The following is a 115,343-nucleotide window of genomic DNA, read 5'->3' as shown; positions in this document are numbered from 1 at the left end:
TCAAATTGATTGACGGATTAAACTTAAAAAAAGGTCCTGCACTTATTGCCTCAAAATCCAATCCCGCAAGAGTGAAGGATACTATTTCAGCATTACCGGATGGTGTATCCTCGATAATCGTGCTTCCCTTTATACCTGATCGCTCAAAGAGACTGGTATAGAAAGTGGCTGCTTCCATTGCTTGATTGTCAAACCATAGATGAGGTACTATTCTTTTCATAAAAACATCTCCTCATATTACATTCACATTATTCTATGTAATAATGGTACCCATTCCATTAGATAAATAAAATGAACAATTACCCATAATAATCGTTCATTTTACATCATTTTCACTCCCATGTATTCCAAATTTCAGGCTTGAATCCCACAGTCGCCTGCTTTCCATTTCTTACAATTGGGGTATTAAGAACTTTTGGGTTATTGAGAGCTATTTCCTCCCTGATAACAGAGCCTCTGATCAAATGTAAATTAAGCTTTTCGTAATCCTTGGATTTTACATTAAGCATTTCATTTAATCCAACAGCTGATTTAACGCTTTCAAATTCACCCTTACTCATTCCATACTTAAACAAGTCTATATATTGAAATTTTATATTTCGTTCCTTAAAATACCTTTCTGCTTTCTTAGTATCAAAACATTTACCTGATCCAAAAATCTGAATGTTCATCTATTCACCTGACCGATCTGTTAATATCTCCTTAACTCTTCCAACAACTCCATCCTCCAGTCTAACCTTTATCCCATGTGGATGAGTGGCTGACTTAGTCAGTATGTCCTTGACAGTTCCTTCAGTGGTTTTCCCTGAGCGCTGGTCCTGTTTTTGTATTACAATAACTTTAATTCCCGGTTTGATGTCGTTTCGCTTATTACCATCCATTGATTTATTACCTTTCTATCTGTGATTTTATATACCCATTATATCAATTATTTTTTTTGCTTCAAATTCAGTACCAAGGAAAAACGGCTGTCTTTTCTCCTTATCCATAATATCCTCGAAGCTTAACTGATAGATCATGGGATTCGTGTCAGTCTTAACGGTCATTCGCTTATACTCTGTGTCATAGGCACAGGTGTACTTTGTAGAAGTCGTAGAATTATATTTCCTGTTGCGAACAAATCCATTAGGCATAGTCATCGCTGAAATTATGTTGTAAAAATTTGAATATGCTTCTTTGTTACTACTAGCCGGAAGGTTCAGCCGAGTCAAATAAAATGCCTTGATGAATCGTGAAACCGGATCGTATCCTCCCGGAAGATCCTTGGAAGAGTTAAACTCATCCAAATTCTCAATATCCATCGACTGTTTGAGCCTTCTTGTCTGAGACTCCAAGCCAGGGGAATTTGTCATAACATCATAAGGATTATCAATACCGACCAGCCTGCCTTGTTTTGGTTCAACTACTATACATCTCTTCGTTGGGTCCGAGAACATAAAGTGAAAATCTGGACATAAAACATTATCCCCTTTGTTATTTCTTGTAGAGATATTAATATTAGGTAAATCCTGCAACAGCTCATCTACTGATTTGTAGTTTGCCAAAGCATAATTGAAATAATCCATGCTGGATATATTGACTTTTTCTGGCTCAGTTTTACTTGAATAAAGGTTGAAGCCACCAAAATCATTGGTTATACCTACCAAGCCATGTTCATTTACTCCGTCCTTAAGAGGATCTCTATTTCTAAATACCATCCCCATCATCATGTATTTTGAGTATAATGGCTCACCCGTCAAATCAATGCCGTATTTGTAGCCTCTTGGCAAGAACAGTGCGTTATAATCAATAGGAGATTCAAAATCCATTGTTCTTCCTAGGACACAACCATTATTATAATTTACTTTTATTCCTGTACACATATTAGTCCTCTCATTTTGATTTTTTTGTAAGGTAGTATGCTGACATTTTAAAAACATTCTATCGAAAACTAAATCATCTTTTTATTTGCACTCGCACTTTGAACCACTTTTCTTATCCTATTCTCTCTAGTTTTCTTTTGGACACTTTTTTCAAGCCAATAAATAACCTGGAATCTATAGCTATTTGGCCAGCTGATGAAATTCTTCAATGCTACGGGGTCCTCCGCAAGTGCAGCCAATAAGTCCGATGGAGTATCTGGCTCTATCCTTGACGAGTACGCAGACTCCCACATACCATTTAGTTTAGCTTCTTCAACTGCTTTCATTCCTGCTTCTGTCATCCTTCCCTCAGCAATGATCCTTTCAGCTCTATTTTTGTTAACAACAGACCAAATACTTCCAGGTTTTCTAGGTGAGAATCTAAGGATATATTTTTGATCATCAATTCTGTACATCCTACTGTCGATCCACCCATAGCAAATAGCTTCTTCTACAGCTTCTTCCAAGTTGATCCCTACCTCATTGGTTCCTACTTTCTTTATTTGAAGCCATACCTCTTTTTCAATGAAATGATTGTTTTCAAGCCAATCATGCCATTCTTCAATGTTTCTGCAGAAAAACCACTTCTTAGGCATATTTGAGTAGACCATACAAATCACTCTTTTCTTGAATCCACTGGTCTCGAACCATCCCCGTTGCTTAGTTGTTTATGAAGTTTTTAATTGCCTCAGCTGCAATGTTCTGTTGCTCATCGCTTGAAATAGTTGCGTCAACGTCTCCCTTTTGTTTTCCATAGTTGCCGAATTGAGCATGATTGCCTCCCTTAATGACCACAATGTTCTGAGTATAGTTGATTTTCTCTGCTACGCTTGTGTTGAATGAACCGTATATAGTCAATGCTTTATCCTCCGGATAATCTCCGTAAATATAAGCACCAAGTAAAATCAGTCCCTTTACTTTGTCCCGATTATTTGAAGCATAGTCACTTGCCATAGCACCACCCATGGAGTGTCCTGCTATATACCAGTTTGCAATTTCAGGAAATTGCTCCATGACTTCCTCAGCTGCATCTGGATAGAATATTGCCATGTTGAAAGGCATTTTAACAAGAATGCACATTATTCCGGTGCTATCTTTTATTTTTTCCATAAGAGGCAGATATGCAAAATACTCAACCTTAGCTCCTGGGTAAAACATCATAGCCGTGTTGGCAGGGGTATCTGGGGATACAATGATAAGGCGATCACCAGCTTGCGTTACAGAATCAGTTTTCAAAGCGTTGATCGCAGTATCATCAGCCCTGTAATAATCGGATGCATAAATCAAAAACGCACCTATGGACAAAATAACCAAGGAGACTATGATGCTTAATGTAATTTTAATAGTTTTTTTCATTATTCATCCCCCTGCAGATTGTTTTTCCTACCATACTATTTCCTCTGACTAAGCCTTTACCCGCATCCCTACACTCTAATTCACCTCGTCCTTATTATTACTTAATTATATACTACCTTTAGCATCAGAAATCAAACTTAGTAAAAATAAAAGCAAAAAGAACTGGCAAGGACCCTCTTAAGTTTACCATTTAGGGACGGTAAGATATACTAAACTTAGGAGGTGTTCCTTTTGAATAAAATATACTCTGATGAATTCAAATTATCCGTTGTCCTTGACTACTACAGCAGCTCTCTTGGTGTCAGAGCTATTGCAATGAAGTACAATCTTCCTTCAAAAAACTACATCAATAATTGGGAACAACAACTCATTGACAAAGGACTTCTTCCTCCAAACTCTACAAAGCAGGAGAAGTCAGTTGCCAGATCAAAGGAGTCAATCGTTAGAAATGACACTAGGACTCCTCTTGAAAGACATTATGAAGATGAGATAGAGATCCTTAAGGCTCGTATAGAGTACCTTGAGGGTCTTGAATCCTTGAAACCATTTCTTAAAAAAAAAGAACCCGTGAAGCAAAATACGAAGTAATACTCAGTCTTGAGTACAAATACCCCATATGGCTTCTTTGTGAAATAGCCGGAGTAAGCAAAGCATCGTACTACAACTACAAGAGGAATCCTTCTAAGCCCTCAGATTCAAATAAAGTGATAGAAGAACTGATTCTCCTTATCCACAAGAAATCAGGTCGTAGAAAAGGCTACAGGCCCATCAAGGATGACTTAAGAAACATATATCATCTCAATGTGAACCATAAAAAGATACTACGAATAATGCGAGAGAAAAAGATTTCATCAATACTCACAAAGAAGTCCAAAAGGACCAGAGAGCAAAGCATTATCAAAGAAGATTTACTCCAACGTGATTTCTCATCAGCCGTACCTGGCAAAAAGCTTGTAACTGATATAACATATATACCAACAAGAAGAAAGATGATTTATCTTTGCACAGTAATCGATCTGTACAATAATGAACCTGTATCCTGGAATATAAGCGATACTCAGGATAAATATCTTAGCTTAAATGCAATAAAGGCACTTTCCGAGAAGTTCGACCTATCTGGCAGTATCATTCATAGCGATCAAGGTGTCCATTACACTAGCTTGATGTATGTCAATCTTCTAAAAGAGTTGAATGTTAAACAGAGCATGTCACGAAAGGGCAATTGCTGGGATAATGCTAAAGCAGAAAGCTTTTTCGGTCACTTTAAAAGCGAAACTATTCATCTAATGAGTAGAAGGATCAAGGATATCAACGAAGTCATTGAGATAGTTGAAGACTATATGAGATACTATATATACGACAGACCTCAGAAGAAACTTGGTGGATATCCTCCTGGCATATTCAAAGAAAAACAATTATCTGCATAAAAACTAAAAAATTAACCGTACCCAAATAGTAAACCTTTAAGGTAGCATGCCAAACCGTCCCCGCTGCTTCTTAAGTTGTCTGAATCCGGATAAGTGTGATAAAATTAAAGAGTGAATATTTAGAAATCATCGATCTTAATAAAGGGGAGGGATTTTGTTGAAACGTGTAGAAACGACTTGTGGGTATTGCGGCTGCGGTTGCGGAATTTACGTAAACGTGGCTGATGACGACACCGTTTTAGGCATCACGCCCAGTTATAATCATGTGGTAAGCAAGGGAAAGCTTTGCTCCAAGGGTTGGCATGGTTATGCTTTTGTAAGAGACTCAAGACGCTTAAAAACCCCGTTGATAAAGCAACCGGACGGAACCTTCAAGGAAGCTTCATGGGATGAAGCATTGGACAGAGTTGCATCGGGATTGAAGGATGCGATGACAGATGGAGATAACACTGACAGAATAGGACTGATCTCATCTGCAAGGTGTACAAACGAAGAAAACTTCCTTATGGCAAAGATGGCAAGAGCTGGGCTTAAGACAAGCAGCATAGACCACTGTGCACGCCTCTGACACAGTCCGACAGTAGAAGGTCTTTCTACCTCCTTCGGAACTGGTGGTGCAACAAATACTATGAATGACATAAGCGATGCTGAGCTGATTTTGGTTATTGGCTCGAACACAACAGAACAGCATCCTTTGGCAAGCACAAGAATATTTGAAGCCCTGGAAAAGGGTGCTGAGCTGTATGTGATCGATCCTCGAAGGATCAGACTTACTGATTTCGCACATGGCTATGCTCCAATCGAACCTGGGACAAATCTACCTATGATAAATGCCATGATCAATGTGATCATTGAAGAAAACTTAATCGATGAGGATTTCATAAAAAGCCGAACTGAAAACTATGAGGAAATGAAGGAATCTGTCAAGGATTGCACTCCTGAGTGGGCTGAAGCAATATCAAGGGTATCTGCAGACACCATCAGGCAATTTGCTCGAAAGTATGCGACTACTGATAAGGCTATGATCCTTTTTACCATGGGAGTTACACAGCAAACGACTGGAGTAAAAAGCATTCGAGCATTGGCTAACCTTGCGATGATCACCGGGCATGTAGGTAGGCCATCAACAGGAATCAATCCATTGCGTGGTCAAAACAATGTTCAGGGTGCCGGTGACATGGGGGCTTTGCCTGATTTTCTGCCAGGATATCAAAGACCTGAATGGCCTGAAACTAAAGACAGATTCACAAAAATTTGGGGAGATTTTTCCTGCTTAAGAGGAAGGAATATCATACAGATGTTCAACCTTATGGAAGAAGAAATAATGAAGGCAGCCTACATAGTTGGAGAGAATCCAGTGCTGTCTGATCCCGACCAGACACATACAATTCATTGTCTTGAAAAGATACCGTTCCTTGTAGTGCAGGATATCTTTTTGACGGAAACAGCCCAATTTGCTGACGTAGTCCTCCCTGCCGCAAGCTTCCTCGAGAGAGAGGGAACCTATACAAATACAGACCGAAGAGTACAGATGATCCATAAGGTAATTGAACCTATAGGAGATTCAAAGCCTGATTGGGAGATCATGGTCGAAATAATGAAGCGAATCGGTATGGATGTCAGTTACGAGAGTCCCTCTGATATTATGGACGAAATAAATATAGGGACGGACATCTACGGCGGGATCACCCATGAAAGGATTCGTGAAGTTGGGATCCAATGGCCTTGTCCTAACAAGGAGCATCCTGGAACGCCTATTCTTCATGTTGGCGAGTTTAAGAGAGGCAAGGGTATGTTTACTGTAAACGATTTTGAGTTTTTAGGAGACCAGAGAAGCGAGGAGTTCCCATTCCTGTTGACTACTGGAAGAGTTACTCACCAATATCATACAGGAACAATGACCCGCAAGGTCTGGACCCTAGCTTTAGAGTATCCGAAGGGATTTGTTGAAATAAACACCAAGGATGCCAAGGAACTTGGAATAAAAGACCATCAGCCCGTAAGGATCACATCTGCACGAGGAAGTATAATAGCACCAGCGATGGTTACTGACCGAATAAATGAAAAGACAGTCTTTGTTCCATTCCATTTTGCTGAATCCCCGGCAAATAGGCTAACAGGGGGACAAAATCTGGATCCAATCATAAATATACCGGCTTTGAAGGTTTCAGCCGTAAGAATCGAGGTGGAATAATGGAAGCAAATAAGCTGTATACCCTAGATAAAGATCATCTGGATCAGGTATTGAGTATATGGAATGAAAACAGCTCAGTGTATGTTCCTTCCGGGAAAGGTAAGGACATCCAGCTTCTACCCTTGGATGAGGTTCAAAGAACAGAGGAGTACATCAACCTCTCCCTGCCAGCAAAAGAGATGGTATTTGAACAGAAGGAAGGCTTGTTCAAATGGGCGAAAAATGGAGAATGCATCGAGATTGAAGGACTTGCTAGACATCACTCAAAGAACAGGATCTTATTTGGAGTAAGAGCTTGTGATACATACGGAATTGCATACACCGACAGGTTCTATCTTCATGAGTATCCAGATCCAAATTATAAGTCAAGAAGATCTGAAACGATTATAGTAGCTGTTAACTGCCTTAAGGCTGGTCCACATTGTTTCTGCACCTCAGTAGGAACAGGTGTATTTTCCACCTTGGGACATGATCTTGCATTGACCCCAATTGATCACTTTTACCTGGTTGAGGTTGCAACGCCGAAGGGAGAAGCCTTGATAAATGATGCTCTATCGTACTTCACTGAGATCGACGACGGCATCTTGGTAGAAAAGGAAGATTTAATGGAGAGGGTTGCTGATAGCTTCCCACTTAAAATGGATCTTACGAATCTTTGGGATGACATGGCAAAGACCTTCAACGCAGATTTTTGGCTGGATGAAGCTCATGCGTGCATTGGTTGCACAGGGTGCACTAACGTTTGCCCGACCTGTACCTGCTTCAATGTAGTCGAGGAAAGAATCGACGAAAACAGCGGCCGCAGGGTCAGATACTGGGATTCCTGTCAAAGTGAGCATTTCACACGAAATGCTGAGAACCACAACCCAAGGGATGCCGTCTCTCGTGTCAGGTACAGGATTTATGACAAGCTAAAATACATCGAGGAAAGATTCGGATTCAAGGGTTGTTCGGGCTGCGGAAGATGTACTGATGTGTGCCCTACTTATATCAGTATTATTGACATAATAGGGAAGATGCAAAAGGCCGCGAAGGAGAACCCAGAGTCACCAGCTATACACCAGATTGCCAAGATTCGTCATGAGATAATGGATCGTGAGGTGAAGTCGCAGCATGGATTGTTTACCCCGGACGTTGCGACCATAACCCGTGTGAAGCAGGAAACACCTGATATAAAGCGTCTTTTTATGAGATACGACGATCCTGAGCTTCATAGAACCTACGAGCACAAGGGTCAATTCTTCCAGGTCACTGTCTTTGGAGAGGGCGAAGTGCCTCTTTCGATACCCTTTGGTTCTGAGCAGAAGGATGAGGTCGTATTCGACTTTAAAAACGTTGGGTCAGTAACTGATAAGCTGTTTCAGATGAAGGAAGGAGACAAGGTTGGATTAAGAGGTCCCTATGGACGAGCATTCCCCTATGAGACTCTTAAGGGTAGGAACCTTATCTTTATTGGATCCGGAGTTGCAATGGCACCTCTAAGAACAGTAATTGAGCCTGTGCTGAGAAATAACGATGACTTTAAGCAGGTCTATATTATGGCCAGTGCTCTAAGGTACGAAAAACTCCTTTATAAGGATGAGATGAAGGAGTGGGCTAAGGTTCCAAACTTTAGAGTTAAATACGCATTGAAGGATCCAACAGATGAAGTCGAAGCATTCAGTGGCTTCGTAAATGATATGCTGCCTGACTTGGACCTTGATTGGCCAAACACAACTGCACTTTTGTGTGCATCCCCTGAAAGGATCAAGAAGCTTGCAAGAGATCTTATGGATCTTGGGATGAAGCCATCAGATATACTTGTTACCCTAGAAACCCATATGCGGTGTGGTGCAGGCAAATGCGGACATTGCAAGGTTGGAAGTCACTACATGTGCGTAGATGGACCTGTCTTTACTTATGAAGAAATGATGGCATTGCCACCAGAATATTGATTTCAAAAAGAGAACTCGGTCGATTAAGTAATCAGCCGAGTTCTACTCTTTCATATTATTTTAATTAGCACCCTGAAAAAAACAACCACCCTCAGTGCATTATCTCTTTATACCACTCATAATAATCAACGCAATGTCATTATCGGTATCCGAACCCAAAAATTCAAGATCGTTGAATCCAAGATTTTCCTTTGACCACTCTGCCCAAGATCGCCATATTTTCTTTGGATCATCCATATCATAGCAAGCTTTAATCTCAACGATTCCTGTCTTTTCCCAAAGGTGTCTCCACCAACTCTTGCTGTGGAAGCTGAACATCTCATTATGCCAGTAGTCCTTAAGAGTATCAGGATAGCCCTTCTCAAATTCTCTAGTAAAACCTGGTACTACGATACCAAATTGACCGCCACTCTTAACCAACTTTGAGAAGGTGCATGGAAAGTACAGTTCATCAGCTCCATAATACTGGTAACTGTCTATTGAAATTGCGACATCGAAAAATCCCTCTGCGTATGGAAGTGCATGGGCTTCTGCATGAATAGGGTAAACCAGATCCGATACGCCTGCATCCTCAAATCGTTTTAGATTATCTGTTGCACTTATCCATAGGTCGTTTGCAAATACCGTTACGCCAAACTCCTTCGCTAAAAATACTGAAGTAATGCCCTTCCCACACCCCATATCAAGTACCTTCATTCCAGGCTTCAACTCCAGATGCTCACACAATTCCTCAAGGAGCCAAAGAGGATTGGGTCCCATCCAGTTTTCGCTGACCCATTTTTCGTCATATTTTTCAGTTCTAGAATATTTCTTCATAAAGCTATCCTCCTAAGTATTAGAAATGCTTATTTAATACTTTTCTTGAAATCAGCAAGTAAGAAAACGGTCTTAAGCATTTCATCAGAGTCTAAGTCGAATGTTATTGGAAAGTACTTAAGCTTTCCCATTTGATTTGAATCAGCTACCATTAGATTGACGTCATCACCAAGTTGAAGATTGTATATGTCTGCACGTGATTTTTCAGGGACATAAAAGGTCACCTTGAAAAAACCATCCCAAATAGAAAGCCAAAAAACTGTTGTCTCGTTTTGACCTCCTCGAATTCCGGTCCATTTATGAAGTCCCTTAGCCAACCAAGCCTTACCATCGTTGTAGTACCTCCAAGATAAATGGATATCGTGATTTGTAAGCTCGTTAATAAACTTAGTGTATGTATCGTATACCCCACCAAGGGCCTTTGAAATAACATCGATTGAAGGTTGAATGTCGGGATCTCTTAGTAATTGAACTTTATTAATTCCCATATCAAATACCTCCTAAGTAAGTCTTGAACCTTAACCACAAAACATCGGAAATAGTTTGATTTCGGCTACTTTCCTACCAAAAAAGCTGCCTAGATAGAACAATAAATGCTGCAAGAAAAATAAAAAGTGCTGAATTTAACTTATTGAAGTAGATTTTGTATTGGTTTCCACTGAAGGATTTATAATAAATTTTATAGGAGATCAAATTTGCCAATGATGCTATTAGAGTGCCAATCCCTCCTACACTGACACCGAGAAATAGTTCCCTAAAAAACGGTGTAAACCCACTGATGAGAATAGCAGATGGTACATTGCTGATTACCTGTGATAAAAGGGCCGATATCGTAAAAACCTTTAGTGGTGAATCAATAAGGTTACGGGCAAAAATATTTACGATCTCCATCCGCGTTACATTATCAATAAATATAAAAAAGCTTATAAAGGTCCCTAACAGATAATAATCAACTTTCTTAATCAACTCTTGATCTAGTATAATTACTGAGGCAACAACTACCAAGGTAACCATCTTATAGTCCAACTGTCGGAGTACTGAGAGAATAACAAGGATAAACAAAATACTATAGTAAGCGATTTTTCTTTCACTCTTTAACTCAACCTTATCAAGGTTAGCATCTATCAACTTATTTGAATTCCTCATATTGATAAGTATGAGAGAGAACATTCCAGCAATAACAAATGGTGCGATGATCAAGAAAAATTCCTTGGTATCTATGTGAAAATAGCTATATAAGAATAGATTCTGTGGGTTTCCAAATGGTGTCAGGCTGCTTCCAATGTTAGCAGCCGCCGTTTCCAGGACAATGACCCTAAAGGGGTCAAAATCAGCTTTTTTCGCCATTGTTATTGTTATAGGAACAACTGTTAAAAGAGCAACATCATTGGTCATAAGCATCCCAAGCACAGCTGTTGTAATAATCATAACAACACCTATGCTTCTCTCAGTACGCACCAAACTCAGGATATAGATTGCTATACCATCCAATAGACTGAATTTCTCAAAGGCCAAACTTATAAGCATTAGACTAAACAGCGAAAAAATTACTTTGACATCTATTGCTTCGATAGAAGGCTTTATAAGAAATGAAGTTATGATCGCTAGCAAAGTTGATAGTACAAAAACGATCTCTTCTTTGATTTTATTTTGAATCAGATTTACCATTCAAATACTCTCTTCCATTATTTTTGTAGATTGATTTGGGATTATAACACTATTGAATATATCAGGGTAAAGACCTTATTTCAAGATCAATCAAAGAAATGTGATTAACCACGTATAATAGTATCTATCACACGGATAGTATCAATAAAAACACCATATCCTGTCTGGGTGGTCTCCAAACCATACTGCATCATTGTAAGCTTACCCATCAAATCAGTGTACAGCGAAACAACTGCAACCAGTTTTTCATCTGTGAATACATCGCTTTCAGATACCTCTTCAGGTGCAACTTTTCCAGTCACAGTTCCATCAGCATGTCTTTCGCCACGACACATTAGTTTTATGACATTTCCCCTTGCCTTAGCATCGTTAATATCGTCGGTAGTAATCCCATTGATTCCTGTACGGTCGATAAGATCAGGTGTTATATCAGCATCCATAATGGCATTCATAAGCACTGTTAACTTAGCTGCAGCATCCCAACCTTCGGTATCCATTGATGCATCAGCTTCCATAAAACCACCTTCTCTTCCAGCTCTCAATATATCCTCAATGGGAATATTTTTTGACATTTCCTTGAGAATGTAATTTGTTGTTGCATTGAGTATCCCCTCAATTTTATTTATCTTGCAGAATTGGAGGCAATTGTCAGCCATATTGAACACAGGAGTTCCTGCCATTACCGTAGTTTCAAAGAAGAAGCTTGCGTTGTTAACTTTAGCCAAGTCTCTTAATTCTCTGTAGTGCCATGCTAGAGGTCCCTTGTTAGCAGATACAACGTGCTTGCCTCTCTTGAGAGCTTCCCGGATATGATCAGTTGCAGGAAGTCCTGTGAAAATGTTCAGTGGTGTAAGCTCCAGAACTATGTCATAATCAACAGTTTTTACCACATCCATAGTACTCATTTTGCTAAAAACTAGTGAGTTTTCATCAAATTTTCCCCTCTTGGCAATCTGTCGAGTCGCTTCAACCAGGTCCAAGCCATCCATGCAATAGAGTGATCCACGACTACCGGTTGTAATTGCTACGACCCTTACATCAACACCTTTAGTTTGAAGGATTTTATCATGAGTCTGATTCAATATTTCTGCAAAAGCTTTTCCTGCTATCCCGTATCCAAGTAATGCTACTTTCAATTGTTTCATTTTCATCTCCCCTTTTCTATAAATTCCTAATTATACTTTGGTATTATCATGATAGCTAATTCAAGTTAATTCAAGTAATTTCAGCAAAAACAAATAGGGTCCCATTTAAAGTTGTATCAGATTTACTATAGTTAAGTGTTACAGGTTTTTCTTTGATTTATTTCACCCCGCTTAAGAGGACATAACTTGCGACACTCACTGAAATTGTATAGGTCCCAACCTATTCCTGCCTTGAAAAATGAGTGCTCTCTACAAAGCTTTTGGTTAACTTTACCTTCCATATTTTGCTGATACCACTAAAGGTATAAAAATTACCTTCATTTAAGCTCAGTTATATTCCATTCAAAATTCTCATACCCTTTTCGTTTAAGAAAATTTGAAACCTGCGCCATTAAAAAAGTCCATTCTGCTTTTTCCATATCAGAAAGGCCTTCCAGCTCTCTAGAGTTCCTTCTTGGTTTTTTATCAAATATCATACTGGAAAAATCATTTCCATTGGATTGATCTCCTTTCGATAGAAGATCTTCCATCCTAATTCCATGTGAATCACTTATAATCATGGAACTATAGGTGTCTCTATATTCCTGAGGTGATTGACCAAACCATTGTTCAAACCATTTATTATAATATCGGACATCTGAAAATCCAACTTCCATGGCGATTTCACTGATGCTTTTTGTTGTACCTAACAATGGAATCAGTGAGATATCAATTCTTGCAAAGGAAAGAAACTCTCGAAAACTCATACCTGCAACTTGTTTAATCATATGAGACAAATAGAATCTGCTAACATGCTGGATTTCAGCAATTTCATCCAAGGTTATTTTATTTTTATGATTTTCATAAATGTAGGAAATCATTTCCCTTAATCGATCTCCAAACACAGGGTTATCATGATTTCCACTTGTAATGCGACCATTTGCATATGAGAAATATGGGAAACTTACCTCCAAGCACTCAATCAAATCCTCTATTTTATATGATACAAAAACTGGGTCTTCCTCAATTGAAGATATGGAAGCTTCCATAATATTATTCAATAAATGTTTCATCTCTCTCAATCGGTGGTCCTCTGGCGGCAGTCCATAACTGAAATAACTACTTCTGTGTAACTCTGGAAATAAAGCAGAAAAATGTTGTATATTGATCTGCAAAAGGAAAACTCTATTCTTCTCCCCTGTTCCATAGAAGCCATGAACCTCTCTACTGTTCAGTACAAACACATCTCCCTCTTTCACCAGGAAATTGTCGAACCCCCGATGAATCGTCAGGTTTCCTTTAATTACGTAAACTATTTCAATGTCAAAATGATAATGGAGAGGATATTCGATTATATTTACCAATGAAAAATGGTAAGGCTTATTTTTCCCATATATTTTCTCTTCAATCAGCAAGATTTTCCCTCCCCCTAAAATATAAAGTTATGCATAAGCTATTAACCTCATTTTATCACAATCTATTAGAATATATGTAGCCTTTATCTTTATCATCCGCGGTTGATAACGAAAAAAGCTTGGGCACCTCAAATTAGCCCAAGCTACATTAATCAACTATTCCTGATATATCAACCTTCATATTTGCCTTATTTTCGAGATATTCCTTAATTCTTATGATATGTTCTTTTGAAGGAGGCATAAAAAAGTCTGGTATCTGTCCAATATTCCTCATTTTTGAAATTCCCAAATCGTGATAGGGCAACAAAGTAACATTTGATATATTATTTTTAATATAAAAGTCTGCTGACTTTTGTATGATCCGCCAGGAATCATTCACGTTACTTATCAGAGGCATTCGCATTTGGATCTTTTTATTTGTTATATTATCATGTGCTAATTTCCCCAAATTTCTTAAAATAATATCATTTGATTGACCGGTAAACTCACGATGCACCTTATCATCAATGCATTTCATGTCATATAAAATGTCCGTAACACTATCTTTCAAAGCTAACTCATAAAGTCGTTCGCCATCACCGAATCCTGATGTATCTATGCACGTATTAATTCCTTTTTCGGCTGCTAAACCTATTACTCTTTCAATAAAATCTATCTGGGATAGGATCTCACCTCCACTGACAGTCATCCCGCCCCCGGTCTTGTCGTAGAAACCTTTATCTTTAGCAACTTCATAGATAACTTCTTCTGGTGTCATCTCTTTAGCAACACACTGAATTCCATTTGCATAGCAAGACTTCACACATTCAATACAACCATTGCATTTTTTTCTATCAATATGAGACTTTTTATCAGTTCCAACGTAAATAGCCCCATCTATTGGACACTTTTTTATACAATACCCACACATGATGCAGCTGTTTGGTTTCTCAATAATTTCCTGTTTAAAGCTTATCAATTCTGGGTTATGACACCACCTGCATTGAAGTGGACATCCTTTTAAAAAAACAGTTGTGCGAATTCCTGGTCCATCCTCCATACTGGATTTTTGTATAGATCCTATAAGTGCACTTAATTGTTTTCCATTCATAATACCACCTACTTAGCCTATTAAAAATGTGCTGTTCTATTCATAATAGTATCTTGTGCACTCTTATCTAATTCTGTGAAATACGCCATATATCCTGCCACACGAACCATCAGACCTTTATACATTTCCGGATTTTTTTGAGCATCTAAAAGAGTTTCTGTATCAACTACATTTATCTGAATATGCTCTCCACCATTTTCAAAATATGTTTTTATAACGCCTTCAATCGTAGCTAATCCCTTCTCTCCTTCTACCCCTTTAGGATCAAATCGCAAATTGAATAGTGCTCCATCGTGGAAAGCCTCTTGCCCCATAGATGCTACAGACTTTATAGTAGCAGTAGGACCACTTATATCTCTTCCCATCATTGGAGATGCATTATCACAGAAAGGTTCTCCAGCACGTCTTCCATCAGGTGTTGCACCACATACTTTTCCATGAGAAACATTTACCGTTTGTGAATGAACATTAAATGAATATGTACCTCCTCTGGCATCATGCCAGGTTTGTACATTGTCTGCAATAAAATGCATCATTTCCCTATATATTCCATCTACGAGTTCATTGTCATTCCCAAATTTAGGAGGCTTGTTCAATAGGAGCTGCCTGATTCTTTCTTCACCTTCAAAATTATTATCAATAGCTGAAATTAATTCATCCATAGTAATATCTTTATCTTCAAATACGCATTTTTTTATTGCAACAATTGAATCTGCCAAATTAGCTGCTCCTGTTACATAAAGACCTGCTGTAGAATACTTTGCCCCACCCTGTTGAACAGATTTTCCACTCTCCACACAACCTTTTGTAACCATAGAAGCAAATATAACTGGATACCGTAACATATGTATGCCTTGCATTATATTGTATCCGGTTCTCACTAAATTATAGTGATGAATTATTTGTTCCTTCAAAGCATTTTTAAATTCTTCAATATTTCTAAAATTTCTTGGATCTCCTGTCTTTAATCCCATTAGTTTCCCTGTAGAAGGATCTACTCCATTATGTAAAACAAATTCTATCATCTTTCCCATATTTACATATCCTGCATCAGGTGATCCGTCTGCTGTTCCGCCCCCAGGTCCTGGTTGAATACATCCAATAATTGTCCAGTCTCTTGCCTCTTCAATTGTGCAGCCCTTGCCTAATGCCATCTTCATAGCTGTATAATCATTAAAAAATCCTGGGTTTGCCTGACCTTCCTGTACCATTTTACATCCTTTTCTAATCAATTCCTCAGGTGTTCCATCCCATACTCTAACAGCCATTACGGGTTGTGTAGTCTTAAGCTGATTTGCTGCCTCCAGGCAAAGATACGATAGTTCATTTGTTGCATCTTTTCCGTCTCTGGTCTGTCCTCCAACTACTAAAATCTGCCACATTGGATACCCGGCGAACGATGTTGCATACCACTTATCTCTAACTTCGTATACTTCGCATGATTTTAAATAAAGACAACAAAGAAGCTCAAATGCAAATTCTTTTGTTATATTCTTCTGGCTAATTACATCTTTTTCATAATACGGCCACATATACTGATCAAATCTTCCAAACCCATTCGCTGTTGTGCATACTTCAATATGAAAATAAACATGGACAAACCATATCATCTGTAATGCCTGGTGGAAATTCTGAGGAGGATTTTCTGGCACAACTCTGCAATTTTCAGCTATTGCCATGAGTTCTTTTTTTCTGTCATCATCCTCACATATTTCATATTGACGTTCTGCTTCCTCCGCCATTCTATGTGCATATTCAATCAATCCTTCACATTGAATAATGCATGCAGTCCAAAAGTCAATTTTTTCTTGATCTTCTTTTCCGGTACTAACAGTCTTGTCAATGCTTGCCTGGCACTCATTGATATATCCTCTAAGACCGACCGTTAATATTTTTTCATGGTCACATAATGTTTCGCCTGAAACACCGTTATGTAAACCAACTACAATAATATCGTCCTTTATACATTCCTCGATATGTGCTGGAGAAGAAGTTTTAGCCAAATCTTCCATAGACTTTCCTTCCCAATATTTTAGAGCTTCCAAAATTTGTTCCCTATCCTCGGGAGAAATAGCATAAGGATCTTTTGTCCTTGTTGGGAAGTCATCAATATCGCTAATATACCAGGAACTCGATTGAAACTCCGGGTGTAAATTAGCACCTCTATACTTATTTGTCGCTGTCCCGACAATAAGCTCATCCTCCATAATAAGAGTAGTCATGTGTTCCATGATGTGTTTTACCACTTTTGCTCTAAATATAGGAATAGCATCACCTGCAAATTTTTTATAGGCTTCGGTTGCAAGCACCAATCTCTCTGCTGTTATGGATGGCCTTGAATTCCAAAGTTTATTCCTCATTTTTTGTATTCTTCCAGTAAGCATAATTATATCCTCCAATCTACCTAAATAATTATCCTAGCATCATACCGCCATCTACTAATATGTTTGAACCATTTATAAATCGTGCTTCGTTTGAACATAAGAAATATACTACGTCTGCAATTTCAGCTGGTTCCGCAGGTCGGCCTGCCGGTCCAAATGTCACCTTAGCATCACTAAATTCCTTATAGTTTTCTAGGGACGTTTTTAACATTGCAGTATCTACCCAACCTGGTGACACTGAATTTGCTCTAATTCCAAACTGTCCATATTCGTTTGCAACATTTTTTGTCATTCCAATAACAGCCCATTTACTTGAACCGTACCCTATCTCAAATGTATATCCCGTCATTCCAGATACAGAGCCTATATTTACTATCGCACCTGATTTCTGCTCAACCATCTGAGGCAATACATTCTGCATCATCAAAAATGTTCCGAAAACATTTATTGAGTATATTCTTTTAAAGTTTTCAAAAGAATAATCTATAGTAGGATCATATCGCCCTGTTATCCCTGCTGCATTAACAAGGGCATCTATTCTCTTATACTTTTCAACTATGCTTGCAGTAGTCTTTTTTACTAGTTCTTCATTAGAAATATCTAAACTGAAATATTCAACTCTACGTAAATCGTAATTACCTTCCTGCATAGTATTCTTAAGTGTGGCTTCATTAGTAGCTAACAACACTACATGAAAATCATTGTCATAAAATTTCTTGACGATCGCTTTACCAATTCCACCGGATGCCCCAGTTACAACGCATACTTTTTTGTAATTATACATTATTCAACTCTCCTATATACATTTTTTAATAGACTCCATTGAGACATCAGATACCATATGTACCATCATATAAAAAAAAGCAACGATTAGGTTGCTTATAAACTATATTAGCTTGTTGTTTTAAGTATCTATTGTTCTGCAAGTCAAGTCCATATTAGTGTGTAAATTCCTCGGTATTATCTTTATGACCTACGTTCAGCCATTAGAGCTGTTTATGCCGCGAAAGCTTCTTGATAGTGAGGAGGCGGCATGGTAGGTTTTTAGCCAGGCATCAGTGCCAAATGCCGTTCTCTTTCGGACTGGATGCCTGCGATGGCTTGGTCCATGCCGTCAGAGGCTCGCTGTCAAGAAAAACGTGGAATAAATTGCGAACTATGCTACTCTGGTCTTTGCTTCGTCTTTCTGGATCACAGTACTATAGTAGACATCCATCTCAAAGTATTTCCGACCAGTAGACCACTTTTCATCATGTTCTATCAACAAAGCTCCTATGAGCCTGATTGCGGATGCTTCATTTGGAAATATTCGAATGACTCTTTCTCTTCTTCTGATTTCTTGGTTGAGTCTTTCGATACCATTGGTTGTTCTAAGCCTTTTCCTGTACCTTAAGGGTAGACTTAGTACGGCTGTTACATCATCAAAGCCTTCATCAAGTAGTTCCATTGCTTTTGGGGCGCTTGCAGCATATTTGTTGAGAAGCTCATTCTTAGCTGCTCTTGCACTGTCTATGTCAATTGCTTCATACACTTTGCGAATATCTTCCTTTAATGAGGGCTGTAGTGACTTTGGTGTTTTATCAAGTATGTTTCTTGAAAAATGTGTTTGGCATCTTTGCCAGCTTGAACCTTGAAATTGTTTTTGAATTGCTTTTACGAGTCCTTTATGGTTATCGGATGTTATCAATCTTGGTGATTTAAGTCCTCTTTGTTTCAGGTAGATAAAGAATTCTTCCCAGCTTGTTTCTGACTCGCTTTCAGACAGATGAAATCCTATGATCTCACGATTGCCTTCTTCATTGATGCCTATTGCTATCAAAAGACTTTTGCTTCGTACTCTGTTGTTTTCTCTTGCTTTGATGTAGATTGCATCTACCATGAGAAATGGATATTCATATATCAGAGGTCTTGATTTAAATGCATCAACGATAGGATCAAGTTTTTTACACAAATCTGACACCATGTAAAGCAACAGGGACGGTTCCTGGTGCTTTTTATTCGTTCCTAGGACCCTTGCTAATCGAGTGTACAACATTATTGTTTACTTCAAGTAATCCAGCAATTTTGCGATGGCTGAGATTCGACTTGCCCAATAGTATGGAAATCAATTCATATAAATGCTCTGACTGGTTCACTCTTCCGATTTCTATGATTCCTTTATCAAGGCAAAAACCACTAATTATTGACTGTGCATGATCAAGTCTGTTGTTATCAACCTCTTCATTCGTATCCAAAAATTCAGTAAAATCCTCAATATTGTGGAATTCTGTGAAGTTTCCTATACCTCCTGCAATCGTTAATACTTCTTCCACTACATCTTTTCCTAGTATGCCCTTGTCGCTGCCAACATAGCAACGATAGCTGCTCCATGGATAATCCTTTTGGTTAGCAACCATTTTAGCCTTTACAGGATTGTTGTGCACATACCTTATTGCCTGAAGTAAATGCTGATCGTTATGAATTATCTCGCTTTTAAACCTGTCTTGGAACACGTGCCCAACTCTATTATGTTCTTTATTGATCCTCATAGCAAATCTGGTGTTGATTTTCTTCAAAGCAAAGGAAATGTCCCCAAGTTCTCCTTTAAGGATCAAATGCAAATGATTGTCCATTATGCAGTAGGATATTATTTCAACTCCACTTTCTCGTAACAAGGTCTCCATCAGTTCTTCTACGAGCTTCTTATGTCTGGTTTCGATGAAAATCTTATCCTTATTTATTCCTCTCATCATAATGTGATAACAGCTTGTTGGACTAGCTTCTCTGGCTGATCTTGGCATCTTATTCACCTCAATTTGAAAGTAACATAGAAATAAACAAAAAGCAACAGGAACCGTCCCCGTTGCTTTCTTTGCTGTCGATCCTGAGTGGACTGGCCGAAGGAGAATCGGCATCCATTGCTGAGAACAACAAGTGGTCCATTCAACGACGCTTTCAAAATGGCACCTATAAAATTGGCTGCTCCCCTTATGGCTACGATGCTGTTGATGGTGAGTTAGTTGTGAATAAACATCAAGCTGAAATTGTCCGGTTCATTTTTTCTGAGGTCTTGTCCGGCAAAGGCGCTCACAAGATTGCTAAGGATCTCAATGCCAGAGGTCTTAAGGGTAAGAACGGCGGTCGCTGGACCTCTTCTACCATTAGGGGGATGATTGGCAATGAGAAATACATTGGCGATGCCATCTTTCAAAAGACCTACAGCGACAGTCAGTTCAACAGGTTTGTAAACCGTGGAGAACGTGAGCAATACCTGATTCAGGACCATCATGAGGCGATTATCAGCCACGAGGATTATACTGCCGCGCAACTTGTCATGGAACAGCGCGGTAAAGAAAAAGGCGTAGATAAGCAAAACGAGAAATATCAAAACCGCTACCCTTTTTCTGGCAAAATCATATGTGGCGAGTGTGGTGCTACATTTAAACGCCGTATCCATTCCAGCGGTAAAAAATACATTGCCTGGAGCTGCAATACACATATCACGGAAATCGAGAAATGCTCCATGAAATACATTTCTAATTCCGATTTTGAGTTTGCCTTTGTCACCATGATGAACAAACTCATTTTCGGGCACCAAATCGTTCTCAGACCTCTCCTATTGAGTCTGAGAGGCATTGATTCAAATAATAGCATGGAAACCTTAGTTGAAATCGACAAAAAGCTTGTAGACATCGAAGAACAGAGAAAAGTTCTTATGGGCCTACAGACTCGAGGCTATCTTGAGCCTACTGTCTACACTAGAGGAAACAACGAGCTCTTACAGGAAGCTGGACAACTGCAGCGCCGGAAGGAATCTCTAATTAGTTTCATCAGCAACGATTCGCGTCATCTGAGTGAAGTTAGTGCCCTCCTCCAGTTTGCCACAAAATCCACCATGCAAAATGGCTTTGACGACGAACTTTTCAGCAGGTTTGTAGATCGCATTATTGTCTACTCGAGGACGGAAATTGGATTCATATTGAAATGTGGCATTACGCTAAAAGAAAGGTTGGTGAAATAAATGGGCCACACCCCATTTGGCTACAGAATAGAAAATGGAATAGCTGTAATCGACGACAAAGCCGCCGGACAGATAAAATGGCTATACCAGGCATACTTGTCGGGCGATGCCTTAAGGACAGCTACAATTAAAGTGGGCATTGATGCCTTTCATGCTGGAATCGGTAATATACTCAAAAATCCCCATTACCTTGGCGATGATTATTACCCGGCAATCATTGATCCAGATACCTTTACTGCTGTTCAAGAGGAACGGTTTAAACGGGCATCTGCTCTCGGCAGGATACGCGAACCTAAAGAAGATAAAGTAGCCGCCTACCCCACTACCTTCCACATCATCGAAGGAACACAAGTTTTTGATGATCCCTTTGCACAGGCGGCATACGCCTATAGTCTAATAGAAAGCGAGGTATAAACGATTGGCGACAAATAGAACTGTTACGGTGCTTCCAGCTAGGAAGCATACCCGAAAAGATAGTGATGAAGAAAAACCAAAACTCCGTGTTGCTGCCTACTGTAGGGTTTCAACCGACAGTGATGAACAGGCTACCAGCTACGATGCGCAGATTGAGCATTACACAGCTTACATCAACGGCCATCCGGATTGGACGCTAGCAGGCATCTATGCTGATGACGGCATCTCAGGTACCAACACCAAGAAGCGTGAAGAATTCAATCGAATGATCGATGAGTGCATGGCGGGCAGCATCGACATGGTCATTACAAAATCCATCAGCAGGTTTGCCCGAAATACTCTGGACTGCCTGAAATACATCCGGCAGCTTAAGGAAAAAAGCATTCCCGTTTTCTTTGAGAAGGAAAACATTAACTCCATGGATTCTAAGGGCGAGGTCATGCTCACCATCATGGCTTCTCTTGCTCAACAGGAAAGCCAGTCCCTAAGCCAGAACGTGAAGCTGGGGCTTCAATACCGCTACCAGCAGGGCGAAATCCAGGTCAACTGCAACCGCTTCCTCGGTTTCACTAAGGATGAGAACAAGCGCCTGATCGTTGTCCCCGAGGAAGCAGAAATCATTAGACGTATCTACCGGGAATACCTCGAAGGTGCCAGCATGCTGAAAATCAAGCGCGGCCTTGAAGCAGACGGCATTCTTAATGGTGCCGGGAATGAAAAATGGCATACCAGCAATATCAATCAAATCCTACGAAATGAAAAGTATATTGGGGATGCCCTTTTACAGAAAACTTACACCACTGACTTCCTCACAAAGACTCGAGTAAAGAACCACGGCGTCGTCCCACAGTATTATGTGGAAAACAGCCATGAGGCCATTATCCCACGTGAAATATTCATGCGGGTGCAAGAGGAACTCATCCAACGCCGCATCGTCCACACCAGCCCAAACGGTAAAAACAGGACCTTTAGCTGCATCCACTGTTTCTCTAACATGATTGTCTGTGGTGGCTGCGGCGAAGTGTTCCGCAGGGTTCACTGGAACAACCGAGGCAAGAAATCAGTTGTTTGGCGCTGTGTCAGCCGATTAGAGAACACCGGCCTGTTCTGCGAGGCTCGAACGGTACTTGAGAGCGCCCTAGAGCAAGTGATGGTCACGGCCATCAACCAAGCATTGTATGATAAAGATCATTTTCTCATCACGCTGCAGAAAAACATCGAAACCGTTATTTGTCACGAAAATAGTCATACCCTCACCGCAATCGATAAACGGCTTACAGAACTGCAAGCAGAGCTCTTGAAGCTCGCCAGCTCAAAGGCAGACTACGAGAAGGTTGGTGATGAAATCTATCGCCTGCGTGAGGAGAAGCAGAAGGCTCAGGTCGAGAACCTCGGTCGGGATGAACTGCAAAAACGTATCAAAGACATGAGCGCATTTCTTCAAGAGCAGCCCACTGCCCTGACCGAATACGACGAGACGCTTGTCCGGCGGCTGATTGAAAAGGTCACTGTCTATGAGGATAAATTCACTGTGGAATTTAAGTCCGGCTTGATGGTGGATGTTGAAAATTAAGGTTAAATAAGGCGAAGGCACTCTTCAATAATATTGTGTAGAGTGCTTTCAAGTTTATGAACTATATTGCGTTGTTTTAACTCAAAGATAATTCCACCTCTTTTAAACCTTGGTATTCAATCGAACACTTTGTTTTTCACTTTGATTTTCTGCAGCGCCCACTCTACCGCATCGCGAATCATTTCGTCAGGATTATTTAATTCCATTTCTAAATCGAGAATGAATGCTTCATCTTCCAAATTGCCCATGGCAATCGCCGCATTTCTCTGGAAATAGCGTTTATCCTTTATGTAATTATACATAATAGGATTAATGCGTTTTTTATAAAACTCCTCAGTCATATGCAGAATGTTTGGCAAGGTAATATCCTTTGCTATGGCTTCTATGAATGGGTCCATTTTTTTCGGCATCTGGCGTTTTGCATGATTTCGAGGGCAAACATCCTGACAAATGTCACAACCATGGATATGACAACCCAGTTTTTCCCGCACCTCATTCGGAATATGAATGGAGATTGGTTCTCTGCCCGCCTGTGTCATCCAGTTGTTGAAAGAAATACATTTCTTGGGATTCAAATGGAACGGTTCATAAATAGCCTGCATGGGGCAAGTATCTATACACATCCTGCAATTTGGAGGACATTTACATTCCATAGTGGGTTCATCATATTCCAATTCTTTATCTACAACAATGGTGCTGATGATGATATAAGAGCCACAGCCTTCTGCATAGGCAAAATTGTTTCGGCCAAAGGTTGTCACACCAGCCTGCGCTCCTGCCCATCTTGCAGGCAGACCGATGGAGGAATCTACTTTACAGCCATTTTCAGACAAATAATCCTTCATCAATTGTAGTCTTGCATAGTTTATGGTACCGGGCTGAGGACCGTAGCAACGCCCTAGATAGGCTTTGCCAATCATTTTTGTGAGTTCTTCCGGATAGTCATATTTGAAATAGTCATAAACCAAAACAATGATGGATTTAGCGTCGGGCATCTTAATTTTTGGATGTGCATCTTTTTTTTTATGGATTGGTTGTCGTAAAAGATAGAATACTGAATTCATCACCTCTGGACTCCACCTCTTTTACATAATCAGGAAAGCCGTCCGCAGAAGTGATGCCCACTTTACTATATCCCAATTGAAAGCCAAACTCCTTGATCTCTTTTGATTCCATATTTACCCCCTTTATGGTTAGATTGCTTTTTTTATGATTTAAGTGCTTGAAATACAAAAAATATATACTTAACGAATCATATCGCCTAAATTGAATTTTACTTGAAATGTTCGGTCAATATTCGCAGAAACAGATCCATTGCGGGACTCATCCATTTGATTTTATTATACGCAAATATAGCAGCGATCTCTCCATCTCGAATTTCCGTTTCAATTTCAATCATCTTGCCTTGTTTTAACTCAGTCTCCACCGTAAAACGTGGTAGATAGGCAACTCCCAAGTTACTCATTACGCTCTGCTTAATCGTTTCTATGCTCCATAACTCAAGCCCGGTCTCTAAGCATATATCTTTTTCTTTCAAATATTGATGGAAGATTTTAAGATATAGTGCATTAGGATCATTCTGAATATGACATATAGACTTCTTCTGCCCTGAACTTATGAAATTACGCTGATTTTCATCTAAAGCCGGTGACGCAACCAAGACGAGCGGATAGGATTTTATTGCGTTACTTGTAATGCTTCTGGGGTATCTACCAATTTCGTAGTGGATAGCGATGTCTATTTCGCCATTTTGCAAATGCTCCTGAATAGCATAGCAGTTCATTACTTGAAGCGATAATTTCACATTGGGGGCCTTTTCTTTAAAAGTCCGAAGAATCGGTTGCATTTGATATGTAATCAGTGTCTCCGGTAAGGCAACTTTGAGTGTGCCTCGAACCTCCCCGATGTTGCCTCTGTAGCTGCTGAGTTCTTCCGTTGCCGCCAGGATTCGATCAATGATTGGAAGAATGCCTAATCCTGCTTGTGTCAGCTCCATTCTATTGCCATTCTTTTCGAAAATCTGTATTCCCAACTCGCTTTCAAGCTGCTTTATTTGAAACGTGATGGTTGATTGCGCATAATTTAGCGCCCTTGCAGCGTTTTGATAGTTGCCGGTTTCAATTATTTTTTTGACTGTGAGTAAATTTTTTAGTTCCATCAACAACCTCGCATCGATTCAATATTGTTGAACCTATAATTCAATCGTTTCAATTTGACTGAATTTGTTTGTTGAATTATAATATCACATAGAAAAAGGAAACACAAGAATATGAAACACTTGCTTTCTAAAATTCTTAATTAAACTAAGGAGACGATTTGATGGAATTTGATACGAAAATAAAAATTGTTTTAAGAAACGATCTCGATCCATGGCAAGAACTGAATGTAACAGCCTTTCTGATGAGTGGTATATCTGGAACCCAGGATATTATCGGCCAACCTTATATAGACAAGGATAATGTACACTATCTACCCATGTCGCAGCAGCCAATAATGATTCACGCGGCTACTGGTGATCAAATGAAAGATCTGCTGCAGAAGGCATTGACAAAGGATGTTGTTATCTCAATATATACTGAGGAATTATTCAAGACTTACAATGATGAGGATAATCGTGCTATCGTCGCTCAATTTAGAACAGACGAACTAAATTTAGTTGGAATTGGCATCAGAGGGAAGAAAAATCAGGTTGATCGTTTACTGAAAGGATTCGAATTGCATAAATAATGAATATTTTATCTTTTTTTATATACTGTGCTATAGTAACGTTTACTCCAGGGCCCACCAATGTCGTGATTTTGTCAACTGTGCATAATTCGGGCGTCAAAAAGGCAATGGAATACACCTTTGGTGCAACCATTGCCTTTGGAATCTTGCTTTCAATTTCTGCTACGCTGAATGTGGCACTTGTGACCGTTTTGCCAACCATTATGCCTGCCATGAAGGTCATAGGTGGATTGTATATCGCTTATCTGGCAGTTCAAATCTTCAGAATAAAATCATCTAAGCAAGTAGCGAATCACTCGTTGACTTCGACATTTATGGCAGGATTCTTGATGCAATTCATCAACCCAAAGGTTGTTCTTTTTACCCTGACGGTTATACCCAGCTTTGTTTTGCCTTACTATACATCTTCACTAATGCTGGCAATGTATGTGTTATGCATTACTCTCATTGGATTTCTGGCATTTATTACTTGGATTCTTTTCGGCAGCATATTTAAGGATTTTTTACAGAAGCATCAAAAGGCTACAAATATTGTTATGGCATTATTTTTATTATATTCTGCAGTCATGGTATCGGGTGTGCTCTAAGTGCTTATTCAAGCACTATAGAAAAGGTCAAAATTCAACATTTCGCTGAAGTGAAAATGTACCTGCCAAATTTCTATGTGTCGCTATATCAGCGGCACATTTTTAAGTTTTACATTTAACCTGCTCTCTCAACCTTGCAAAATCCGTATAACATCTAAATTGACCACTGCAAGACCATGTTATCTAAATCGACCACACGCAAACCCATGTTATCTAAATCGCTCTGTCACCTAAAATATCATGCCTTTGGACTTGTTTCCGCGAACAGATATTTTTAAGATTATTGCTCCTCTGATTTTCACGTTCAAACCCCGAAAAGCCTTTATTTACTGGCTTCTTGCTTCACTTACTTCTTAACCCTTGTTATCAATGTAACCGTCTCCACATGAGGAGTTTTTGGAAACTGATCCACACATTTTGCTCTTTTAATTTCGTAACCCTTATCTACGAATATCTTAAGATCCCTTACAAGAGTCACAGGATTACAGGATACATATACGAAGGTCTCCGGTTGAAAATCTATGATCTTATCTATGGATTTAGGATGTATACCGTCTCTAGGAGGATCAAGAATTATCAAGTCGGGCTTATCCTCAAGAGACTCTACACCGTGGAATACGTCGTCAGCAATAAATTGTACATTGTCCAGTCCGTTAAGCTTGGCGTTTTCTCTTGCCTTTTCAACAGCTTCCTCTACTATTTCTATGCCGATAACCTTTTTTGCCACTGCCGCCATCATTTGGGCTATTGTTCCTGTACCGGAATAAAGGTCGAATATGATCCTGTCATGCTTCTCCCCTGCAAATTCCCTGGCTATTGAATACAACCTTTCCGCAGATGAAGTATTGGTTTGAAAAAAAGAAAACGGGGATATGTCGAACTTGAGACCCAAGATATCTTCCCTAATATGATCCTTCCCGTATAAAAGCTCCATTGAATCAGCTATTACTGTGTCTCCAAGTCCGTCATTTATTGTGTGTATTATTCCGGTTATGCTGCCCTCAATATTCCCCATCAGTTCCAGAAGCATATTTTTAAACAATTCTCTGTCAATGGCTTTCTGGCTTGTGGTAACAAGATTTACAAGGATTTCCCCAGTGCTGTGAGCCTTTCTGATTACAAGATGTCTAAGAATGCCCTCATGATTTCTTTTGTTATAAAATGGTACTCCCAGATTGTCAAAGTAGCTTCTCACGGCCTCCCTTATCATAGTAAAATCCTTGTGCACGATATTACAGTCATCAGTATTAACAACCTCATAGAATCTGTTTTTCATGTGAAGACCAAGAGCAAGCGGGCCATCCTTCATCTCGTCACCGAAGGTGTATTCCATCTTGTTTCTATATCCACTTACTATAGGTGATGGTTCAATTGACTCCAATTTTATTCCTAGCTCCTCTTTGTTGAACAGCTCCTGAACCTGTGAATGTTTGAGCTTCAGCTCATTCTCGTAGGTCAGTGCTTGGTAGGAACATCCCCCGCAAATTCCGATTTGAGCACAACCTTTCTGAGTTTCTAAAGGGGATCTTTCAAGCACCTCGACAGGCTTTGCCTCCCAATAGTCCTTTCGTCTCCTGGAAACCCTGGCTGTAATCCTTTGTCCTGGCAAGCCTCCCTTGATTCTGACTGACCTCCCCTCAAATTCTCCGATTCCTTTATTGGGAAAATCTAGTCTCTCTATCTTAAATTCAATAAGTCTATTCTTTCTTGACATACTATTCCTCCTAATAAATCAAGGGAAGACCTTTGTGTCCTCCCCTTTTGGCTATAACTATTATATAGAATAGATTTCGACTGTTCAATCCTTTTTATAGAGTATTAATATTCATAGACCTTAGTGTAATCACTGCTGTTCTTTTGAAAGGTATAATCCTGTTTATTACTGTAATAAACTGAGTCGAAGGTCGTGTCCACAACTACCCATTTACCGTTTATGAAAACCTCATTCCAGGCATGATAAACATCTGTATACCTGTTATACCCCTTAACAAGCTTTATAGGAACACCCTCGCTTCTCTTCATAGCTGCAAATAGTGAGGAATAGTCGTAGCAGATTCCGTTGAGTACTCTTAGGGTTTCATCTGGATTTGGAGTATAATCTGTGGTCAAACCGTTTATTTTATCATAATTGTAGGTTACATTCTTTACAATGAAGTCATAGCTGGCGTTAATCCTTCCTGTTGTGTCCGTAAGGCTTCCGACTAACTGAAGGTTTTTCTTTGTAGCAGCACTATCCGGAGTCCAACTGATAGTTTGTATAGAGTTCAGGTAAACTATATTTGGATCCTTAAGGTTTATGCTAAGGGTTTCCGTCTTTACATACCCATACTGATTTCCTGATATATTATTCAAAACGCTGACCTTGTACTCCCCATTTCCAAGCTGTAGCGGAAAACCATGTATAACTCCGTCTGGCTTTAGAGGATAGTAATATTTTGTATCTCCTTTTGCAACCATTACCTTAAGCTTCTCTGTACCACTGCCCTTGTAGCCAACTCTAACAAGGCCTTTATCCTTTTGGCTGGTATCAATATATGCTCCGGTTCCCGGGACTGTTGTGACCGTTTGTGCTGGTGTAGGCTGAGTGAGCAATGGAAGAGGCTGGACCACAGCAGTTGATCCCTTGTACTTTTCGTACGTCCTTTTCATAAGGACTATTGCCTGCTCTCTGCTTGTATTTTGAAGCGGGCCTATACTGCTCGAGTCTATGCCCTTCATTATTCCACTGGAATAGACAAACTGCATAGCATCTATTGCCCATAAGGATATCTGCCCTTTATCAGTAAATGGAAATGATGAACTCGTGGCCTTTGTGCTCATACCAGAGGCGTTCAATGTCCTTGTGATCATAACAGCTATCTCCTGCCTTGTTATCTTATCATAAGGATAAAAGCCTGTAGAAGATTTCCCATTTATTATCTGCAGTCTAAAGGCCTTTAAAACATCAGTATTTTTAGTGTCGGTAAAGGGATTCGTTCCAACCAAGGCTTTATTTCCTGTAAGTCCTTCGTAGAGCTTGACTGCAAGGGAGGAAAATTCCTCCCTAGTAATATCCCTTTTGTAATTGTTCATAACGCCGGAGGATGTGAGACCATAGCCATAGGCTTGCCTTAACTCGCTTTCAGCCCAGCTGCTCTGAGTCCCGTCAAGACTTAGAACTGCTGAGGTTGCATTTGCTGCAGCCGGCACTAATATAAACACCAATATTAAAGCTAAACCAAAAAATCTTTTCATAAAAACACCCCATTGCAAATTCAGTGAGGCCTGTTCTATTCCTCCTTAAGATATTTGGATAGAACATCCAGGTTGAAGCTATATTGAATAGCATCGTCCCTGGATATATAACCCTCATTACATAACTGGGCAACGCTTAGATCCATGCTTGTCATGCCGTCTGATCTTCCTGTCTGGATCGCAGCATCTATTTGGGGTACCTTTCCTTCCCTGATAAGGTTCCTAATAGCCGGATTCACAAGCATAATCTCAAATGCTGGAACTCTTCCAAGCATCTCTGAAGGTATAAGCTGTTGAGATACCACACCCTGGAGTACAGTAGACAGCTGAACTCTTACCTGCTGCTGCTGATTAGCGGGAAATATGTCGACGATCCTATCTATGGTCTTTGCAGCCCCAAGTGTATGGAGCGTTGAGAATACTAGGTGACCTGTCTCTGCGGCTGTCAGTGCAGCTGCTATCGTTTCGTGGTCTCTCATCTCGCCAATAAGGATAACATCAGGTGCCTGCCTCATTGCAGATCTTAAAGCCTGACTGTAGCTCTTCGCATCAAGGCCTATCTCTCGTTGGTCTACAATACTCTTGTTGTGCTTGTGCAGATACTCGATTGGATCCTCAAGTGTAATTATGTGGCAGGATCTATTTCTATTGATTAAATCAATGATTTTTGACAGAGTAGTTGATTTGCCACTGCCTGTTGGTCCGGTGATCAGAACTAGTCCTTTTGTACGCTTATGAAAGTTTAGGACTGATTGTGGTATCCTCAAATCCTCGGGTTCGTCCTGTATAAAGCTTAGAACTCTTATAGCTACAGCAAATGAGCCCCTCTGGTTATATACGACTACCCTGTACCTTCCAACTCCCTTAAGAGATACAGAAAAGTCCTTATCTCCGTTTTCCAGGAACTCCCTATAGTGTTCCTCTCGCTTAAAAAGACTTTTGGCGAATTCCTCCGTATCCTCGGGATTTAGAACGGGATGATCCAAAGGAACGAGCTTTCCATCTATCTTAAATGTGGGAGGTACGCCTACAGTTACGAATATATCTGATGCTTTCACTTCTACTGCTCTTTCCAGGAGCTGATTTGAATCAATCATTTCCGATAACCTCCACATCTTCAAATTCAATGCCTTCATCATAATTAAAATCCTCAGGTAGAATCTTAACAGCCCTAACTATAGCTTGATCTGGTACTAGTCTGTATACCTCCACCGAAAGGAGAAGCTCACTTCCATTATTGTTATTGAATATCCTTGAAATCCCAATAAGCTCAGGAAAATCATTGATCTCAGCCTCAGGATACGTCGACTTTATTATTTCAATTGCAGAACCTAGACCGCTGCCTTTGTTTTCCTTGAGAATCTTGTTAATTGAGCTTATGAAGCCTGATGCTTCACCCTCCAATAAGTAATACTCCCTTGTCCATCGGGAATTCTTTTCAGCCAGTCTGTAATCAGCATAAGATGATGATATTGCCAGAATACTGAATACCATAAGAAGAAGGAAGGTGAGGATCACAAGAACGCTTGAACTGCCTCTTCTGTTTATAAGCATCATGGTTCGATCACCTCCAGAGGCGTAAGGATATATACTTTTGTTTCCACCGAATTTAATATCGGCTCCGCTTCCTTGCCCTTAAAGTATGGTTTAAGCCTTTGAACTTGAAGTGTTAGTTCATAAAGCGACTTGTCTTCTTTCACTTTATCTTCGCTTTCCATTGCCAGAGTAGCCACGAAGAGTATATCTTCACTGTCTTCTTCAACCGATTCCCATTCTTCATCGAAGTAGCCGATTTTTTTTAGCTTATTCCCATATTTCATAGCATATTCAGTGTACATTTTATTCAGTGGCTCTTCATCCCACTGCTCTGACTTTATTGATTCAATAATCCTCGTCGATAGGAATACGCTTCTGTCAAGCTCCTCTGCGCGCAAGGCAATATCCTTTGCTCCCATAAAAAGCTGGATCATAATTGTTCCAGCAATTGCCAGGGTCCCAACAGAGATTATTAATTCGACTATCGTGAAGCCACTTTTATTATAAGCTTTCCTCATAAACCAACTCATCCTAACCTCTCCCCAACTTACAGCTTGGATAAATACCCTTCAATCACAGAATCTTTGTCTTCAGACTCCAAAATCACGTTAAACTGGATGCCACTGTCATCCTCCTCAAGTATAAGCCCGGATAACTCAACTATCTCAAAGCTGGAGTCAGGTTCCGGCTGTCCCCCCAATGGAATAAGCGATTCCCTTAGAAAGCCTTCATGTACAAAAATTACCGTTTCATAGGGCACACCATCTATTCGCTGCAGCATGACGAGACAATCTCCGACTATGGAATCATAGCCTGCGATTCTTATGGCATCAGTCTCCATAGACTGCCTGGCTTTAGTATAGATGTAGGATGCAGCCACTCTTAGACTAGAGTTAGCATCGTTCAACCTGGTAGTAGATGAATAAACATCCGTTCCACTGCCAACCAGTGTAAGTGTTGCTGCTGAAAAAAGGATAAGCAGCACCATTGCCAGTATCAATTCAGTAGAAGCTCTTCCATTCCTTTTTCTCATTCCTACACCTACCTTTTAATAACCTTTATTTGTGGAGCTATATTCGAACCCTGAACATCATAATGGTAATAATATGTCTCCTCGTCCACAATTATTCCATAATTGTCACTTAAGTACTCCAAAGAAGGAGGATATCCCCCCTCGAGTGCATAGCACTGCACCGAAGCCCTCATCAATGCTTCCTCGAGAGCCTTGATCGAATCCTCGCTGCTGTTTTTAGATACTGATGATACCGCACTATAAGCTGTGATTATAATTACGATCGACACGATCATCAAAACTATCCCCTGTCCCCCCAGGAGTCTTAGAAGCTTTTTCATATATCCACCTCCATGGAGTTATCCTATGGATGACATTATCTGGATCATCGGCAGCATAACAGTCAAAAGTACAATACCGACTACAACCGACAGTATTATAACCAGGGTCGGTTCAATTGATGATGCAAGTCTATTTGCTGCTCTGTCAAGCTCTACTTCATATATCTCAGAAAGCTTTTCAAGTGTAGAATCGACCTGACCTGATTTTACACCTACTCTAATCATTTGATTGAACAGTGACGGGAATATTCCCGCTGACTGCATAGCATCGGGGATAGATTCACCACTGACTAGCTTTTCCTGAACTGCTCTCAGCCTATCAACAGCGTATTTGTTGTCTGTAAGTGGAGCAGACATTCCAACTGCTTCTTCAAATGGTATACCTGCTCTAACCATCATACTCATCCCCTGGGAAAACCTTAGGGTTATAAGGCGCTTATAAAGACCTCCAAATAATTTGGAATCAAGAAGGAAGGAATCCAGTCGTGCTCCCCCGTTGCTGCTTCTGGAATAAAGAAATAGTCCCACTACAGCTGCGCCTATGATCACCATGATCCAGATAGCTGCACCCTGCAGGCTTTTTGCGGCACTTAATAGCACCTTTGATGACTCTGGTAAATTACCTCCAAGTGAAGATAATACATCCTGGAATACTGGGAATACCTTAAGAACAAGCAGCATTAGGACAGCTGACATAAGGACAAACAGTATTATTGGGTACACAAGAGCACTCCTGACCTTATACTGTATCGCCTCCTGCTTCTCATAAAATCTGCTGAGCCTTTCCATCTCAACATCAAGCATTCCAGTCTTCTCTGCTATTTCAGTCATCTGGATGAAATAACCAGGAAATAGTTCTTTGCTTTTTAAAGATTCAAAAAGCTTCTTACCAGCCTTTACATCCTCGTATATCCCAGCAGAAAGAGCCTTGAGCCTGCCATTTTCAAGCTCATCCTTCATTATCTCCAGTCCCTCCAGATATGGTACTCCTGACTTCATTATCACTGACAGTTGATAGGAAAACAGTGATAATTCCTCCATACTTAGTTTCCCAGAACTTCCTTTACCTTCGCTCACAATCATACCCCCCTGAAAAGTCGCGGCTATCAGATTACTGCGTTTACAGAATTATACCCCTAAGCCATTGTTGGTACGCACAAATGGCTTTATCCTCCGCCTCTGAGAAATTTAACCCTCATCGAATCAAGAAATCCTTCTTCTATATCTTCCCGCAACCAGAGATCTATCCTGATCTGATTCATTTTAAAAGAACCTAATCGAGTCTCCGCCTCATTTCCTATCTTTGCTCTCCAACCCTCGCCTGCGTATTCATCCTTTCCGATCTGCGTACCGAGCTGTTGAAAGTATTCTTCAAACTCCGATTTTTGAAATGATTTATATTGCTTTATTATATGCTTCGTATTCATAATATAACCTTTACCTTTGTACGTTGGTATTACCATAGCTTCTGATGCTCCTGATTATTATTCTACCACACTATTATAATGATTATGTTGAAAATTCAGAATCATGTTGCTTTATTTATACTTTGCTGATACAATGATAAGAAAATTTTATCTATGGTTTATTGTATCAAAGCGTCAAATTAAAAAGGGAGAGAGGTAGTTTCTATGAAAGCAGCTGAAGCAATAGTCAAGTGTCTGCAACTGGAAGGTGTAGATACCGTCTTTGGGTATCCTGGAGGTGCTGTACTTCCTCTATATGAAGCAATGAGAAAACTTGAAATGAACCACATATTGGTGAGACAGGAGCAATCAGCCGCTCACATGGCAAGTGGATATGGGCGCGTAAATAATACTGTAGGAGTATGCTTAGCAACCTCCGGTCCTGGAGCTACCAACCTGCTTACCGGCCTAGCAACAGCACATATGGACTCCATACCTCTTATAGCAATAACCGGTCAGGTCAACTCAAAGAAGATCGGAACCGATATGTTTCAGGAGGCAGATGTTGTAGGCTCATCAGAATCTTTTACCAAACACAATTATCTAGTCAAAAATGCAAAGGACCTGCCAAGAATCATCAAGGAGGCTTTTCACATAGCAAATACAGGGAGAAAAGGTCCTGTACTTATCGATATCCCAAAGGATATACAGGATGAAGAAATTGATTTCATCTATCCTGCCGAGGTTGATATTAGAGGATATAAACCTACTATATCTGGTCATTCAAAGCAGATTACCAGAATAGTAGAGCAGATAAATAATGCACGTCAGCCTATACTTTGCCTTGGTGGCGGTATAAGCTCCTCCGGCTGCAGCAAGGAGCTGGTTGAATTTGTAGAAAAAACCAGGATGCCAGTAGTCTGTACACTAATGGGTGTTGATGGTTTTCCCAATGGTAATCCATACTTTGCAGGCTTATTGGGATCACATGGATATCCTTTCGTAAACAAGGCTATGAATAAAGCAGATTTGATCATCGTTATCGGAGCGAGGTTTGCAGACAGATCAACAGCGGTGATATCTGACAAAAATACTTCACAGCACGTTATACATATAGATATAGATCCCGCTGAAATCGGCAAAAATGTAAAGACTCACACTCCTGTGGTAGGTGATGCAGGAACTATCCTTCGACAGCTAAACACATATGACTATACTTCAGAAATATCCTCCTGGACAGATGGGATAATCCTGGAGAGGAAGAGATACATGGAGGAAAACCTTAATAGGGAGTGGGATGCCCAAGGAACTAATCCTTGCAGATTGATAAAATCCATCTCCGATAAAACAGGCAACAAAGCAATAGTTACTTCGGATGTAGGACAGAATCAAATATGGACTGCTCATTATTTCCTTGCGGATGATAGCAGAAGGTACTTCACTTCGGGTGGCTTGGGAACCATGGGGTACAGTCTCCCTGCAGCAATAGGCGCAAGAATGGCAGCAGATCCCGCTACTACTGTGACTGCCGTTATGGGCGAGGGTGGTTTCCAAATGCTTATGGGCGAGCTTGCTCTAGTCAGGGAGCATAATCTGGACATAAAGGTAGTGATCATAACTAATGAAAGGCTTGGTATGGTGCGTGAGCTTCAATTAAATGCTTATGGCAATGAAAGCTATTATGGAATCGATATCGGTTTCAATCCTGATTACATGAAACTGGCAGAGGCTTATGATATCAAGGGCTATTTGATTGAGGAAGATTCTCAAATAGATGAAGTACTTAAAAAAGCTTATGAAACCAACGAGCCGTGTTTAATTCAGTGCCGAGTAAATCCTGATTTCCCAACGCTTGCACACTGGAGGTGGAGATAATGAACAAGGACAGACACGTTCTATCTATAACAGTAGAAAACTATGCAGGAACTCTTAGCAAGGTTGCAGGGCTTTTTACAAGAAGAGGTTACAATATCGATACCTTGAATGTTGCTGAGACGATGGACCCAAATATTTCAAGAATCACTGTAACCGTAACGGGAGATGAAGAAGTACTGGAACAGATCACTAAACAGCTGAATAAGCTGATCAATGTTATCAAGATCACAGACCTGACATGCAAAAAATCTATACTAAGAGAGCTTATGTTCCTCAGGATATCTTCTACAAAGGAAACCAGGTCTGAAATAATACAATTGGCTGACGTTTTCAAGGGAAAAACAGTTGATATTGCATCCAAAAGCATCACAGTGGAGGTTACAGGGGACGAAGATAAAAATAACGCGTTCATTGAATTGATGAAGCCATATGGAATTCTGGAAATAGTTAGAACTGGTCTTACAGCAATAGAGAGGGGTTGAACCTCTCTATTTTATTGGTTTAACATCCACTAGATTTGAATGCTGGGGATTTCCTTTTGCCAAGGGTGTCGCTCTTGATGTTGATAAGACGTTGATAGACCCCCTTATGTCAACGCCATTCTCATCTGGAGTATACCAGGCACCCTGAGCGACCGCTATAACTCCTTCTATTATCCTGTTGGTAACAAATGCAATGATTTGGGTTTTTCCCCTGTCATTCCAGATTTCTACTGCATCACCATTTGATATTCCTTTACTTTCAGCATCCATCGGATTGATCCATGCAGTCTGTGGTTCAATTCTTTCTAATCCAGATGTGTTGTCCTGAATGGAATGAGTTCTTTTCTTGGAGTGCCACCCTATCAGTTGAAATGGGTATTTTCCCATCAAAGGATCCCCTACTCCCTCAAAACCCTTGACATATTTTGGAATTGGCGGTATTTCATAAGGATTATTCTTATCGCGAAGTCTTTTTGAAAATATCTCTATCTTACCGGAATCAGTGGGGAAAGGATTATTTTCCGGATCCTCTATCTGTTTTTTAAAGGCTATCACTAATGGATTATCGTTGAATCTATATATCCCCTCTGCTGAGAATGCTTCGAACTCAGGCAGCTCTGGCTCCAATATCATCAAGTCTTCATATGATTTCTTTAACCAGTCTCTGACGGATGATCTGCCCTCGGTGAACTCATCCCACAGCTTAAGTCTTTCAGCAAGCTCGCTGAGCCAATCGTATTCAAATCGGCATTCATGCAAGGGTTCGATCGCCTGTTGGTTATATATTATATAGTCGCCGTATCCCCATGGCGTGGTTATATTTTCATTTTCAAACATTGACGTACCCGGTAAAAGTATATCAGCAAACCTCGCACTTGGAGTCATAAATACATCTGAACAGACAATAAACTCACATAAGGAAGTGTCCTCAAGTATTTTTATAGTCCGGTTTATGTCGGAATGTTGATTTACAAGACAGTTCCCTGAAAGATTCATTATCATTTTTATGTTTGAATCAAGCTTTTCAACTCCAATCAAACCATCCTTGCAAGTAAACTCTTTCCCTCTGAGAACAGCATCAGACCACAAAAAGGATGGAATTTTACCCTTGAATGGATTAGTGTACCCTGGGCTTTGAGGCATATTGTGCCTTTTAACCAGGCCACATCCGGAAGCCCATCCACCTGATACTCCTACATTACCTGTCAGACATGCAAGCATAGTTCCGCTTCGTACGCTTTGTTCGCCATTAGAATGCCTCTGTGGTCCTAAGCCTTGAATTAAAGCTGATGGTTTTGAATTGGCATACTCTCTTGCAAGGGAGCTTATGGTCTTCCTATTTATTCCAGTTATACTCTCCGCCCACTCAGGTGTTTTTGCGATTCCATCTCTTTTTCCCATCAAATACTCGAATACAGTTTCTTCATTCTCGCAGCCTTCAGGCATGTGCTCCCTATCAAAGCCAATGCAGAATTTGTCAATAAATTCCTTATCATATAGATTTTCAGTGTATATTACATATGCCATTCCGTCAATTAAAGCACTATCTGTGCCAGGTCTTATGCCGATCCATTGGTCTGCTAATCCTTTCGCTGTATCACTATATCTTGGGTCGATAACTACGATCTTGACCCCCGAGTTCTTTGCTTTCTTCAAATACCATAAGGTCGTTCCAAACCTTGTTTCGACCGGATTGTGCCCAAACAGGATAATAAGCTTGGAATTGACCCAATCTTCAGGTGTGTTACCAGTGAAAAGAGTTCCATATGTATAAGGTGTTGCAATATCCGTGCAAGCAGAGCTGTAGCTATTATACCTGTCTAAAAAACCTCCGTCCAAAGCCAGCAATCTTCTTGCCAATACATTACCTTCCATAACTCCATTTACACCAGTCGCATATGTTACGAATCTTGACGAGACTCCGTATGTATTTCTTATCCTAATCCATTCTGAGGATATCATATCCAATGCCTCATCCCAGGATATCCGTTCAAACCTTCCATCTCCTCTTTTCCCTACTCTTTTCATAGGATACTTCAATCTGTCATCTCCCAGAAAAGTCTCCAGGTAATGCTTGCCTCTTATGCAGGAATTCAGTAATGGAGAATCTGCAGAGCCACATCCTTCATCTGTGGTCAGCTTGGTTATCTTTCCATCCTCTACATGTGCCTTTATAATGCATCTTCCACCACAGTTATTTACACCTGAAAGATACTTGATTTGTCTCATTTAATCAGTCCTAGTCTATGTAGTAATATCGCAATCGCTGTAAATCGGTAAATTGTTTATTGCAATAATATCACAATTGTTATAAAATTCAATAAACAGCAATTCGCTCTATTAAGATAATATCATACTTATATCCTTTAATGAAGGGAGAGTAACCATGAACTACGTACTAATATCACCTAATTTCCCACCAAACTTCAAGCAGTTTGCTTTAAGGCTTAGAGATGAAGGGATAACTGTTCTCGGGATCGGTTCAGATCCATACGACTCATTGGATCAAGAGTTAAAGAACTCTCTGACAGAATATTATAAGGTAGATGACATGGGCAGCTATGACCAAATGCTTAAGGCTTGCGCATTTTTGACATTTAAGTATGGAAAGCTCGATAGGATAGAATCCCATAATGAGCATTGGCTCGTTCAGGATGCCAAGCTAAGGAAAGATTTCAATGTTTTTGGATTAAAGCCAGAGGATACTGATACCGTTAAAAGCAAATCAAAGATGAAGGATGTCTTTAGGTCCTCCGGTATAGCAGTCGCAAGAGGCAGAGTTATTAGAGACCCAGAGGAGGGAAAAGGCCTGGCAAAGGAAGTTGGATATCCATTGGTTGCAAAGCCTGATTCTGGAGTAGGAGCTACACAAACCTACAAAATAGAAGATGAATCTCAGCTAATAAAATTTTTCAAGGATAAGCCTGATATGGATTACATATTTGAGGAGTTTATCGAAGGGAAGATCGTTACCTTTGATGGGTTTACGGATGCTGCAGGTGAAATAGTACAAACCTCATCGATGAGCTATTCAGCTGGATTGATGGAAACAGTAAATGAAAATCTGGACAGTATATTCGTGGTCGAGAAAAACATACCCAAAGACCTGGATGAAATGGGTACAAAGGCGATTAGAGCGTTCGATTTGAAGGAAAGGTTCTTCCACTTGGAGTTTTTCAGGCTACAGGACGGAAGCCTTATGGCGCTGGAGATAAATGCAAGACCGCCTGGAGGTCTTTGTCTGGATGCCTCTAATTTTGCTTCAGATTCTGATATCTATAAGCAGTACGCAATGACCGTCGCTGGAAAGGTTCCTGCAAAAGTAACTGAAAGACCTTACTACAGCGCATTTGTCGGTTTAAAAATACACCCGGTTCCTCCCGTCCATACAATGGAAGATAATAGATCGGCCTTGGGTCCTATGGTCGTGTACAGTGCACCAAATCCTCCGTTGTTTGCTCCTTCAATGGGAGAATATGCAGTCATATTAAGACATGCATACTTAGATGAACTTAGAAAAGGAATCATGTTTGCAACCGAAAGATAATTAGAAGGATAAAAGGAGCATATCATCGTGATATGCTCCTTTTATTTCTTTATCTCTTCAATTCTACCGCCTATCATTTTAATGATCCTCTCTGCTATTTCATCAACGAACTGCTCGTCATGAGTAACTATAAGGATCGACATCCCTGTTGCCGCTAGCTTTCTTATGACACTGGATATCTGCTTTGTAGTCTCAGCATCCAAGGCAGAGGTAGGTTCATCGAAGCAAAGTACGGATGGATTAAGCATACAAGCCCTGGCTATAGCTACTCTTTGCTTTTGACCTCCTGAAAGCTGATATGGATACATATCCTCCTTGTCGGAAATCTCAAGTGTTCTCAGCAGCTCCCTGCCTCTGTTTTTTATCTCCTCATCTGATCCGGTCTTAAGGTATTTTGGGGCTAAAGCTAGATTCTCCATTACACTTAAGTGAGGAAAAAGGTTATAGCTTTGAAATACCAATCCAATCTTTTGCCCCACCTGTCTGCTGTCCTTAACATTGGTAAGATCCAATCCGTCGATGATTATCCTCCCGTCATCGACTGTCTCAAGATGGTTGAGACACCTAAGAAGGGTAGTTTTTCCCTCTCCTGATTTACCCTTTATACATACTATCTCTCCAGGCTCTACCTTGAAGGATATATTCTCAAATACCTTCACATTTCCGAAGGCCTTGCTTATGTTTTCAACTATAACGCTCATAGCGGCCTCCTATCTATAATAATTGTATCGTTTTTCAACGCCAGAGAGCAGCTTGGTCAAAACGGCAATTATGACTAGATAAACCAGAGCTACTATAATATAGGGCGTAAAGGTCGAATAGGTATTTGAAACTGACTTTGCAGCCTTGAGGATGTCGCTTGCTCCAAGGATATAAACCAGTGAAGTATCCTTAACAAGTGTTATTACCTCATTTCCAACTGCAGGAAGCACATTTTTTATTACCTGGGGCAATATTATCTTCGTGAAGGCGAAGGATTTGCTCATTCCCAGCACTTTTGCTGCTTCGTACTGTCCAATATCTATAGCATTTATACCACCTCGGAATATCTCAGCGAAATATGCTGTGTAGTTTAAGATAAAGGCGATGTAGATTGCCTGGAATCTGCTAAAAGCATACCCGATTACGGGTACAAAGTGAAATCCGAAGAAAATGAACATCAGCTGAAGCAACAGGGGAGTGCCCCTCATAACATATATATAACCTCCCGTAACAGCAGAAACAGCCCTATTGCCTGAACGTCTCAACAGGGCCACCAATACTGCAAGGGGAAGGGAGAAGACTAAGGTCACGGCGAAAACGCCCAGTGTGACCTTTAGCCCTTCAATTGTCATCGGTACAAGCATTTCAAATACCTTCATCAACAACATCCTTTTCATTTCATTTCATTGCTTTATTTCGCAAACCACTTTCCATATATCTCGTCGTAGGTTCCATCTTCCTTCATTTCGTTCAAGGTAGCATTAAGTGCATCCAAGAGCTCTGTGTCATCCTTTCTAACGCCTACACCAAACTCCTCAGGTCCCAGGTTCTCTTCAAGAACCTTATATGCATCTCCGCCCTTGTTGTTCATATAATATCTTGCAAGGACCTCGTCTACAATTATTGCTTCTGTTCTTCCCGACTCAAGGTCATTGAATACTTCGTTGAATGTTGCATACTCTATCAGCTTCCCATCCTTCAGGCTTTCAACAAAGCCTGCTTTAGCTCTGGCTGCATCCAGTGAGCTTGATTCTGCCTGGGTCGCAACTGCTCTGCCAGCAAGATCTGCCATAGTCTCGATATCAGAACCTGCCATCGTGACTATGATCTGTGCATTAGCTAGATATGGGTCGGAAAAGTTTACTTTCTCTTTTCTTTCCTCAGTTATTGTATAGCCGTTCCATATCATATCTATGTTGCCAGCGTTAAGCTCAGTTTCCTTCATTGCCCAATCTATTGGCTGGAACTGAATCTCCCATCCGTTTCTAGCTGCAACTTCCAGTGCAAGGTCAACGTCAAATCCTACTATCTCATTCTTTTCGTTTCTGAAGCCCATAGGTGCAAAGGTGTCGTCAAGACCCATGACAAGTACCTTAGCTTCTTCAGCTGCAGGTGCCTTGGGAGAACACCCTGTTACCAGAATCGTTAGTGCCAACATTGCTACCATCAATAGCGTACCTTTTCTCTTTGTCATTTTCATCTACTCCTTTATAATAGTTTAATATTTATCCAGACTAAAAAACCCCCGTCCTCCAGCCTGAATGCCAGAGGACGGGAGTTATACCCGTGGTTCCACCTCTATTCGACGACGCCTCACGACATCGTCCTCTGTGGGTACATATCCTCTATACCCCTACACTGTAACGGGTGCGAGTCCCGAATCCAGCTACTATCCAAATGGATTTCACCGACCTGCTCAAGGATGTGTTCTTCGACTGCCTGCTATGCATTCTCACCAATCATGCACTCTCTGAAAGCTTCCTGCCGTTTACTCTTTCCTGTCATCACATTAGCATATTAAACTGATATTTCATATGCTACCATGTGAAAGTGTTTTTGTAAAGTACCAAATAGAAAATTTTTATATATTTTTTGACTGATAGGCTCTGTGAAATAAAAGCTGTGAAAACTTTTAGGACATTACCTGGCCATGCGGCCGAGAACGGTCCGATAAAAGCTTTTCACAGCTCTAAAACTCATCACTTATCTACATCAGCTTTGCGATTCTATTAGCGAAATCCACAGGGTCTTCCAGAGGAAGCCCTTCTATCAATCTTGCCTGATCGTAAAGTAGTTCAGTATACAAGGCAAATTTCTCAGGATCATCCTTTTCAGCATTCTTAAGCTTCTCAAATATTGGGTGTGATTGGTTTATCTCAAGCACCTTGTCAGCATGTACTCCATCTGCATTTGGCATGGCGCTCAATATTTTCTCCATCTCAATGGATATCTCACCCTCACTTGCGAAGCATACCGGATGACTTTTAAGTCTATTTGAAGATCTGACTGATTTGACCTTGTCCCCTAGGATCTCCTTCATTTTTTCAAACAGCTCTTTTTCATTTTCCTCAACCGGTTCCTTCTCTTGTTCCTTTAGACCTAAATCACTTCCTGAAACATTCCTGAATTCCTTTTCATGATACTTTGGTATCATCCTTATTGCAAATTCATCTACCTCGTCAGTAAAGTAGAGAATTTCATAGCCCTTGTCTCTAAGCAACTCAGTCTGCGGAAGCTTCTCAAGCCTTGAAACTGAATCTCCCGCAGCATAATAGATATATGGTTGATCCTCTGGCATTCTATCGATGTACTCATCAAGGGTTACAAGTTCCTTGTTCTTTGAGGATTGGAACATCAGTAGATCTTCCAGCTTATTCTTGTTCATACCAAAATCTGAGTATATACCAAACTTCAGCTGCTTCCCAAAATTCTTGAAGAACTCGACATAATTATCTCTTTCATTTTTAAGCATTGAAGTAAGCTCGTCCTTGATCTTCTCTTCAATCTTCTTTGCCATCAGCTTAAGCTGTCTATCATGCTGAAGCATCTCTCTTGAAATATTCAATGAGAGATCCTCTGAATCTACGACACCCTTTACGAAGCTGAAATAGTCGGGCAACAGCTCTGGGCATTTATTCATTATAAGAACTCCACTTGAATAAAGCTCCAAGCCCTTTTCGTATTCTCTTGTATAATAGTCGAAGGGTGCCTTCTCAGGGATATAGAGGATAGCATCGTATCTAACAGCACCATCGATGCTTATATGAGTCCACTTAAGAGGTTTATCAAATCCAAAGTGCTTCTCGGAATAAAAGTTTTCATAATCCTCATCCTTAAGCTCCTTCCTGCTTTTCCTCCAGATGGGTATCATGCTGTTTACGGTCTTTTCTTCCTTAACAGTCTCATATTTGTCTGTTTCTTCGTTCTTCTTGTATTCAGATATCTCCATCTTGATAGGATATCGAATGAAATCAGAGTATTTCTTAACGATTCCCTTTAGTGTATATTCATCCAGATATTGGTCGTAGTCCTCATCGTCACTGTTCTTCTTTAGGGTCAGGGTAATTTCGGTACCCACTTCTGACTTCTCACAAGCCTCAATTAAATAGCCCTCCGCTCCTTCAGATACCCATCTCCATGCTTCGTTTCCTCCAAATGCTTTGGATATTACTTCAACCTTATCAGCCACCATGAAGGCAGAATAAAAGCCTACTCCAAACTGCCCGATAATGTCATAGCCGTCCTTCATCTCTACATCCTTTTTAAATTGAAGGCTTCCACTTTTTGCAATAGTTCCCAGGTTATCCTCCAGCTCCTCCCTGGTCATACCTATTCCGGTGTCAATTATCTTGAGGGTCCTTTTTTCTTCATCAGTCTCGATCTTAATAAAGTAATCGTCCTTACTGAACTGGATCGAATCATCAGTCAAGGCCTTGTAATAAATCTTATCTATCGCATCTGAAGCATTTGAGATCAACTCCCTAAGAAATATCTCCTTATGAGTGTAAATGGAATTGATCATCAGATCCAAAAGACGCTTTGATTCTGCCTGAAATTGCTTTTTCTCCACAATAATCCTCTCCCATTCCAAAATAAAATTAGCACTCTCAACTCTCAAGTGCTAATTAAAAAATAACATATATGCTTTTTTATGTCAAGAAGTCTGATTTTATATTTCATCCCAAAACTTAGCAAGATATTCCCTCAGGTCCTTACTGCCTCTTATGGCCTTAAATCCGTTCCACTCAGGTGGCATAAGGGCTTTATATCTGGCAGTCAGGTATCTGTCGTCAATAAGAAGTATGGCCCCTCTGTCTTCCTCTGTTCGTATTACTCGGCCTGCTGCTTGAAGCACCTTATTCATTCCTGGAAATACATAGGAATAGTCAAAGCCCTCCCCAAGTGTATGATCAAAGTAATCCTTGATTATATTTCTCTCGAAGCCAAGCTGAGGCATTCCTACCCCTACTATCACTGCCCCTATAAGTCTGTCGCCCGCAAGGTCTATCCCTTCTGAAAAAGTTCCTCCAAGTACTGCAAATGCTACCAGGTCATCCTCTAAATGAAAGTCGGCTAAGAATGATTCCTTAGCTTTTTCGTCCATTCCTCCCTCCTGCTTGACAGAATTATAACCTGGATACCTATTCGAAAATAATTCGAATACTCTGTTCATATAAACATACGACGGGAAAAATATAAGGTAATTTCCCTGCTTCGACTGAACAAACTCATGGATCATTTCAGCTATGTCCTCATAGGTTTCCTCCCTGTGTCTATACCGGGTCGAGATATCGCCATGAACTGCAAGTCCCAAATTCTCTCTCGGAAAAGGCGAGCTCAGCCTTATGTGATAATCTCCCTTATCTCCTCCCAGTAACTCCTTGAAGTAATTCATAGGAGTCAGGGTAGCGGAGAAGAATATGGCACTTCTCCCCCTTCTTACTCCATTTCTTAGAAGCCTGGAGGCATCTACACAAAAAAGCCTCAAATGAACATCCTTTGAACTCCCCTGCAAAGTTGTTACGAAATCCTCTCCATAGAGATCTGATATCCTGATGAAGCTAAGTAAATCAAAGTATAACTGCAGAACTATGTCGTAACCCTCTGTATCTCTTTGCTCTGTAAGATATCCTTCCATGATCGTAAGAGCTTTTTTTATAGGAAAGTATATATCTGTAAGCTCTTCATTCTGATAGCACCCCTCGGTGATTCCCTCTCTGTCTCTTTGTGCATTAAGTATCTTTATTATCCCATTGATTGCTTTATAAAGCTTAGGCGCTCTTTCCTTTACAAATGGCTTGATTTCAGCAAGCTGCGATTTCTTCAAATCCGCCGAAAACATCTCTCTGGACCTGTCCACCAAATTGTGCGCCTCATCGATAAGGAATACGTAATTTCCATTTTCCATATCAAAGAACCTTTTCAAATATACCTGTGGATCGAATACATAGTTATAGTCACAGATAACAACATCTGACCAAAGACTCATATCAAGTTGGAATTCAAATGGGCACACCTTATGCCTTTGGGAATAACGCTCTATAATGTCCCTGGTCAATAGATCCTCTTTGTCGAAAAGGTCAATTATGGCATCATTTACCCGATCAAAGTGCCCCTTGGCATATGGGCAGTCTCTCGGGTTGCATTTTACCTCATCATTCAGGCAAATTTTATCCTTAGCTGTTATTACTAACGATTTTGTCCGCAAGCCCCTCCTGCTTAGAAGCTCCATTGAGTACAGAGGGACTTCTCGAGTCAACGTCTTGGCGGTAAGATAAAATATCTTGTCTGATTGACCTTCTCCCATTGCCTTTAATGCAGGATAAAGAGTTGACATAGTCTTTCCAATGCCGGTGGGTGCTTGTGCAAAAAGGCTTTTCCCTTCCTTGATTGTCTTATATGCCGCTACTGCTAACTCCCTCTGTCCCCTTCTATAGCTTGGGAATGGAAATTCCAGTATTCCTATCGACGCATCCCTCTTTTCACCCCAATCAAAGGTAAGCCCTGCCCAGCGAATAAACCTGTCTAAAAGGTCCAGAAAGAATCCCTCTGTTTCAGCAAAGGATATTGTTCTTTTCAATCTTGCGGTATCCTCAGTTTCAAGATGGAAATAGGTAAGCTGGATCCCAATTTTCTCCAACCCATTTTGGTATGCATATATGTAGCCATAGCATATGCTCTGTGCCCAATGTCTTAAATTAATGTCCTCTGTTAGCTCCTTCAGGTCTCTTGTGGTGCTTTTTATCTCATCTATCACTATGCCGTCATCTGTGAATAATATTCCATCTGCTCTACCTTCTATTTGAAAGGTGAATTCTCCATACTCCATATCATGCTTCAGGACCACCTCTTTAAGATCACCCTTGGCGTAGCCCTTCTGGACCCTCTGATGAGCGAGGGTCCCCTCCGCAGCTCTGGACATGGAAACAAATCTATTGTCTATATCTCCAGACCTTAAAACATATTCAACTAGGTTTCTTACTGATATCCTTACAAATCTATCCACGGCATTTACCTCAAAATATTGTTGATACCATTATATCATGCTTTTTGTTTGAAATAAGAAGAGACCAGCTAAATAGCTAGTCCCATTTTTTACTCTCCATAAGTATATCCAGTATCCCAAGTGCTGTCGCAGACTCTGCAACAGGTGCTATCCTCCTTATGATCGCCGGATCATGTCTGCCCTCTATCGCGATCTCTTCGTCTGTTCCCGTTTGAACCGATACTGTCCTTTGAGCAAGAGCTATAGAAGGTGTAGGCTTTACTGCAAGCCTTGCAACCAAAGGCATTCCGTTGGTTATTCCACCAAGAACCCCTCCATTATTATTTGTGTGGTAGATTATCTTACCGTCATCCATCTTAAGCTGATCATTAGCCTCTGATCCCTTCATCCCCGAAAGTTCGAAGCCCTTTCCAAACTCAACCCCTTTAACGGCTGGGATTGAGAAAAACAAGCCTGACAGGACACTCTCAACTGAATTGAAAAACGGATCGCCAAGTCCTGACGAAAGTCCCAGAGCGACAACCTCCACTATTCCTCCCAAGGAATCTCCCCCTGATTTGGCACTTATAATTTCTTCCGCCATTAAATCCCGAATTTCTTTGCTTCTTACAGGGAATTCTGAAGCGTTAAGCTCTGATAGGTCTTTTAGTGAAATCGGATCATCAAGGGTACTTTGGGAATCTATACTGCCTGCCTTTAGTATATGTGAACCAATAAAAATGCCCTCCTTTGCCAAAAGCTGCGTGGCAATAGCTCCCGCACATACTAACGCAGCAGTCAACCTTCCAGAAAAGTGTCCCCCTCCTCTTGGGTCATTGAATCCTCTGTATTTCACCCAACCAGTGTGATCTGCATGTGAGGGTCTGAACAGAACATCTGCTTTATCGTAATCCTTTGATCTTTGGTCAGTATTTCTAATCAGGATGGCTATTGGAGTACCCGTCGTTATACCATTGTATATCCCGCTTAACAGTTCAAACTGATCCTGCTCCTTCCTTGGGCTTGAAAGCTCATCCCTTCCGGGTGATCTTCTGCCCATCTGCTGTTGAATTTTTTCAATATCAAGCTTAAAGCCGGGCTCTATCCCATCAAGTACTATTCCGACAGCAGCTCCATGTGACTCTCCAAATATTGATAGTTGAATGTTTCTGCCCCAGCTACCGCTCATATACTAAACCTCCCAGCCTATTAAAATCCTTCCAAAACTCCGGGTATGACTTTTCTACGGATTCGCTTTCCTTTATAGTGACCTCCCCAGTTGCTCCTGAAGCAGCAACTGCAAGAGCCATTGCGATCCTGTGGTCATTAAAGCTGTCTACTACTCCTCCATGCAACTTCCTTGCACCCTTAATATCAAGTCCCTCTGCCGTTTCAGTCAAATCTCCTCCAAGGGTGTTCAGTCCTGCTGCTATAGCGTGTAGTCTGTCAGACTCCTTTAACCTCGCCCTTGCACCATTTTCAATTGTAGTAACTCCCTCTGCATAGGATCCAAGCACAGAAAGTATAGGCACCAGATCAGGACATTGAGAAACATCTATCCTTATCCCTTTAAGGGCAGAGGGCTTTGCCTCGATCCAATCGTTACCAGCTATAATATTGCCACCCATGGCTTTTATTATGTCTATTATGACCTTGTCCCCCTGAAGCGAATGGAAATTGAGTCCGTAAAGTCTTATTCCATTTCCCAGTACTCCTGCGGCAATCCAAAATGCAGCCTGAGAATAATCTCCTTCTATTCTGAAATTCCTGTTTTTATAGACCTGATCTCCCTGTATGAAAAATTCCTTATATGACCTGTTCCCGATTTCAATCCCAAAATCCTTTAACACATCTACCGTAAGGTCTACATAGCCTCGCGATTCAAGCTTACCCTCAATATTTATCATCGAGTTTCCCTTAAGAAGCGGCAAGGCAAAAAGAAGACCCGTAATAAACTGAGAGCTCACTCTTCCATCGACATGAAACTCTCCAGACTTCAGGACTCCCTTGACAGACAATGGAAGCCTATTCTCCTGCAGTGTGTACTCAATCCCTTGCCTCTCAAATATTCTCAAATACTCACCCAGAGGTCTTTCCACCAGTCTCCCCCGCCCTCTAAAAACGGCTTCCTTGCTTTTAACCAAGGCCAGAGGTATCAGAAATCTAAGGGTTGATCCTGATTCTATACAATCTATCTCGATCGGGGTTTCTATTTTTTTCCCCCCAGATATTTTTAGACTTTTCCCATCCTCCATGACCAAGATATCTGCTCCCAGGCTTCTCATTCCATCTATAGTTGCCTCCATATCCCTGGAAATCATGAAATTTTCAATTACGCTATAACCCCCAGCCAGAGATGCTGCAACGATTGCTCTATGAGCTATGCTTTTTGACGGGGGTACATCGACTGACCCAATCAATAGGCCAGGCTTGATTAATGCATTCTTCAACACTATCCTTCCCTTCTATAAGGAATCCTTATTGCCTAATAAGATATTCCTCAAGTGACAGTCCATCTTCGTAGATCTTCATAGCGTGCTCTTCGCCAACATATCTGAAGTGCCATGATTCAAAGCCGTAGCCGGTTATGTCCTCCTTCTCCTTAGGGTACCTAAGTATGAAGCCGAACCTGTGTGCATTCTCAGCAAGCCATTTGGCTTCTTCGGTATCGTCAAAGCAAGGATCAGCCCAGCATTTGGATTCTCCTCCGATATCGAATGCAAGCCCTGTTTGGTGCTCAGAGTACCCTGGCTTTGCTGTGAATTTATCCACATATTCCTGCCCATAGTTATAAAGATCACTTAGGTATAGGTTCTCCTGGTAGCTATAGCTTCTATAACCTGAAAATGCATGCAAAGGTTTCTTGATTTCTTTTTCGCCCTGTAAGAGCATTTCATCCAGCCTGGCTCTTGCTTCAGGATCCTCCCCGGGACTATATTCAGCTGGGAGCTTATATTCTTTGTTGACCAGGATAATGCCGCTTATCTTTTTAACTCCTTCAGCAGGTGTTGATGCTGCGGGAGTTGCTTGAGGCTCATCACCGAGGATGTCCGATAGATAATCACTGTGGCTGTAACCAATTACATCTCTATATGTAACTTTATACCAAGGTTCTACTCTTTCATTGATCTGGACCTTTTCTCCAATTGGGACCACCTTTATGATCTCATTATCCATCCCTGGTCCGGATCTGATGTTCAGATTGCCTGTGGCAAACATATAGGTTTGCTCCTCCAATGGAGTATCAGGACCCAACTCAGTATCGGTTTCGTCTGCAGATGGCTCTGACAATGCTGGTGAATCTGTGTTGAGATCACCAGAGCCCCTCTTCAGCATATCCGGGATCATAACAACGAGAAATACGATGAACAATATAAGACTTGCTGCCAGCTTGAGCCTTGGATTCATAGTATTACCCCCTGATTCACGCTTGTCATTAAGCTCCTAAAATATCGGACTATCTCCAAACCTTTGTATTCTTTTGATGTATTCCGGCCTTATTTCCCAAATGTTTCCTTGCACTACAAATTCGTTCCAATTATCTATTGTAAATATCCTCTCCCAGCTGTCGATTATCCTCTTTCTTTCGAGGGGATAAAGATGAGCATATTTACCTTCATATAGATTGAATTCATCCTTGAAGCCCTTTCGTTTTAAGTCTTCGAGGTATTCCTTCTGATCCTGATCATCCCTAGGGATATAAATGTGATTCAAAACGTAATCCCATTTTGATCCATCGAAATATATGACCTTATCTCTAGGCAGTTCCAACTCGTAGCAGACCGTCCCTTCAGAAGGCCTTAGCATGTTGGCAAGGCTTACTGAGCACCATATTGGAAACTCAACATTTTCCGGCTTTGGCACCCTTCTTGATGCAGCCTCAACAAACCATCTATAAAGCTTGATGAAGTGATCTGCTATATCTTCATACTGGGCTTCTATGTATTCTCTCTTATTATGAATAACTCCGTTTTTTTCAAGCTGTCTAAGACTTTTTTCATCCTGCCTTGTCCAAAGGGTCACAGTTTCTCCATTCATAATAAATACCTCCCTATAGTTTATCTTTTCCCATTATACCCTTCTTGTGGGCGTAAAATTACTGTATAATCAATATTATAACATGGAGGATAATAATAATGGGCAAGATAGCGATATATAAATGCGGAGATTATGAATACAGAAGGGTTTTAGACACGGTTTCAAGGTCACTTGATGACATACCTTCCATCAAACAGCTGAAGCCTGGCAAGGTACTTGTTAAGACAAATCTTCTTAAGCTCAATAAACCGGAGGATGGAGTCACGACACACCCATTTGTTGTGGAGGGAGTGGTTAGGTATCTCCAAGGATTGGGTCATAACGTCTTGATAGGCGACAGTCCCGGTGGCCCCTTCAACTCAATTATGCTAAAAGCCATATATGATGCTTCCGGTATAGCAGCCGTTGCAGATAGAACTGGCTGTGAGCTAAACTTCAACACAGACACTATAGACGTGAAGCCCCCAGCCTCTAAGCTGGTACACTCACTTAAGCTGGTAAAGGCATTTACAGATGTGGACTACGTCGTGTCATGTGCAAAGCTGAAGACCCATACAATGATGACATATACCGGTGCTGTCAAGAACCTTTTTGGAATGATCCCCGGAGTTACGAAAGCAGATTATCATCTTAAGCTTAACGACATTACTCATTTTGCGGATATGCTTCTGGATATATGTGACTATGTCAAGCCGACTTTTTCTGTAATAGACGGTATCCATGCGATGGAGGGCGACGGTCCTTCAAGTGGCGATATAAGAGAACTTGGTCTTATACTTGCTGGAGAAAGTCCTTATGAGCTGGATCACGCTGCCGCAAAAATTGCAGGCTTATCAAGTGTACCAACTATACTTCAGGCAGAAGATAGAGGGCTCTGTAATCTAAAGGAAATAGAGTATACCAATATAACTCCTGAGCAGCTTACTGTGATCCCCTTTAGGCTTCCAGGATCCACTCATGTCAATTTCGTTAAGGGAAGAATACCAAAATTTGTAGAGGACTTCCTATTGGACAGCATAAGACCCTATCCAAAGGTGAAAAAAGATGTCTGTGTTGGTTGTGGGATTTGCGCAAGGAACTGTCCTCCTAAGGTAATATCTATGGAGGATCATAAGGCTGTCATAGACACAGATCATTGTATTCGATGTTTTTGCTGTCACGAGCTATGCCCTGAAAAGGCGATTAGAATAAAAAGACATCCCCTTCACAGGCTGGTGTTTGGAAAATAGAAAGGAGATTTATATGAAAAATTACACTCTCAATACTGATGACTCAATAATGCTGATGATCGATATCCAGGAAAGGCTTATCCCCGCTATGTATCCTGGCAACAAGGCAGTAGAAGTCAATGGGGTAATGCTTCAGGCTCTGAAGGAAATGAAGGTCCCTGTCATTTATACTGAGCAATATCCTAAGGGTCTTGGCAGAACTGTCCCTGAGTTATTAGAACATCTTGAGGAAGGAAACCCTCTTGAAAAGGTTGTGTTCTCAGCCTATAACGACGACTTGAAGTCTATTTTGACAGCCAGCGGCAGAAAAAATGTTATTCTTACAGGAATGGAATCCCACGTATGTGTATTCCAGACAGCAAGAGACCTTCTAAATGACGGTTATAACGTATTTGCAGTTATGGACGGAATAGCGTCAAGAACCGTAGACAATATGTGGAGCGGCTTCGAGCTCATGAAGGAAATGGGAGCTGTTGTAACCAACATGGAAACAGTACTATTTGATCTATTGAAGAAAGCTGGCAGCCCCGAGTTCAAACTTGTATCCAAGCTAATAAAATAGACCTGGTCCCTAACTCCAGGCCCAACCTCCCTCTGATACTGAATCAGGGGGCTTTTTTTAACCAAATCTTCCCGTAATGTAGTCCTCTGTCCTTTTATCAGTTGGATTGCTGAAGATCACGTTAGTCTTGTCATATTCGATTAATTCTCCATTCAAGAAAAATGCTGTTCTGTCTGAAATTCGTGCTGCCTGCTGCATATTATGAGTTACTATAATGACTGTGTAGTCTTTTTTGAGATCCTCCATAAGTTCCTCTATTTTAAGAGTCGCAAGGGGATCCAACGCTGAGGTAGGCTCATCCATAAGGATAACCTCAGGATTTACCGCAAGGCTTCTAGCAATACATACACGCTGCTGCTGGCCTCCTGAAAGACCGTAAGCATTGTCGTTCAGTCTATCTTTCACCTCATCCCATATCGCAGCTCCTCTAAGACTCTGCTCTGCAATTTCCATAAGGACCTTCTTATCCTTTATCCCATGAATTTTGGGTCCATAGACAACATTCTCAAAAATTGATTTAGGGAATGGATTTGGTTTCTGAAAAACCATGCCCACTCTAGTTCTAAGTTCCTCAACTCTTAGGGTAGGGTCAAAAATATCTCTACCTTGATATATAATCTTCCCTGTAGTTTTAACTCCTGGTACATTTTCTATCATCCTATTAAGAGTTTTTATAAATGTTGATTTTCCGCAGCCAGATGGCCCAATTATAGCTGTTATATCGTTTTTCTTGACCTTTAGATCTATATCAATAAGAGCCTGCTTCTCTCCATACCAGAGATTTAACCCTTGAACGTCATATACATATCCATTTATCGCTTGATTTAGTTCGTTCATCTATTTTCCCCCTGCTAAAATTGCTTTTGAAATTTATTTCTTATTATGATTGCAGCTGAATTAAGAATAAACAAGGTCACCAATAGGACGACGATGGTTGCAGCCGCAAGATATGCGTATTCAGGTGTTAGTACTGTGTCCAGGGTCCAGTAGTATATCTGGATCGGCAAAGTGGTGAAATCCGACATGATACTTGTCGGTATTTTCAGTAAGAGAGTCGGAATACCCAATACAACCAGAGGAGCAGTTTCTCCTATTGCCCTCGATATACCAAGTATTGCCCCTGTCAATATTCCTGGGATAGCCACCGGCAGAACTACTCTCCAGATTGTGGTCCACTTTCCGGCTCCCATGCCATAAGAAGCTTCTCTAATAAATCCTGGTACTGCCTTTAAAGCTTCCTGAGAGGCTACTACTACAATAGGCAGTACAAGGAGTGACATCGTCAATCCACCTGCAAGGATGCTCGATCCCAAGCCCAAAGCTCTTGAGAAAACTGTAAGGCCAAGTAACCCAAATATTACAGACGGTACACTTGCAAGATTAGATATGTTGATTTTTATTAGCCTCTGAAGCTTGCTGTCTCTTGTGTATTCCTCAAGGTATATAGCAGTGGAAACGCCAAGCAGCAAGGTTACTGGTATGACTATAAGCATCATATATACCGTACCGACTATTACTCCCTTAATGCCTGCCTTTTCGGGATTAATCGATAGTTTGTTTGTGAGAAACTGAATATCCAGCCAACCAATGCTGTCTCTGACTATTTGAAACAGCAGGATAGCCAGGACTACAACTGCAAGCAATGTCATAATTGAGAATACCCACTTCAGGTTGTTATTTAGGCGGACTCTCTTTTCAATTCTTTTACTGTCAACATTTATCCTATTCATCAGTATTCCTCCCTATACTTCCTGGAAATATACTGTGCAGCCAGGTTCATTATCAAAGTAAAAACAAAGAGTATCAGTCCAACAGCATAAAGGCTGTAATAACCAACAGTGCCGCTCCCTGCATCTCCACTTGTAAACTCCACGATATATGCTGTCATAGTCTGCATAGATTGAGTTATGTCAAAGGTAAAGTTCTTTGAGCTGCCACTGGCTATGGTTACGATCATCGTCTCTCCAATGGCTCTTGATACTGCAAGCACTATCGATGCCATTATTCCAGATATTGAAGCAGGTATTATAACCTTAAGTGTTGTCTCAAGCCTTGTAGATCCAAGCCCCATCGCTCCATCCTTCATAATCCCGGGAACCGAGTTCATTGCATCCTCTGAAAGAGATGCAACCATAGGGATTATCATTATTCCCATTACAATGCCGGGACTAAGAACGTTTTTAGCTCCTAATGATGGTATTAACTTCATCAGCAATGGAGTTACAAACGAATAAGCGAAAAATCCATATACTATCGTCGGGATCCCAGCAAGAACCTCAAGTACAGGCTTCAGAAGCTTCCTGACCTTTGTAGATGCAAACTGACTAAGATATATCGCAGCCGCCATACCTACAGGTACAGCTACCAGCATGGCAATTATTGTGGTCATAAGAGTTCCATTTAACAGGGGCAGCATACCAAATTTCGGATCCTTTGACAAAGGGCTCAATTCGGTACTGAATATCTCACTAAATGGCACCGCAGTAAAAAACTTCGCAGCATCGAATATTAGCGTATATACTATGCCAAAGGTAGTAGCCACTGATATAAGTGCCATTACAAGAAAAAACACTGGCATTACCTTGTCTGATCTGTACTTTTTACTTTTTATATTCGTCTGGATTATTTCCCTGACATTTTTACTTTCCATTGCTATTCTCTCCCAAGCATTCTATTTGAAACATGCTGGAATGAGAGGCCCCAGCCTCTCATTCCATTATTCATAGTTTTTATTTCATAGCCTCAAGCTGTGAGTAATATTCAGCATAGGTTTCTGCTGGTAGTGGAGCAAAACCATTATCTCCAGCTAATTTACCTGCTCCATCAGGTGATACAACATACATTGCATAGTCAAGTACCTCAGGCTTTTCCATTGCATATCTAAGATTTAGGTATGTGTAGACCAATCTTGTAAAGCCTGCGTATGGCAACTCTTCTCCTATGGTTTCAAGTGATGGTTCAACAGGTCCGTTGCCAAAGTCCACCTTTACAGCTGTAATTTTATCGGTATTTGATGCATAGTATCCATATCCAAAGAAAGCTATTGCATTTTTGTCTTTAGATACAAGGTCTACTAGTGTTGAATACTCCTGCTGTAAGTTAGCAGTCTTTACCATATCAGCCTTGCCAAGTATAACTTCGTAGAAGAACTCATATGTTCCATGATTTTCATTAGGTCCGTAGAAATTGATCTGCTCTTTTGGCCAATCAGTTCTCACATCTGACCACATTATTTTGTCATCTGCATTAAAAGATCCTGAAAGGTACATTTTTACTATCTCATCTGCAGTCATTTCAGTTGCCCAGGTATTTTCCTTATTGATTACCATTGTAAGTCCATCGTATGCAAGTTTGATTTCCATTACATCTTCGCCCATCTTAAGGCCGTTCTCTTCAAGCTGAGCTATTTCTTCGTCCTTGATCTTTCTTGAAGCGTCTGAGAAATCAGTTTCTCCAGGTATGAACTTCTTAAAGCCTGCACTTGAACCTGCTCTACCGACCTGAACACTTACTCCGGGCTGGACATTTGTCATGTACTCCTCTGCGATATTTGCCATAAGAGGGTATACAGTTCCTGATCCGTCTACTATGACCGTACCTTCAAGTTCTACTCCATCAGGTGTTGATGCCGGTTCCTCAGATCCACATGCTGCCATTGAAAATATTAATATCATTGCCATTATTGCTACCAATATCTTTTTGGAAATCTTCAATTTTCCATCCTCCTTGATCTTTCTTTATATTCTCAAACACATGATACCAAGGCATCATTAAGGATTCATGATGCCAATGTAAAGGTTATGTAAAATCGAAAAATAATTTTTACTAAACTCATATGATAAACTGATATAATTAAAAAAATGTTCATTTTAGAAAGGGTAGATCAGGATGATATTATACATAAAAAATGTGTCAATAAAACGGGATTCAAAATATATACTCAAAGATATCAGCTGGAGTATAGAAAATGGCCAGCATTGGGTTGTTCTTGGGCTTAATGGTTCAGGTAAAACTACACTTTTAAATATGATAAATGGATATATCTTCCCCTCCAGCGGAGAGGTGACTGTACTTAGCAAGCCCTTTGGAAGGTATGATCTCAGGGAGCTTAGAAAATCCATAGGCTGGGTAAGTACAGCTTTGCAGGAAAGGCTATACCCCAATGAGAGAGCAATCGATATAGTCATAAGCGGACGATATGCATCTATTGGATTGTTCAATATACCCTCTGAAGAAGACAAAGAAACTGCCATCGAAAAGCTAAAGCTACTTAATGCCGAATCTCTTTCTGGCAGATTCTATGGGACTTTATCTCAGGGTGAAAAGCAAAGAATCCTTATAGCAAGAGGCCTTATGTCGGATCCAAAGCTCCTGATACTTGATGAACCTTGTACCGGACTTGATATATTTTCGAGGGAGCAGCTGTTAAAAACTGTTGATGAATTAAGCAAAACAGAGGATGCTCCTACTTTGGTGTATGTCACTCACCAAATCGATGAGATACTCCCTGCATTTAGCCATTCTCTGCTGATGAGAAGGGGAGAGATCCATTCTCAAGGTTCAACAGCTGAGTTGCTAACTACAGAGAATCTATCTGATTTTTTCGAAACTGGAATTGAATGTAAAAAAGCCAATGACAGATACGCCATCAGCTTTCAGCTCTGATTTATTTAATTTTACTTATACTCTGCTTTTGTAACCTCGACTTTAAACCAGGTGTAATCACCCTTTGGCAGCACCCAGGTTACGTGTACCTCTCTGGGTATCTTAATTCCATTATATTCAATCGTATCCTTTGACTCCCCTATACACTCGTATAGGGGTGCATTACCTGAAGTCTCCTTATATCTCATAGCGCTACACTTTATTACATTACCCTCTTCATTAAACCAAAACCTTGCTTCCCCTGATATTCCGCGATTGGTCATGACAACTCTTGCAGAGCCGTCTTCAAGCTGTGTCCACTTCATGTTTGGATTTAATGCTGCATGGGGATACCAAGGCAGTTCCAGCAGATATCTTTGAAAGGAGGACTGGTTTATCTTGTGGCCACCTTCTTCATTGGCTACCTTAATTAGATTAAAAAGCCTCATTTGCAGTGCTCCGGATCCGTCAAGATAATGATCCCTTCCGTGGATATAAATACCTGGGAAAAGCTCAGCTCTAACTGTCCAGACAAATGATGGATTTTCCAAGCCTATGTGATGCTTAGCGGATGCAAAAATCCACTTGTCTTTTTCAGGATCAAGCTGCATATATCCCTTTTCCTCAAGTACAGCGACTCTTGGTTTTGTGCTACCTACAACTCTGCTTGCTCTCATCCATTTTCTTACAGCCTCGGGAAGATGCTCGATATCCTTTTCTGTGACCTGTTTCTCCTTAGCTTCGCCCTGAAACTCATGAAGTTCTTTTAACTCTCTCTTGACGTTCTTTTTAAATCCTCGCGAGCCAAGCCATATAACGGCCATTGCTATTAGAAGCAGAATGCCGATTGCATAAATAAAATCGAATAAAATATCCATCAGGTTCCCCCTAATTTACAATATCTACCTTAGTTACATATAATATCTCACAGGCACCATCACCTGCGTCCGTCCTTGTAAGGCTGCTTCTCCATGGACCATTTGGGAAAATAGCTTCTATGAGATAGCCTTCAATGCTTACATAATCGTTTCTCCTGATTTTTTTAAGCTTACCCAATATCTCCTCATTGGAATGTACCAGGTGAACATTGGCTGAATTACCGGCTATGAAGGATCCATCCTTTGGAAAATCTCTGGAGTAGTTGTAATAGTACCATCTGCTTCCCTGTGTGTACTTAATGAGTTCGTCATACTCCTCTTTGTTAAGATCTCCCCAAGCGATCGCTATATCATACTTTGATATTTGAGAAGGGTAGTCATTATATTTTTTCTTTGCCTTGACTACTCCCTTAAGTTTATACTCTGCCAATAGTCTTATGGCTACATCCCCCTCATCTCCCTTTATGGATAGCTTCTCAGTGGGAATTAGCTCAATCTGAACAGGTGGAGCGATGCTGCCCTGATATGATACTCCACCATCTACAAGGAGAGATTGAGCCATCAGTAGAACTGCAATGACCATTAATGCACCGATTAATCTTCTCCTCATTTGATCACATCCTCTATCTATATTTCAAGACGATAGTCGACTAAGCATCAAGCCCGAGAACTCTTCCAATAAATATGTCAACGATCTCAGCATCAAATTGAGTTCCAGAGCATCTAAGAAGCTCCTTAGCTGCATCCTCCCTGGTTCTTGGTGTCTGATAAGGCCTCTTTGCAGTCATTGCTTCATATGCATCAGCTACTGCGATTATTCTTGATATAAGGGGTATATCTTCTCCCCTTAGACCTTCAGGATAGCCTGAACCGTCCAATCTTTCATGGTGGTACAACACATAATTTGCCAATGAGGCATACTCGTCTACTGACTTTAGGATCTGGTACCCTGTCTCAGGATGCTTCTTTATTATCTCATATTCTTCTGGAGTGAGCCTCCCCGGTTTATTCAGTATCTCAGGAGGAACCATTATCTTGCCAATGTCATGAAGTACGGCTGCCGTTTTTATATTCTCAACCTCAACACCTGATAAGCCCATTTCCCTAGCCATTGCAACGCAATACTGGGATACTCTCTCTGTATGGATCTGCTCGTTGTCATACTTAAGATTTATGTTTTTAAGTACTACCTCGATGGTCTGGCTCCTCATAAGTCGCCCATACTTAAGCTTATCCTTATACATGTTGTTGTCTGCCAGAGTCATGATCGTGTTGATGTCTTCTTCCTTATTATTTTTTGTAGCATGCCCTACAGCGAGGGAAACGACCACTGAGTCCAGCTTGACCTCTCTGGAAGCCTCCTCTATGCGACTTTTGACGCTTTCTGCTACAATTTGGTCGGTCCCTGGAAGGAGTACCATAAATTCGTCCCCTCCCATCCTTCCAATTATATCGTCCTCTCGGCAGACCCGCTTAAGCATACCAGCCACGCTTATTAGGAGACTGTCACCCATCCTGTGCCCAAAGGCGTCATTGGTTAACTTCAGCCCATTTACATCTATGGCGAGTATTGTAAATGGAAGGTTTCTCGATGAATCAAGCCTTCTTATTGAATCCTCCATATATCTCCTATTGTAAAGCCCTGTTAGATGATCATGGAAGCTTAGATATTCAATTTCCTTTAGCTTTTCTCTTTTCTCGGTAAAGTCTCTGAATACTATAACCACACCTGTGATCGAACCGTCCTCACTTCTGATCGGCGCAGCACTGTCCTCAATTGGCACCCTTCTTCCGTCCTTTGAAATAAGGATCGTATGGTTGGCAAGCTCAATTATCTCCATGCTCTCAAGAACCCTTTCTACAGGATTTTCACAAAGCTCTCCTGTGCGTTCGTTTACGATGTGGAATATTCTGTCAAAGAGTTTTCCCCTTGCCTCATCTTGCGTCCAGCCGGTGAGCATCTCCGCTATCGGATTCATTACCTCTACCCTTCCCTTATTATCAGTGGATATTACTCCATCCCCTACTGATAAGAGAGTGGTCCTGAATTGCTCCTTATCTTTGTATATTTGCCTTTGAAGCTTAAGCTTCTCGGTTATATCATTGAACGTTACAACGCCGCCAATAATTTCTCCATCTTCAATCTGAGGGTAGCTGAAATATTCGACATTGAAGCTTGAATTGTCTCTTCTCCAGAACACCTCATCATCTACCCTGACGCCCCTGCCCTGCTTCATGCCGACCATCACTCTGCATGTCTCAGATTTCATTGGCATTCCATCTCTGCGACTGTGATGTATCATATCGTGCATGTTTTTTCCTAAAAGCTCCTCAGGAGAGGAGTAGCCAAGTAGAGAAAGCGCACTTTTGTTGACGAAGGTACAATTCCCATCCTTATCTATGCCGTATATACCTTCAGCTGCAGAGTCCAGGATCAATTGGAGGCTGTCCTTGCTTTCGCGAAGCTCATTGTTTATTTTTCTTATACCCTCAGTTCTGTCAATAACTTCTTCTTCAAGGTTGTTGACTAGTGAAAAAGTCCTGTCCGCCATTTCATTGTAGGATTCAGCTATCCTTCCAATTTCATCTCTTCGCCTTATTTTTATTCGCTTTTCAAGGTCTCCCTCTGAGAAGCTTTTATTAGCCTCAAGTATATCGTCGATGGGTGAGAAAAGCTTCCTTGATACTACCAAAAATACAAGTATAGACGCTAATAAACACAAAAGTCCTATTATTATGCTGTCATCCATTGTTGCCGATAAGGTGTTGCCCAGTAGGCTTTCTGGCACGGCCGTAATTACCAGCCAATTGATCCCTGGTCTGCTAAACTCTTCGTACTTACTAAAAAGCTTCTCATTTCCTCGATATCCTTCCACTAGATCATTATTCCCATTCAAATATTCCTGGTAGGTTTTCCATGCGACTCTGTTTTCTGTATATGAAAGATGAAGCCTTCCAAAAGAACTGTCCAGACCTATGGCGTAATTATCCTGACCTAAGGAGTTTGCTACAACATTACCTGTATCCTTTTCCACAATTATTGCATATGAACCTGCAGGTACTGCTATCTCTTCCAGCACCTCGTTAAGACCTGATAATAACAAATGTACACCAAACACACCCTCTATGGCTCCATCTTCATTTTTAACAGGAGCTGCAGCAGAGACTGTCAAGTCATCCATCACAAAATGCTTATAAATCGGTGAAAACGTAAATTCCATTGAGCTTTTGGCAGCTTTATACCAATCTCTGGTTCTTGGGTCAAATCTTCCTGCATCCTTAACGAGCTCTCCGATGACACCTTTCTCATCGACAGAAAAATACCAGGAATTACCTCCAGTATCTTCATTGTTTCTCATTACTTCTACCTTATTATCATCATTTCTCCTTGCTCCATAATACTCTCCAAGCTCTGAACCAAAGCTGACACTATATACATTGCCTTCGTTAGTATTTATTATGTTAACGAAGAACTTATCTCTTTGAACCTGATCCTTTAGATCAACCACACCTTTTTCCAGTAGACCTAAATTGACCTCCGCAATATGCTCTGGCACATGAAGGTATTCATCGATCTGATGGATTATTTGTATGTTCATATCATCAGCTATTCTCTTAATAACTATGTCATTAGAGCTGCTCCACCTGGAGTAAATGAGGTACCCGATCCCTCCTACGGTAACAGTTACGCTGATGATGAAAGAAACAAGTATGATCGTTTTAATTGATATTTTGCTAAAGAACTGGTTGGGATTTCGTTCCATACATTAATCCTTCCATCAAGTGTGATTTTTCTTGCCAAAATACTGTAAAATACACATTTCTAATTAATTATAGCATTGTGCTTAATCATAATCAACTTTAATGTGTTTGAAGATTCAGATTTGACAAAACTTAGCAATAAAAACCCCGGAGAATATTTTTCTCCGGGGTTGATCAGGAACTACCACATGTTTACAAGTACTCCATCATCGAAGTAATATACTGAATCTCCATACTCATGCTGATAGACCCATAGCTCGAGAACTGAGAACTCTGTCTTTATCTCTGCCCTCTGATCTGGGATTTCTTTAATTTTAACAAGCAACATTTCGTTGGACATACCTACCCAAGGCTGTTCTTTTTCCAATCTGTTCCAGGCTATTTTGTCCCATTTGAAAAGTATTGTTGGATCTTTGTCAAGATATGTGTAAATCTTGTTTTTCTCAGGCTCTATAACAGTCCCTTTCAGAGCCTTCAGGGGAATATAACCTTTGCTCCCATCCTCCATGGATACCTTAAGGATAGTATCATTACTATCAATGATCACTTTGTTCAATAGCTTTTCATCCTCAATCTTTGATACTTGGGATTCTGGGTCGTTTATGAATTTTTTCCACAAATCAAGGCTGAATAGATGCTCTTCGACTGTTATTCTCACATAACCTCCTGATGTTTTAAGCTCCTCCAAATCATCCAGGATGATTTGTTCCATATTTTCAGTAAATAGCTTACTGGTCCTGGTGGTTTCGCTAAGTTGATCGATATGGATCCACCAGGTTTTCCCTACATATGGTGAAATTTGTGACCATTCAGGGTTGTAGTTCTTTAACATAAAATCCGGTACATTTGGAATTATGCTCCCGTCCTTTCTAAACATGTCAACCAGCTCGACTTGCTTTAGTGTCCCTGTGTATCTGTATTCTGTAGTAGCCACTCCATTGATATACTTGTATTCATACTCCTTATAAGGCTCCGCAGCTTCAAAGCCACCATACCTCCATTCAACTATTGGTCCTTTACTCAAAAGTATAAGTTGAGATTCTTCTATCCAAACAACATTGTAGCCTAGCGAAGATGACAGAAATCTAAGTGGTACCATGGTTCTCCCACCAATAAGCATGGCAGGCACATCCAAGATTTGCTCAACTCCATTTACTATAGCTTTGTTGCTTCCTATTCCCAATTGTACTTCTATCCCCTCACCTGTCCCCTTAACTGTACGGTCAGCTTCATTCCACTGAACTGATAGACCCAGAGCTTCAAATATTGCCCTCATGGGAACCAGTGTTCTGCCTTCGACTATAATTGGAGGAGTATCAAAAATAAGCTGATTACCATCGACTATAACTCTAATTTCTCCTGTTTTATCGTAGCTTATACCTTCAAAGGCTTGGGTCGCATTCTCTGCTTGGGAATATACCGGCACACCCAAATTCAATATCAGCACGAATATAAATAACAACATTAATGGCACCTTATAGTTTCTTTTCATATTTATCCCCCCAAAAATAAAACCGGCCAATAGGCCGGTTACGCTGCTCGCTCTACGAGAAACAAGCGTCCAAATAAGTTTCTCGTGTCTAAGCATTCCTCATTATTCAATGCTTCCATTATATGTTTACCCAGTATTTACATCATTGCTCAAGGAAATATCTATCTAATTTTTTTCAATATCCTCTCGGATCCTTATCATACAATATCAATATCCACAGGATTTTTTAGAAACTCCTCTACCAATGCTTGAGTAGCAACTATATCATCCAAATGGATGATTTCAGATGGAGAATGGGAATACCTTCTTGGACAAGCCAGTACCGCCACTGCCATACCTTCTCCAGCAGATACTCCGGTGACGGCATCTGTTGCGTAGCCAGCACCATTAAGAGCTATCTCCTGGTGCTTTATATTTATGGTTAATGCGATTTTACGCAATGCCTCAATTAAAGCTGGGTGACTCCCCACACAAAGGTTTGTATTGATCGAGTTGTGCTGAAGTATTATCACAGGCCCTTTCTTCAGTGCAACAGGCAGCTCCTTTTCAAAATTACAATCAGGAACGTCTCCACATGGAATAGTGTCCAAGTATAGCCCGTATTCAGGCTTGATATAGTTGACCGCTGCCCCTATTGCATTCGTTGACGTCTCTTCAAGTATGTTGAACACCCCAAAGATATCTCCACTAATATCCTTTTTACTCAGTTTTTTGAAAGTCTCAACTATTACTGCACAGAGCGCTCTACAATCAGCAGCCCTTGTTATAAGATAATCCGGATCATGCATTTCTGTACAGGGGCTGTCCGGAACTACTTGTGAACCGACGCCTATACCAAAAGCTTCAGCCTCAGCTTTTGAAGAAACGCATATATCTATGTAGGACTGCTGCACGGTCTGAGGTTTGGATCTTTCCTCTGGTGTCAAAAGGTGCCCAGCTCTTACCCCTATAACTCCAGGTATTATGCCTTTAGTTCCTTTGACCAGCACCTTTCTTCCCGGGATACACGCTTCAGTGGCTCCTCCGAGCCTGTCGAAGAATAGAAATCCATTAGCATCAATTGATTTTATCATGAAACCTACCTCATCCATATGAGCTGTAACCATAACCTTTGGTCCCGGTTTTTCTCCTTTAATATGAGCTATTACGATCCCATTGTTTAATACCTTGATCTCGTCGACAAACTCAGCCAGCTCTCTTTTGACATAACTAGCTACATCCCATTCCTTTCCACTTACTCCTATCAGTCCTGTCATCTCTTTGATTCTTTTTCTCAGCAGCTCCTTCATCCGGACACCTCCACTCAGATTATCTACTCTCTTAATCAATTATTAATAATAAGAAATTACTAATCAATTGACCTCAACAACTCTATCTATCGCTGTCAGGTACAGATATGATCCCAATACTTTCTTACCAAGGCTGTCTGCCAGGAATTCTCTATAAAGGTCTATCTGGGGCTTATACGTTCCTATCATATGGATTATGAATTCATCCTTATCAACTGTGTCAGGAGCATTTGTCTTATAATCTATCAAATATACACCATCCTCTGAGTAAGCAAGCAGATCGATTATACCAGTTATATATTCAGGGTTCTCCCCAATGCTCCTTACAAGATCGAAGCGAAGCTCAGGAATAAGCTTGGCTGATGAAGTTATCCTTATAACTTCGTGGTTGGATATAAAGCTCCTGAGTATATTCATAATAACTTTCTTATAGCTGCTGAAATCTTCAACTGCCTTCATCTCATCTATAGCCATATCGACAAGCCTAGAGTCAATACCATAAGTTTTGCCACCATTAGATTCTGATCCAAAAGTAAAATAAAGCTCAAATACCCTATGGATTACTGTACCCCAGTTCTCACCAGAAGGAACTTCTTTGAATCTATGTCCTGCTTCATATCTCCATTCAACTTCAGGTAACTCCTTAAGCTTACTAGGCCTTACTTCCAGGTAGCTTTGCTTTGCTGAGACATTTTCCAAAGCCGCCCTCTTATTATTTAGTCTTGTGATCCTTCCTTCTACCTTATCATGCTGGAGTGAGTATAGTTCGCCCACACCCAGGTATTCCTTTGGAAAATCTGCAGGTATTTCTATGGAAGGGAATTCCTTGTACCTCCTCCAGTTGTTCCTGCCCCAACCGCTTATAATAAGCGCATTGATAGGTCTTGTAGTTGCGACGTAATGTAATCTTAGAGCCTCAGCCTTAAGACTTTTTTCCTCATCCGACTCAATCTGGAGCCAATTTCTGCTATATCCCAGCACTCCATTTCCCTTTGACAGCTTAATATCTACGATTTTCCCTTTTTCAGAATGTCTTGCTGCTATAGAAGCAGAATGGCTGTAATCAGTACCTCCAGTTGCAAGTATTACTATTGGAGCTTCCAGACCCTTTGCCTTATGAAGATTCATTATACTTACATAACCCAAAGCTCCCTCTGTTGCTTTATCCTCCAGCATCATCTCTCTGTCAGTGTCGAGGTCCTTAAGAAGGGCCAGCTCCCTTGAAGCCATTTGAAAGCTTGCCAGGTTTTTTGAAGAAAGCTTTTCTATCAAAAAGTGAAGAGTACCTGCAACTGAACGAACAATTGTCTCATTATACCTCCCAAGGTACAATCTTTCATATTCGTCGAGCAGTCTTCTCATGAACGCCATTGGGCTCAAGTAATCCCTTAAAACAGTAAGTTCTCTGATGCTTTCAAATGCTTTCCTTAGGGGAGGAGGTATATCACCCAAATTTCCCAGCTCTAAAAATGATGTCAATTCAATAGTCCTCAGCCTTCCATTTTCCTCTACTCTTTTCCACTCTTCAAGATTACTAATCCCGTAGCAATTAATAAGTACATTGCATAGCATTGATTCATTCCCTGGATCCGCCAGATATTCAGCCATATCGATAAAGTTGGCTATCTCATCTATATTCCCAAGCTTTAGCTTACCTGCATAGGACACTGGAATATCTTTATCCTTTAGGGCTGAGATATAGTCCTCCATTCCCTTTGTGTTGTAGAGCAGTATAAGAAAATCTCCATATCTAATCGGCCTAGCCTCCACCGACCCAGTCGGAACGTCAAAGGTCTCGAGTAGATAATTCTCCTTTACAAGCTTTTCAATAAAACCTGATACCCATGCTGCTTCAATTCTTCGATATTCATCAACTTTCTCCAACGGTCCCGCCAGGAAGGAGTAAACTCCCTTAATTACCTTCTCGTCTCGAGAATCAGAATCCATTCTTTGAGCCTCCATGCCATAAAATGACGCTTGCCACGGTGCAGGCTCATTAAGCAGAAACCGTGAAGCTCCATATCCGCTTTCTGCAAGTTCATCCTTGCTTCCCTCTGGAAGCTTGAAAGCATTCTCGACCCACTGAACTATCCCTGATTGTGTTCTGAAATTTTTCTTAAGTACTACCACCTCACATCCAGGATCTTCCTCGAAAATTTTCTTAACCTTATTGTATTGTGCAATATCTGCTCCCCTGAATCTATAAATAGACTGCTTTGGATCCCCAACGATAAATGTGGATCCAGTGATAAGCCTTCTTTCGCTCCACAGAGCACCCTCATTTGCTGCTTCACCATTTAAATAAAACATTATCTCTGACTGGATGGAATCTGTATCCTGGTATTCATCTATATACAGACATTTGTACCTTTCTCTTGTTCTTTCTCTTGCTTCCTCGGAATCTCTCAATAAATTTCTTGTAAGTACTAGTAAATCATCAAAGCTCACAGCCATTATCTCCCTTTTGTACCTGGTGTATTCCTTGATTGCAGGGTAGGCTATGGACATGATTACATCATATGTATATATATAGCAGGCTTCATAAAGAGTTTTCATCCCAGCAAAATCAAGGCCTTCAATCACATCCAGGCATAGACCTTTCTTTGCATAATTTTTAGAGCAAACGATCCCCTCTGCTTCATATTTAGATGACAGGGCTTTAGCCAGGGCAACAGCACCCTTTCCAGTCTGCTTTCTGTAATAGGGGATGAATGCTTTTCTTTCTGGAGCATTAAGCACCTTATTTAAAGGCTCGCCAAGATTCGTCTCTAGCTCTCCGTCAGGACCAGTACGAAAAATCCGAGTCAGCGGATTTAGCATCTCCATAAGCTTTTGATACGGAGGGGCCTCTCTCCATATTTCTGCGTCGAAATCTATTATTGAATACTCATGCCTTGAAATAGTATCGAAGGCAGCTTTAGCTTCCTCGACCGATATATTAAGCTCATCCAATCTTCTCATTATTCCCGATAGTCCCAACTGGTTTTCCATAATATATCTCTGCCAAACAAGTTCCCTGATCTGAGCGTCCTCATCTTGATCCATTATCTTGTAGTCAAGACCCAATCCTGCCTCAAATGCATTTTCCCTCAGCAGCTCCTGACAAAATGAATGTATTGTACCAACAAACTGATCGTCTATCGAAAGTTTAGCCTTTTCCAGCAGTTTCCTTTTTCCCTGGCAAGGTTCATCTTCAATTCTTTTTCTAATGCCTGCTGCTACCCTTAGTTTTAGCTCATTGGCCGCTTTCTCAGTAAATGTTATCGCTGCTATCTCCTCCAGCAACATCGGTGTTCTATCCTTTGATGAAGCAGTTATCTGGTTCAGTATCCTTTCAATGATCAGTGAAGTTTTACCTGCGCCGGCACCAGCCTCGACCATAAAATTAGTATCAAAATCTGTTAGAAGTTTTTCCCTTAAAGATGTTTCTGCATCCATCACTCATCACCTCCATTTATGTGTGGCCTGCAGTGCAGATAATAGCTGCAGTAGGTGCAATGCTTTGCATCTTCAGCCCTCTTGAAACAGCCCGTTGAAATATCTTCTAGAGCAGCGAGAATCAGCCTTGCCTTTTCATTGGTAAGAGCTTCAAGCTTCATTCTATCCATCGCCCAAAAGACGTCGTCTGCTTCCTCTAGTGGAAAGTCGTACCTGGCTTCCTTCACACCCTTGATATCTTCCCTGTCCTTATAGATCACCTGTGCGGCCAGGGTATACAAGTAATCCTGGAGCTTCTCCCTGTTGGCAGAGCTGTCCTCAAAGGGCTTACCGGATTTATAGTCAATTATTGTCATAGTATCGTCAGGGTGTATGTCGATCCTGTCGATTACCCCTCTAAGAAGTATTATCTTGCTGCTCTTCTCTATCTCATTTGTTGATACGATCTCCACAGGAACGACGAAATTCTTTTCAGTTTCTGATGACACTACTTCTCCTGAGGATACTTTTGAAAGATATGTCCTCCCATAGCTTAGAGCTGCCTGCTGGAATCCTCTCAGCATGCTTTCATAGTGATGCCTGACTACGCAAGGTACTTGTCTCTCCATTTTCTGAAATTCATCTTCACAAATTTCCACTATTTTAGCATCAGTGTCACAGGATCCAGCAATCTCATTTACGACCCTTTCAAGTATGGAATGGAGCAGTGTACCCCTGTCGGCAGCATTGAGCCAGCCAATATGTCCTGGGATCTCTTCAGTTTCTTCTGGTATGCCAAGAATGTATTTATAGTAGTACATCCTCCTGCACTTAACCATCATTTCTATCTGAGAGGCAGAGAATATATTTCTGGCCATGAAATCCTCAGCTTTTCCTGTAGCTTCCTTGCCAGTATCTTCTACTTTGCCAAGAAGCTCGGATGGGGCGAACATTAAGTCTTCTATGGGAGTCAAAGCTCTCTCGCTCGATTCCGGAAGGAATGAATACTCAGATTTAGAAATGTCTTCTATCTCAAGCAATTCCTGTATAAACGAGGATGGATTTGTCTCCTTTACTTTAACAGTGTCATAATAACTGTAAACAAGGTTCAGTTCGCCTTTAAATCCCCCAAGCACTTCAAGGAGCTTGAATATGGAATCCGTCTTCCTGTGTTCCAATAACAAGTCCTTGCTTAAGCCTTGTCTATCGATATCACTGAGGATAGTTACATCTGATCTCCTCTCAGGAAAGTGGCCTGCATCAAGCCCTACCACAAACACATATGGCCTGGAAATCAGCATCGTATTAGAAAATCTTGCAGCATGAAGCTTCCCAGGTGCCGGCGTTGAAAGGTCTTTCCTGGATCCTTTCAGTCTTTGTTCCATTTCATAGAGCCACTTAGCGCTTACACTTCCATAGCTGCAGGGTCCATCGAGGTACCTTTCAATAGCACCCGTTATTGCCTCGAGTGCTCTTTTGTCCTTATCGCCATTCCCTTCATCGCCCTCCATGATGAAGGTGTATTTAACAATGATATCCAACAATGCTCTTAGCCACTCATCTGTTCCAGATTTAATGTTCTCAAGCCTTGCCAGAGCTTCCACAAAGGGTCTTAATCCTTTACCTATGGCGATCGACCTTAAGTATTCTTCTTTTGAAGCTCCTTCCATCAATCTTCCGGAAGCCTCTTCACAGTCTCTTACATATGAGTCAAGCTTACCAAGAAGCACCACGGGGCTATTGCTTACTCTCAATGCTTTTATGTATTCATATAGTTTTCCATCAGAAATCCTTTCACCCTTGTGGTCAAGCACCTCCAGTCTCAATACAGCTGCATCGAATAATGGCTTAATGCTCTCGGTGAGAAAACCCTTAGCCTTATACCATATCAGTTGGGATACAAGATAGAAGGGCTTAGTGTCTTCAAGCTTCAGTCCTTCCTGGATTGTTACAGGCACTCCGTAATAATCCGATGAATTTCTTATATAATCAGCATATTCGCCTCCTGTGTAGAGAACCATACATTGGTCGAATCTAAGCCCTCGTAATAATATCTCTCTGAATATTCCATTTACCTCGTTAGATTGCCCATATGCCCTAGTGATCCTTAGCTTATTTGATGTAATTCCATTGCAGTAGGTTTCAATAAGATATCCATTATCCACTGCGGCCTCATCACAGAAGTATGTGTAATTGGATGGCCTAGGAATACAGCTTGGTTTCGGTAGACCAATAAGCTTGAAATCACCCTTGCATAAATCCTCAAAAAATGCTTTTTCTCCAGGAAGCCAGGTAACATTGTCGAATACTACATGGATAGAGTTTTGATCTAAAACTGCCGGCAGCTCCAAAAGATCAGCCTCGTCAACCTTCCCTAAGCGCTTCAGAGAATCCTGATACAATCGGTACACCTTCCCCAATTCCTGTGTTTTGATCCTTCCCTGAAGAAGATCATTATCATAGCTAATTCCTATTTTCTTAAGCTCTTGGATCGTTGCCAAAACCTCAGTATATGTATTAAGAGAAATTATTTCTCTTTTAAAATATTGAAATCCTGATTGATCATCGTTCATAATGGACTCGATCAAGTACAGGGCATCCTCCCTGCCGATTATCTCCAGGTTCCTCTCCTTTAAAGCCTGCCCTGTCAGTTGGGTGATATATTGTCCCAAAGTCATAATATGCGTATTCAGAAGGATCCCATATTTATCAACTAAGTATCTTCTGGCATGGTAGCTGTTGGAGGTTTTATCCACCAGGACAATTTTTCTAAGACTCATATCTATAAAAAGAGATTTTAATTCCATTTCTATCCCTCCCGGTTACTTAGATGATACCATTTTTACTCATTTCTAACAATTCGATAATATTTGTCTGGCATTAATGTTTCTAAATAAGGACACAAAATGAAAAATGGCATATAATATAATTGATCAATACAAAAGAAAATCCGACCTTGGATGAATCAAGGTCGGATTTTCTTTTTATAGGTATTACTTGAGTAAAAAGTTTGCAGATAACATTTCTCTCATTTAATCATTAAAGATCATCATTAATGATCTGCTCTAAACTATAACCAATCTTTTCCAATGTTCTTTCCTGCATTTTCAGGAAATCCTTGCCCGTTATGATAGATGCAATCGTAATTATCGAGTCAATGGCAGGAACATTCATCCCTACCTTGTCAGCTAAATCCTTCATGAATACCAGTCCATAGCCTACATCTTCATTTATATATCTATAGTCAAGACTCGACTGAGCTTTGATCCCCATAAATCCAGGAGCAGTAGTATAGCCATACTCATAACTGTCTTCAGTCAAATAACCTTGCATCAGGCTAACTCCTGTCTCAGATATTACTTCAACGCCTAATCTTCTTCCCAGTTCCATTCTTTCTTCATCCACTGCCTTAATTAGCCTTCCTACAGCTGGTGTTACGCCTTCTTCATAGAATAAGAAATCTCCTTTCGTTCTTTCTATCAATGCAGTATTAAGTATTGTGACAGCGGGGTGAATAACCGGATTCCCATTTTGCAGCATAGTTTGAAGAATGTTATCTGATTTTATTAAGTTTGGATATATCGCAGATAGTACTTCCACTACATTTGAGGCTTTACTTGAGGGAATAGTAGAAACCATAACGCCGCCCTTAAGCTTCAGATAAACCTCCAAAGTAGCAGGTCCAATAAGTCTTGTTGCATAGGGAAGCGTTGAAGTCTCTGCTATACAGTTGAAGTCTCTGCTATACATATGTCCTTAAGTGATTCATTATTACTGAAAACTTTCTTAGTTATAAGAGCTCCCCCTAAAGAACCTGGACAAACAATATATAGCTGCTCCGGTTTGATATGATCTCTGGCTTCTTCAGCAAACGAAGCCGTACTATATGCTGGTCCAACTGCAAATACAATGTCTGCATCCTTCAGTGTTCTTTCAATATAATCACCTGCGTATTCAACCTTTGCAAATCCTTCTATGTCTCCCTCTACAGTTATTCCACCAGCTTTATTTATATCGTTGATTGTACTTTGAAAATCCCTGAAGTCAAAAATCTTTACCTGATGTCCTGCCAATGACCAATCCGCGGCTAATGTACAGCCTCCATTTCCTGAACCTAAAACTGCAATTCTCATTTGATTACCCCCTAATTGTATATTTCCCTTTGTTACTCTATGTATTGCAAAATTGATGCCAACTTAAATCGTTTGCTCAAGTCTCTAAAAATAGCTGTTTTAATACTCTGTCTAATTTCTTTCCAAGAATAAAAGCCAATATTTTAGCGGGAAAGCAAAAGCTCACGAAATTCGCCAATATTTGGGCGTTAATCATGAGCTTATCGCTGATATTTTGTCGGTTGCGATTTTATTTTGAAAGCATATTCAATTTATCGATCCTATACTTTAATGTCTGTCGTGGCATACCTAGAATTTCTGCTGCTTTTGTAATATTTCCGGAGGTCAGCTTCAGGGCTTTTTCTATATGATTTGATTCCATTTTATTAAGGTACGTGTTTAATGGCTCCAAATGATAATCCCTATCCAGTTCCTCAGAAAAACTTTGATCTTTGGTATTTTGGTTCAAGTGGTCTTTCAGGTAAAATGGGAGATCGCCAACCGTAAGCTCATTTCCTTCTGTGAGGTTTACCATTGACTCAACGACATGCTTGATTTCTCTAACATTTCCAGGCCAACTGTATTTATTTAGAAGATGATTTAGTGATTTAGATACTTTGGTTATATTTTTACCGTATTCTAGGTTTGCTTTTTCAATAAAGTAGTTGATATATAGATCAATGTCCTCAACCCTGTCTCTCAATGGCAATAATTCTATCATATTACTGCTTAGTCTGTAAAAAAGATCCTCTCTCAATTGCCTTTGCTCCATTAAATATCTTGGATCCTTGTTAACCGCTGCAATTACTTTTACATTTACTGATACCTCTTTGGAACTTCCCATAGGCCTTACTCTGCCATTTTGCAACACGCGAAGAAGCTTTGGCTGTAGACTGACTGGCATTGAATTGAGCTCATCGAGAAATAATACGCCATTATTAGCAAGCTCAAAAAGACCTTTTTTGTCCTCTGCTCCAGTAAATGCACCCTTTGTCGATCCAAAAAGGATAGATTCAAAAAGTGTTTCCGGTATAGCTGCGCAATTAACGGTTAGGTACTCTCCCTTCAAATTTGGGTTTGATCTTACCATAGCTTCTACATACAATTCCTTCCCGGTTCCAGTTTCACCAAATATCAAAACTGGACTGGAATTAAAAGAAAATATCTTTGCTCTTCGAATCATTTCCATCATATGATGGTTCCTGGTGATTATTTCACTTTTATCAGTATGCTTGGTGTATTGGTTTTCTGCTGGATCATTGTTAAGCAGCCTGCCCTCCGAGGATTCAATAGTATTTTTAGTCGTGATATCTTGTGAAATCTCAAGTGCACCAACAATTTCTCCATACCTGATGATCGGGTAAGTAATATTTCTTGTTATGTAAATATTCCCATTTAAATCTGAGAATTTTTGCCTGTCTCTATAAATAACCCTTCCTGTTTTCAAGCATTCAATAATTGTGCTCTCATCTTGCCTTATATTTGGATAAACCTCATTGTATTTCCTGAAAATATAATCAGTGTATTCATTTTCAATTTTATTATGACTGAATCTTGGATTATACCTGTTGGTATGGACAATGTTCATATTTTTATCCACAATCAACACAGAGTCGATATAATTAATATTAAACTCACTACCGATCATACTTTCTCCTCCTTATTGACTTCTTCATCCTCTTTAAATGGTATCACAAATCTATAGCTTTGTACCAGCTTATAGCGACTCTATCAGAAAATAACTATATTCGTACCTTACATTTAATAGCGAAAAAATGTATCATAATATCAATAACAAAGGAAGAAGGGGGATAAAGATGGACAGAGAAGAATTTATGAATCAGCTTAAAAAATGGCGTCACTACCTGCATATGCATCCAGAAAGTGCTTTCGAGGAGATTAATACATCTAAGTTTATAGCTGAAGAACTCTCTAAAATGGGCTACGAAGTGTATACAGGCATCGGTAAGACCGGTTTGGTTGCAAATCTAACAGTTGGAGATGCCCCAGGTTCTATCGGTCTTAGGGCAGATATCGATTGTATTCAAATGCAGGAAACTTCAAATGTGGCACATGCATCAGAAACTCCAAATAGGATGCATGCCTGTGGTCATGATGGTCACATCGCAACTCTGTTGGGGACTGCGATGCTTTTAGCTGGCAGGAAAAACTTCAATGGTACAGTAAGGCTAATATTCCAACCTGCTGAAGAGCCAGGCAAGGGAGCAATTGCCATGATCAAGGATGGACTCTTTGAGAGATTCCCAATAGATGAGATATATGGTCTCCACAACATGCCAAATCTTCCAGAGGGTACTATACATACCCGAGTTGGTGGAATCATGGCAAGTGAGGACAACTTTGTCATAAAAATCAAAGGAAAAGGCTGCCACGCATCAAGTCCACATTTAGGAAATGATCCACTCGTCATCGCAGCCGAGATAATACTTGCACTCCAAACCATCGTCTCAAGGAATGCGAGTCCACTAGAAAATGCAGTCATCTCCTGCACAGAGATAACTACTGACGGGATAAGAAATGCCATTCCTTCAAACGTCGTAATAAAGGGAGATACAAGAAGTTTTACGCCTAAGGTCCAGGCCCTGATCGAAGACAGAATGAGGAATATCTGTATGGGTATCTGTCAGGCACATGATGCAGAGTGTAGCTTTGAATACACACACGAGTTTTCTCCAACCATAAATTGGCCTGAGCAAACACAAACTGCATTACAAGCTGCTAAAAATATCGTCGGTGAAGAAAATACTTTCCCTGACTGTGTCCCAATGATGGGTTCCGAGGACTTTGGTTTCTTCATGAATAAGGTTCCAGGCTGCTTCGTGTTTCTTGGCGGACTGATTAATAATGACTCAGACAATATGATTCCTCTCCACAATTCAGTATTTGATTATAATGATTCTATCCTGGAGATAGGGGCAGAATTTTTCGCTGAAATCGTTAGGCTGAAGCTTGGAAGTAGGCAGTAAAGAAATAAAAACAGGTGCTGAAATTAAACCGGCACCTGTTTTATAATAAAGTAGTGTAAAGTAGTTATCTCTATAACAACGCTTCTGCAATTAGCTTGTCAAACCTTCTAATATCAACACCTTTTTGTAAGTTAATCTTAATATGGCCAGCTCTTGTCCATAATTCAACCTCGGCATTAAAATCCAATAATTTCCCTGCATTCTCGGTTGACCACATATTGATTGAAGAATACGGTAATGAGTAAATCTCTACCTTTTTCCCAGTTATACCTTGAGCATCTCTAACAATAAGACGTTTATTTGTAAAAATAGCGCTATCTCGGAGAGTTTTATAGGCAGCTATTGCTTTCTCTCCATTAACTAAAAGTGTCTCAACATCATTAGGGATAGGACATTCGGAAATCAAAGTCCAGACTAATACATTTCCAACCTCAGGCATAGCACATACCTCCTATTATCTTCAGCTTTTAACTCTTACAAGATAATATTACCATAATTGGAAATTAATTTCTATTAATAAGTTGCAAATAATTAACCTAAGTACTTAACCATCTTAATTAAAATCCACTTTAACGCTACCAAGCTCTCCGAAGCTGCACTCAAATGAGTCACCCTCGACTGCTTCGATTGCTGCAGTAATAGCACCCGAGAGAATAACGTCACCCTTATTAAGCTTGACTCCAAACTCATGAAGCTTATTAGCAAGCCATGCTACCGCTGTAGCCGGATCTCCGAGTACATCAGCTCCTGTTCCCTTATTTATAACCTCACCATTTTTTAATAAAGTCATCTTGATTTCAGGAAGACTGACTTCTCCAATTTTATATTTATTGTCTCCCATAATGTAAAGAACGCTTGATCCATTATCAGATATAGTATCTACAAGCTTTATCCTCCAATCCTCATATCTTGTGTCTACTATTTCAATCGCAGGACATATATACTCAGTTGCTCTATATACATCCTCAATTGTAACTCCAGGTCCAGTCAGGTCCCGGTTCAATATGAATGCAATTTCGCCTTCTACCTTAGGCTTGTTTAACGTGTCAATTTTTATTGATCCTCCATTTGTCACCTCTGTGCTTTTATACAGATGCCCATAATCAGGCTCGTCGATCCCAAAAAGCTGCTGCATAGGCTTTGAGGTCAGCCCAATTTTTTTACCGCTGATAACCTCGCCATCTTCAAGTGCTCTTGCTACATTTTTTAGCTGGATGTCGTATGCATCCTGTACAGTTACTTGTTCATCAAGTTGGCTTATTATCTCCATTGTCTTCCCTGTTTTCGTTGCTTCATAAAGCATACTAGAAAGCTGTTCATTGCTATATTTTCTATCAGGCATCTAGATCCTCCATCCAAATGTATTGTATGACCACTATAAACTTATAACCATATACCCACTAAATTAGAAAACCTGACACTAATTGTCAGGTTCGCCCGTTAGAATATCTAATGCTCTGTCTTCGTCCAGTGGTTTTGAGATATAGTAACCCTGTGCTTTATCGCAGCCATTATCCATAAGGTAATCAAGCTGAGATCCATGCTCAACCCCTTCGGCAACTATATAGTATCCAAGCTTATGACCCATCGATATTATATCGCTTACTAGGGTTTTTTGTGGTTCTATCTCGACAAGCTTATCAATAAAATACTTGTCTATTTTCAAACAGCTTGCATTTATCTCAATCTCCCTAGCCAGAGATGAGTAGCCAGTACCAAAATCATCTATAGCTATACTTATCCCACTACTCTTTAACTCTCCAAGAACTTCGTTAATACCCTCAAAGTTTGCCGCAAAGACTGACTCTGTTACCTCGATTATAATATTTCTGTGGTCGATATCCAGCTCTCTTATAGCATTTAACAACTTCCTGCTAAAGTCAGGCTTTAACAGCTGTATTGCAGAGATATTGATCGACACAGTGGTATCAACGCGATCCATTTGTTTAAGCCTTAGCAGAAACTGAAGAGCCTTATCAATTATCAAATCACCTAAATTTATTATTAGTTTATTCCTTTCTGCTAATGGTATGAACTCCATTGGAGAGATCATTCCGAGCTTACTACTCCGTAACCTGGCTAAAGCCTCAAAACCGCTTATCCTACTTGTCTTAATGTCAAGGATAGGCTGAAACTGCAAGAACAATCTTTCTGTAGCTTCTCCTTCGGCGATTTGCAGCAACTCTCTCGTTATGATCTCTTCCCTGTTTATTTGGTTTTCAGCATCCTCATTAAGGTAGTAAATCGCAAAATCTTTGTCAGCGTGTAGTGCTTTTTCAGATACTACGAGAAGATTTTTAAGCAGTTGTTCATTGTTTCCACTATTACCACTATTGATTTCAATTACTCCAATTCCTCCATTCACGTGCTCTGCTTTAAGACTCCATTCAAGAACCTCGGCAACAGATTCAGTGAAGTTTCTGAGTTCCTCAAAATCCCTGTAACCCTTAAAGTAATACACAAATCGATATTCATAGGTGTTGAATAATATTCTTTCAGGACTACTTAATGTACTCAGTTCAGCTGCTATCTTCCTTATCAGTGTTTGGCTGTAGTTAAAACCATAGGTAAGACTCAGGATGTGCATTGTACTCAAATTAACACTGACTACTGCTCTTTTGATATCTTCACTAATGGACGCATCCTCATCCAGGATAGCAAGAAGGTGTCTCCTGTTATACAGATCGGTCCATGGATCATGTTCTCCAATATACCTGAGCTGATCCTCATAGCCCTTCCTATCTGATATATCAAGTATTATTCCCTCAAGTGCATCTAAGCCTCCATCCTCATTATAAAGGCCTTCGCCTATCTCCAGGACCCATTTTTTATCGCCTTTTGCCGTTGTTATTTCATATTCCAGCCTATACGGCAATCTATTTGGGATAGTTCTCTGCCATTCCTCCCAAAGTTTATCTCTATGCTCCGGATTAATTATTTCATTGAAAGCAATATCTCTGTTTTCAATAAATTGCTCAGGGTAGTATCCCGTCAATTCATAACAGCCTCTGGAAACAAAGATCATAGTACCTTCTTTGTCAAATCTACATCTGTATGCCAGTCCGGGCAGATTATCGATAAGTATTTTTTTGCTTCTTTCGCTTTGTATCAAAGATTCCTCAGCAATTTTTCTAGCTGTTATGTCTTCTATAAGACAAATATGAGTCATCTCTATATCGGGCTGACCTATGATCGATGATATATGCATATCAACCCAAACTGGAGTGCCATCGGGTTTTAAGTATCTCTTTTCCAAAGTGTAGCTTGTTATTTCGCCCGAATTGTATTTTTTTGCTAATTCCATATCCGTTTCAATATCTTCAGGATGTGTTATTTCCATCCACTTGATCCCTTTAAGTTCTTCATCCTTTCTTCCCAGCAATTCTTCGAATTTGGGATTCACTGAAGGATACTCGAACTCAGAGCTAACCATAAATGAATCTCCATTCATAAGACCTATTCCTATTGGCGCCTGCTCAAATACCCCTCTATAAAGGGCTTCATCATAAGAAAGTCTTTTGCTAAGCTTCTTTAGTTTTGACTGTTGAAACCTGGAGATAATAAATGCAATAAAGAGCATAAGTACAGATATTGTAATCACAATATCTGGAACCATTTGCTTCCATAATCTCTCCTTCCATTCTTCGGAAGAGTAATCCATTCCAAACACTGCAATTATCTCATTTGTATCAGGATGCTTGATTGGAACAAGCACACTTCTCCACCTGCCCCATCTGTCTACTGTAATATCTGTAAGAACCGTCTCCCCAGTTTCAAATGGTTCAAAATATTCTAAATCAGCTTCCTCATATATTTCTCCGGGTGGTGCATATTCAGGTGAATCCGGAATCTCAGAGTCCATTAATATTATTAGATGATCATCTTTTTTCTGCAATAGATATGAAAAGTATATAGGATTAGTAGTTTCCTTAAGCCTGATCAAATTTTGTTTAGCCATTATATAATCAGGGTTGCCAAGGTCCTCCTCAGAACCCTTTAGAGACATCAGATGCTCAGGATGGAACATAGTTTCCAGTGACTGACCAAGCATTATTGCTTCTGAAGAAACAATTTTCTCATACCTATCGAAGGAATAACTCAGGAATAATAAGCTTAATACAGCATAAAGAAACAGAAGCAAAACCCATAGTCTCCATGGGTGCTTGCTTCCAAGTAAATTGTTATTATTACTGGTGCCCATATTCTTTACGTCAGTATCCATAGCAGCTCCTTGAGTGTACCTGTTTTAGTTAAAAACTTAATCATTTCTCGCTTACCACTATTATATTGCCAAACACTTTCATATACTAGACATATTTGAAAACAGCTAAATATTTTAATTAATACTCTGGCACTGCAATAGCTATCACTGCTAAAGCATGGAATCTATGAGCTTTTTCGTATAGTCGTGCTTAGGTAAATTAAGTATCTCCCTAGTCTCTCCCGTTTCAACCAACTCCCCTTTATACATAACTGCTACTCGGTCGCACATATGTTTAACCACCTTAAGATCATGTGAAATAAATAAATATGAAAGCTCAAGCTCATTGCGCAGCTCTTGAAGCAGATTAAGTATTTGTCCCTGGACTGAGACGTCAAGAGCAGATACAGGCTCATCGCACACTATTAGTCCAGGTCTGGTTGCGATTGCCCTTGCAATCACTACTCTTTGATTCTGCCCCCCACTCAGCTGACCCGGAAGCTTCCATCTTTCAGTGTGAGTCAGCCCAACCAGCTTCATCAAACGCACTGTTTCCTCCTCAAGTTCAACTGGCTTTACTATTTCATGTATTATCAACGGTTCCCTAATAAGCTCATCTATGGTCATCTGTGGATCCAGGACAGCTTCCGTGTACTGGAAGATTATTTGTATGTCCTTTCTAAGCCTTCTCATATTGTTTTCATCCAAAGTTGTTATATCATCACCGAATAGAAGAATTCTTCCATCGCTTGGCGCGATTAACCTCATAACAAGGTTGGCGATAGTACTCTTGCCAGAGCCGCTCTCACCAATTAGACCAAGAGATTCATTTTCACCTATGTAAAATGAAACATCCTTAACCGCTTCGATTACTTTTTTCTCGGAAAATGCTCCTGTTTTGACTATATAGTGCTTGGAAAGCTTACTGACTTCGAGCAAAGATTTCAACCTGCATCATTCCTTCCTATACTTGACACACCTTACATTTCTGCCACCTATACCTATAAGCGTTGGTATACCCTTGGTGCAATCTTCTTCACTGACGCTGCATCTGCTGTAAAAAGGACACTCATCCTTGAAATCTTCAGGTGAAGGAGGATAACCATCGATCGTATACATACTATCGCCCTCTTCATCAAGTGACTCAACACACCTTATCAGCTCTTTTGTATAAGGATGCATTGGAGATTCGATAATGTCGACCATGCTGCCTTCCTCCACTAAAAGGCCTCCATACATTACCAGGAGCTTGTTGCAGAGATATCTTGCTACTCCAAAATTATGGGTTATTATTATTACTGACATTTCATTTTTCATGCTTATATCTTTCAGAAGGTCCAGAATAGTTTTTTGCAGTGAAGCATCAATTGAGCTGGTTGGCTCGTCTGCTATAAGGAGCATAGGCTTACAGAGTATTCCCTGTGCTATCATTATCCTTTGGTTATGTCCCCTGCTCAACTGGAACGGATACATGTCAAAAACAGTATCAGCATCATCTATTCCGACTTCACTAAGTACGTTCAGGATCATCTCTCTGTTGTTTTGTAATCCATGGGCTTTTAAAACCTGTCCGAGCTGTTTGCCAATAGTCTTATAGGGATTTAGAGCCTCAGAGGAATTCTGGAATATATAAGATATCTCCTTACCCCTGATTCTGTTAAGCTCTTTCTCAGTTATTTTTAATAGGTCTTTGCCCTGAAATACGACCTCCCCGGAATCTATTTTTCCAGAAGAATCGTCAATAAGCCCCAGGACAGAGGTCACAGAAACCGTCTTACCACTTCCAGATTCCCCCAGTATGCCAACGATCTCTCCTTTTATAAGTTTAAGGTCAAAGCCTCTTATGACCTGGTAAGAGCTACTATCATGATAGAAGGATACCTTGAGGTTTTTAACTTGCAGCAACACATTTTCCATAATATCAACTCCTGCTTTACAGCTTAATCGGACATTGCTTTAATAATTGTTTTCACTTATTACCTTCAAAACTATACTCCCTAGTTCTTCAACGTTTCTCTTCCCTTTCCCTTCAGCAGATGTATTTAAAATTAATGTTGGGATCCCTCTCTCCCAGAACATCACATTGTCCGCATAGCTGTCGGTAAACAAAAATTCATCCTCCACTGTAACGGTCTCAAAACCTATGTTCTCAAGCCTTGCCTTCTCAAGCTCCTGACCAAGATGATGACCAAGGCTCCATGCAAAGGGCCTTGTCAACGGTGCTTGTGCGGAGCTGAATTTAATGTAGTCAAAGCGGCTTGAAGTTATTCCGGTAAGATCAACGTAGGCCTGGACCTTGTTTGGGCTGTAGGGAAAATCCTCAGCCATGTAATATATGCCATGTCTTTTCTCATCCAGGGTACCGTCCAGAAACATGAAAATAATGGACCTCTTGTTGTCGTACTCAGTACAAAGTTTTTCCATCATTTTAAGGTTGAAGCCAAGGACATCCTTTCCTCCCTCAGTCAGGTAGTTAAAGTTCATTCCAATAACGATTGCCTCTTCACCGAAGTTCTCGTCCTTTCCCCTTAAGACACCTACAACATTTACACCGCTAGATCCCAATATTTCTACAGTGCTCTTAGCTGAAATCGTGGTCTCAGGATAAGCTGCTATGTATTTTGCTGTCTCTCTTGTAATTAGTATTATTGGGATATCCCTGCTTTCATCGACTATTAAGCTTTCAAGCTTCTCTCCTGCTCGGGCAATAAGCAGAACTCCTTTTATTCTAGAATTTTCTTTGATCTCATTGATAAAATAATCTATAGCCATGTCGTTATAATAAGCCTTATCTATGAGAGCAAAACCTCCATCAAGACTTTCAAAGTTATCAAAGCTAAAAATATCCAAACCCATTGCATCGATTACCTTACCGTTTACCTCGATATTTCTTGTTGATATAAATGAGTAATCCAAGTTTGGAGCTAATTCAATAGATTCAGTTTCATTTTGAAGCTGCAGACTCTGTTCATCTATCAAGTAAGAGCTGCCAATCGGATATTCGATCATGAAACTATCCTTAAGTGGCTCAAGTCCTAGACTTTCCATCTCCTCAGAAATAGTGACTGCCAATGCTCTGGACTCTTTTGTGCCTATCAAAGAACTCTCAGGAAGCTCAGTTCTATAATTTCTCAAGGTCATACTATGATCTACTCTGGTCAGCTGACTTATGCCGACTATAGCCAAGCTGATACATGCAGCTATTATGCCGTATTTTAGACGCTTCCTCTTGTCGATCATCCTCAATAGATACTTAAAGTCAAAGGTTATAAGCTTTCTGAAAATCAAAGTCATTCTGGAGTCCTTGCTTTGCAGCTGCTTTCTCAAGCCCTTTCTGCATCCAGCTTCCCATCCTCGTGTATGAATCTCATAAGCTGGATGGTATATGGGCTGCTATCTGTGAATAGTCCGGGGAAAACCGCAACAAGGAGGATCAATGCCAATATTAAGGCTCCCAGTATTAGAGGAAGGTTAGTTCTTCTCATTTGTACACCCTCCTGCTCTTAAGGGGGTTTATCAGCCTTGCCAATAGCTGTATACCTTTCGTAAATGTAATGTAAATTAGACCCAAAGTCATTGCCAACGGAACGAAGCTGTAAATGTCATGTCTTTTGTAGAAGTACAGTAGATAATATAATATCCCCTGATAATAAAAGAGCCACTCGACTACTATCATATTTGTAAGAAGCATTGTCATTATTGAAGGCATTGCATCGATGATCTTAAAAACAGCTGCAGGCATAAGCTCCAAAAATATAGTCTTCTTTCTGGAGAAACCTTTTGCAAATGCATTCTTTACATAATCCTTGCCCAGTTCCTCCTGGATAGTGATAAAGGTGATCCTGGAGATATAGACTGTAGGGATTATTGTAAGTGTTAATAACGGCACTAATAATTCCTTAACGTATTCGGCTTCTTTGATCTCAGGGAACCTTCTAGCCAGAACCGCATATCCCATTAAAGTCAATAGCACTATAAGAACATCGGGGATGGAGAAAAATATGAGAGATCCCACCGAAGTAAGTCTTGAGGTTTTCGACCTGTAACCCTCGTACATCCCCCTTACTATACCAAGTATCGTTGATAAAACAAGGGATGCAGATATAAGGATCAGGCTTTGGCGGCTTGAACTATATACTACATCAATAATACTCCCCGCCGCATTATCACCATATGTGGATGGGTAGAACATAGATTTTATGAACAATATACTCTTTTTTAACGTCAAATATGGGGATAGGTTTGTCTGTAATTCATCTCCAATAAGCTTTGCATCAGTACCTGGATCTATATTCCCAAGAAAAGATAGTATGAATACTGCGATAATGACGAAAACCGCAACTGTGTAGAGTTTTCTTATAAAGATGCTCCCCGTGGAATAATAAACCTCCTCTATTGGACGTCCGAAGAGCCTAACCTTAGGATATGTATTATATGCAATTACTATAATATAGCTTGTAAGACCTGCCAAGGCAAATATTGCAATTATGATTTTGTCAATTGATGTCAGATAATCAAAGCCCCTGTCCATATATATATCGCGCTTAACAAAGCTAAGTACAGTCCTCGCTGCATTTTCCAAGCTGTCCTTATTAATTTTTTCAGGACTATCCTCATAGGTATTTAGAACCTCATTTGAATCATATAGGCTGACTGCAGAAACCATTTTGTCATTGAACCTGGTTATGGAACCATAGCCCAGAGGCCCTGAAACTACCTTTTGGCCTGAATCCAATGCATAATTGATTAGCCTGTCCTTCAATATAGTTCCATGAAGCATGTCAGTTGATACCTTAAGCCCTTCTATCGTTTCCCTGCCAATTGATCCAAGGTGAATAACTGTAGTCCTATCTAGAGGATATATCGGATCGTCGATATAGCAGCTTGAACCCCATAGCTGTTGCTGTTGGGCATTCCAGCCAGCGAATACGATCGTTTCATATGGTAAGCTATCCTGCTCTGCAATGACTCTGGCGACTTCAAGGAGGACCGCTATCCCGGATGTATTGTTGAAGGCTCCAGGGAAATACTTGCCATTTGCTCCATCTCCACAGCCGTCAACATCAGCAGTGATAAGCAGGATCTCTCCATTTTCTGATTTCCCATCCACCTTTCCAAGAATATTAGCTGATTCGACAATTGGAAAGCTCATGTCTACCTTTAACCTAGCTCCCTCTATGGTGTCATACGTATTACCATCTACTCCGATTTTTCCCTCACCTATCATTTTGATCATTTTATAATAGATGTCATAAGAAAAGTAACCAATAAATATTGACTTTCCTGCTTTACCAGCTATGCTGAGAGGTTTCAGCAACTCCACTCTCCTGTTGCGATCATATACATTGACACCCGTAGTGCATAATATCCCCTTGCCTCCGGACTCCCTAACGTAGCTTACGTGCTTTGGGAGCAGTCTATTGGCTTCGATGATTACAATACGGCCTTCGATAACCTCAGGGTCCAGTCTGAGTAGGTCACTGCCTGCAATTATCAAATCTCCGTAATAGTCAATGCTTCCTCCGTTCAGGGAAGGCACCACATTATAATCCTCGTAAATATCAAGGTCGAAAATCATTTCTCCCTCAACAGAGCCTACGGTAAATATCGGACTGGTATCTATGTCTGGCATGACTGTACTAAACGGCTGATAGTAAGTGCTGTCTATACCTGCTGGTTTTAAACCGATTTGTCTAAAGTAGCTTTCTATGTACTCCCGTGCTTTTTCGTCGCCTTCTGATCCTGCCTGTCTACCTTGGTATTCCTCCGACGACAGATCTTCAATATGCTGATATATATTGTCTGTGTTTAATAAATCCTCATTGAAATTTCCTTTTGGCCAGAGCAAATAAACCATAGCAAGAGCTGCAGCTATTGTCAGTATGTACTTAGGTGCAATATTGAAGTTAAATCTTCTCATGGTCATCCACTTTCACATAATATGTATTCAGATCATACGTTCTGTAAATTTGTCCATATCAACATTATACCACTTAATCAGGTGATTGCTGAGACAAAATCCCGGAGGTTTGATGATTATAAAGTAGGCTATTCTGGTATATAGACAAATAGAAATAAATTAAGAAAGGGTTGATGGTATGGCAGTGAAAACCTACGGGGATGTTCTCAGCTTTTGGTTTCTACCAGAGAATGTACCACTACATTTTGATGAGAACGATGAATTCGATGAAAAAATCAGGATACAGTTCCTCGATACCTGGGAGGCCGCAAAGGAGGGTCTTCTGGTGGACTGGAGAGGAGATATCAGGGGGCGTTTGGCTGAGATAATAGTACTGGACCAGTTTTCAAGAAACCTATTCAGAAATGATATAAGGACGTATACTCAGGATAAGATGGCTATTGCACTTTCTCAGGAGGTTGTAAATAGCCCTGATTATCACAAGCTGACTCCGGATGAAAAAAGATTCATCCTTCTGCCTTTCATGCACTCAGAATCAACTGATCTTCATGATTGGGCAATGAAATACTTTGAGGAGCTTGAGGACGGTGGGGGAACTCTATATTTTGAGAAGCTTCACAGGGAGGTTCTTGATAGATTCGGTAGATACCCTTATCAAAATAAAGATCTCGGAAGAGAGTCTACAATGGAGGAACTTGAGTATTTAAGGGAGAAAAATGGTAATTTTTACGGGTAAAGCAAAAAAGCAGGATATTGTAATTATCCTGCTTTTTCCGCTTTCTATCTTCTAAAGGGGGCAATTAGCTTTTCTACATATTGCTCTTCGTCCGTTGTGAGCTTGACTAAAGGCCGCCTCACTTCTCCACCCATATAGCCCATTAAATCCATTGAATATTTAAGACCAGCAACTCCAAGCTTGCCCGTAACAGCAAAATTTATCTCAATCAATTTGAGCTGTAATTCCCTTGCTTCTTCGAATTTTCTTTCCCTAAATAAAGATACTAAATCACAGCACTCCTGAGGGAGTACATTTGCAAGTGCAAGTGTTGCACCCCTGGCACCAACACTTAATGCAGGCAAAAGATACCCTGCATTACCAGCAAATACTGAAAAATCTTCAGCAGTATCTCTAACTATTTCTGAAATCTGTACAATATTGCCTGATGTATCCTTTATACCGACAATGTTCTCATGTTGACTCAGCCTTGCAACCAGGCTTGAAGACAAATTGATCCCAGTGTTTCCTGGCATGTTGTAAATCATTAATGGTATCGGAGATTTATCGGCAACATCTTCATAGTATTTATGTAAGATACTATCTTTCATACTCCCCTTATAATAGTGAGGAGGTAGTACTAAAGCTGCATCAGCACCAATTTCACTGTACTTCTCACAGTAGTTGATAGTCTCAATGGTGGATTCACTTGAAGCACCTACGATTATCTTCTTTTCTTGATTAAAATTTTTTATGACATGATTTACAAGTTCTATTTTTTCACTATCATTAAGATAAACAAATTCACCATTTGACCCAAGTACTACAATGCCATCAAGGTCTGTTTTGCTCCATTTTTGCAGATTATGGTCCAGCCTTGTGTAATCTATTCTTTCATCTTTATCGAATGGTGTTACTATTGGTGTATAAATACCATTAAACAATTCTACCCCTCCAAATATTTACGATTCCAAGTGAATTTAGACTTGCCTATCATTATTAAGCATTCTCTTGTCGGAACCTATTTGTTCTAGAATCTTATCCAAGGATTCCAGAGCTTTTTCTGAAAGATCTATCCCATTTTCCATGGAATGCTTCTCTCTTTGCCTGCTATTCTCTCCTGGGAGAGATATTTTATCAAAGCCTCTCGCTTTCTTCATACTCTTTATACTCTGAATATAATCGTCCATTTGAGTCTTGAATTCGTCAATTGAAATAAAGTGTTCAATATCAATCGCAATCAATGAACAACCGATTCCTGCTTGTCCCTCAGGGTAGTGGATTGCCCGAACATTTGGTGCATAATTTGAGCCCGACATCATACCTGCAAGGATATCTATTGAAAGAGCTATTGCTGAGCCTTTTGCTCCACCAATAGGAAGAAGAACCCCCTTTATAGCCTCAATTGGATCTGTAGTTGGATTGCCGTCTATATCCAGTGCCCAGGTATCTGGTATTTCTTTCCCTTCTCTTGCAGCTTGACGTATTTTCCCTCTTGCAACCTCTGAAGTTGCCATATCAGCAGATATGACAAAATCATTCCCTGTATAAATCCCAATAGCAAATGGCTGAGTTCCAAAGAATTGCTCCATACCGCCCCATGGAGCCATAGCTGGGGAAGCATTACAGCATAATATTGAAAACATACCAGTCTCTGCAACCATCTCAGTGTAAAGCCCAAGAGCACCTACATTATTCGTATTTCTAATTAAGACTGCACCTATTCCAAAATTCTTTGCTTTCTCAATAACCATTTTTACAGCCTTATATGCAGCAACCTGACCCAAGCCGTCATTACCATCCATGTGAACAATAGCTCCGCTATCTTTGATGATGTCAATCTTGGTTGGGAAATTGAGTTGTCCTTGCTTTCTCCTTTCATAAATCGGATTCAGTAAGTGAGACCCATGTGTTTGTATCCCTCTTGCATCACACCTAAGCAGAATTTCAGCTGCGATCTCTATGTTTTCTTGTGATTCCCCTGAGGCTGCAAGTATTTCTTTAATGCATCCCAAGAGTAGTTTTGGCTCTACCTTCATTTTATTCACTCCTAAAGCGTATCATAGATCCCTAGACAATAAATTTTCAAATCATACTATTACTCTTGAATGTACTTGGATAATAGTTTTTCTGCTCTTGATACATTGAAAATTCCGCAAACACATGGCTGACCTACCATAACTGCAGCATCATATGGCGTCTTTTTACCTTTTTTTACTTCCTCTATCGCTTTAGTCACCAAATCCTTAGAAATCATCCCATGACCACACATCGTTATCAACTCAAGGACCTCTTCAGGGGGCAATAATTCTGTTGCTCCATGTACTCCTAATGAGTAATTAACTGAATGGGGTTTAATATCCAGTTCATGGCACATATCCAGTATATCTTCATTTATTCCGCTAAGCACCACTGAAAGGCCAAGATCCTCATCCTTGATTCTCCTTACTACCTCAAACATCTTTTCCTTGCTATCGAAGCAGCATCTGACTCTAGGTGTTTCAGGCATATTTTCCCTTATTTCTTCTATGGTAGCTCCAGTATAAATAGTTCCAGTTTCATAAGATCCGATATTATTAGGACCTACTTCAGTAATTATATCCAATACCTTCCATAGCTTCGGTCCTGACCCTATATGGTTTACATTTACTGCAGGGGTTACTAATATTACAAAGTCATCCTTCAGAGAGCAAGCGCTCCCTCTTCTGTGTAATGAGTGTGTCATCTGTTAATCCTCCTTAAGTGGTCTGCCCATACCTAGATTTATCTTACTGTTAGGTCTTGGTTCTAGCCCCAATTCAGTCAAATTAGGGATTTCAGGCATTTTTGTAGGATCTTCGAATCTGGCTATTAAATCTAGCGAAAATACAGTATTAATTGTCTTCCCCGTTTCAAGGATAGTTTTCAATACTGGAACCAATTGTTCCCTGTCTATATTGAACTCAATTATGGTTGATATGACCCTTTGCTCCAGCGCTTCCTTAGTAAGCGTTCCTTTCTCTTCATCTTCAAATAAAAATTTTATAGGATTGCATGGTTCATGTTCAACCTTAAATTTCGATAAGGCCATTGTCATTTTTTCTACGTCTTTATAGCTGGTTGCCAGGGTCGGACGTCCCATCTCGATAGCAATGCCATATTGTTTGGAATTCACACGCCCAGTCACGTCGTTAGTCTTCACTTCTTCAGTGCCTCTGCCGGGAACCTTTGTTTCAACATGAGTTGCCATTGGGTCGCTGAAGTATTTTCTTATCGACCTAGGGTACTTCGTAACATCTTCTCTCTCATAGAATGCATTTGTCGGGCACTTGACAATAGTGTTATTTCTTCCGCATGTCCCGCATTCTACGCAGGTTTCCTGGTCAACTATAGCTTTCCTTTCGAACATTGATATAGCTTGCACTGGACAATACGGAATACATCTCCCACATCCAATACATAATTCTTTATTGATGAGCATTCTTTCTCCTCCTTGTGTGTTCCAAATTTATGTCGTGACTTATAATAGTAGCCTGAAAGCCATGTTTCAGACCTCCAGGCTGCTATAATTCAACTATTTAATACAAAATGAAGGATTACTGTTGAGCCTTTGCAATGATTTCCATGAATTTTGAATATTTATCAGCAAGTTCATTGTTGAAATCTGCATATTCATCTTTATCCATATAGGAATTAGTCATGAAGTTTTCTTCAAGAAATGCTTTCCACTCATCAGTTTCACTAACTTGCTTTAATAGGTCTGAGTAATATGCAAGCACTTCTTCTGAAACACCAGCATTCATAACGATACCACGACTTTGTTGATGATTTATGTCATAACCAGCCTCAGTAAATGTTGGTACGTCGGGAACACTTGAGATTCTCTCATCTGCAGACACTGCCAATGGGACCAATCCGCCTGAGGTCAGGTGTTCGCCAGCCTCTGAAGGTGATATAGCACACACGTCGATATGTCCGCCAAGAATTGCAGCAAGAACTTCTGCTCCTGAATCGTAAGGTACATAGGTTAGTTCGATGCCTGCAAGTTCATTTATCATGTACATAAGTATTGCATCATCAGATACATTACCAGTTCCGCCGTATTTTAATTTTCCAGGATTGGCTTTTGCAAATTCTACAACTTCCTCCAATGTCTTAAAGGAATCCTTCTTAGCTGCAAATAAGCTTGGATCTTTCGCCATATGAGCTACAAAAGCAAAATCATCGTAGCAGCTCAGTGGTGAGTTCCCAGTAAGTGGCTGTGAATAGAAGCTTGAGCTTGTAGTCGCCATTACATAGTCATCTACACCCTTGGCATTCATGTATGTATATCCAACAACGGCTGATCCACCTGGTTTATTTACAGGTACAAAATTAACTGGTGCCATGTTGTTCTTAGCAATGATCTCAAGAACTTTACGAGCAAATACGTCTGATCCTCCACCTGCACTGAAAGGAATAACTACTTCTACGTCTTTTTCAGGTACCCAAGCCGTTGGTTCAGCTGGCGCAGCCGGCGTCTCTGCAGGTGCGGGTGCTGGAGCCGGTGTTTCTGCTGGTTTTGGCGCACATCCTGTGAGAACAAAGATTCCAATGAGTAATAAAGCTATTAATTTTTTCATCCTTTTACTCCTCCTCTTTTTGTTTTCTCTACCTTTATTTGAACTGCAGGGTGATCATTCACCTAGCAGAGATAGAACTAATTTTTATTGAACAGTAGATTTCTTTGACATACGTCTTGATATCATTTCTGTAATGGGCGTACCAAATGCCAACAACACTGCAACTACTAGAATAACAGCTGAAATTGGCTTAGTTATTACATTCATGAAGCTGCCGTCTCCGATTATCAAGGCCTGCCTTAGATTGGATTCCGTTAAATATCCCAATACGATCGCTAAAACCATTGGAGCAGCCGGTACCTTCATTTTCTTCATTATGTAGCCAATAACTCCAAAGAATATTGTTACACCAACAGTAAACATCGAATTTTGCAGTGCATAAGATCCAATTAGGATGAATGCAAGAACTATTGAATTCAAAATTGGAGCTTTCACTTTAAGAATCCTTACAAATAATGGTAATCCAAGAACACCTAGAAGCAACAGAAATACATTGCCAATGTACATACTTGCTACAAGACCCCAGGCGACTTCTGCTTCTTTCAAGAAGAAGGAAGGGCCTGGAGTTATTCCAAGCATCATCAAAGCCCCCATCATTATAGCTGTTGAACCTGAACCGGGAACACCTAATGTTAGCATAGGTACCATTGCTCCCATAGATGCTGCATTATTTGCTGATTCAGGAGCTGCAACTCCTTCAAGAACCCCTGTTCCAAACAAATGTCCTCTCTTTGATACTCTCTTAGCCATACTGTACGACAAGAACGATGCTATAGTGGCTCCTGCACCTGGAAGCATTCCTATAAAAAATCCTAGTGCAGTTCCACGACCAATATGAGGAGCACATTCTTTCCATTCTTGCTTACTTGGAAATAGATTCTTAAGTCTTATACTTTCTTTATTTACCTGAATTCCACCTTCTCCATTATCAACAATTATCTCAGCTATACCAAATAATCCCATTGCAACCGGAATGAAATCTATCCCAGAGAAAAGGTGAACGTTTCCAAAGACATATCTTTGAACTCCAGTTACTAGATCCAAACCTATCAATGCAATAAATAATCCTACAAATGCTGAAAGAAAACCTTTAGCCGGAGATTTTCCCGTCATGCCGGCAATTGAAGTCAAGCCTAAAACCATTAAAGCAAAATACTCAGATGAACCAAAAACCAGTGCATACTCTGCTATTATAGGAGCAAAAAGCATAAAAGCTACTACTGAGATCGTTCCACCGATAACAGAAGCGTATGCTGCCATACCAAGGGCTTTCCCAGCTTGACCTTTCTGAGCTAAAGGGTACCCGTCGAGAGTAGTCATAACTGCAGCTGAATCACCAGGCGTGTTGATCAGTATCGATGTTATTGATCCACCGTACATCGCCCCATAATAAATACCGGCCAATAAAATCAACCCTGCAGCCGGTTCCATCCCATAGGTTAGCGGCAATAATACTGCGATTCCCACAGAAGGCCCCAATCCCGGTAAAGCTCCTATTATAACTCCGCATAAAACTCCTCCAAGAGCGTAAAGGAGTACAATAGGGTCGGCTAGCACTGAAAAACCTATAGATAAATTATGTAATAATGCCTCCATATTATCCCTCCTTTATATCAAAATCCGATTAGACTCTTAGGTAAAGATACTCCGAGAAACGACTGAAAAATTAAATATAAAACAATGGTAGTCCCAATTCCTACAAGAATCGATTTGATCCAACTCTCTTTAGCCATCCATTTTACCAATCCAATTACTGATAGCCCAATAGAAAGAAGCAGTCCAATAAACTGCGTCACTATCATTACAAACACTGAAGCACCAATAATGAAGCTAAAATTCCTTATCTCAGTCATATTAATGATATTTGATTTAAGCTCACTATCATCGGGATTCTTTTTTACTTTGAAATAATTTTCAGTGAATAATAGTAAGCTGCAGAATATAATTGCTATTCCGCAAAGTATAGGGAAAAACCCTGGTCCAGGAAGACCTTTTTTTATAAATGCAAGGTTCTGTACATAAGCAAGTGCAATTATTATTATTCCGCCTATGACTCCAATCGTGCCAAGTATATTATTAGCTTTTTTCAAAGATAATCGCATCATTCACCTTCCCCTTTCAAATTTATTGCAACCAATTCCGAAGAAACCATGTCTATTGAGTTTTATCCAAAGAATTGTTTTGTACATATTTCTGCAATGATCTCACAGCTCTATCAGGATTAAAAAAACCACAAACACAAGGAGAACCCATTCTGATTGCTGCTTTCTCAGGCGTCAGTTTACCTGCTTTTACCTTCTCAATAGTATCTACAACAAGTGCCTTTGAAATCAATCCATGTCCGCACATAGTAATGTACTCAAGAATTTCCTCAGGCGGTAGTTTTTCTTTCCTCCCCCAGATGTCCAGTGAAAAGTTTACCGAATGAGGTTTGATTCCAAATTCTCTACACATTTCTTCAATGTCTTTTCTGGGGCCTGAAACGGCTACGGACATCCCCAAATCCAATTCCTGAAGTCTTTTTATTGCTTCTTTTATCTTTTCTGCACTATTGAATAAGCATCTGACTCTCGGAACTTGAGTGAATCCAGCTTTGATCTCTTCTATACTCACTCCTGAAAGAATTGTACCTGTCTCATTAGATCCGGTGTTTATCGGACCGACCTCCCATACTAGATCGAGAACCTGTCTTAGTTTATCTTTACTTCCTTCGCTATTTATCCCTGAAGCAGCAGTTACCAAAAGTATATAATCGTGTTTTAAATCCTCAGAACTGCCTCTTCTATGTAATGAATGAGTCATATAATTTTCCTCCTAACGCTCGATTTTATAAGGTCTGCCTATACCAATATTCACCTTGGCATTCTCTCTAGGTTCCATGCCAATTTCCTCTAATAGAGCAAGGGCTGGAATGCTTAGATCCTCATCATAGCAACATACAAGATCCAGTGAGAATACCGTGTCTATTTCATCAGCAATTTTCTTGCATTCTTGAAGTATCTGCTTGCCTCTGTCGAACGGTACGACAAATTCAACGATGGCACTTACGAAGCTTTCGTTCATAAATTCTTCCTTGAATTTTCCTGTCTTAGTATCTTCAATCATTTCTGCCAAAGGATTATTATCTTCCAATTTTATTCCTAACTTAGCTAAGTGCATCGTAGCTTTTTCAATATCCCTTATCTCAGCGCCAATAACCGGTCTGCCTAACTCAAGGCAAACACCCAATTCTCCTCTGCATACCCTACCTGTAACATCGTTAGTTTTTACCTCTTCAGTTCCTCTTCCCGGTACTCCTGTCAAAGGATGAGTTGTTGAAGGATCACTAAAAAATCTCCTTAATTGCCTGCCCACTGAGCGTTCTTCCTTCGGCAGCTCATAGAAAGCGTCTGTAGGACACGCTACAGTCCTGTGCCGAATACAGTTCCCACATTCCAGGCATGAATCCTGGTCGATTTGTGCCTTTGCCTTTTTCCCATTCCCCTGTGGCACCATATGTATTGCGTCAACAGGGCAATATACTACACATATTCCACATCCGATACACTTTTCCTGATCTACTTTCATGCATACAACTCCTTTAGATATGTATTAATTATTTCTTTTCTTGTGCTTTATTAGCATCATAGGAATCAACTCTCTATAATCTACAACATCGTCAGCTCCAATTTCACTTTCTAATCCTAGCTTGGAAAGGTTTTCATGGCTCCTTTTAGATGCTTCAGACATTGATGAATCATGACCCATGTCTTCCAACATAGAGACAACCTCTTTCATTTCAGATGCTCGCCTGGCAGCATGTAGAATAGTGGGTGTAAAAAACCTATTCGCAAGTTGTCTCGTATCCATTCCTCCAATTGAAGCTTCTATGGAGTCAATTATCTTTTCAGTTACCCCATATTCCTCCGCAGCCAATAGACATTCCATAAGAACCTGAGGATAACCTTTCATGAAAATACTTCTGACCATTTTAACTGCCGAAGCGCCACCTGCGGGTGCATTCAACACTTCAATGTTCATTCCATAAGGCTTCATTTGATCATAGAATTCATCTCCACCTTCTCCAGAAAGGAGCAGCGGCACCTTTGAGCCTTGAAGCGGCACTGCTGACATAACAGCTACATCACAAAATTTGACTCCCTCAGGCCTTTGTAATTCAGAAATCCTTTGTTTAGTCACTGGAGAAGCGGAGTTGAAATCCATAAAAACTTGTCCAGGCTTTAATAGGGGGAGAACGCTTTCAGCCACTTCAACAGCTACCCTGGAGCTAGTTAGGGATATTATAAATCCAGCCTGATCAACGGCTTCGCTAATTGTACTAACCAACTTAACATTAGCTTCTTTAGCATGAGCTTTGATTACCGGTCCTCTAAGCGCATCCACCACTCCTATATCATAAGCTGCCATATACCTGAAGCCTTGTTTATCTAAGCCAGAAGATATGTGGTATGCAGCTTCACCGTATCCGATAAACGCTATTCTCTTCTCCAAAATCTCACCACCATCCATAAAATGTATATAATGCTTGTACAATCAAGTAAAATACGAATCTAAGGCCATATTAACCCAATTTTGTATATTTTCAGTATAATCGGAACATTTAATATTGTAAAATTCCATTTAAGGTAATTTAATATAACCAAATATCATGGTAGTATGATAAAATGATTATTGTAACTATGAATAAAGGAGTGTTTGATGTATGAAAACTGAAGATTGGAGAATTCTAGAAGTTATTTATAAGACAAATAATTTGACTGAAGCTTCTAAAGAGTTGTTCCTATCTCAACCTGCTCTATCAAAAAGACTCAAGCTTATTGAAAAAAAAGCTGCCTTCAAGATATTTAATAGCAATAATAAAGGTATCTCATTTACACCAGAGGGTGAATACCTTGCAAAGAATGCAAGTTTAGTACTCTCATTGATCGAGGAGACATTTAAAAAAGCAAAATCTGTTAATAAGAATACTAATGATGATATCGTTATTGGGTCGGCAAGCACCTTCGCAAAATACTACCTTGTGGATATTTTGAGTGAATTTAAGAAAAAGTACCCTGATATAAGAACGCAAATTAAAGTTGTGACAAGTGAATCAGTTCCCAACTTAATAGAGTCAGGTGAAGCTAGGTGTGGCTTTATGTTTGGCGCCAACAATCATTCATTGAAAGCAAAACACATAGGAATACAACAATGCTTTGCTGTCTCCAACACCCATATGACCTATGAGCAGATGCCACAAATACCTTTGATCTGGTATATTAGAAACTATGAAACATACTCATCCATAGTAAAATGGTGGCGTGATCACTTTGATCAACCACTATCGATCGACACTAAAGTCACCAATTTGGATACTGCACTTGATCTTGTAGAGAATAATTTTGGTTACACGATAACTTTTTCAAGCTTCATACATAAAAGAAAAAATTTTCATTTACTTCCATTAGTCAACCTGGATGGTAGTCCATTTGTAAGAGATGTATGGTTTCTTCACTCTGAAGAATCTGTAAGCGAAAATCTAATTAAATTTATAGACTTCATATCTGAGATAAATATCTCCATAGTACCAATATCTGAATGAAAAGAGCCGACCATATTTTGACCCAAAGGGAAATTATGATCGGCTTTTTTATATCAAGTTATTCGTTCAGTTGTTGGGGCTTTAAGCATGCCACTCAATCAATATGAATCAAAATTGCCATAAGAATCATTACTGCAATTGATCTATGGATAATCAGCCAGTTCTTGCCTTTCTTCTTTGCCTTGAAGCCATACATACCAAGAAGTATCTGAAATATCATAATAGATGCAGCAATACCACCCGTAATGCTCACCCCGTAGGACGTAAACTGGATGAGAAAGTGGAGTACAAGGAATAGAACTGCTAGAAAACCAAAATATCGGTGGTTTTTTACAATGAATCTCATAAACTTCATATAATTTGCTGCAAAGGTCTTATTATTATTGATCTGTTTTTTAAATTTCTTGTTCACAAACTTTACAACGTAGTTTAGCATTGTCAAGCTGTAAAAGAAAATTATAGCTACACCTAAAAGCTCGCCCAGGTCATCCAGAAAATCCAACACTTTACTCAGCTCCTTTTGTATGTATCTGAGGTTAGAATATCATAGCAACTGATTGGATTGAATTATATTTTACTTTATAAACCTACCTATCCAAGTGAATTCCCTCTTAAAATCTATTTCAAAAAATCTGGATGCTTTATCTATGTCAAAAACTACAAGCTCTCTCGACTGCTTCGCTTCTAAATCCTCTGGAAGCTCTTTTACTATATAGCTTGCATCCCAGTTTTGACCTGCATTATAGGTCAATGTATTCTGCTTTTTATCGTAAGTAAAAGCCTTTTTATTGATCATCCAAGCTCTTCTTATTGTATCTATCGCCTGAGAGCTGGTAATCTTTTCGCCAAAGTAGTCATCTAAGCTTAATCTTCTTATAAATTTTGGAAGGTCGCCCATTGTATACTCAGATAGTATGTCAAAAAATATCGAGGATGATTCCTCCAAGATATCAGGATTGTACTCGATGGTTTGATCCATCAGTTCATCTATAAGCGAAGGGATTATATCGAACATCCTTCTTAAAAATTCCCTATACAGTGCAGTGCCTATGTTGCTCTGAACCTTTCTTACGATCCTGTCCCTCATGACCTCCCTATTGGTCAGTCCTGCCTGGACATGACAAATAACAGTTCTTCTAATTATCTCAGGTGCGACTGCCTTTACGTCTTCATTTGCACTTATAACGACAGCCGGGAAGGATTCGTTGTTCTCTAGCACCCCAAAATCATCATTTTTGATCATTTCTATCGCGTGTGCACTAAATCTGCTTTGGTTAAGGTCATCTACGATTATTGGTGCTCCTTTTACAACTCGTTTTAGACCATCTATGTTTGTTCTTGTAAAGTCTGGTGCTACCAATTTTGTCTTCTGACCTATCATCATCTTTAAAAGAGTTTCAAGAAATGATGTCTTTCCTGCCTTAGATTTTCCGTATATAAGTCCAAATACTGGGTAAGGAAGCTGAGGTCTATTGTTTCTTTCAGCAGTAATTCTCATAACTGCCATGAATGGGCTTGTTAGAAACCACACAGCGAATGCATAATATTTGTTTTGCATCTCGGCCACATTTCCATAAAACTTTTCATAACCATTCATGTACTCTAGAAATAGCGTTGCATCTCTTCTTATATCCTCAATGTTCGGCTCAAGATCTAGTATCTTATCATTGAGGATAGCTCTCTTGTTGTCGTAATCCAATACTAGAGCAGGATACTCGGATCTCATCTCCTGATCTATCCTCTTATTCTCTATCAGTCGTCTTCTGGTTTCAATTATTTTATCCGGGGACAGAAATACTTTACCTTTCCTATCTGAAGGTGGGATGCTTTTCTTATATTGCTTCGACAAATCATCGACAGAAAATACAAATTTCACGGTGTCTGAATTCCCCGTCTCCTTTTCAATGATCATGGCCTTCTGAACTCTTACCTTTTTAAAAATCGGCAGCTCGTCTACTTCGTCGGTGAAATCTTCTATCCCAAGAGCCCTTTTGGTGATTTCAGAGGTACTGCTTGATTTAAGCTCCTCATACTGCTGGAGGTACCAATTAAAAGCATTATCACCATCTATATACACAATGTTTTCTCTCAGTAGACCTCTGAATGCTGAGTAGGACATGTTCGCAGATCCAGTTATAACTCTCCTTCTGCCGTCCATTGCTTCTAAAAGGTAGAGCTTTTCATGAGAAAGCTTTTTATCTGCAACATAAAGCTTTAATTTGCTGTCGTCTATCCTCTTTGTAAGATCGAGCTTGCTGCTTGCCGACTCCTTTAGATTCTCAATTGTCTTTTGTTGATAAGCCATTATCTCATGAAGGTCATAATTTATAACTCCTTCGTAGCCAAATATTATCTCAGTATAATCGAATAGTTTTATAAGCTCTGAAACAAATCCAATAGCTGATGAATATGTTATTGCATAGAGCTTTTCATATCCTTGGAATAACTCCTCCCAAGTCAATGCTTGAGCTTCTATGTAGTCCAATTTTACTACTTCTAGCTTATTTGTACTACTAGGCTGATTGTCGAATAGACTATCTTGATTATAAGTTCTCATAGCTTCGAATCTCCCTTTCGTTGTTACTCCCCTACATATTAATATACTACATTTAACTGGAAAATTCTTCTTTTATAGCGTGAAATTTGAAAATTCAAAAAAGAAAATGAGCTCCCTATAGGAGCCCAAATTGTTTGAACCTGCATATTATATGAATGAATGGGGGGACTTTATTACTTACTTCCTGATATAAGTATATAGCTCAAGTGTTAAGGTTTCATGTTGTTAATGTGAAATCCATGTAAAGCTTTTAAGATTCAATCTTTTCCTTGATCAGTCTACCAAGTCTTTCTATGCCAATGTTGATCTTGTCGACCGGTACTGCGCTGAAGCAAAGTCTCATGCAATTTGAACCCTTTCCTCCACCTTCTGTAAAGAACCCTTCACCTGCAATATATGCTACGCCTATTTCAGGATTGGATGCGGATTCCTTTAACAGCTCTGTGGTATTGATCACATAAGGAAGCTCGACCCATATAAACAAACCTCCGTCAGGGGTTGTATGTTTGGTACCCTCTGGAAAATACTGATTTATTGCTCTTAACATCGCATCTCTTCTCTCTCTGTGGACGTCGCATAGTTTCTTGAGGTGATCCTCGTAGTAGCCTTTATTGAAAAACTCCGCACAGATCATTTGAGGAAGTACTGAGGTATGGGAGTTTGTCGCAGACTTTGCATCTGCTGCTTTTGAGATTATCTCAGAGGATGCATATAGGTATCCAAGTCTCATCCCGGGGGAAAATATCTTCGAGAAGCTGTTTGCAATTACCGTATTATTTGTTTTATCAAATGTCTTGATCGGAGGAAGATCTTCCCCGGAATACCTTATATCTCTGTATGGGTCATCCTCAAGTATTATCACGTCGTATTTACTTCCAAGCTCAGCAAGCCTCTTCCTTCTCTCTAAAGCGAGTGTTATCCCTGTTGGATTTTGAAATGTAGGGACAACATAAACCATCTTAGGATCAAACTCGTTGATCTTTTTCTCAACGTCATCAGGATCCATCCCAAATTCATCTGTTTTTACAGGAACAAGCTTAGCCTCAAACATGTCGAAAATCTCAACTGAATGAACAAAGGTTGGGGTCTCTACAAGGATAACATCTCCCGGATCTATGAAAACCTGACACATAAGGTTCATCGCCTCAAGACCCCCTGTCAGTATCAGGATATCCTCCATACTTGCATCAACACCTTTTGGCTTTAATAGATGATCTGCAACGGCTTGCCTTAATTGAGCTATCCCCATTACAGGGCCATATGAAAGAGCCTCAGCTCCTTTTCCACCAGATCCAAGAATATCATTTGCAATAGCAAGCGTTTGTTCAATTGGAAGGGTTTCCTTAGCCACAGCTCCTCCTCCAAAGGAGATCATACCTGGATTGCTCATAGCTCCAAATAAGCTTCTTATTATATTTGCAGTGTTTTCCATGTTTTTTATTCTTCTAGCATATTTTACCACTGTCATCACTCCATCAAAAAGAATATTAGATATATTATACATTCTTTTTTTATTTAGTAAAGTGCTAAAGCTACATGTGAAAAAAAAGATCCCAAAGGGACCCTATTTATCTTCTCTGTATTCAAGTATATCTCCCGGCTGACAGTCAAGCGCTTTACAAATAGCTTCAAGTGTTGAGAATCTAATTGCTTTAGCCTTTCCATTCTTCAGTATGGACAGATTTGCCATAGTTATGCCCACTCTCTCAGAGAGCTCTGTAACACTCATTTTTCTTTTGGCAAGCATCACATCTACATTTATTATTATCGCCATATCAACCACCTCACACTGTAAGCTCGTTTTCAGCCTTGATCTCTACTGCTTCCTTTAATAGCCTTTGGAGTACAGCAGCAAATACTGCAACCACAGCAGGTGCAAAAGTGAAAACCATACCTACGACTATAATACCTGGCGCATCATCCAATTCACCAATGATATAGAACAAAGGCATCAAAACTATATATATTGCGCTTATAGAGAGCCCACTCCATTTTATCCTGTTCAGGGCCTGTACTGAGTCAAATGAAAAAGCATTATTCTTATCGATATATCCTAGCAGCTTCATCGCCTGAAACAGAGCATAGAAAAAAGGTAGAGCTGATACATACATTCCCCCTATAATCCCATACAGATATCTGTTCAGCTCCCATGGGTGGAGCATTGAGTTTTTTATGATCATAGGCAGTCCGTAAATACATAATGCCAGTATCGGTAGAGCTATCATTATGACAGCAAGCTTTAGAAATAGTGTTGATCCCTTTTTCATGTGTTCACACCTCTTCTGTTGTTTTCAAGGATATTTTATTAAATTGCTTATCGTTTATCAATAAATAATTTTCTTTAATTGATAAAAAAAGGCCTGTTTATTCGAACAAGCCTTTGCATTACTTAAATATCTTTATCATACCTTCATCATTGAGATATTTCAAAAGCGAAAGAGTTATCGGGAAACCAAATAATCCAAGGAACCCAAAATAGGTTGCGCCAATGAACATACTCATAAGTGCGACGATAGGATGTATTCCCAACTGGCCTCCAACGATCTTCGGTTCTATCATGTTTCTAACTACTGTTACAAACACGTAAAGTATGAACAGTCCGAGCGCTCTTCCATAACTTCCTATAACGAGGTTGAAGATTACCCATGGAACCATTATTCCTCCCGTCCCAAAGAGAGGCAGTATGTCGAAGGCTGCTATGATCAGTGCTATAAGGATAGGATTTGGCACATCTACCAAAATCAGTCCTCCTGAAAGTTCAATAAATGTTATGAACATTATCGTTCCGTAGGATTTGAATACTACGAGTAGAGTGTTCTTTAGGTAATTTTTGATACTTATAAGGATTTTCGCTCCCTTTTGCGAGAATTGTCTAAGTATAAAGCCGGTATGGGAGTCAAAGTCGACTGCTATAAAGAATGTTGATACCACCATCAAAAGTGTTCTCACAAACAATCCAGGTAATGACGTCGCAATACTTGAGAGGAAGCCAACTATACCTAATGAAATGTTCGTTATATTCTCCCCGATGGACCCTATAAATCTCTGAAAATTTTCATATAGTACGTCTCTAATCGTTGGATTGAGGTTGAATATTATCTGCTCAACAGTAGAATAGGTAGTCAAAAGGAAAGGTCTTATCTGCTCTTCATACACCAACGGAAGCTCAAGGATCGCTGATGCTATCATCGTGACAAGGTTGGCTCCCACAAGGGATATCAGGAATCCTATTGCCACATAGAAAATCAATACGACCATAGCAGACACTGGCTTATATGGCAGCTTGAATCTTGCAACAAGGCTCTTTGTAGGTTTTCTCAACAAATACGCAATAAGGAAGCCCATTATGAAGGGGCTTACCAGAGGAAGTATTAACTTCAGGGTTGCGATCACTAAAAGACCTATCAACAGATAAAACAATACATTTATTATAAAGCTTTTCTTAGAACTTTGGGCCTCCACGGCAACCTCCTGCTTATTGATCTTATTCAATAAATAATAGTTGTTTAGAGAATTCTACATTAAAAAGCGATCTCTGTCAATTGGATGATAAACAACATATATTTGATATTTTAGCTATTTCCTGAGCCTTGCTATTGGTCGTTTGACTATCTCTGTTGCAATAAAGTAGGATAATGCTACTCCTAATATGGTTATCAGATGATTTGGTCCAGGCTGCACGAAGTCAAAATATTCCGCAGACCATGGTACCAATGGAATAGCGACAGCCAAAGAACCTGCCACTATAGCAAGGCCTAATATTACATTTGATGGTTTCCCTGCTTTATAAAACGGCTCCATAGTTCTTAAGGATATCATACACATTAGCTCTGTTATAACACTTGCAATGAACCAATTGGTTTGAAGCACTCCTGGGGATATCCTATAGAATAGGCTGAAATATATGAAGTCAAAAACTGTGCTTACCAAGCCAAGGGACACAAATGTAAAGTAGAGTGTATGAAAATTATAAGACATCGGTTTTTCGATCTCCTTGCTATTAACCTTGTCGAATGCAATTGACATCATTGGAAAATCAGAAAGTAGATTTAATAGTAGAAGCTGTTTTGGCAACATAGGTAAAAAATCAACGATCAATAGACCTATTGCCAGAGCGTAAAAGTTTCCAAAATTCGAGACCAATGTTATCCTTATGTACTTCATTGTATTAGCAAAGGTCTCCCGTCCCAGCTTGATACCATCTACTATCACTCTTAAATCTTTCTCCAAAAGCACTATGTCGGCTGTTTCTCTTGCTACGTCTGCTGCGGTATTAACTACCATAGACACGTTAGCTGCCTTTAGTGCAGGTGCATCGTTTACACCGTCTCCAAGGTATGCAACATTATATGAATGCTTCAGCATTCTTATCAGCTTAAGCTTTTGATCGGGAGTTGCCCTTGAAAAAACTCTAATACGTCCTACAGTGTCCTGTTGATTCTTTTCAGGTAGACTCAAAAAGTCTGAAGTATCAATTATCTGACTCCTGTCAGTTATCAGTCCTATTTCTTTTCCAACTGCCTCTGCTACTCTAATTGAATCTCCCGTGATTATTGTGATATCTACGTTTAGTTTTTCTGCCTGGAGCAGAGTTTCCTTAGTGGTTTGTTTAAGAGTATCTGCAAATGATATGAGACCTGCTAATCTATACCTTTCGCCATATTCATAGCCAATTGCAAGAACTCTCCTTCCAAGGACTTCCTCATTAATTATCCAATCGTTTACTTCTTTAGTGCTAGGAACGCCAAGACTAAAGAAGTATTCTATTCCTCCTCTACGTATATGAAGGATATTTCCATCTTTTAATTTTACAACGGCACCATTGCTTCGGATCGATGGATCAAATGCTTCTTCCTCGAGTATAATAAATTTTCCAAACTCGTATTTCTGATCAGTTGACATAGCTTCATCTACGGCCAGGTCAAAAGGCTCAGGGGTACGCTCGTTCAACCCATGAGCAGCAAGCCTTGCAAGTACAAGAGGGTCCCATTGTGATTGAGGATCTCTGTAAGTGTCTATACAGGATAATTTGTTCTCAGTTATGGTCCCTGTTTTATCGGTGCAGATAAGATTTACCGCACCCAGGTCTTGAACTGAAGACAATCTCTTCACTATTACACTTTTGGCAGCAAACTGAAGAGCACCTCTGGACAGCGAGAATGTCATTACCAAGGGGAGAGCTTCAGGGATTACTGAGACTGATAGAGCAATTGCGAATATTATCAACTGTGTTATATTTTTTGCACCATCTTCAATCAATATATTTGCAAGTAAAACTACAGCCAACGTTAGGATTGTTGTCCAAAGAATAAATTTACTGATCCTATCTACTCCTTCTATTAATTCGCTTTCAGCTTCAACTTCTGATGCTGTTTTTGAAATCTCAAATAGTTTGGTCTTGCTCCCTGTTGCAATTGCCTGTGCAACAGCATTACCTCTTATTATTACCGATCCTTGAAGCAAGATGTATTTTGGATCTTGAGATACTGAGACATTCAAATCAAGCTCTTCTTTTGATGCAGGCTCACTTTCGCCAGTAAATGTTGACTCGTCTACAAGTATATTTTTTTGTTTTCTTATTACTGAATCGGCTGGTACTATGTCACCTGTTTCCAGTATAATAATATCCCCTGGAACCACTCTATCTATAGGAACTTCTATTTCTTCACCATCTCTGATTACTATTGCCATTCTTTGAAGGTATTTTTTCAACTTCTCAGCAGCAAGATTAGATTTATGCTCCTGGTATACATTTAGACTTATCCCCACGACAAAGAATCCCAGTATAAATAAGAAATCCACCATCTCATTCATAAAAAATGTTACTATAGCAGCAATTAATAAAAGAATGTTAAAAATTCCTTTAAGCTGCTTTGCTATCAGCTTGATTATCGAGTGCTCGGACCCTGGCAACACATTCGGTCCGTATATTTTTAGACGATCTACAGCTTCTTCATAAGACAACCCTTTTAAAGGTTCCATATCTTTCACCTCCATTGAACTGGAATTAGAATTCTTTATCATAGGAATATATACCCAAATTCCTGATATTTGAGGATTTACCTATTCACCACGTTAAACTAAAGTCAATTTCTCTAGAATTATTTACATTATCCCGTTTATTAGGTAAACTGATGGTAGATTCTAAATTGAGGTGATCAAATGTCAAGCTTTAAGGGAAAAATGGAAGAATATGCCCGGTTGCTTGTTGAGGTAGGTGTAAATCAAAAGCCAGGCGAACCTCTTGTTATCTCTGCTCCAGTCGAAGGCGCAGAATTCGTAAGAATGATGGCAAAGATTGCCTACCAACTTGGATGCACGGACATATACATGAATTGGATGGATGACGTTCTCACAAGACTGAAATATGAGAATGCTCCTCTTGAAGTCTTCGAGAGCTTCCCGAGGTGGAAAGCTGAGCCATTGGAGGAGTTCGCAAAGAAGAGTGGCAATTTTATATATGTTTCAGCAGAGGATCCTCAGCTTCTTCAAGGAATAGATACTAAGAAGATATCAGCCTATAACAAGGCCTCCGGCATCGGGCTAAAGGAATACAGAAACTACACTATGAACGATATAAATTCATGGTGCGTCGCCTCTATTCCAACGATTGCTTGGGCTAAAAGATTATTCCCGGAAATGGAGGATGCTGCAGCTGTTGAAAAACTTTGGGATGCTATCCTTGAATCTACCAGGATGAACATGGAAAATCCTGTCGAGGCTTGGAAACAGCACATAACAACACTTGAGGAAAAGGTAAATTATCTTAATGAAAAGAAATTCGCCAAGCTTCATTACACCTCCGAGAACGGTACCGATTTAATGATAGAGCTTCCTGAAGGCCACATATGGGCTGGTGGTGGAAGCATTAATGCCAAGGGGGATCTTTTCGTTGCTAATATGCCTACGGAAGAAGTATTCACTCTTCCTGCAAAGTACGGCGTCAATGGTGTGGTATACAGCACTAAGCCTCTTAACTATGGAGGGAATTTAATAGATAACTTCAGCCTTGTATTTGAGAATGGAAAGGTTGTCGACTTTGAAGCTGAAAAGGGTCAGGAGCTGTTGGCTGAGCTTTTGGATATGGATGAAGGCTCAAGATATCTGGGAGAGGTTGCACTTGTTCCATACAGCTCGCCTATTGAAAAAGCAGGGATACTTTTTATGAATACTCTATTTGATGAGAACGCAGCATGTCACTTGGCATTGGGTAAAGCTTATCCTACCTGTATTGAAGGAGGACCTTCCATGAATGAGGAAGAGCTTGAGGCACATGGGGTCAATGACTCCTTCACTCATGAGGACTTTATGATAGGCACCTCTGATCTCTCAATAGTAGGTATCACCCATAATGGAGAAGAGATAGAAATTTTCAAGGATGGTGAATGGGCAGTTTAAGGAAAAATCCACGGCTATCGCCGTGGATTTTCTTATTTTAAACTTTTTGTCCATTTCACTAAGTTATCCAGAACTTTATCTAGATATTTTATGGTTCGTTCATCCACGAAATTTCCTTTTTCATCAAAATGGTCCTGAACATTTGCTATAAGGAGATGATTCCCTGGTAATGTCATAGCGGATAATCCTGGTGCATTAAGCACCTGTCTAAGCTCTGACTGGCTTCTCGCCGTGCCAACATTGCCATTTGAAGCGCCTATTAGCATAACAGGCTTATCTACAAACACTCGATCAACTCTGGAGCACCAATCCAGTGCATTTTTCATTCCTCCTGGAATCGAATGATTATACTCTGGGCTAACTATCAGCACTGCATCGCTTTTCTTTATTTTTTCCTTGAACTCCTTTACAGTCTGTGGAGGATCCTTCTCGATATCCTCATTGAATACCGGCAGGTCATTAAGTCTTATGACCTCCATTTCATGCTCGCCCTCGTATCTTTGCTTTATGAATTCCGCAATTCTTCTATTATAGGATTTCTCCCTAAGACTTCCTACTATTATTGCTATCTTCATTAGACCCTCTCCTTTATATCAATTAAGGCACATTTACCCAATTAGAGAGTATGGAAACATCTACATTTTGCGCTTTATTTCGCTTATCTTTCCAGCTGTAAGGAAGTATTCCCGCTCTAGCCGATTTTTTTCTTCATTATTGGTGATCATTGCGAGCTGACCAACAAGAGAAGATAATCTGTTCTCCAAAATTGCGAGAGTCTCAGAAGAAATATCTTTTCTGATCCCTTTTTTATAGTTCAAGTACTCTTCATAGGACCCATCGAATCTTATGATCTTCTTATTCTTAATGATAAGAAGTCCTGTCGCTACTCGATCGATCAATGCTCTGTCATGAGTAGCAAACAACATACTGCCTTCATAGGCTGACATCGCTTCCTCCAATGCTTCTATGGATGCTATATCAAGATAGTTTGTAGGCTCATCCATTATCAATAGGTTGTTGTCTGACAAGATAAGCTTAGCTACAGATGCCTTTACTCGCTCACCTCCACTAAGCATTTCGATTCTCTTGTAGACGTCATCTCTTCTAAACAAAAGCCTCCCCAACATCGTCCTGGTATAGGTCTCTGAATGCGGACTTTCCTTTAATATAGTCTCAAGAAGTGTGCTGCTTTCATCTAAAATCTCGAAGTTCTGGCTAAAATATCCAATCTTGGCACTTGGTGATATTTTTATGCCTCCCTCCCCTGAGAGGATCATTTTAATGAGTGTACTCTTTCCTGAGCCGTTTGGTCCAGCAAGTGCAAGTTTTTCACCTGGTCCAATGAGAAGTTCAGCATCCTGGAAAATAATTCGTTTACCAAAGCTTTTATTTATTCTCTCCCCCGACAGGATCCTTTTACTCTGAAGTGTTCCCGCAGCAAGATCAACATGGACTGGCTTAAGATCCTTCGGCTTTTCTTTTTTCTCAAGGTGGTCAACTCTTGATTGAAGAGCCTTTTTTCTGTTGTCTAGATTTTGCTTTGCACTCTGTCCTCCCATTTTATGGAGCCTGGCCTCAGAATTTCCCATCCGTCTTGGAGTTTTTCTAATGGATTTCGATTTTTCACTAACCTGGACTATGACTGACTGTAGCCTTTCTTTTTCTCTCATGTATTGTTGATATTCAAAAATCTGTCTTCTTTTTCTTTCCTCTCTTTGCTCAATGAACCTGGTATAGTTCCCCTCATACCTTTCTATTCTGCCTTCTTCTATTTCTATGATACTGTTACAACAGGAATCAAGAAGTCTTCTGTCATGAGATATTATGATAAGCCCGCCCTTATACTCCTTAAGAGCTTTTTCAAGTTCCTCGATTCCCTCAATATCAAGGTTGCTCGTCGGCTCATCAGCAACAATAAGCGGATTCTTATTTTGAAGTACTATGGCCAATTTAAATCGAGTTTTTTCTCCACCACTCATCGTCTCTGAATAAGCTTCTGGAATATTTAGCTTAGAAGCATACTCTGAAGATATAGTTTTTATATCAGGATCATCCAGTTGGGAAATATAGCTATAGTTACATCTTATGTCAACCGAACCTTCATCAGGCAATATTCTACCAGTCAAAACACTAATCAATGTAGTCTTGCCTGCTCCATTCAGTCCAACTATACCTATCCTGTCTCCATCGAATACACTTAACTCAGGCAAATCAATTATTTGTCTGTCACTATAATATTTCTTGATGTTCTTTGCACTAATTAAAAGCATCTGTTCGTTCCCCCTCTTGTTCGCATGAAAATATGCCCAATATTACAAGGGCTTTCCATAACTATTAGGTTGATGTCTTAAATCAGATGCGCATTATTCCTTACCTTCTCTTTCGTGGTATTGGACTACTTATCCTGAGAAAATTATAGCACGGTAGTGATTAGGTTTCAAATAAAGAGCCAGGGACTATAATCTCCCTGGCTATCTTGAATTTAATCTTCTATACAGCTTCCGTCCATAATTCTCTGTCCGTTACCACCATTACCGCCTCTATTTTGTGCACCGCCGCCAAAGCCTTCACCGTTGCCAGCTTTTACTCCGTTGCCTTGGCCGTTACCTGCTCCTTGTCCATTCCCATTTCTCAGTCCGAATAGTCCGGTTCCCTTTAATAAGCCTTGGCTTTCACCATCGCATTCAGCCATCGCTGCAATGATTTCTTCTGCCTTTTCTTCAGTTATCTTACCGTCTTTTACCAGCTGATCAAGCATTGCTTTTTTGCCTGCAAGAGCTGCAGCTTTGAACTCTTCGTAGATTTCTTCTTCTTGAGCTAGTTCTCCGAAGGTCATATCCTTTTCCACCTTAAGTGCATATGCCTCTTCTTCTGTAATTTTAGTCAAGTCTGCATAGATTGCTGCAGGACCCCAGCTTGCATCTGCAAATGCTACACCCATAGTTCCAAGCATCATTACTGCCACTGCCAACATCACTACTGATTTTTTCATCTTCTACACTCTCCTTTTTAATTTGCTTATTTCTATCTATGTTTTAAGTATAGAAGAAAGATGTGTTCCAATTATGTTGGTCTTATGTAGTTTTTGTTTTTTTGATTTTTTATTTATAATTCCTGCTCTGATACTCTACCTCAGCCACTTCTTCAAGCTCATTTAGCTTTAATGCGAGGAAAAAGAAATAATTGGAAAGGATGTTGCAGGTATCTATAAGTGCATTGGGAACTCTGTTCCCCTTGTGAACGTGTCTGTATATCATCCTCACTATCTCCTTGAATTTTGTCCTTATCACATGAGCCTGGCAAGCAGATCTAGTGCCTTGAGTAAGTACAAATCTCTGGTATCTCCCCTTTGTCTCCTCAGACAGCCATCGAGTTGCCTCTTCTATCCACTCCATCTCTTCCTCAGTAACTGAGAAAAATGTCCTAAGACTGGGGTTAATATGATAGGTTATCTCACAGATCTTTATAAGCTCTTCCCTTAGGAACTCGTCCTCAATATCTGCTCTTAAAAGTCCAATAAGGCTTGCAGTCTCATCTGTAAGTATTTCAAAATCACATCTTAAGTCATCCCCATGATCGCTCAAAAATGGATAAGCCTCATATTTGCTTCTATACAACCCTTTCATTTGAATCCCTCCAATCCAGCCTCTCCCACCTTTTATAGGATTTGACCATATATTCTACAACGTCCATGTCATATACCTTCTTCAGTATTGCCTTTTCGATTACTTCCTCTGTCTTACCATAACCTACTTGGTATCCATCCTTAAGCAGTAGCACCTTGTCTGAAAGTCTTACTGCAAGGTTTATGTCATGTAAAACACCTATGACTGAATGACCTTCCTCTTTTGACCATTCTCTTAGGAAGTCGATAATTTCTACTTGATACTTCAGGTCAAGGTGGTTAGTGGGTTCATCCAGTAATATTATTTGAGGCTCCTGAGCAAGTGCCCTGGCAAGGTGAACCCTCTGAAGCTGACCTCCTGATAGCTCCAGGATAGGTTTGTCTCTGAGATCTTTTAACCCGGTTGCTTCGAGACATCTGTATGCAATTTCTCTATCATGTGCAGTGTGCTTTTTTAGGATAGTCCTCTTTATTTTAGGGTATCTTCCCATTAGCACGGTTTCAAATACAGAGTAAGAAAAGTACACTGACGAAATCTGAGTCATTACAGCCATCTTCTCGGCCAACTCGAGTCGCCCCATTGAAGCTGTATTCTTACCGTCAAGTGTAACCAATCCCCTTGAAGGTATCATACCTGCAATAGCCTTTATAAGTGTCGTCTTGCCGCAACCATTGCCGCCCATAATACAAAGGTTCTGATTACTATCAACCTCTGCTGATATATCTCTAAGTACGTCGTAACCATTGTAACCAGCGTAAAGCTTCTTAATATTCAGCATTGAGAACTCTTCCTCCCCGAAAAATAGAGATAAGTGAAAAAAGGTGCCCCTACCATTGCTGTGACCGCACCAACCGGCAGCTCTATGGGTGCTATAATCGTTCTAGCAATCAAATCACATAATACCATGAATGAGCCCCCAAAAATTGCAGTCATTGGAAGAACTATGCTGTGTGAGGATCCGAATAATTTTCTTACTATATGTGGAGCCACAAGGTCGATGAATCCTATCACACCAACAAAAGATATTGCACTTCCGGTCAAGGCTGCGGCAAGTCCCAGCAGCAGCCACTTAACTCTTTGAACGTCAACACCTATAGCAAATGCCTGCTCCTCTCCAAAGGTCAATATATCCATCTCCTTAGAAAACAAAAGCAGTATTGAGACAAGCATCATCATGATTGGGAGCAAGATATATATACTTGACCACTCCTTTAGTGAGAAGCTTCCCATCTGCCAGAATGTAAGCTGTGCAACCTTATCCCTGAATAGGGCTGTAATCATAGTAAGAATTGCATTTATAAATAAAGAAAATACTATTCCTACCAGTATTATAGTGTTATTCTCCATACTGCTGTCCAATCTTGAAGCAAAGCTGATGGCAAGTATAACGGTAATAATCCCAAATGCGAGACCGGTGAATGGGAGCGTAAAAGCTCTGAATACAGGCAGTCTTAGCCCTGTCACTATAATGATAGCTGCACCAAAAGAAGCTCCAGAGGAGACTCCCAGTGTATAGGAGGATGCAAGAGGATTTCTAAGAACCGATTGCATAACTGTCCCACTTACCGATAAAGCTGCTCCCACTATATACGCCAATAATACTCTTGGAAGCCTTATGTCCCATACTATCGATGACATCGTCTGGCTTGTGGTTCTGTTTATACCAAGAAGCTTCTCACCAAAAATTTTAAGTACTTCCATTGGTGGTATGTACACACTCCCAAGACCCACTCCCAAGACCAGGACTGCTAAGCTTAATACTACTGCTAAAGCCGCTCTTTGGGCTGTACTCATGATCAATTAAGCTCCGGATATACTGCTCTTAGCATCTCCTCCAGTGCTTTTACTATATTGTGATTGGGGAGTGAGCTTGACATGTTGTCGATATAGTAGATTTCTCCGTTTTTAACTGCCTCAACTGAGTCCCATCCAGCACGAGTTTTAATCTCTTCCACCGAGTTTTCGATATAGTTCACGTTCGTAAGTATTACCTGTGGGTTTTTACTTAGGATCAATTCTTCAGAAACTGATATCCAACCCTCTTGGTCAGCGAGCAGATTTTCAGCTCCAATTATTTCGATCATTTCATCAAGGAATACGCCCTTCCCGAAGCTGTACATATATGGAGCTGCGCTTATCTCAAAGTAAACAGTCTTTTTGTCAGTAATAGTCTCACTCAGACTCCTTATTTCTTCTATCCTCTCTCTCATTTCAGCAACTATCCTATCCCCTTCAATCTGGTTCTGAAGCGTTGCCGCTATAAATTCAATATCCTCATATATCCCATCAATACTATCGCTGGATGGAATATAAGCTACTGATATCCCCAACTCCTTTAGTGGGCTTAAAACGTCCGAACTATTACCTATACTAATGGTTGAAGCATAGATAATATCTGGCTTCATAGCAGCCAGTCTTTCAGCATCCGGAGACATCAACTCAAAATATTCCAATCCTTCGGGGAGGTTTTCTATATTTTTTGACTGAAGGTCAACTGCTACTAGCTTTTCTGCATAACCCATTTCAATCAATATCTCTGTTATTGATGGAGCAAGAGACACTATTTTTTCTATTTTTTCAGGTACAACTATATCATATCCAGCCGGATCTGTAGTTGGTAACGCAATTATCGAAGGAGTCTCTGTAGAAACCTCTGCCTGGGATGGTGGTGTAGAAGGATCAGCTGTGGTACAGGCTGAAAGCAGAAGGCTTATCAGTATTAAAAAAGTCAATATTAGTTTATTATTTCTCATATTATCTCCCCTATCCTATTTAATGTCTGAAATCTTGATTATAATTATGGACTTGTCTTTCCTTATACGGTGGATGTCCTCCCTCGTCATCTCCTCGCCAAACATTGTTTCCTCATCGATTTTCTTGAACACTACGTGATACTTCTTTTCCATTCTAAACTCTCCTTTCTTTATCTAGCTTTCTTATTGCAGGCAGAGTCTAAGTTGAAATAAATAAAAAAAGAACTGTAGCATTAGCTACAGTCCGAATTTACTGTTCTTAGAGAGATAGCCGCAAATATACCTGCGGTCATCCATTCCTCTGCCAATTGCCCGTTGGCTGGAACGATATTTTATGCAGGTCTTCTGGCTTACGTTATACGCAGGATTCACCTTCCCGAGTTTCCTCAGTGGATACGAATGCTACAACACGCTTACAGCGGCGGGACCGCACAGGATTCTAACCTGTTTCCCTCTTAGCCGTCCAATTGATCGGACGGAACATAAAATATTATTCATTTGTGTCCCTCTTGATAATAGCACCATGACTGGTTTAAGTCAAGACAACAACTTCTCAATATCTAATAATGCATTAATAAGCTTCTCATTGTCAGATCTGGATTTTATTGCTATTCGGATATGGTCTCCTACAAGACCTTCGAAACTTGAACATTTTCTAACTAGAATACCCCTCTCAAGAAGGGAATCAAATATCTTTTCCTCTGATACCCCGAAAAGCCTGATTAGTATGAAATTAGCTTCGGTGGCATATGCCTGGAGAATCTTGAACTGCGCTAAGGCACTAAGTAAGTGCCTTCTTTCTCTCTCTATGTACTCCTTTGAGCTTTCAACAAACTCCTTATCCTTGAATATAATCTCAGATGCTGCGGCTGCAAATGAATTTATACTCCATGGCATTTGAGTATCAGTAATCATCTTGGCAATTATAGCATCAGCACAGCAGTATCCAAGTCTTATTCCGGGAATACCAAAGAATTTTGTTGCAGCTCTTATTACCCCAACATTTTTATAGTTGGATGCTTGAAATAACTGTATGCTGTCATAATATATCGGGCAGAATTCATAAAAGGCCTCATCAAGAAGCAAAAATGCATTTTTCTTTGATATGATGCCATATATCTCGAGTAAGGTTTCCTTGGGGATCCTTCTTCCTGTAGGATTATTTGGGTTCCCAAGTATCACAAGATCTCCTTTTTCAACTATTTCAAACATCTCAGGTTTTATCATAAAATCCATGCCAGGACTGATTCTTATTGTTTCTTTTTTGTGTACTGAAGCCCTTTCAACATATTCAGAAAATGAAGGAATCGCAACAACTACTCTTTCAAATGACATAATAAAGCTGTCAATTATCTCGACTGCTCCATTACCAGCTATTACATTACTGTCGTTACACCCAAGATATTCTGATAGGTTGCTTTTAAGCACTCTATATTTTATATCAGGATAGGATCTCAAACCTTCAAAGCTTTTAATCAACTGTACCTCAAGACCCTTAGGGTATCCTATGGGATTTATGTTGCTGCTAAAATCTATGATATCATTTCTTTTATTTCCGAAGTATGTTAGTATATCTCCGCCATGTTTCATATGGGACCTCCAATTATATTAGGTACGATATCAATATCCAAAACAAAATAACTCCAATCTCAGTGCGGTACATTATTTCCACCACACTTTTTACATGTTTTTCACTTGATGCTTCACATTTGTCTCCGAGGAATGGTTTATCAACAAAGACACCTCCATAATAACTCCCCCCTCCAAGTCTGATCCTGAGAAGTCCTGCCGCAGCGCTTTCAGGCCAGCCGCTGTTGGGGCTTTTATGTTTATAGTGATCTCTTATTAAAATCCTGTAGCCATTCTTTAAGTCAAATTTCCCGATAGACGTTAGTACCATCATCAATGAAGTGATCCTTGATGGCAAAATATTTAGGATATCATCTGTTCTTGCTGGGAAATATCCTAAATATCTGTATTTATGGTTTTTATAACCAAGCATAGAGTCCATTGTATTTGCAAACTTATATGCCACTCCTCCAGCAGGTCCGAGGAGCATCATATAAAACAGAGGGGCTATTATACCATCTGACGTGTTCTCAGATACAGTCTCTACCAATGCTTTATAAATATCCTCTTCTTTCAATTTATCGGTATCTCTCCCCACGATGTAAGACAATCTTACCCTTCCTTCATTCAAGGATCTTTTCAACGCCTTGGTAACCTCGAAAGCCTCGGAATGTAGATCTCTTGCCGCAACACATGAATATACTAAATACGAACTCAGTAAGAAGTGTAATACCCTATTGGAATCAAGCAATTTTAATAGGGAAAACGGCAGGAAGAAACCTATGAATAGATTTATAGAAACGATCAAAAGACCGGCAACCGCTAAACCAAGATCATTATGCACTATATTTCTAACTATTTTCTCCTCAAGGCATATTAGCTTGCCCATTGCCCTCACAGGGTGAGGAAAGCTTTTTGGGTCTCCTATAAGAATATCTAAGATTACACCTGCAATTATTTCTACCATCCTATATACCTGCATGTTTGTAAATAATATCCATG

At 40.1% G+C, this 115,343-nt stretch carries 107 protein-coding genes, 1 riboswitch and 1 other annotated feature (2 of these 109 cut by a window edge); of the genes, 19 read left to right on the top strand and 88 right to left on the bottom strand.

Annotated features, from left to right (window positions below; translation table 11 throughout):
* The 6 genes from AC4PHB_RS11735 to AC4PHB_RS11710 form a co-directional block, all read right to left on the bottom strand.
* Window positions 1-220 carry the 5' portion of a VOC family protein gene (locus AC4PHB_RS11735; protein ID WP_492136610.1) on the bottom strand. 665 nt of this gene lie to the left of the window's left edge, so 220 of the gene's 885 nt are visible here — the first part of the coding sequence; its start codon is at window positions 218-220; its stop codon lies beyond the left edge, outside the window.
* Window positions 221-332: 112 nt separating this feature from the next.
* Complete coding sequence (locus AC4PHB_RS11730; protein WP_492136609.1) at window positions 333-671, bottom strand: arsenate reductase family protein; 339 nt, start codon at window positions 669-671, stop codon at window positions 333-335.
* Window positions 672-881, bottom strand: coding sequence for a YwbE family protein (locus tag AC4PHB_RS11725; protein WP_492136608.1), 210 nt, complete (start codon window positions 879-881; stop codon window positions 672-674). It abuts the gene before it with no gap.
* A gap of 27 nt (window positions 882-908) precedes the next feature.
* Window positions 909-1,808 (bottom strand): linear amide C-N hydrolase, encoded by a 900-nt coding sequence (locus tag AC4PHB_RS11720; protein ID WP_492136607.1) that lies wholly within the window; start codon window positions 1,806-1,808, stop codon window positions 909-911.
* Between the two features lie 122 nt (window positions 1,809-1,930).
* The gene (locus AC4PHB_RS11715) at window positions 1,931-2,497 is read right to left on the bottom strand and encodes a YdeI/OmpD-associated family protein (protein ID WP_492136606.1); all 567 of its coding nucleotides are present in this window, start codon (window positions 2,495-2,497) and stop codon (window positions 1,931-1,933) included.
* Window positions 2,498-2,561: 64 nt separating this feature from the next.
* Entirely contained in the window at window positions 2,562-3,257 is a 696-nt protein-coding gene (locus AC4PHB_RS11710) for an alpha/beta fold hydrolase (protein WP_492136605.1), read from the bottom strand.
* A 231-nt stretch (window positions 3,258-3,488) separates the two neighbouring features.
* Between AC4PHB_RS11710 and AC4PHB_RS11705 the strand changes: the two genes are divergently transcribed.
* From AC4PHB_RS11705 to AC4PHB_RS11690, 4 genes are all read left to right on the top strand, one after another.
* The gene (locus AC4PHB_RS11705; protein ID WP_492135739.1) at window positions 3,489-3,845 is read left to right on the top strand and encodes a transposase; all 357 of its coding nucleotides are present in this window, start codon (window positions 3,489-3,491) and stop codon (window positions 3,843-3,845) included.
* Window positions 3,845-4,684 carry an IS3 family transposase gene (locus AC4PHB_RS11700; RefSeq protein WP_492137765.1) on the top strand — a complete coding sequence of 280 codons (840 nt, stop codon included), beginning with the start codon at window positions 3,845-3,847 and terminating at the stop codon, window positions 4,682-4,684. The genes AC4PHB_RS11705 and AC4PHB_RS11700 overlap by 1 nt, the downstream gene beginning before the upstream one ends.
* 217 nt (window positions 4,685-4,901) lie before the next feature.
* The gene (fdhF, locus tag AC4PHB_RS11695; RefSeq protein ID WP_492137774.1) at window positions 4,902-6,878 is read left to right on the top strand and encodes a formate dehydrogenase subunit alpha; all 1,977 of its coding nucleotides are present in this window, start codon (window positions 4,902-4,904) and stop codon (window positions 6,876-6,878) included.
* A complete protein-coding gene (locus tag AC4PHB_RS11690) occupies window positions 6,878-8,812 on the top strand; it encodes a 4Fe-4S dicluster domain-containing protein (RefSeq protein ID WP_492136604.1) in 1,935 nt (644 codons plus the stop codon). Before fdhF ends, AC4PHB_RS11690 begins: the two co-directional genes overlap by 1 nt.
* A 99-nt stretch (window positions 8,813-8,911) precedes the next feature.
* Here the strand turns inward: AC4PHB_RS11690 and AC4PHB_RS11685 are convergent, their stop codons facing one another.
* The 10 genes from AC4PHB_RS11685 to AC4PHB_RS11640 all read right to left on the bottom strand — a co-directional run bounded on the left by AC4PHB_RS11685 (window position 8,912) and on the right by AC4PHB_RS11640 (window position 20,089).
* The gene (locus AC4PHB_RS11685) at window positions 8,912-9,628 is read right to left on the bottom strand and encodes an SAM-dependent methyltransferase (protein ID WP_492136603.1); all 717 of its coding nucleotides are present in this window, start codon (window positions 9,626-9,628) and stop codon (window positions 8,912-8,914) included.
* A gap of 29 nt (window positions 9,629-9,657) precedes the next feature.
* Complete coding sequence (locus AC4PHB_RS11680; RefSeq protein WP_492136602.1) at window positions 9,658-10,116, bottom strand: DUF3788 family protein; 459 nt, start codon at window positions 10,114-10,116, stop codon at window positions 9,658-9,660.
* A 73-nt stretch (window positions 10,117-10,189) separates the two neighbouring features.
* Window positions 10,190-11,296 carry an SLC13 family permease gene (locus AC4PHB_RS11675; RefSeq protein WP_492136601.1) on the bottom strand — a complete coding sequence of 369 codons (1,107 nt, stop codon included), beginning with the start codon at window positions 11,294-11,296 and terminating at the stop codon, window positions 10,190-10,192.
* Window positions 11,297-11,400: 104 nt separating this feature from the next.
* Window positions 11,401-12,441, bottom strand: coding sequence for a hypothetical protein (locus AC4PHB_RS11670; protein ID WP_492136600.1), 1,041 nt, complete (start codon window positions 12,439-12,441; stop codon window positions 11,401-11,403).
* A gap of 317 nt (window positions 12,442-12,758) precedes the next feature.
* Window positions 12,759-13,835: an AraC family transcriptional regulator gene (locus AC4PHB_RS11665; RefSeq protein WP_492136599.1), complete on the bottom strand. Its 1,077-nt coding sequence runs from the start codon at window positions 13,833-13,835 to the stop codon at window positions 12,759-12,761.
* Window positions 13,836-13,983: 148 nt separating this feature from the next.
* Window positions 13,984-14,925, bottom strand: a complete 942-nt coding sequence (locus tag AC4PHB_RS11660) for a glycyl-radical enzyme activating protein (RefSeq protein ID WP_492136598.1) — start codon at window positions 14,923-14,925, stop codon at window positions 13,984-13,986.
* A 20-nt stretch (window positions 14,926-14,945) separates the two neighbouring features.
* Window positions 14,946-17,309, bottom strand: coding sequence for a glycyl radical protein (locus AC4PHB_RS11655; protein WP_492136597.1), 2,364 nt, complete (start codon window positions 17,307-17,309; stop codon window positions 14,946-14,948).
* 28 nt (window positions 17,310-17,337) lie between these two features.
* The gene (locus AC4PHB_RS11650) at window positions 17,338-18,093 is read right to left on the bottom strand and encodes an SDR family NAD(P)-dependent oxidoreductase (RefSeq protein ID WP_492136596.1); all 756 of its coding nucleotides are present in this window, start codon (window positions 18,091-18,093) and stop codon (window positions 17,338-17,340) included.
* 372 nt (window positions 18,094-18,465) lie between these two features.
* Window positions 18,466-19,272, bottom strand: coding sequence for an IS256 family transposase (locus AC4PHB_RS11645; RefSeq protein ID WP_492136595.1), 807 nt, complete (start codon window positions 19,270-19,272; stop codon window positions 18,466-18,468).
* A 31-nt stretch (window positions 19,273-19,303) separates the two neighbouring features.
* On the bottom strand, window positions 19,304-20,089 hold the full coding sequence (locus AC4PHB_RS11640; RefSeq protein ID WP_492136594.1) for an REP-associated tyrosine transposase: 786 nt from the start codon (window positions 20,087-20,089) through the stop codon (window positions 19,304-19,306).
* Here AC4PHB_RS11640 and AC4PHB_RS11635 point away from each other — a divergent pair.
* From AC4PHB_RS11635 to AC4PHB_RS11625, 3 genes are read left to right on the top strand one after another with little or no spacing between them, the layout of a single operon-like run.
* Window positions 20,083-21,309: a recombinase family protein gene (locus AC4PHB_RS11635; RefSeq protein WP_492136593.1), complete on the top strand. Its 1,227-nt coding sequence runs from the start codon at window positions 20,083-20,085 to the stop codon at window positions 21,307-21,309. The two genes, AC4PHB_RS11640 and AC4PHB_RS11635, sit on opposite strands and share 7 nt — an antisense overlap.
* Complete coding sequence (locus AC4PHB_RS11630; RefSeq protein WP_492136592.1) at window positions 21,310-21,723, top strand: hypothetical protein; 414 nt, start codon at window positions 21,310-21,312, stop codon at window positions 21,721-21,723.
* A 4-nt stretch (window positions 21,724-21,727) separates the two neighbouring features.
* Entirely contained in the window at window positions 21,728-23,296 is a 1,569-nt protein-coding gene (locus AC4PHB_RS11625; protein ID WP_492136591.1) for a recombinase family protein, read from the top strand.
* A 116-nt stretch (window positions 23,297-23,412) separates the two neighbouring features.
* Here AC4PHB_RS11625 and AC4PHB_RS11620 read toward each other — a convergent pair whose 3' ends face one another.
* The 3 genes from AC4PHB_RS11620 to AC4PHB_RS11610 all read right to left on the bottom strand — a co-directional run bounded on the left by AC4PHB_RS11620 (window position 23,413) and on the right by AC4PHB_RS11610 (window position 25,454).
* Window positions 23,413-24,360: an epoxyqueuosine reductase gene (locus tag AC4PHB_RS11620; protein ID WP_492136590.1), complete on the bottom strand. Its 948-nt coding sequence runs from the start codon at window positions 24,358-24,360 to the stop codon at window positions 23,413-23,415.
* Window positions 24,320-24,472: a hypothetical protein gene (locus AC4PHB_RS11615; protein WP_492136589.1), complete on the bottom strand. Its 153-nt coding sequence runs from the start codon at window positions 24,470-24,472 to the stop codon at window positions 24,320-24,322. The genes AC4PHB_RS11620 and AC4PHB_RS11615 overlap by 41 nt, the downstream gene beginning before the upstream one ends.
* A 97-nt stretch (window positions 24,473-24,569) precedes the next feature.
* Window positions 24,570-25,454, bottom strand: coding sequence for a LysR family transcriptional regulator (locus AC4PHB_RS11610; protein ID WP_492136588.1), 885 nt, complete (start codon window positions 25,452-25,454; stop codon window positions 24,570-24,572).
* A gap of 161 nt (window positions 25,455-25,615) precedes the next feature.
* Between AC4PHB_RS11610 and AC4PHB_RS11605 the strand changes: the two genes are divergently transcribed.
* Both AC4PHB_RS11605 and AC4PHB_RS11600 read left to right on the top strand, forming a co-directional pair.
* Complete coding sequence (locus AC4PHB_RS11605; RefSeq protein WP_228881566.1) at window positions 25,616-26,023, top strand: DUF2000 domain-containing protein; 408 nt, start codon at window positions 25,616-25,618, stop codon at window positions 26,021-26,023.
* A gap of 65 nt (window positions 26,024-26,088) precedes the next feature.
* On the top strand, window positions 26,089-26,610 hold the full coding sequence (locus tag AC4PHB_RS11600) for a LysE family translocator (protein WP_492136587.1): 522 nt from the start codon (window positions 26,089-26,091) through the stop codon (window positions 26,608-26,610).
* Between the two features lie 346 nt (window positions 26,611-26,956).
* Here the strand turns inward: AC4PHB_RS11600 and rlmD are convergent, their stop codons facing one another.
* From rlmD to AC4PHB_RS11555, 9 genes are all read right to left on the bottom strand, one after another.
* A complete protein-coding gene (gene rlmD, locus AC4PHB_RS11595; protein ID WP_492136586.1) occupies window positions 26,957-28,324 on the bottom strand; it encodes a 23S rRNA (uracil(1939)-C(5))-methyltransferase RlmD in 1,368 nt (455 codons plus the stop codon).
* 104 nt (window positions 28,325-28,428) lie between these two features.
* On the bottom strand, window positions 28,429-29,844 hold the full coding sequence (locus tag AC4PHB_RS11590) for a transglutaminase domain-containing protein (protein WP_492136585.1): 1,416 nt from the start codon (window positions 29,842-29,844) through the stop codon (window positions 28,429-28,431).
* Window positions 29,845-29,879: 35 nt separating this feature from the next.
* Complete coding sequence (locus AC4PHB_RS11585) at window positions 29,880-30,941, bottom strand: type IV pilus twitching motility protein PilT (RefSeq protein ID WP_492136584.1); 1,062 nt, start codon at window positions 30,939-30,941, stop codon at window positions 29,880-29,882.
* Window positions 30,934-31,401, bottom strand: a complete 468-nt coding sequence (locus tag AC4PHB_RS11580) for a hypothetical protein (protein WP_492136583.1) — start codon at window positions 31,399-31,401, stop codon at window positions 30,934-30,936. Before AC4PHB_RS11580 ends, AC4PHB_RS11585 begins: the two co-directional genes overlap by 8 nt.
* Window positions 31,398-31,910 (bottom strand): type II secretion system protein, encoded by a 513-nt coding sequence (locus AC4PHB_RS11575; RefSeq protein ID WP_492136582.1) that lies wholly within the window; start codon window positions 31,908-31,910, stop codon window positions 31,398-31,400. Before AC4PHB_RS11575 ends, AC4PHB_RS11580 begins: the two co-directional genes overlap by 4 nt.
* Before the next feature lie 17 nt (window positions 31,911-31,927).
* Window positions 31,928-32,413, bottom strand: coding sequence for a DUF4860 domain-containing protein (locus tag AC4PHB_RS11570; protein WP_492136581.1), 486 nt, complete (start codon window positions 32,411-32,413; stop codon window positions 31,928-31,930).
* An 8-nt stretch (window positions 32,414-32,421) separates the two neighbouring features.
* Window positions 32,422-32,733: a hypothetical protein gene (locus AC4PHB_RS11565; protein ID WP_492136580.1), complete on the bottom strand. Its 312-nt coding sequence runs from the start codon at window positions 32,731-32,733 to the stop codon at window positions 32,422-32,424.
* A gap of 18 nt (window positions 32,734-32,751) precedes the next feature.
* Window positions 32,752-33,810 carry a type II secretion system F family protein gene (locus tag AC4PHB_RS11560; RefSeq protein ID WP_492136579.1) on the bottom strand — a complete coding sequence of 353 codons (1,059 nt, stop codon included), beginning with the start codon at window positions 33,808-33,810 and terminating at the stop codon, window positions 32,752-32,754.
* A gap of 89 nt (window positions 33,811-33,899) precedes the next feature.
* On the bottom strand, window positions 33,900-34,196 hold the full coding sequence (locus tag AC4PHB_RS11555; protein WP_492136578.1) for a MoaD-like domain-containing protein: 297 nt from the start codon (window positions 34,194-34,196) through the stop codon (window positions 33,900-33,902).
* Window positions 34,197-34,364: 168 nt separating this feature from the next.
* On the opposite strand from AC4PHB_RS11555, the gene ilvB reads away from it, so the two are divergent.
* Together ilvB and ilvN are read left to right on the top strand one after the other, a co-directional pair.
* Window positions 34,365-36,014, top strand: a complete 1,650-nt coding sequence (gene ilvB, locus AC4PHB_RS11550) for a biosynthetic-type acetolactate synthase large subunit (protein ID WP_492136577.1) — start codon at window positions 34,365-34,367, stop codon at window positions 36,012-36,014.
* Complete coding sequence (gene ilvN / locus AC4PHB_RS11545; RefSeq protein ID WP_492136576.1) at window positions 36,014-36,496, top strand: acetolactate synthase small subunit; 483 nt, start codon at window positions 36,014-36,016, stop codon at window positions 36,494-36,496. Before ilvB ends, ilvN begins: the two co-directional genes overlap by 1 nt.
* A gap of 6 nt (window positions 36,497-36,502) precedes the next feature.
* Here ilvN and AC4PHB_RS11540 read toward each other — a convergent pair whose 3' ends face one another.
* Window positions 36,503-38,725, bottom strand: coding sequence for a DMSO/selenate family reductase complex A subunit (locus AC4PHB_RS11540; protein WP_492136575.1), 2,223 nt, complete (start codon window positions 38,723-38,725; stop codon window positions 36,503-36,505).
* Window positions 38,726-38,882: 157 nt separating this feature from the next.
* Between AC4PHB_RS11540 and AC4PHB_RS11535 the strand changes: the two genes are divergently transcribed.
* On the top strand, window positions 38,883-40,043 hold the full coding sequence (locus tag AC4PHB_RS11535; protein ID WP_492136574.1) for an ATP-grasp domain-containing protein: 1,161 nt from the start codon (window positions 38,883-38,885) through the stop codon (window positions 40,041-40,043).
* A 41-nt stretch (window positions 40,044-40,084) separates the two neighbouring features.
* Here AC4PHB_RS11535 and AC4PHB_RS11530 read toward each other — a convergent pair whose 3' ends face one another.
* The 9 genes from AC4PHB_RS11530 to AC4PHB_RS11490 form a co-directional block, all read right to left on the bottom strand.
* On the bottom strand, window positions 40,085-40,744 hold the full coding sequence (locus AC4PHB_RS11530) for an amino acid ABC transporter ATP-binding protein (RefSeq protein ID WP_492136573.1): 660 nt from the start codon (window positions 40,742-40,744) through the stop codon (window positions 40,085-40,087).
* 9 nt (window positions 40,745-40,753) lie between these two features.
* Window positions 40,754-41,404, bottom strand: coding sequence for an amino acid ABC transporter permease (locus AC4PHB_RS11525; protein WP_492136572.1), 651 nt, complete (start codon window positions 41,402-41,404; stop codon window positions 40,754-40,756).
* Window positions 41,405-41,436: 32 nt separating this feature from the next.
* Window positions 41,437-42,219 carry an amino acid ABC transporter substrate-binding protein gene (locus AC4PHB_RS11520; RefSeq protein ID WP_492136571.1) on the bottom strand — a complete coding sequence of 261 codons (783 nt, stop codon included), beginning with the start codon at window positions 42,217-42,219 and terminating at the stop codon, window positions 41,437-41,439.
* A 70-nt stretch (window positions 42,220-42,289) separates the two neighbouring features.
* Window positions 42,290-42,539 (bottom strand) — a binding site (T-box leader).
* A gap of 193 nt (window positions 42,540-42,732) precedes the next feature.
* Window positions 42,733-44,595: a molecular chaperone HtpG gene (htpG, locus tag AC4PHB_RS11515; protein ID WP_492136570.1), complete on the bottom strand. Its 1,863-nt coding sequence runs from the start codon at window positions 44,593-44,595 to the stop codon at window positions 42,733-42,735.
* A gap of 99 nt (window positions 44,596-44,694) precedes the next feature.
* Window positions 44,695-47,031, bottom strand: a complete 2,337-nt coding sequence (locus AC4PHB_RS11510) for an ATP-dependent DNA helicase (RefSeq protein WP_492136569.1) — start codon at window positions 47,029-47,031, stop codon at window positions 44,695-44,697.
* 76 nt (window positions 47,032-47,107) lie between these two features.
* Window positions 47,108-48,199, bottom strand: coding sequence for a chorismate synthase (gene aroC / locus AC4PHB_RS11505; RefSeq protein ID WP_492136568.1), 1,092 nt, complete (start codon window positions 48,197-48,199; stop codon window positions 47,108-47,110).
* Complete coding sequence (aroA, locus tag AC4PHB_RS11500; RefSeq protein WP_492136567.1) at window positions 48,189-49,460, bottom strand: 3-phosphoshikimate 1-carboxyvinyltransferase; 1,272 nt, start codon at window positions 49,458-49,460, stop codon at window positions 48,189-48,191. The genes aroC and aroA overlap by 11 nt, the downstream gene beginning before the upstream one ends.
* A 28-nt stretch (window positions 49,461-49,488) precedes the next feature.
* Window positions 49,489-50,418, bottom strand: coding sequence for a D-alanyl-D-alanine carboxypeptidase family protein (locus AC4PHB_RS11495; RefSeq protein ID WP_492136566.1), 930 nt, complete (start codon window positions 50,416-50,418; stop codon window positions 49,489-49,491).
* Window positions 50,419-50,454: 36 nt separating this feature from the next.
* The gene (locus AC4PHB_RS11490; RefSeq protein ID WP_492136565.1) at window positions 50,455-51,048 is read right to left on the bottom strand and encodes a DUF3841 domain-containing protein; all 594 of its coding nucleotides are present in this window, start codon (window positions 51,046-51,048) and stop codon (window positions 50,455-50,457) included.
* Window positions 51,049-51,146: 98 nt separating this feature from the next.
* Here AC4PHB_RS11490 and AC4PHB_RS11485 point away from each other — a divergent pair, with 98 nt between their 5' ends.
* Together AC4PHB_RS11485 and AC4PHB_RS11480 are read left to right on the top strand one after the other, a co-directional pair.
* Window positions 51,147-52,277, top strand: coding sequence for a DUF362 domain-containing protein (locus AC4PHB_RS11485; RefSeq protein WP_492136564.1), 1,131 nt, complete (start codon window positions 51,147-51,149; stop codon window positions 52,275-52,277).
* 13 nt (window positions 52,278-52,290) lie between these two features.
* A complete protein-coding gene (locus AC4PHB_RS11480) occupies window positions 52,291-52,839 on the top strand; it encodes an isochorismatase family protein (protein WP_492136563.1) in 549 nt (182 codons plus the stop codon).
* Between the two features lie 57 nt (window positions 52,840-52,896).
* Here AC4PHB_RS11480 and pstB read toward each other — a convergent pair whose 3' ends face one another.
* From pstB to AC4PHB_RS11460, 4 genes are all read right to left on the bottom strand, one after another.
* The gene (pstB, locus tag AC4PHB_RS11475; RefSeq protein ID WP_492136562.1) at window positions 52,897-53,676 is read right to left on the bottom strand and encodes a phosphate ABC transporter ATP-binding protein PstB; all 780 of its coding nucleotides are present in this window, start codon (window positions 53,674-53,676) and stop codon (window positions 52,897-52,899) included.
* Window positions 53,677-53,690: 14 nt separating this feature from the next.
* Complete coding sequence (gene pstA, locus AC4PHB_RS11470) at window positions 53,691-54,569, bottom strand: phosphate ABC transporter permease PstA (protein WP_492136561.1); 879 nt, start codon at window positions 54,567-54,569, stop codon at window positions 53,691-53,693.
* Entirely contained in the window at window positions 54,569-55,489 is a 921-nt protein-coding gene (gene pstC / locus AC4PHB_RS11465; protein ID WP_492136560.1) for a phosphate ABC transporter permease subunit PstC, read from the bottom strand. Before pstC ends, pstA begins: the two co-directional genes overlap by 1 nt.
* A gap of 79 nt (window positions 55,490-55,568) precedes the next feature.
* Window positions 55,569-56,552 (bottom strand): PstS family phosphate ABC transporter substrate-binding protein, encoded by a 984-nt coding sequence (locus tag AC4PHB_RS11460; RefSeq protein WP_492136559.1) that lies wholly within the window; start codon window positions 56,550-56,552, stop codon window positions 55,569-55,571.
* A 175-nt stretch (window positions 56,553-56,727) separates the two neighbouring features.
* On the opposite strand from AC4PHB_RS11460, the gene AC4PHB_RS11455 reads away from it, so the two are divergent.
* Window positions 56,728-57,504: an ABC transporter ATP-binding protein gene (locus tag AC4PHB_RS11455; protein WP_492136558.1), complete on the top strand. Its 777-nt coding sequence runs from the start codon at window positions 56,728-56,730 to the stop codon at window positions 57,502-57,504.
* Window positions 57,505-57,515: 11 nt separating this feature from the next.
* Here the strand turns inward: AC4PHB_RS11455 and AC4PHB_RS11450 are convergent, their stop codons facing one another.
* From AC4PHB_RS11450 to AC4PHB_RS11405, 10 genes are all read right to left on the bottom strand, one after another.
* Window positions 57,516-58,361 carry a DUF6920 family protein gene (locus AC4PHB_RS11450; protein WP_492136557.1) on the bottom strand — a complete coding sequence of 282 codons (846 nt, stop codon included), beginning with the start codon at window positions 58,359-58,361 and terminating at the stop codon, window positions 57,516-57,518.
* Window positions 58,362-58,371: 10 nt separating this feature from the next.
* On the bottom strand, window positions 58,372-58,971 hold the full coding sequence (locus AC4PHB_RS11445; protein ID WP_492136556.1) for a hypothetical protein: 600 nt from the start codon (window positions 58,969-58,971) through the stop codon (window positions 58,372-58,374).
* 40 nt (window positions 58,972-59,011) lie between these two features.
* Window positions 59,012-62,125, bottom strand: coding sequence for an HD domain-containing phosphohydrolase (locus tag AC4PHB_RS11440; protein ID WP_492136555.1), 3,114 nt, complete (start codon window positions 62,123-62,125; stop codon window positions 59,012-59,014).
* Between the two features lie 179 nt (window positions 62,126-62,304).
* The gene (locus AC4PHB_RS11435; RefSeq protein ID WP_492136554.1) at window positions 62,305-63,615 is read right to left on the bottom strand and encodes a copper amine oxidase N-terminal domain-containing protein; all 1,311 of its coding nucleotides are present in this window, start codon (window positions 63,613-63,615) and stop codon (window positions 62,305-62,307) included.
* A gap of 197 nt (window positions 63,616-63,812) precedes the next feature.
* The gene (locus AC4PHB_RS11430) at window positions 63,813-64,904 is read right to left on the bottom strand and encodes a M42 family metallopeptidase (protein ID WP_492136553.1); all 1,092 of its coding nucleotides are present in this window, start codon (window positions 64,902-64,904) and stop codon (window positions 63,813-63,815) included.
* 63 nt (window positions 64,905-64,967) lie between these two features.
* Window positions 64,968-68,342: a UvrD-helicase domain-containing protein gene (locus AC4PHB_RS11425; RefSeq protein WP_492136552.1), complete on the bottom strand. Its 3,375-nt coding sequence runs from the start codon at window positions 68,340-68,342 to the stop codon at window positions 64,968-64,970.
* A complete protein-coding gene (locus AC4PHB_RS11420; RefSeq protein WP_492136551.1) occupies window positions 68,342-71,128 on the bottom strand; it encodes a PD-(D/E)XK nuclease family protein in 2,787 nt (928 codons plus the stop codon). The genes AC4PHB_RS11425 and AC4PHB_RS11420 overlap by 1 nt, the downstream gene beginning before the upstream one ends.
* Window positions 71,129-71,360: 232 nt before the next feature.
* A complete protein-coding gene (locus tag AC4PHB_RS11415) occupies window positions 71,361-72,071 on the bottom strand; it encodes an NAD/NADP octopine/nopaline dehydrogenase family protein (RefSeq protein WP_492136550.1) in 711 nt (236 codons plus the stop codon).
* Window positions 72,044-72,454 (bottom strand): ketopantoate reductase family protein, encoded by a 411-nt coding sequence (locus AC4PHB_RS11410; RefSeq protein ID WP_492136549.1) that lies wholly within the window; start codon window positions 72,452-72,454, stop codon window positions 72,044-72,046. Before AC4PHB_RS11410 ends, AC4PHB_RS11415 begins: the two co-directional genes overlap by 28 nt.
* A 229-nt stretch (window positions 72,455-72,683) precedes the next feature.
* Entirely contained in the window at window positions 72,684-74,081 is a 1,398-nt protein-coding gene (locus tag AC4PHB_RS11405; RefSeq protein ID WP_492136548.1) for a sigma-54 interaction domain-containing protein, read from the bottom strand.
* A 169-nt stretch (window positions 74,082-74,250) separates the two neighbouring features.
* On the opposite strand from AC4PHB_RS11405, the gene AC4PHB_RS11400 reads away from it, so the two are divergent.
* Complete coding sequence (locus tag AC4PHB_RS11400; protein WP_492136547.1) at window positions 74,251-75,420, top strand: M20 aminoacylase family protein; 1,170 nt, start codon at window positions 74,251-74,253, stop codon at window positions 75,418-75,420.
* 70 nt (window positions 75,421-75,490) lie between these two features.
* On the opposite strand, the gene AC4PHB_RS11395 is transcribed toward AC4PHB_RS11400, so the two are convergent.
* From AC4PHB_RS11395 to AC4PHB_RS11360, 8 genes are all read right to left on the bottom strand, one after another.
* Complete coding sequence (locus tag AC4PHB_RS11395; protein WP_492136546.1) at window positions 75,491-75,859, bottom strand: PH domain-containing protein; 369 nt, start codon at window positions 75,857-75,859, stop codon at window positions 75,491-75,493.
* 114 nt (window positions 75,860-75,973) lie between these two features.
* Window positions 75,974-76,762, bottom strand: a complete 789-nt coding sequence (locus tag AC4PHB_RS11390) for a 2-keto-4-pentenoate hydratase (protein ID WP_492136545.1) — start codon at window positions 76,760-76,762, stop codon at window positions 75,974-75,976.
* Window positions 76,763-76,840: 78 nt separating this feature from the next.
* Complete coding sequence (locus AC4PHB_RS11385) at window positions 76,841-79,642, bottom strand: sensor domain-containing protein (protein ID WP_492136544.1); 2,802 nt, start codon at window positions 79,640-79,642, stop codon at window positions 76,841-76,843.
* 150 nt (window positions 79,643-79,792) lie between these two features.
* Window positions 79,793-80,569 carry an ATP-binding cassette domain-containing protein gene (locus AC4PHB_RS11380; protein ID WP_492136543.1) on the bottom strand — a complete coding sequence of 259 codons (777 nt, stop codon included), beginning with the start codon at window positions 80,567-80,569 and terminating at the stop codon, window positions 79,793-79,795.
* Between the two features lie 6 nt (window positions 80,570-80,575).
* Window positions 80,576-81,538 carry an ABC transporter ATP-binding protein gene (locus tag AC4PHB_RS11375; RefSeq protein ID WP_492136542.1) on the bottom strand — a complete coding sequence of 321 codons (963 nt, stop codon included), beginning with the start codon at window positions 81,536-81,538 and terminating at the stop codon, window positions 80,576-80,578.
* A gap of 39 nt (window positions 81,539-81,577) precedes the next feature.
* Entirely contained in the window at window positions 81,578-82,948 is a 1,371-nt protein-coding gene (locus tag AC4PHB_RS11370) for a hypothetical protein (protein ID WP_492136541.1), read from the bottom strand.
* Entirely contained in the window at window positions 82,945-83,106 is a 162-nt protein-coding gene (locus AC4PHB_RS11365) for a hypothetical protein (RefSeq protein ID WP_492136540.1), read from the bottom strand. The genes AC4PHB_RS11370 and AC4PHB_RS11365 overlap by 4 nt, the downstream gene beginning before the upstream one ends.
* Window positions 83,103-85,541 carry a M28 family peptidase gene (locus tag AC4PHB_RS11360; protein ID WP_492136539.1) on the bottom strand — a complete coding sequence of 813 codons (2,439 nt, stop codon included), beginning with the start codon at window positions 85,539-85,541 and terminating at the stop codon, window positions 83,103-83,105. The genes AC4PHB_RS11365 and AC4PHB_RS11360 overlap by 4 nt, the downstream gene beginning before the upstream one ends.
* Window positions 85,542-85,725: 184 nt before the next feature.
* Between AC4PHB_RS11360 and AC4PHB_RS11355 the strand changes: the two genes are divergently transcribed.
* A complete protein-coding gene (locus tag AC4PHB_RS11355) occupies window positions 85,726-86,277 on the top strand; it encodes a DUF924 family protein (protein WP_492136538.1) in 552 nt (183 codons plus the stop codon).
* A 44-nt stretch (window positions 86,278-86,321) separates the two neighbouring features.
* Here AC4PHB_RS11355 and dapA read toward each other — a convergent pair whose 3' ends face one another.
* The 10 genes from dapA to AC4PHB_RS11305 all read right to left on the bottom strand — a co-directional run bounded on the left by dapA (window position 86,322) and on the right by AC4PHB_RS11305 (window position 95,348).
* Window positions 86,322-87,200: a 4-hydroxy-tetrahydrodipicolinate synthase gene (gene dapA / locus AC4PHB_RS11350; RefSeq protein ID WP_492136537.1), complete on the bottom strand. Its 879-nt coding sequence runs from the start codon at window positions 87,198-87,200 to the stop codon at window positions 86,322-86,324.
* A 36-nt stretch (window positions 87,201-87,236) separates the two neighbouring features.
* A complete protein-coding gene (locus AC4PHB_RS11345; RefSeq protein ID WP_492136536.1) occupies window positions 87,237-88,295 on the bottom strand; it encodes an Ldh family oxidoreductase in 1,059 nt (352 codons plus the stop codon).
* Window positions 88,296-88,354: 59 nt separating this feature from the next.
* The gene (locus AC4PHB_RS11340; RefSeq protein WP_492136535.1) at window positions 88,355-88,981 is read right to left on the bottom strand and encodes a hypothetical protein; all 627 of its coding nucleotides are present in this window, start codon (window positions 88,979-88,981) and stop codon (window positions 88,355-88,357) included.
* 3 nt (window positions 88,982-88,984) lie between these two features.
* The gene (locus tag AC4PHB_RS11335; protein ID WP_492136534.1) at window positions 88,985-89,716 is read right to left on the bottom strand and encodes a DUF362 domain-containing protein; all 732 of its coding nucleotides are present in this window, start codon (window positions 89,714-89,716) and stop codon (window positions 88,985-88,987) included.
* 115 nt (window positions 89,717-89,831) lie between these two features.
* Window positions 89,832-90,857, bottom strand: a complete 1,026-nt coding sequence (locus tag AC4PHB_RS11330; protein ID WP_492136533.1) for a Bug family tripartite tricarboxylate transporter substrate binding protein — start codon at window positions 90,855-90,857, stop codon at window positions 89,832-89,834.
* Window positions 90,858-90,941: 84 nt separating this feature from the next.
* Window positions 90,942-92,453: a tripartite tricarboxylate transporter permease gene (locus AC4PHB_RS11325; RefSeq protein ID WP_492136532.1), complete on the bottom strand. Its 1,512-nt coding sequence runs from the start codon at window positions 92,451-92,453 to the stop codon at window positions 90,942-90,944.
* Window positions 92,454-92,470: 17 nt separating this feature from the next.
* Window positions 92,471-92,962 carry a tripartite tricarboxylate transporter TctB family protein gene (locus tag AC4PHB_RS11320; RefSeq protein WP_492136531.1) on the bottom strand — a complete coding sequence of 164 codons (492 nt, stop codon included), beginning with the start codon at window positions 92,960-92,962 and terminating at the stop codon, window positions 92,471-92,473.
* 49 nt (window positions 92,963-93,011) lie between these two features.
* Complete coding sequence (locus AC4PHB_RS11315) at window positions 93,012-93,659, bottom strand: hypothetical protein (protein ID WP_492136530.1); 648 nt, start codon at window positions 93,657-93,659, stop codon at window positions 93,012-93,014.
* Window positions 93,660-93,671: 12 nt separating this feature from the next.
* Entirely contained in the window at window positions 93,672-94,424 is a 753-nt protein-coding gene (locus AC4PHB_RS11310; RefSeq protein WP_492136529.1) for a DUF362 domain-containing protein, read from the bottom strand.
* Window positions 94,425-94,448: 24 nt separating this feature from the next.
* On the bottom strand, window positions 94,449-95,348 hold the full coding sequence (locus tag AC4PHB_RS11305; protein WP_492136528.1) for a DUF1932 domain-containing protein: 900 nt from the start codon (window positions 95,346-95,348) through the stop codon (window positions 94,449-94,451).
* A 211-nt stretch (window positions 95,349-95,559) separates the two neighbouring features.
* Here AC4PHB_RS11305 and AC4PHB_RS11300 point away from each other — a divergent pair, with 211 nt between their 5' ends.
* Window positions 95,560-96,438 (top strand): LysR family transcriptional regulator, encoded by an 879-nt coding sequence (locus AC4PHB_RS11300; protein ID WP_492136527.1) that lies wholly within the window; start codon window positions 95,560-95,562, stop codon window positions 96,436-96,438.
* A 94-nt stretch (window positions 96,439-96,532) separates the two neighbouring features.
* On the opposite strand, the gene AC4PHB_RS11295 is transcribed toward AC4PHB_RS11300, so the two are convergent.
* The 7 genes from AC4PHB_RS11295 to AC4PHB_RS11265 form a co-directional block, all read right to left on the bottom strand.
* Window positions 96,533-96,943 (bottom strand): hypothetical protein, encoded by a 411-nt coding sequence (locus tag AC4PHB_RS11295; RefSeq protein ID WP_492136526.1) that lies wholly within the window; start codon window positions 96,941-96,943, stop codon window positions 96,533-96,535.
* Between the two features lie 69 nt (window positions 96,944-97,012).
* Window positions 97,013-98,995, bottom strand: a complete 1,983-nt coding sequence (locus AC4PHB_RS11290; protein ID WP_492136525.1) for a phospholipase D family protein — start codon at window positions 98,993-98,995, stop codon at window positions 97,013-97,015.
* Between the two features lie 250 nt (window positions 98,996-99,245).
* Entirely contained in the window at window positions 99,246-100,457 is a 1,212-nt protein-coding gene (locus tag AC4PHB_RS11285) for an aminotransferase-like domain-containing protein (RefSeq protein ID WP_492136524.1), read from the bottom strand.
* Window positions 100,458-100,559: 102 nt separating this feature from the next.
* Window positions 100,560-100,769 (bottom strand): helix-turn-helix domain-containing protein, encoded by a 210-nt coding sequence (locus tag AC4PHB_RS11280; RefSeq protein ID WP_492136523.1) that lies wholly within the window; start codon window positions 100,767-100,769, stop codon window positions 100,560-100,562.
* Window positions 100,770-100,779: 10 nt separating this feature from the next.
* Window positions 100,780-101,262 carry a DUF2975 domain-containing protein gene (locus tag AC4PHB_RS11275; protein WP_492136522.1) on the bottom strand — a complete coding sequence of 161 codons (483 nt, stop codon included), beginning with the start codon at window positions 101,260-101,262 and terminating at the stop codon, window positions 100,780-100,782.
* 118 nt (window positions 101,263-101,380) lie between these two features.
* A complete protein-coding gene (ytvI, locus tag AC4PHB_RS11270; RefSeq protein WP_492136521.1) occupies window positions 101,381-102,457 on the bottom strand; it encodes a sporulation integral membrane protein YtvI in 1,077 nt (358 codons plus the stop codon).
* Window positions 102,458-102,571: 114 nt separating this feature from the next.
* Complete coding sequence (locus AC4PHB_RS11265) at window positions 102,572-104,977, bottom strand: cation-translocating P-type ATPase (protein WP_492136520.1); 2,406 nt, start codon at window positions 104,975-104,977, stop codon at window positions 102,572-102,574.
* Window positions 104,978-105,157: 180 nt separating this feature from the next.
* Here AC4PHB_RS11265 and AC4PHB_RS11260 point away from each other — a divergent pair, with 180 nt between their 5' ends.
* On the top strand, window positions 105,158-106,393 hold the full coding sequence (locus AC4PHB_RS11260; protein ID WP_492136519.1) for an aminopeptidase: 1,236 nt from the start codon (window positions 105,158-105,160) through the stop codon (window positions 106,391-106,393).
* A 32-nt stretch (window positions 106,394-106,425) separates the two neighbouring features.
* Here AC4PHB_RS11260 and AC4PHB_RS11255 read toward each other — a convergent pair whose 3' ends face one another.
* From AC4PHB_RS11255 to AC4PHB_RS11205, 11 genes are all read right to left on the bottom strand, one after another.
* Window positions 106,426-106,968 carry an NADPH-dependent FMN reductase gene (locus AC4PHB_RS11255; protein ID WP_492136518.1) on the bottom strand — a complete coding sequence of 181 codons (543 nt, stop codon included), beginning with the start codon at window positions 106,966-106,968 and terminating at the stop codon, window positions 106,426-106,428.
* Between the two features lie 60 nt (window positions 106,969-107,028).
* Window positions 107,029-108,663: a ribosomal protection-like ABC-F family protein gene (gene abc-f, locus AC4PHB_RS11250; protein ID WP_492136517.1), complete on the bottom strand. Its 1,635-nt coding sequence runs from the start codon at window positions 108,661-108,663 to the stop codon at window positions 107,029-107,031.
* A 212-nt stretch (window positions 108,664-108,875) separates the two neighbouring features.
* Window positions 108,876-109,385: a hypothetical protein gene (locus AC4PHB_RS11245; RefSeq protein WP_492136516.1), complete on the bottom strand. Its 510-nt coding sequence runs from the start codon at window positions 109,383-109,385 to the stop codon at window positions 108,876-108,878.
* Window positions 109,386-109,494: 109 nt separating this feature from the next.
* The gene (locus AC4PHB_RS11240; RefSeq protein ID WP_492136515.1) at window positions 109,495-110,019 is read right to left on the bottom strand and encodes a hypothetical protein; all 525 of its coding nucleotides are present in this window, start codon (window positions 110,017-110,019) and stop codon (window positions 109,495-109,497) included.
* Window positions 110,003-110,797, bottom strand: coding sequence for an ABC transporter ATP-binding protein (locus tag AC4PHB_RS11235; protein WP_492136514.1), 795 nt, complete (start codon window positions 110,795-110,797; stop codon window positions 110,003-110,005). Before AC4PHB_RS11235 ends, AC4PHB_RS11240 begins: the two co-directional genes overlap by 17 nt.
* On the bottom strand, window positions 110,791-111,813 hold the full coding sequence (locus tag AC4PHB_RS11230) for a FecCD family ABC transporter permease (RefSeq protein ID WP_492137773.1): 1,023 nt from the start codon (window positions 111,811-111,813) through the stop codon (window positions 110,791-110,793). The genes AC4PHB_RS11235 and AC4PHB_RS11230 overlap by 7 nt, the downstream gene beginning before the upstream one ends.
* Window positions 111,814-111,815: 2 nt before the next feature.
* On the bottom strand, window positions 111,816-112,772 hold the full coding sequence (locus AC4PHB_RS11225) for an ABC transporter substrate-binding protein (protein WP_492136513.1): 957 nt from the start codon (window positions 112,770-112,772) through the stop codon (window positions 111,816-111,818).
* 15 nt (window positions 112,773-112,787) lie between these two features.
* Window positions 112,788-112,925: a hypothetical protein gene (locus AC4PHB_RS11220; RefSeq protein ID WP_164906110.1), complete on the bottom strand. Its 138-nt coding sequence runs from the start codon at window positions 112,923-112,925 to the stop codon at window positions 112,788-112,790.
* A gap of 165 nt (window positions 112,926-113,090) precedes the next feature.
* A riboswitch (cobalamin riboswitch) is annotated at window positions 113,091-113,273 on the bottom strand.
* A 36-nt stretch (window positions 113,274-113,309) separates the two neighbouring features.
* Entirely contained in the window at window positions 113,310-114,362 is a 1,053-nt protein-coding gene (locus AC4PHB_RS11215) for a pyridoxal phosphate-dependent aminotransferase (protein ID WP_492136512.1), read from the bottom strand.
* A gap of 13 nt (window positions 114,363-114,375) precedes the next feature.
* Window positions 114,376-115,308, bottom strand: coding sequence for an adenosylcobinamide-phosphate synthase CbiB (gene cbiB / locus AC4PHB_RS11210; protein ID WP_492136511.1), 933 nt, complete (start codon window positions 115,306-115,308; stop codon window positions 114,376-114,378).
* Between the two features lies 1 nt (window position 115,309).
* Window positions 115,310-115,343, bottom strand: partial view of a cobyric acid synthase gene (locus AC4PHB_RS11205; protein WP_492136510.1) — the 3' end only. 806 nt of this gene lie beyond the right edge of the window; 34 of the gene's 840 nt are visible here — the last part of the coding sequence; the start codon falls outside the window, past its right edge — the gene reads right to left on this strand; the stop codon is at window positions 115,310-115,312.

It is taken from the genome of Gudongella sp. QWL-04 (genome assembly GCF_058683975.1).
Note: the sequence above shows the minus strand (reverse complement) of the source record. Positions and strands in the feature narration are given on the sequence as shown.

Excerpts from the sequence above, each read along its gene's own strand:
- AC4PHB_RS11690 (WP_492136604.1), top strand. The coding sequence starts at position 6,878 with ATGGAAGCAAATAAGCTGTATACCCTAGATAAAGATCATCTGGATCAG.
- AC4PHB_RS11230 (WP_492137773.1), bottom strand. The coding sequence starts at position 111,813 with ATGAGTACAGCCCAAAGAGCGGCTTTAGCAGTAGTATTAAGCTTAGCA.
- AC4PHB_RS11675 (WP_492136601.1), bottom strand. The coding sequence starts at position 11,296 with ATGGTAAATCTGATTCAAAATAAAATCAAAGAAGAGATCGTTTTTGTA.
- AC4PHB_RS11495 (WP_492136566.1), bottom strand. The coding sequence starts at position 50,418 with ATGAATCCAAGGCTCAAGCTGGCAGCAAGTCTTATATTGTTCATCGTA.
- AC4PHB_RS11570 (WP_492136581.1), bottom strand. The coding sequence starts at position 32,413 with ATGAGAAAAAGGAATGGAAGAGCTTCTACTGAATTGATACTGGCAATG.
- AC4PHB_RS11395 (WP_492136546.1), bottom strand. The coding sequence starts at position 75,859 with ATGCCTGAGGTTGGAAATGTATTAGTCTGGACTTTGATTTCCGAATGT.
- AC4PHB_RS11275 (WP_492136522.1), bottom strand. The coding sequence starts at position 101,262 with ATGAAAAAGGGATCAACACTATTTCTAAAGCTTGCTGTCATAATGATA.
- pstC (WP_492136560.1), bottom strand. The coding sequence starts at position 55,489 with ATGGAAAGTAAAAATGTCAGGGAAATAATCCAGACGAATATAAAAAGT.
- AC4PHB_RS11410 (WP_492136549.1), bottom strand. The coding sequence starts at position 72,454 with ATGAGAATTGCAGTTTTAGGTTCAGGAAATGGAGGCTGTACATTAGCC.
- AC4PHB_RS11725 (WP_492136608.1), bottom strand. The coding sequence starts at position 881 with ATGGATGGTAATAAGCGAAACGACATCAAACCGGGAATTAAAGTTATT.
- AC4PHB_RS11280 (WP_492136523.1), bottom strand. The coding sequence starts at position 100,769 with ATGGCGATAATAATAAATGTAGATGTGATGCTTGCCAAAAGAAAAATG.
- AC4PHB_RS11610 (WP_492136588.1), bottom strand. The coding sequence starts at position 25,454 with ATGGAACTAAAAAATTTACTCACAGTCAAAAAAATAATTGAAACCGGC.
- AC4PHB_RS11255 (WP_492136518.1), bottom strand. The coding sequence starts at position 106,968 with ATGAAGATAGCAATAATAGTAGGAAGTCTTAGGGAGAAATCCTATAAT.
- cbiB (WP_492136511.1), bottom strand. The coding sequence starts at position 115,308 with ATGGTAGAAATAATTGCAGGTGTAATCTTAGATATTCTTATAGGAGAC.
- AC4PHB_RS11325 (WP_492136532.1), bottom strand. The coding sequence starts at position 92,453 with ATGGAGGCATTATTACATAATTTATCTATAGGTTTTTCAGTGCTAGCC.
- AC4PHB_RS11240 (WP_492136515.1), bottom strand. The coding sequence starts at position 110,019 with ATGAAAGGGTTGTATAGAAGCAAATATGAGGCTTATCCATTTTTGAGC.
- AC4PHB_RS11400 (WP_492136547.1), top strand. The coding sequence starts at position 74,251 with ATGGACAGAGAAGAATTTATGAATCAGCTTAAAAAATGGCGTCACTAC.
- AC4PHB_RS11415 (WP_492136550.1), bottom strand. The coding sequence starts at position 72,071 with ATGTATAGCAGAGACTTCAACTGTATAGCAGAGACTTCAACGCTTCCC.
- AC4PHB_RS11420 (WP_492136551.1), bottom strand. The coding sequence starts at position 71,128 with ATGGAATTAAAATCTCTTTTTATAGATATGAGTCTTAGAAAAATTGTC.
- AC4PHB_RS11310 (WP_492136529.1), bottom strand. The coding sequence starts at position 94,424 with ATGAAAGTAGATCAGGAAAAGTGTATCGGATGTGGAATATGTGTAGTA.
- AC4PHB_RS11720 (WP_492136607.1), bottom strand. The coding sequence starts at position 1,808 with ATGGATTTTGAATCTCCTATTGATTATAACGCACTGTTCTTGCCAAGA.
- AC4PHB_RS11425 (WP_492136552.1), bottom strand. The coding sequence starts at position 68,342 with ATGGATGCAGAAACATCTTTAAGGGAAAAACTTCTAACAGATTTTGAT.
- AC4PHB_RS11555 (WP_492136578.1), bottom strand. The coding sequence starts at position 34,196 with ATGGTAATACCAACGTACAAAGGTAAAGGTTATATTATGAATACGAAG.
- AC4PHB_RS11680 (WP_492136602.1), bottom strand. The coding sequence starts at position 10,116 with ATGGGAATTAATAAAGTTCAATTACTAAGAGATCCCGACATTCAACCT.
- AC4PHB_RS11290 (WP_492136525.1), bottom strand. The coding sequence starts at position 98,995 with ATGAGAACTTATAATCAAGATAGTCTATTCGACAATCAGCCTAGTAGT.
- AC4PHB_RS11220 (WP_164906110.1), bottom strand. The coding sequence starts at position 112,925 with ATGGAAAAGAAGTATCACGTAGTGTTCAAGAAAATCGATGAGGAAACA.
- AC4PHB_RS11330 (WP_492136533.1), bottom strand. The coding sequence starts at position 90,857 with ATGAAAAAATTAATAGCTTTATTACTCATTGGAATCTTTGTTCTCACA.
- AC4PHB_RS11320 (WP_492136531.1), bottom strand. The coding sequence starts at position 92,962 with ATGATGCGATTATCTTTGAAAAAAGCTAATAATATACTTGGCACGATT.
- AC4PHB_RS11450 (WP_492136557.1), bottom strand. The coding sequence starts at position 58,361 with ATGGATATTTTATTCGATTTTATTTATGCAATCGGCATTCTGCTTCTA.
- AC4PHB_RS11575 (WP_492136582.1), bottom strand. The coding sequence starts at position 31,910 with ATGAGTTGGTTTATGAGGAAAGCTTATAATAAAAGTGGCTTCACGATA.
- AC4PHB_RS11615 (WP_492136589.1), bottom strand. The coding sequence starts at position 24,472 with ATGGAATCAAAAGAGATCAAGGAGTTTGGCTTTCAATTGGGATATAGT.
- AC4PHB_RS11390 (WP_492136545.1), bottom strand. The coding sequence starts at position 76,762 with ATGCCTGATAGAAAATATAGCAATGAACAGCTTTCTAGTATGCTTTAT.
- AC4PHB_RS11480 (WP_492136563.1), top strand. The coding sequence starts at position 52,291 with ATGAAAAATTACACTCTCAATACTGATGACTCAATAATGCTGATGATC.
- pstA (WP_492136561.1), bottom strand. The coding sequence starts at position 54,569 with ATGAATAGGATAAATGTTGACAGTAAAAGAATTGAAAAGAGAGTCCGC.
- ilvB (WP_492136577.1), top strand. The coding sequence starts at position 34,365 with ATGAAAGCAGCTGAAGCAATAGTCAAGTGTCTGCAACTGGAAGGTGTA.
- AC4PHB_RS11375 (WP_492136542.1), bottom strand. The coding sequence starts at position 81,538 with ATGGAAAATGTGTTGCTGCAAGTTAAAAACCTCAAGGTATCCTTCTAT.
- AC4PHB_RS11435 (WP_492136554.1), bottom strand. The coding sequence starts at position 63,615 with ATGAAAAGAAACTATAAGGTGCCATTAATGTTGTTATTTATATTCGTG.
- AC4PHB_RS11265 (WP_492136520.1), bottom strand. The coding sequence starts at position 104,977 with ATGGAACCTTTAAAAGGGTTGTCTTATGAAGAAGCTGTAGATCGTCTA.
- AC4PHB_RS11650 (WP_492136596.1), bottom strand. The coding sequence starts at position 18,093 with ATGTATAATTACAAAAAAGTATGCGTTGTAACTGGGGCATCCGGTGGA.
- AC4PHB_RS11535 (WP_492136574.1), top strand. The coding sequence starts at position 38,883 with ATGAACTACGTACTAATATCACCTAATTTCCCACCAAACTTCAAGCAG.
- AC4PHB_RS11245 (WP_492136516.1), bottom strand. The coding sequence starts at position 109,385 with ATGAAAAAATCAGTAGTGATGTTGGCAGTGGCAGTAATGATGCTTGGA.
- AC4PHB_RS11445 (WP_492136556.1), bottom strand. The coding sequence starts at position 58,971 with ATGAGGAGAAGATTAATCGGTGCATTAATGGTCATTGCAGTTCTACTG.
- AC4PHB_RS11715 (WP_492136606.1), bottom strand. The coding sequence starts at position 2,497 with ATGCCTAAGAAGTGGTTTTTCTGCAGAAACATTGAAGAATGGCATGAT.
- AC4PHB_RS11640 (WP_492136594.1), bottom strand. The coding sequence starts at position 20,089 with ATGCCAAGATCAGCCAGAGAAGCTAGTCCAACAAGCTGTTATCACATT.
- AC4PHB_RS11540 (WP_492136575.1), bottom strand. The coding sequence starts at position 38,725 with ATGAGACAAATCAAGTATCTTTCAGGTGTAAATAACTGTGGTGGAAGA.
- AC4PHB_RS11365 (WP_492136540.1), bottom strand. The coding sequence starts at position 83,106 with ATGAGAAGAACTAACCTTCCTCTAATACTGGGAGCCTTAATATTGGCA.
- AC4PHB_RS11655 (WP_492136597.1), bottom strand. The coding sequence starts at position 17,309 with ATGCTTACTGGAAGAATACAAAAAATGAGGAATAAACTTTGGAATTCA.
- AC4PHB_RS11260 (WP_492136519.1), top strand. The coding sequence starts at position 105,158 with ATGTCAAGCTTTAAGGGAAAAATGGAAGAATATGCCCGGTTGCTTGTT.
- AC4PHB_RS11235 (WP_492136514.1), bottom strand. The coding sequence starts at position 110,797 with ATGCTGAATATTAAGAAGCTTTACGCTGGTTACAATGGTTACGACGTA.
- AC4PHB_RS11385 (WP_492136544.1), bottom strand. The coding sequence starts at position 79,642 with ATGGATACTGACGTAAAGAATATGGGCACCAGTAATAATAACAATTTA.
- AC4PHB_RS11670 (WP_492136600.1), bottom strand. The coding sequence starts at position 12,441 with ATGAAACAATTGAAAGTAGCATTACTTGGATACGGGATAGCAGGAAAA.
- AC4PHB_RS11340 (WP_492136535.1), bottom strand. The coding sequence starts at position 88,981 with ATGACACACTCATTACACAGAAGAGGGAGCGCTTGCTCTCTGAAGGAT.
- ilvN (WP_492136576.1), top strand. The coding sequence starts at position 36,014 with ATGAACAAGGACAGACACGTTCTATCTATAACAGTAGAAAACTATGCA.
- rlmD (WP_492136586.1), bottom strand. The coding sequence starts at position 28,324 with ATGTCAAGAAAGAATAGACTTATTGAATTTAAGATAGAGAGACTAGAT.
- AC4PHB_RS11490 (WP_492136565.1), bottom strand. The coding sequence starts at position 51,048 with ATGAATGGAGAAACTGTGACCCTTTGGACAAGGCAGGATGAAAAAAGT.
- AC4PHB_RS11685 (WP_492136603.1), bottom strand. The coding sequence starts at position 9,628 with ATGAAGAAATATTCTAGAACTGAAAAATATGACGAAAAATGGGTCAGC.
- AC4PHB_RS11630 (WP_492136592.1), top strand. The coding sequence starts at position 21,310 with ATGGGCCACACCCCATTTGGCTACAGAATAGAAAATGGAATAGCTGTA.
- AC4PHB_RS11455 (WP_492136558.1), top strand. The coding sequence starts at position 56,728 with ATGATATTATACATAAAAAATGTGTCAATAAAACGGGATTCAAAATAT.
- AC4PHB_RS11225 (WP_492136513.1), bottom strand. The coding sequence starts at position 112,772 with ATGAGAAATAATAAACTAATATTGACTTTTTTAATACTGATAAGCCTT.
- AC4PHB_RS11585 (WP_492136584.1), bottom strand. The coding sequence starts at position 30,941 with ATGATTGATTCAAATCAGCTCCTGGAAAGAGCAGTAGAAGTGAAAGCA.
- AC4PHB_RS11430 (WP_492136553.1), bottom strand. The coding sequence starts at position 64,904 with ATGAAGGAGCTGCTGAGAAAAAGAATCAAAGAGATGACAGGACTGATA.
- AC4PHB_RS11300 (WP_492136527.1), top strand. The coding sequence starts at position 95,560 with ATGAAAACTGAAGATTGGAGAATTCTAGAAGTTATTTATAAGACAAAT.
- pstB (WP_492136562.1), bottom strand. The coding sequence starts at position 53,676 with ATGAACGAACTAAATCAAGCGATAAATGGATATGTATATGACGTTCAA.
- AC4PHB_RS11485 (WP_492136564.1), top strand. The coding sequence starts at position 51,147 with ATGGGCAAGATAGCGATATATAAATGCGGAGATTATGAATACAGAAGG.
- AC4PHB_RS11620 (WP_492136590.1), bottom strand. The coding sequence starts at position 24,360 with ATGAATTCAGTATTCTATCTTTTACGACAACCAATCCATAAAAAAAAA.
- AC4PHB_RS11440 (WP_492136555.1), bottom strand. The coding sequence starts at position 62,125 with ATGGAACGAAATCCCAACCAGTTCTTTAGCAAAATATCAATTAAAACG.
- AC4PHB_RS11520 (WP_492136571.1), bottom strand. The coding sequence starts at position 42,219 with ATGACAAAGAGAAAAGGTACGCTATTGATGGTAGCAATGTTGGCACTA.
- AC4PHB_RS11710 (WP_492136605.1), bottom strand. The coding sequence starts at position 3,257 with ATGAAAAAAACTATTAAAATTACATTAAGCATCATAGTCTCCTTGGTT.
- AC4PHB_RS11405 (WP_492136548.1), bottom strand. The coding sequence starts at position 74,081 with ATGATCGGTAGTGAGTTTAATATTAATTATATCGACTCTGTGTTGATT.
- AC4PHB_RS11590 (WP_492136585.1), bottom strand. The coding sequence starts at position 29,844 with ATGAAAAGATTTTTTGGTTTAGCTTTAATATTGGTGTTTATATTAGTG.
- AC4PHB_RS11315 (WP_492136530.1), bottom strand. The coding sequence starts at position 93,659 with ATGACTCATTCATTACATAGAAGAGGCAGTTCTGAGGATTTAAAACAC.
- AC4PHB_RS11605 (WP_228881566.1), top strand. The coding sequence starts at position 25,616 with ATGGAATTTGATACGAAAATAAAAATTGTTTTAAGAAACGATCTCGAT.
- AC4PHB_RS11565 (WP_492136580.1), bottom strand. The coding sequence starts at position 32,733 with ATGAAAAAGCTTCTAAGACTCCTGGGGGGACAGGGGATAGTTTTGATG.
- AC4PHB_RS11335 (WP_492136534.1), bottom strand. The coding sequence starts at position 89,716 with ATGCTCATCAATAAAGAATTATGTATTGGATGTGGGAGATGTATTCCG.
- AC4PHB_RS11645 (WP_492136595.1), bottom strand. The coding sequence starts at position 19,272 with ATGGTGTCAGATTTGTGTAAAAAACTTGATCCTATCGTTGATGCATTT.
- AC4PHB_RS11730 (WP_492136609.1), bottom strand. The coding sequence starts at position 671 with ATGAACATTCAGATTTTTGGATCAGGTAAATGTTTTGATACTAAGAAA.
- AC4PHB_RS11530 (WP_492136573.1), bottom strand. The coding sequence starts at position 40,744 with ATGAGCGTTATAGTTGAAAACATAAGCAAGGCCTTCGGAAATGTGAAG.
- aroC (WP_492136568.1), bottom strand. The coding sequence starts at position 48,199 with ATGAGCGGTAGCTGGGGCAGAAACATTCAACTATCAATATTTGGAGAG.
- AC4PHB_RS11345 (WP_492136536.1), bottom strand. The coding sequence starts at position 88,295 with ATGAAGGTAGAGCCAAAACTACTCTTGGGATGCATTAAAGAAATACTT.
- AC4PHB_RS11660 (WP_492136598.1), bottom strand. The coding sequence starts at position 14,925 with ATGAATGGAAAACAATTAAGTGCACTTATAGGATCTATACAAAAATCC.
- AC4PHB_RS11360 (WP_492136539.1), bottom strand. The coding sequence starts at position 85,541 with ATGAGAAGATTTAACTTCAATATTGCACCTAAGTACATACTGACAATA.
- AC4PHB_RS11215 (WP_492136512.1), bottom strand. The coding sequence starts at position 114,362 with ATGAAACATGGCGGAGATATACTAACATACTTCGGAAATAAAAGAAAT.
- abc-f (WP_492136517.1), bottom strand. The coding sequence starts at position 108,663 with ATGCTTTTAATTAGTGCAAAGAACATCAAGAAATATTATAGTGACAGA.
- AC4PHB_RS11525 (WP_492136572.1), bottom strand. The coding sequence starts at position 41,404 with ATGAAGGTATTTGAAATGCTTGTACCGATGACAATTGAAGGGCTAAAG.
- AC4PHB_RS11580 (WP_492136583.1), bottom strand. The coding sequence starts at position 31,401 with ATGATGCTTATAAACAGAAGAGGCAGTTCAAGCGTTCTTGTGATCCTC.